The 112,874-nt window shown below is 71.0% G+C and carries 104 protein-coding genes and 1 riboswitch; of the genes, 39 read left to right on the top strand and 65 right to left on the bottom strand.

Annotated features, from left to right (window positions below; genetic code table 11):
- Positions 1-18: 18 nt before the first annotated feature.
- Positions 19-504, bottom strand: a complete 486-nt coding sequence (locus AC4BG9_RS16495) for a VanZ family protein (protein ID WP_490572207.1) — start codon at positions 502-504, stop codon at positions 19-21.
- Positions 505-799: 295 nt separating this feature from the next.
- On the opposite strand from AC4BG9_RS16495, the gene AC4BG9_RS16490 reads away from it, so the two are divergent.
- A complete protein-coding gene (locus tag AC4BG9_RS16490; RefSeq protein ID WP_490572206.1) occupies positions 800-1,720 on the top strand; it encodes a cyclase family protein in 921 nt (306 codons plus the stop codon).
- A gap of 120 nt (positions 1,721-1,840) precedes the next feature.
- On the opposite strand, the gene AC4BG9_RS16485 is transcribed toward AC4BG9_RS16490, so the two are convergent.
- Complete coding sequence (locus AC4BG9_RS16485; protein ID WP_490572205.1) at positions 1,841-2,614, bottom strand: class I SAM-dependent methyltransferase; 774 nt, start codon at positions 2,612-2,614, stop codon at positions 1,841-1,843.
- Positions 2,615-2,920: 306 nt separating this feature from the next.
- Here AC4BG9_RS16485 and AC4BG9_RS16480 point away from each other — a divergent pair, with 306 nt between their 5' ends.
- Both AC4BG9_RS16480 and AC4BG9_RS16475 read left to right on the top strand, forming a co-directional pair.
- Entirely contained in the window at positions 2,921-3,349 is a 429-nt protein-coding gene (locus AC4BG9_RS16480) for a hypothetical protein (RefSeq protein ID WP_490572204.1), read from the top strand.
- Positions 3,350-3,560: 211 nt separating this feature from the next.
- Positions 3,561-3,887, top strand: a complete 327-nt coding sequence (locus tag AC4BG9_RS16475; protein WP_490572203.1) for an STAS domain-containing protein — start codon at positions 3,561-3,563, stop codon at positions 3,885-3,887.
- 15 nt (positions 3,888-3,902) lie between these two features.
- Here AC4BG9_RS16475 and AC4BG9_RS16470 read toward each other — a convergent pair whose 3' ends face one another.
- Positions 3,903-4,511: a TetR/AcrR family transcriptional regulator gene (locus tag AC4BG9_RS16470; protein ID WP_490572202.1), complete on the bottom strand. Its 609-nt coding sequence runs from the start codon at positions 4,509-4,511 to the stop codon at positions 3,903-3,905.
- A gap of 156 nt (positions 4,512-4,667) precedes the next feature.
- On the opposite strand from AC4BG9_RS16470, the gene AC4BG9_RS16465 reads away from it, so the two are divergent.
- Complete coding sequence (locus AC4BG9_RS16465) at positions 4,668-6,857, top strand: hypothetical protein (RefSeq protein WP_490572201.1); 2,190 nt, start codon at positions 4,668-4,670, stop codon at positions 6,855-6,857.
- A gap of 47 nt (positions 6,858-6,904) precedes the next feature.
- On the opposite strand, the gene AC4BG9_RS16460 is transcribed toward AC4BG9_RS16465, so the two are convergent.
- Both AC4BG9_RS16460 and bsh read right to left on the bottom strand, forming a co-directional pair.
- A complete protein-coding gene (locus AC4BG9_RS16460) occupies positions 6,905-7,870 on the bottom strand; it encodes an alpha/beta hydrolase (RefSeq protein ID WP_490572200.1) in 966 nt (321 codons plus the stop codon).
- Positions 7,871-8,061: 191 nt separating this feature from the next.
- Entirely contained in the window at positions 8,062-9,009 is a 948-nt protein-coding gene (bsh, locus tag AC4BG9_RS16455; protein WP_490572199.1) for a choloylglycine hydrolase, read from the bottom strand.
- A gap of 183 nt (positions 9,010-9,192) precedes the next feature.
- Between bsh and AC4BG9_RS16450 the strand changes: the two genes are divergently transcribed.
- The gene (locus tag AC4BG9_RS16450; protein WP_490572198.1) at positions 9,193-10,323 is read left to right on the top strand and encodes a matrixin family metalloprotease; all 1,131 of its coding nucleotides are present in this window, start codon (positions 9,193-9,195) and stop codon (positions 10,321-10,323) included.
- Between the two features lie 19 nt (positions 10,324-10,342).
- Positions 10,343-11,029 (top strand): peptidylprolyl isomerase, encoded by a 687-nt coding sequence (locus tag AC4BG9_RS16445; RefSeq protein WP_490572197.1) that lies wholly within the window; start codon positions 10,343-10,345, stop codon positions 11,027-11,029.
- 54 nt (positions 11,030-11,083) lie between these two features.
- Here AC4BG9_RS16445 and AC4BG9_RS16440 read toward each other — a convergent pair whose 3' ends face one another.
- The gene (locus tag AC4BG9_RS16440) at positions 11,084-11,542 is read right to left on the bottom strand and encodes an OsmC family protein (RefSeq protein WP_490572196.1); all 459 of its coding nucleotides are present in this window, start codon (positions 11,540-11,542) and stop codon (positions 11,084-11,086) included.
- Positions 11,543-11,603: 61 nt separating this feature from the next.
- Here AC4BG9_RS16440 and pepN point away from each other — a divergent pair, with 61 nt between their 5' ends.
- The 4 genes from pepN to AC4BG9_RS16420 are packed head-to-tail and all read left to right on the top strand — an operon-like array spanning position 11,604 to position 19,214.
- Positions 11,604-14,075 (top strand): aminopeptidase N, encoded by a 2,472-nt coding sequence (gene pepN, locus AC4BG9_RS16435; RefSeq protein ID WP_490572195.1) that lies wholly within the window; start codon positions 11,604-11,606, stop codon positions 14,073-14,075.
- A gap of 11 nt (positions 14,076-14,086) precedes the next feature.
- A complete protein-coding gene (locus AC4BG9_RS16430) occupies positions 14,087-14,953 on the top strand; it encodes a formate dehydrogenase accessory sulfurtransferase FdhD (protein ID WP_490572194.1) in 867 nt (288 codons plus the stop codon).
- Positions 14,954-15,012: 59 nt separating this feature from the next.
- Entirely contained in the window at positions 15,013-16,182 is a 1,170-nt protein-coding gene (locus AC4BG9_RS16425; RefSeq protein ID WP_490572193.1) for an exonuclease SbcCD subunit D, read from the top strand.
- Positions 16,182-19,214 carry an AAA family ATPase gene (locus AC4BG9_RS16420; protein ID WP_490572192.1) on the top strand — a complete coding sequence of 1,011 codons (3,033 nt, stop codon included), beginning with the start codon at positions 16,182-16,184 and terminating at the stop codon, positions 19,212-19,214. The genes AC4BG9_RS16425 and AC4BG9_RS16420 overlap by 1 nt, the downstream gene beginning before the upstream one ends.
- A gap of 18 nt (positions 19,215-19,232) precedes the next feature.
- Here AC4BG9_RS16420 and AC4BG9_RS16415 read toward each other — a convergent pair whose 3' ends face one another.
- The gene (locus tag AC4BG9_RS16415) at positions 19,233-19,934 is read right to left on the bottom strand and encodes a sulfotransferase family protein (protein WP_490572191.1); all 702 of its coding nucleotides are present in this window, start codon (positions 19,932-19,934) and stop codon (positions 19,233-19,235) included.
- Between the two features lie 35 nt (positions 19,935-19,969).
- Here AC4BG9_RS16415 and AC4BG9_RS16410 point away from each other — a divergent pair, with 35 nt between their 5' ends.
- Both AC4BG9_RS16410 and AC4BG9_RS16405 read left to right on the top strand, forming a co-directional pair.
- Complete coding sequence (locus AC4BG9_RS16410; protein ID WP_490572190.1) at positions 19,970-21,490, top strand: TldD/PmbA family protein; 1,521 nt, start codon at positions 19,970-19,972, stop codon at positions 21,488-21,490.
- Positions 21,487-22,881, top strand: a complete 1,395-nt coding sequence (locus tag AC4BG9_RS16405; protein ID WP_490572189.1) for a metallopeptidase TldD-related protein — start codon at positions 21,487-21,489, stop codon at positions 22,879-22,881. The genes AC4BG9_RS16410 and AC4BG9_RS16405 overlap by 4 nt, the downstream gene beginning before the upstream one ends.
- Before the next feature lie 64 nt (positions 22,882-22,945).
- On the opposite strand, the gene AC4BG9_RS16400 is transcribed toward AC4BG9_RS16405, so the two are convergent.
- The 13 genes from AC4BG9_RS16400 to AC4BG9_RS16340 form a co-directional block, all read right to left on the bottom strand.
- The gene (locus AC4BG9_RS16400) at positions 22,946-24,196 is read right to left on the bottom strand and encodes a serine hydrolase domain-containing protein (protein WP_490572188.1); all 1,251 of its coding nucleotides are present in this window, start codon (positions 24,194-24,196) and stop codon (positions 22,946-22,948) included.
- Positions 24,193-27,066 carry an aminomethyl-transferring glycine dehydrogenase gene (gene gcvP, locus AC4BG9_RS16395; protein WP_490572187.1) on the bottom strand — a complete coding sequence of 958 codons (2,874 nt, stop codon included), beginning with the start codon at positions 27,064-27,066 and terminating at the stop codon, positions 24,193-24,195. The genes AC4BG9_RS16400 and gcvP overlap by 4 nt, the downstream gene beginning before the upstream one ends.
- Before the next feature lie 77 nt (positions 27,067-27,143).
- A riboswitch (glycine riboswitch) is annotated at positions 27,144-27,240 on the bottom strand.
- A 45-nt stretch (positions 27,241-27,285) separates the two neighbouring features.
- Entirely contained in the window at positions 27,286-27,858 is a 573-nt protein-coding gene (locus AC4BG9_RS16390; RefSeq protein ID WP_490572289.1) for a MerR family transcriptional regulator, read from the bottom strand.
- 217 nt (positions 27,859-28,075) lie between these two features.
- A complete protein-coding gene (locus tag AC4BG9_RS16385) occupies positions 28,076-28,552 on the bottom strand; it encodes a bifunctional nuclease family protein (protein WP_490572186.1) in 477 nt (158 codons plus the stop codon).
- 31 nt (positions 28,553-28,583) lie between these two features.
- Positions 28,584-29,282, bottom strand: coding sequence for a transcriptional regulator FtsR (gene ftsR / locus AC4BG9_RS16380; RefSeq protein ID WP_490572185.1), 699 nt, complete (start codon positions 29,280-29,282; stop codon positions 28,584-28,586).
- Between the two features lie 62 nt (positions 29,283-29,344).
- Positions 29,345-29,863: a zinc-ribbon and FHA domain-containing protein gene (locus AC4BG9_RS16375; protein ID WP_490572184.1), complete on the bottom strand. Its 519-nt coding sequence runs from the start codon at positions 29,861-29,863 to the stop codon at positions 29,345-29,347.
- A 108-nt stretch (positions 29,864-29,971) separates the two neighbouring features.
- The gene (gcvH, locus tag AC4BG9_RS16370) at positions 29,972-30,358 is read right to left on the bottom strand and encodes a glycine cleavage system protein GcvH (protein ID WP_490572183.1); all 387 of its coding nucleotides are present in this window, start codon (positions 30,356-30,358) and stop codon (positions 29,972-29,974) included.
- 55 nt (positions 30,359-30,413) lie between these two features.
- Positions 30,414-31,148, bottom strand: coding sequence for a DUF881 domain-containing protein (locus tag AC4BG9_RS16365; RefSeq protein ID WP_490572182.1), 735 nt, complete (start codon positions 31,146-31,148; stop codon positions 30,414-30,416).
- Positions 31,141-31,473, bottom strand: a complete 333-nt coding sequence (locus AC4BG9_RS16360; protein WP_490572181.1) for a small basic family protein — start codon at positions 31,471-31,473, stop codon at positions 31,141-31,143. Before AC4BG9_RS16360 ends, AC4BG9_RS16365 begins: the two co-directional genes overlap by 8 nt.
- Positions 31,470-32,351 (bottom strand): DUF881 domain-containing protein, encoded by an 882-nt coding sequence (locus AC4BG9_RS16355; RefSeq protein ID WP_490572180.1) that lies wholly within the window; start codon positions 32,349-32,351, stop codon positions 31,470-31,472. The genes AC4BG9_RS16360 and AC4BG9_RS16355 overlap by 4 nt, the downstream gene beginning before the upstream one ends.
- Positions 32,348-32,923 (bottom strand): cardiolipin synthase ClsA, encoded by a 576-nt coding sequence (clsA, locus tag AC4BG9_RS16350; protein WP_490572179.1) that lies wholly within the window; start codon positions 32,921-32,923, stop codon positions 32,348-32,350. Before clsA ends, AC4BG9_RS16355 begins: the two co-directional genes overlap by 4 nt.
- A gap of 35 nt (positions 32,924-32,958) precedes the next feature.
- Complete coding sequence (locus tag AC4BG9_RS16345; RefSeq protein ID WP_490572178.1) at positions 32,959-34,008, bottom strand: hemolysin family protein; 1,050 nt, start codon at positions 34,006-34,008, stop codon at positions 32,959-32,961.
- Positions 34,005-35,369, bottom strand: coding sequence for a hemolysin family protein (locus AC4BG9_RS16340; RefSeq protein ID WP_490572177.1), 1,365 nt, complete (start codon positions 35,367-35,369; stop codon positions 34,005-34,007). Before AC4BG9_RS16340 ends, AC4BG9_RS16345 begins: the two co-directional genes overlap by 4 nt.
- Positions 35,370-35,601: 232 nt before the next feature.
- Here AC4BG9_RS16340 and AC4BG9_RS16335 point away from each other — a divergent pair, with 232 nt between their 5' ends.
- Positions 35,602-37,125, top strand: a complete 1,524-nt coding sequence (locus tag AC4BG9_RS16335; RefSeq protein ID WP_490572176.1) for a sulfatase family protein — start codon at positions 35,602-35,604, stop codon at positions 37,123-37,125.
- A gap of 10 nt (positions 37,126-37,135) precedes the next feature.
- Positions 37,136-38,632 (top strand): gamma-glutamyltransferase, encoded by a 1,497-nt coding sequence (locus AC4BG9_RS16330; RefSeq protein WP_490572175.1) that lies wholly within the window; start codon positions 37,136-37,138, stop codon positions 38,630-38,632.
- Here AC4BG9_RS16330 and AC4BG9_RS16325 read toward each other — a convergent pair.
- Both AC4BG9_RS16325 and AC4BG9_RS16320 read right to left on the bottom strand, forming a co-directional pair.
- Positions 38,612-39,358 carry a DapH/DapD/GlmU-related protein gene (locus AC4BG9_RS16325; protein ID WP_490572174.1) on the bottom strand — a complete coding sequence of 249 codons (747 nt, stop codon included), beginning with the start codon at positions 39,356-39,358 and terminating at the stop codon, positions 38,612-38,614. The two genes, AC4BG9_RS16330 and AC4BG9_RS16325, sit on opposite strands and share 21 nt — an antisense overlap.
- Before the next feature lie 9 nt (positions 39,359-39,367).
- Positions 39,368-40,030 carry a DUF2238 domain-containing protein gene (locus tag AC4BG9_RS16320; protein ID WP_490572173.1) on the bottom strand — a complete coding sequence of 221 codons (663 nt, stop codon included), beginning with the start codon at positions 40,028-40,030 and terminating at the stop codon, positions 39,368-39,370.
- 70 nt (positions 40,031-40,100) lie between these two features.
- On the opposite strand from AC4BG9_RS16320, the gene AC4BG9_RS16315 reads away from it, so the two are divergent.
- The 4 genes from AC4BG9_RS16315 (at position 40,101) to AC4BG9_RS16300 (ending at position 44,606) form a co-directional block, all read left to right on the top strand.
- Positions 40,101-40,727 carry a trimeric intracellular cation channel family protein gene (locus tag AC4BG9_RS16315; RefSeq protein ID WP_490572172.1) on the top strand — a complete coding sequence of 209 codons (627 nt, stop codon included), beginning with the start codon at positions 40,101-40,103 and terminating at the stop codon, positions 40,725-40,727.
- Between the two features lie 16 nt (positions 40,728-40,743).
- Positions 40,744-41,784, top strand: coding sequence for a DNA polymerase IV (locus AC4BG9_RS16310; protein WP_490572171.1), 1,041 nt, complete (start codon positions 40,744-40,746; stop codon positions 41,782-41,784).
- Between the two features lie 95 nt (positions 41,785-41,879).
- Positions 41,880-42,350: a hypothetical protein gene (locus AC4BG9_RS16305; RefSeq protein ID WP_490572170.1), complete on the top strand. Its 471-nt coding sequence runs from the start codon at positions 41,880-41,882 to the stop codon at positions 42,348-42,350.
- A gap of 81 nt (positions 42,351-42,431) precedes the next feature.
- Positions 42,432-44,606 carry a DUF5005 domain-containing protein gene (locus tag AC4BG9_RS16300; protein ID WP_490572169.1) on the top strand — a complete coding sequence of 725 codons (2,175 nt, stop codon included), beginning with the start codon at positions 42,432-42,434 and terminating at the stop codon, positions 44,604-44,606.
- A 19-nt stretch (positions 44,607-44,625) separates the two neighbouring features.
- Here AC4BG9_RS16300 and AC4BG9_RS16295 read toward each other — a convergent pair whose 3' ends face one another.
- On the bottom strand, positions 44,626-46,593 hold the full coding sequence (locus AC4BG9_RS16295; protein ID WP_490572168.1) for an ABC transporter ATP-binding protein: 1,968 nt from the start codon (positions 46,591-46,593) through the stop codon (positions 44,626-44,628).
- Positions 46,590-48,332: an ABC transporter ATP-binding protein gene (locus tag AC4BG9_RS16290; RefSeq protein WP_490572167.1), complete on the bottom strand. Its 1,743-nt coding sequence runs from the start codon at positions 48,330-48,332 to the stop codon at positions 46,590-46,592. The genes AC4BG9_RS16295 and AC4BG9_RS16290 overlap by 4 nt, the downstream gene beginning before the upstream one ends.
- Positions 48,333-48,576: 244 nt before the next feature.
- Here AC4BG9_RS16290 and AC4BG9_RS16285 point away from each other — a divergent pair, with 244 nt between their 5' ends.
- The 3 genes from AC4BG9_RS16285 to AC4BG9_RS16275 are packed head-to-tail and all read left to right on the top strand — an operon-like array spanning position 48,577 to position 51,021.
- Positions 48,577-49,716: an ABC transporter permease gene (locus tag AC4BG9_RS16285; protein WP_490572166.1), complete on the top strand. Its 1,140-nt coding sequence runs from the start codon at positions 48,577-48,579 to the stop codon at positions 49,714-49,716.
- Entirely contained in the window at positions 49,713-50,387 is a 675-nt protein-coding gene (locus AC4BG9_RS16280; protein WP_490572165.1) for an ABC transporter ATP-binding protein, read from the top strand. Before AC4BG9_RS16285 ends, AC4BG9_RS16280 begins: the two co-directional genes overlap by 4 nt.
- A gap of 28 nt (positions 50,388-50,415) precedes the next feature.
- On the top strand, positions 50,416-51,021 hold the full coding sequence (locus tag AC4BG9_RS16275; RefSeq protein ID WP_490572164.1) for a TetR/AcrR family transcriptional regulator: 606 nt from the start codon (positions 50,416-50,418) through the stop codon (positions 51,019-51,021).
- A gap of 48 nt (positions 51,022-51,069) precedes the next feature.
- Here the strand turns inward: AC4BG9_RS16275 and AC4BG9_RS16270 are convergent, their stop codons facing one another.
- The 12 genes from AC4BG9_RS16270 to AC4BG9_RS16215 form a co-directional block, all read right to left on the bottom strand.
- Complete coding sequence (locus AC4BG9_RS16270; protein ID WP_490572163.1) at positions 51,070-51,768, bottom strand: GAF and ANTAR domain-containing protein; 699 nt, start codon at positions 51,766-51,768, stop codon at positions 51,070-51,072.
- A 196-nt stretch (positions 51,769-51,964) separates the two neighbouring features.
- Positions 51,965-52,180 carry an ANTAR domain-containing protein gene (locus tag AC4BG9_RS16265; protein ID WP_490572162.1) on the bottom strand — a complete coding sequence of 72 codons (216 nt, stop codon included), beginning with the start codon at positions 52,178-52,180 and terminating at the stop codon, positions 51,965-51,967.
- Between the two features lie 203 nt (positions 52,181-52,383).
- Complete coding sequence (locus AC4BG9_RS16260) at positions 52,384-53,361, bottom strand: LLM class flavin-dependent oxidoreductase (protein WP_490572161.1); 978 nt, start codon at positions 53,359-53,361, stop codon at positions 52,384-52,386.
- 60 nt (positions 53,362-53,421) lie between these two features.
- Positions 53,422-54,165, bottom strand: coding sequence for an SDR family NAD(P)-dependent oxidoreductase (locus AC4BG9_RS16255; protein WP_490572160.1), 744 nt, complete (start codon positions 54,163-54,165; stop codon positions 53,422-53,424).
- A gap of 50 nt (positions 54,166-54,215) precedes the next feature.
- Complete coding sequence (locus AC4BG9_RS16250) at positions 54,216-56,285, bottom strand: hydantoinase B/oxoprolinase family protein (RefSeq protein ID WP_490572159.1); 2,070 nt, start codon at positions 56,283-56,285, stop codon at positions 54,216-54,218.
- Complete coding sequence (locus tag AC4BG9_RS16245) at positions 56,275-58,389, bottom strand: hydantoinase/oxoprolinase family protein (protein WP_490572158.1); 2,115 nt, start codon at positions 58,387-58,389, stop codon at positions 56,275-56,277. Before AC4BG9_RS16245 ends, AC4BG9_RS16250 begins: the two co-directional genes overlap by 11 nt.
- Positions 58,376-58,837, bottom strand: coding sequence for a Zn-ribbon domain-containing OB-fold protein (locus tag AC4BG9_RS16240; protein WP_490572157.1), 462 nt, complete (start codon positions 58,835-58,837; stop codon positions 58,376-58,378). The genes AC4BG9_RS16245 and AC4BG9_RS16240 overlap by 14 nt, the downstream gene beginning before the upstream one ends.
- A gap of 28 nt (positions 58,838-58,865) precedes the next feature.
- A complete protein-coding gene (locus AC4BG9_RS16235; protein WP_490572156.1) occupies positions 58,866-60,065 on the bottom strand; it encodes a thiolase C-terminal domain-containing protein in 1,200 nt (399 codons plus the stop codon).
- A 134-nt stretch (positions 60,066-60,199) separates the two neighbouring features.
- Complete coding sequence (locus AC4BG9_RS16230) at positions 60,200-60,754, bottom strand: nuclear transport factor 2 family protein (protein ID WP_490572155.1); 555 nt, start codon at positions 60,752-60,754, stop codon at positions 60,200-60,202.
- 30 nt (positions 60,755-60,784) lie between these two features.
- Positions 60,785-62,086 (bottom strand): TRAP transporter substrate-binding protein, encoded by a 1,302-nt coding sequence (locus tag AC4BG9_RS16225; RefSeq protein ID WP_490572154.1) that lies wholly within the window; start codon positions 62,084-62,086, stop codon positions 60,785-60,787.
- A 69-nt stretch (positions 62,087-62,155) separates the two neighbouring features.
- A complete protein-coding gene (locus AC4BG9_RS16220; RefSeq protein ID WP_490572153.1) occupies positions 62,156-62,836 on the bottom strand; it encodes an SDR family NAD(P)-dependent oxidoreductase in 681 nt (226 codons plus the stop codon).
- Between the two features lie 118 nt (positions 62,837-62,954).
- Positions 62,955-64,202, bottom strand: coding sequence for a TRAP transporter substrate-binding protein (locus AC4BG9_RS16215; RefSeq protein ID WP_490572152.1), 1,248 nt, complete (start codon positions 64,200-64,202; stop codon positions 62,955-62,957).
- A 468-nt stretch (positions 64,203-64,670) separates the two neighbouring features.
- Between AC4BG9_RS16215 and AC4BG9_RS16210 the strand changes: the two genes are divergently transcribed.
- Positions 64,671-65,414, top strand: coding sequence for an SDR family NAD(P)-dependent oxidoreductase (locus AC4BG9_RS16210; RefSeq protein ID WP_490572151.1), 744 nt, complete (start codon positions 64,671-64,673; stop codon positions 65,412-65,414).
- Between the two features lie 68 nt (positions 65,415-65,482).
- Here the strand turns inward: AC4BG9_RS16210 and AC4BG9_RS16205 are convergent, their stop codons facing one another.
- A complete protein-coding gene (locus AC4BG9_RS16205) occupies positions 65,483-67,003 on the bottom strand; it encodes a TRAP transporter large permease (RefSeq protein WP_490572150.1) in 1,521 nt (506 codons plus the stop codon).
- The gene (locus tag AC4BG9_RS16200) at positions 67,000-67,524 is read right to left on the bottom strand and encodes a TRAP transporter small permease (protein WP_490572149.1); all 525 of its coding nucleotides are present in this window, start codon (positions 67,522-67,524) and stop codon (positions 67,000-67,002) included. The genes AC4BG9_RS16205 and AC4BG9_RS16200 overlap by 4 nt, the downstream gene beginning before the upstream one ends.
- A gap of 354 nt (positions 67,525-67,878) precedes the next feature.
- Here AC4BG9_RS16200 and AC4BG9_RS16195 point away from each other — a divergent pair, with 354 nt between their 5' ends.
- The 6 genes from AC4BG9_RS16195 to AC4BG9_RS16170 are packed head-to-tail and all read left to right on the top strand — an operon-like array spanning position 67,879 to position 73,611.
- Complete coding sequence (locus tag AC4BG9_RS16195) at positions 67,879-68,487, top strand: MaoC family dehydratase (RefSeq protein ID WP_490572148.1); 609 nt, start codon at positions 67,879-67,881, stop codon at positions 68,485-68,487.
- Entirely contained in the window at positions 68,480-69,403 is a 924-nt protein-coding gene (locus tag AC4BG9_RS16190) for an HpcH/HpaI aldolase/citrate lyase family protein (protein WP_489966388.1), read from the top strand. The genes AC4BG9_RS16195 and AC4BG9_RS16190 overlap by 8 nt, the downstream gene beginning before the upstream one ends.
- Positions 69,400-70,638 (top strand): CaiB/BaiF CoA transferase family protein, encoded by a 1,239-nt coding sequence (locus tag AC4BG9_RS16185; RefSeq protein ID WP_490572147.1) that lies wholly within the window; start codon positions 69,400-69,402, stop codon positions 70,636-70,638. Before AC4BG9_RS16190 ends, AC4BG9_RS16185 begins: the two co-directional genes overlap by 4 nt.
- Positions 70,631-71,119: a MaoC family dehydratase gene (locus tag AC4BG9_RS16180; RefSeq protein ID WP_490572146.1), complete on the top strand. Its 489-nt coding sequence runs from the start codon at positions 70,631-70,633 to the stop codon at positions 71,117-71,119. The genes AC4BG9_RS16185 and AC4BG9_RS16180 overlap by 8 nt, the downstream gene beginning before the upstream one ends.
- On the top strand, positions 71,116-72,471 hold the full coding sequence (locus AC4BG9_RS16175; protein ID WP_490572145.1) for an MmgE/PrpD family protein: 1,356 nt from the start codon (positions 71,116-71,118) through the stop codon (positions 72,469-72,471). Before AC4BG9_RS16180 ends, AC4BG9_RS16175 begins: the two co-directional genes overlap by 4 nt.
- Before the next feature lie 39 nt (positions 72,472-72,510).
- Positions 72,511-73,611 (top strand): pyridoxal-phosphate-dependent aminotransferase family protein, encoded by a 1,101-nt coding sequence (locus AC4BG9_RS16170; protein ID WP_490572144.1) that lies wholly within the window; start codon positions 72,511-72,513, stop codon positions 73,609-73,611.
- Positions 73,612-73,941: 330 nt separating this feature from the next.
- On the opposite strand, the gene AC4BG9_RS16165 is transcribed toward AC4BG9_RS16170, so the two are convergent.
- The 7 genes from AC4BG9_RS16165 to AC4BG9_RS16135 form a co-directional block, all read right to left on the bottom strand.
- Entirely contained in the window at positions 73,942-75,033 is a 1,092-nt protein-coding gene (locus AC4BG9_RS16165; RefSeq protein ID WP_490572143.1) for an acyl-CoA dehydrogenase family protein, read from the bottom strand.
- On the bottom strand, positions 75,030-76,208 hold the full coding sequence (locus AC4BG9_RS16160) for an acyl-CoA dehydrogenase family protein (RefSeq protein ID WP_490572142.1): 1,179 nt from the start codon (positions 76,206-76,208) through the stop codon (positions 75,030-75,032). The genes AC4BG9_RS16165 and AC4BG9_RS16160 overlap by 4 nt, the downstream gene beginning before the upstream one ends.
- Positions 76,205-76,657: a MaoC family dehydratase gene (locus tag AC4BG9_RS16155; protein WP_489966395.1), complete on the bottom strand. Its 453-nt coding sequence runs from the start codon at positions 76,655-76,657 to the stop codon at positions 76,205-76,207. The genes AC4BG9_RS16160 and AC4BG9_RS16155 overlap by 4 nt, the downstream gene beginning before the upstream one ends.
- The gene (fabG, locus tag AC4BG9_RS16150; RefSeq protein ID WP_489966396.1) at positions 76,654-77,421 is read right to left on the bottom strand and encodes a 3-oxoacyl-ACP reductase FabG; all 768 of its coding nucleotides are present in this window, start codon (positions 77,419-77,421) and stop codon (positions 76,654-76,656) included. Before fabG ends, AC4BG9_RS16155 begins: the two co-directional genes overlap by 4 nt.
- Positions 77,422-77,487: 66 nt before the next feature.
- Positions 77,488-78,243 carry an SDR family oxidoreductase gene (locus tag AC4BG9_RS16145; RefSeq protein WP_490572141.1) on the bottom strand — a complete coding sequence of 252 codons (756 nt, stop codon included), beginning with the start codon at positions 78,241-78,243 and terminating at the stop codon, positions 77,488-77,490.
- Between the two features lie 132 nt (positions 78,244-78,375).
- Positions 78,376-79,506, bottom strand: a complete 1,131-nt coding sequence (locus tag AC4BG9_RS16140; protein WP_490572140.1) for a thiolase family protein — start codon at positions 79,504-79,506, stop codon at positions 78,376-78,378.
- A 103-nt stretch (positions 79,507-79,609) separates the two neighbouring features.
- Entirely contained in the window at positions 79,610-80,281 is a 672-nt protein-coding gene (locus AC4BG9_RS16135; RefSeq protein WP_490572139.1) for a hypothetical protein, read from the bottom strand.
- 132 nt (positions 80,282-80,413) lie between these two features.
- Here AC4BG9_RS16135 and AC4BG9_RS16130 point away from each other — a divergent pair, with 132 nt between their 5' ends.
- The 3 genes from AC4BG9_RS16130 (at position 80,414) to AC4BG9_RS16120 (ending at position 83,514) form a co-directional block, all read left to right on the top strand.
- Positions 80,414-81,622 carry an acyl-CoA dehydrogenase family protein gene (locus tag AC4BG9_RS16130; RefSeq protein ID WP_490572138.1) on the top strand — a complete coding sequence of 403 codons (1,209 nt, stop codon included), beginning with the start codon at positions 80,414-80,416 and terminating at the stop codon, positions 81,620-81,622.
- A gap of 55 nt (positions 81,623-81,677) precedes the next feature.
- The gene (locus AC4BG9_RS16125; protein ID WP_490572137.1) at positions 81,678-82,316 is read left to right on the top strand and encodes a TetR/AcrR family transcriptional regulator; all 639 of its coding nucleotides are present in this window, start codon (positions 81,678-81,680) and stop codon (positions 82,314-82,316) included.
- Between the two features lie 100 nt (positions 82,317-82,416).
- Complete coding sequence (locus AC4BG9_RS16120; RefSeq protein WP_490572136.1) at positions 82,417-83,514, top strand: CaiB/BaiF CoA transferase family protein; 1,098 nt, start codon at positions 82,417-82,419, stop codon at positions 83,512-83,514.
- On the opposite strand, the gene AC4BG9_RS16115 is transcribed toward AC4BG9_RS16120, so the two are convergent.
- The 5 genes from AC4BG9_RS16115 to AC4BG9_RS16095 form a co-directional block, all read right to left on the bottom strand.
- Positions 83,486-84,781: an MFS transporter gene (locus AC4BG9_RS16115; RefSeq protein WP_490572135.1), complete on the bottom strand. Its 1,296-nt coding sequence runs from the start codon at positions 84,779-84,781 to the stop codon at positions 83,486-83,488. The two genes, AC4BG9_RS16120 and AC4BG9_RS16115, sit on opposite strands and share 29 nt — an antisense overlap.
- A gap of 149 nt (positions 84,782-84,930) precedes the next feature.
- Positions 84,931-86,076 carry a sugar ABC transporter substrate-binding protein gene (locus tag AC4BG9_RS16110; protein ID WP_490572134.1) on the bottom strand — a complete coding sequence of 382 codons (1,146 nt, stop codon included), beginning with the start codon at positions 86,074-86,076 and terminating at the stop codon, positions 84,931-84,933.
- A 58-nt stretch (positions 86,077-86,134) separates the two neighbouring features.
- Positions 86,135-87,193 (bottom strand): ABC transporter permease, encoded by a 1,059-nt coding sequence (locus AC4BG9_RS16105; RefSeq protein ID WP_490572133.1) that lies wholly within the window; start codon positions 87,191-87,193, stop codon positions 86,135-86,137.
- Positions 87,171-88,802 carry a sugar ABC transporter ATP-binding protein gene (locus tag AC4BG9_RS16100; RefSeq protein ID WP_490572132.1) on the bottom strand — a complete coding sequence of 544 codons (1,632 nt, stop codon included), beginning with the start codon at positions 88,800-88,802 and terminating at the stop codon, positions 87,171-87,173. Before AC4BG9_RS16100 ends, AC4BG9_RS16105 begins: the two co-directional genes overlap by 23 nt.
- A 55-nt stretch (positions 88,803-88,857) precedes the next feature.
- Positions 88,858-89,982 carry an NDMA-dependent alcohol dehydrogenase gene (locus tag AC4BG9_RS16095; RefSeq protein ID WP_490572131.1) on the bottom strand — a complete coding sequence of 375 codons (1,125 nt, stop codon included), beginning with the start codon at positions 89,980-89,982 and terminating at the stop codon, positions 88,858-88,860.
- Positions 89,983-90,303: 321 nt separating this feature from the next.
- Here AC4BG9_RS16095 and AC4BG9_RS16090 point away from each other — a divergent pair, with 321 nt between their 5' ends.
- Entirely contained in the window at positions 90,304-91,761 is a 1,458-nt protein-coding gene (locus AC4BG9_RS16090; protein WP_490572130.1) for an aldehyde dehydrogenase family protein, read from the top strand.
- Between the two features lie 34 nt (positions 91,762-91,795).
- Positions 91,796-92,602 (top strand): SDR family NAD(P)-dependent oxidoreductase, encoded by an 807-nt coding sequence (locus AC4BG9_RS16085; RefSeq protein WP_490572129.1) that lies wholly within the window; start codon positions 91,796-91,798, stop codon positions 92,600-92,602.
- Between the two features lie 30 nt (positions 92,603-92,632).
- Here AC4BG9_RS16085 and AC4BG9_RS16080 read toward each other — a convergent pair whose 3' ends face one another.
- The 12 genes from AC4BG9_RS16080 to AC4BG9_RS16025 form a co-directional block, all read right to left on the bottom strand.
- Entirely contained in the window at positions 92,633-93,496 is an 864-nt protein-coding gene (locus tag AC4BG9_RS16080) for an LLM class F420-dependent oxidoreductase (RefSeq protein ID WP_490572128.1), read from the bottom strand.
- A complete protein-coding gene (locus AC4BG9_RS16075; protein ID WP_490572127.1) occupies positions 93,493-94,599 on the bottom strand; it encodes an acyl-CoA dehydrogenase family protein in 1,107 nt (368 codons plus the stop codon). The genes AC4BG9_RS16080 and AC4BG9_RS16075 overlap by 4 nt, the downstream gene beginning before the upstream one ends.
- The gene (locus AC4BG9_RS16070; RefSeq protein WP_489966412.1) at positions 94,596-95,747 is read right to left on the bottom strand and encodes an acyl-CoA dehydrogenase family protein; all 1,152 of its coding nucleotides are present in this window, start codon (positions 95,745-95,747) and stop codon (positions 94,596-94,598) included. The genes AC4BG9_RS16075 and AC4BG9_RS16070 overlap by 4 nt, the downstream gene beginning before the upstream one ends.
- Before the next feature lie 25 nt (positions 95,748-95,772).
- Positions 95,773-96,564, bottom strand: coding sequence for an enoyl-CoA hydratase/isomerase family protein (locus tag AC4BG9_RS16065; protein ID WP_490572126.1), 792 nt, complete (start codon positions 96,562-96,564; stop codon positions 95,773-95,775).
- A gap of 9 nt (positions 96,565-96,573) precedes the next feature.
- Entirely contained in the window at positions 96,574-97,356 is a 783-nt protein-coding gene (locus tag AC4BG9_RS16060; protein WP_490572125.1) for an enoyl-CoA hydratase/isomerase family protein, read from the bottom strand.
- 9 nt (positions 97,357-97,365) lie between these two features.
- The gene (locus tag AC4BG9_RS16055) at positions 97,366-98,130 is read right to left on the bottom strand and encodes an SDR family NAD(P)-dependent oxidoreductase (RefSeq protein WP_489966415.1); all 765 of its coding nucleotides are present in this window, start codon (positions 98,128-98,130) and stop codon (positions 97,366-97,368) included.
- 93 nt (positions 98,131-98,223) lie between these two features.
- Positions 98,224-99,354: a thiolase family protein gene (locus tag AC4BG9_RS16050; protein WP_489966416.1), complete on the bottom strand. Its 1,131-nt coding sequence runs from the start codon at positions 99,352-99,354 to the stop codon at positions 98,224-98,226.
- A gap of 84 nt (positions 99,355-99,438) precedes the next feature.
- On the bottom strand, positions 99,439-100,194 hold the full coding sequence (locus AC4BG9_RS16045) for an SDR family NAD(P)-dependent oxidoreductase (RefSeq protein WP_490572124.1): 756 nt from the start codon (positions 100,192-100,194) through the stop codon (positions 99,439-99,441).
- 105 nt (positions 100,195-100,299) lie between these two features.
- Positions 100,300-101,094, bottom strand: coding sequence for a crotonase/enoyl-CoA hydratase family protein (locus AC4BG9_RS16040; RefSeq protein WP_490572123.1), 795 nt, complete (start codon positions 101,092-101,094; stop codon positions 100,300-100,302).
- Between the two features lie 42 nt (positions 101,095-101,136).
- Positions 101,137-101,940 carry an amidohydrolase family protein gene (locus tag AC4BG9_RS16035; protein ID WP_490572122.1) on the bottom strand — a complete coding sequence of 268 codons (804 nt, stop codon included), beginning with the start codon at positions 101,938-101,940 and terminating at the stop codon, positions 101,137-101,139.
- Positions 101,937-103,088: an acyl-CoA dehydrogenase family protein gene (locus AC4BG9_RS16030; protein WP_490572121.1), complete on the bottom strand. Its 1,152-nt coding sequence runs from the start codon at positions 103,086-103,088 to the stop codon at positions 101,937-101,939. Before AC4BG9_RS16030 ends, AC4BG9_RS16035 begins: the two co-directional genes overlap by 4 nt.
- The gene (locus AC4BG9_RS16025) at positions 103,088-104,491 is read right to left on the bottom strand and encodes an aldehyde dehydrogenase family protein (protein WP_490572120.1); all 1,404 of its coding nucleotides are present in this window, start codon (positions 104,489-104,491) and stop codon (positions 103,088-103,090) included. Before AC4BG9_RS16025 ends, AC4BG9_RS16030 begins: the two co-directional genes overlap by 1 nt.
- Before the next feature lie 232 nt (positions 104,492-104,723).
- Here AC4BG9_RS16025 and AC4BG9_RS16020 point away from each other — a divergent pair, with 232 nt between their 5' ends.
- The 3 genes from AC4BG9_RS16020 to AC4BG9_RS16010 are packed head-to-tail and all read left to right on the top strand — an operon-like array spanning position 104,724 to position 107,451.
- Complete coding sequence (locus tag AC4BG9_RS16020) at positions 104,724-105,941, top strand: acyl-CoA dehydrogenase family protein (RefSeq protein ID WP_490572119.1); 1,218 nt, start codon at positions 104,724-104,726, stop codon at positions 105,939-105,941.
- A gap of 3 nt (positions 105,942-105,944) precedes the next feature.
- Positions 105,945-106,964, top strand: a complete 1,020-nt coding sequence (locus AC4BG9_RS16015) for an acyl-CoA dehydrogenase family protein (protein ID WP_490572118.1) — start codon at positions 105,945-105,947, stop codon at positions 106,962-106,964.
- A gap of 52 nt (positions 106,965-107,016) precedes the next feature.
- On the top strand, positions 107,017-107,451 hold the full coding sequence (locus tag AC4BG9_RS16010; RefSeq protein ID WP_490572117.1) for a universal stress protein: 435 nt from the start codon (positions 107,017-107,019) through the stop codon (positions 107,449-107,451).
- Between the two features lie 253 nt (positions 107,452-107,704).
- Here the strand turns inward: AC4BG9_RS16010 and AC4BG9_RS16005 are convergent, their stop codons facing one another.
- From AC4BG9_RS16005 to AC4BG9_RS15995, 3 genes are all read right to left on the bottom strand, one after another.
- Positions 107,705-108,457: a DinB family protein gene (locus tag AC4BG9_RS16005; RefSeq protein WP_490572116.1), complete on the bottom strand. Its 753-nt coding sequence runs from the start codon at positions 108,455-108,457 to the stop codon at positions 107,705-107,707.
- A gap of 385 nt (positions 108,458-108,842) precedes the next feature.
- Complete coding sequence (locus AC4BG9_RS16000; RefSeq protein WP_490572115.1) at positions 108,843-109,151, bottom strand: putative quinol monooxygenase; 309 nt, start codon at positions 109,149-109,151, stop codon at positions 108,843-108,845.
- A 122-nt stretch (positions 109,152-109,273) separates the two neighbouring features.
- Positions 109,274-110,461: an IS110 family RNA-guided transposase gene (locus AC4BG9_RS15995; protein ID WP_490572114.1), complete on the bottom strand. Its 1,188-nt coding sequence runs from the start codon at positions 110,459-110,461 to the stop codon at positions 109,274-109,276.
- A gap of 284 nt (positions 110,462-110,745) precedes the next feature.
- Here AC4BG9_RS15995 and AC4BG9_RS15990 point away from each other — a divergent pair, with 284 nt between their 5' ends.
- The 3 genes from AC4BG9_RS15990 (at position 110,746) to AC4BG9_RS15980 (ending at position 112,801) form a co-directional block, all read left to right on the top strand.
- A complete protein-coding gene (locus AC4BG9_RS15990) occupies positions 110,746-111,156 on the top strand; it encodes a hypothetical protein (RefSeq protein WP_490572113.1) in 411 nt (136 codons plus the stop codon).
- Between the two features lie 93 nt (positions 111,157-111,249).
- Positions 111,250-112,182, top strand: coding sequence for a GNAT family N-acetyltransferase (locus AC4BG9_RS15985; RefSeq protein ID WP_490572112.1), 933 nt, complete (start codon positions 111,250-111,252; stop codon positions 112,180-112,182).
- Positions 112,183-112,294: 112 nt separating this feature from the next.
- Positions 112,295-112,801, top strand: a complete 507-nt coding sequence (locus AC4BG9_RS15980) for a hypothetical protein (RefSeq protein ID WP_490572111.1) — start codon at positions 112,295-112,297, stop codon at positions 112,799-112,801.
- Positions 112,802-112,874: the final 73 nt, after the last annotated feature.

Genomic DNA, 112,874 nt, shown 5'->3' with positions numbered 1-112,874 from the left:
CATTCGTGGACGAAGCGCTCACGACCTCCGGCTCGAGTGGCTGCGGGCGTCGTACCGGGCCTGGCGTCGTGCTTGTCGATGTCGTCGGCGTCGCAGGGTCGCAGGGAGCACGAGCACCAGCGTCAGGGCGATGCCGAGCAGACCGCCGGCCGTGTTGGCCAGGATGTCGCGCTCGTCCGGGACACGACCAGGAATCTGCCGCTGGGCAGTTTCGATGAAGGCCGTGAGGACGAGCGAGCCGATGGCTGCCAACCACCAGCCCCCGGCGCCGAAGAGGAGAAGCAGGAACATCCCGATGGGCACGAAGAGGGCGATGTTGGCCAGGAACTCGACGCGTGAGTAGTCCAGCGACTCGGCGACCCCGCGACGGTGCAGGGCGTCGAGCACCCGGTGCACCAGTCTCGTCTCACGGTCGCCGATCGGTCGGGGCGTCAGGGTCAGCCAGGCGACGAAGACCAGGTAGCCACCGCTGAGGAGGCTGAGGAAGGGATGTCGATGGAACATCCCGCAAGTCTGCCCGTCCCGTCCGCAGCGGCAGGCACGGGCGCGAGGCGACGAGCCATGACGACCGGCGCTCACGTCCGTGTGCCCCAGCAAGCGCTGGCTGATGAGCATCGACGCCCGGCTGGATCGACGTGCTAGTAGGTTGTGACGCAGGACACATTCGCCGGCGAGCGGCGATGAATGGGGGAGTGACATGGGACGTCAGCAGAGTGGCACGTACGCGAAGTCGTGGACACCGCCCGCGTACTCGGTGGACGACGATGGGAAGGTCCGCGGGGGGTACACGCCGGGACCGGTGAACAACTGGGGTCGCTGGGGCGACGACGACCAGCGTGGGACCGCGAACCTCATCACCGAGGCGGCCGTCCAGCAGGCTGCTTCCTCGGTGAGTCGCGGCAAGGTGTTCTCCCTGGCGATCCCGATCGACGCCGCAGCACCGGTCTTCCCCGGGCGAGCCACCCCGAAGCACTACTTCTCGATGTCGGGGTCCGACATCGTCTCCGGCACCCCCTGGAACGAGCAGGCGCCCGGCTTCACCTGGAACGACGACAACCTCGACATGTGCACCCAGAGCTCGACGCAGTGGGACGGGCTGGCGCACGTCGCCGTCGAGGACACCCACTACAACGGCTACTGGTGCGGAAACACCACGGCGCACGGGGGCGCCCGCCGCCTGGGCATCGAGCACCAGCGGAAGAGCTTCGTCGGGCGTGGCGTGTTGCTGGACGTCGCAAGACATCTTGACGTGACCTGGCTCGAGGCCGGTTTCGCGATCGGCCCCGACCTGCTCGACGAGGTCGCCGCGGCCCAGCAGGTGGAGCTGAGGACGGGGGACATCGTGCTCCTGCGCACTGGTTACCTCGCCAAGTGGTGGCGGGCCGAGACGGCCGCAGAGAAGGAAGCCTGGCTCGTGGGTGGCGAGCCGGGACTGGGGCAGGAGAGCATCGCCTGGCTGCGTCGACACGACATCGCCGCGGTGGCGGCCGACACCGTCGGTCTCGAGGTCATGCCGAACGAGGACCCGAGCGACAGGCCGCTGCCGGTGCACCGAGCCGGCCTCGTCGACCTCGGCATCACTCTCGGTGAGCTGTGGGAGCTCGACGAGCTCGCAGCCGACTGTGCCGCCGACGGCACCTACGAGTTCCTGCTCGTCGCGCCGCCCCTGGTCATCACCCATGGCGTCGGCTCCATGCTCAATCCCATCGCCATCAAGTAGGGGCCGCGGAGTCGCCGACTGCCGGCTCGGACTCCAGGATCGGCACCCCGCTCCCGATGGAATCTAAGCGCCGATAATCTACATTATGTCATTAAGCATGTTGCGGGGCCGCGGAGGGGGCTACCCCTTGCGCGCTACCACCATGTAGTTCTCCGCCTCGAGGTCGAACGTGCTCCGCTCCACCCGGAGTCCGACCCGGTGCAGCTCGGCTACGAGCTCGTCGTACCGGTAGGGCCAGCTCGACAGCAGCTCAGAACGCACGAGTACCGAACCGGCCGCGTCGACCTGCGCGACCGCGATCTCGATGTGGTGCTCATCCTCCCACCGTGGCGCGATCTCCCAGCGGTAGACCACGAGGCCGTCACGACCGCCCCGGCGGACGAGTCGGTCACCGATCTCCAGCCGGGAGCCTCTGGCCCTCACGAGCTCCCAGGTGCGCGAGGTGAGCACCAAGCGACCGCCGCGGCGCAGGAGGCGTGACATCGACTCGAGGGCAGCGACCCTGCCGCTCACGCCCACGGCATGGTGCAACGAGTTGCCGACGCAGAACACCATGTCGAAGCTGGCGTCGTCGAAGTGGTCGGGCAGCTCCTGCCAGTCCGCCCGCACTGGCCGGACAGGTGCGCTGAGCTCCTCGGACAGGTCGGCCGTCCGACGCACCATCGCCCCGCTCGCGTCGGTGGCGGCCACCCGGATGCCACGACCGGCGAGACCCACCGCCAGCTGGCCGGTGCCGCACGAGCAGTCGAGGACGTGCGCGTCCGACGGCAGGAGGCTGAGGACGTCGTCGAAGGACGCGGCGAACTCGGCCGGAGACAGCTTCGCATCCGAGACGAGCCACTCGTACACCTCGGCAAGCTCGTCGTAGCCACCCACAACCACTACCTCCGTCACGCGACAGACTCCTCGTGGCGCGCCAGTACATCAGCGGAGCACGCCGGTCCACCACCGATTTCCCGCAGGGGCAGCCCCACCCCGCACGGCCCTGTTCGGCACATGCTGTTGCTGCTCGGGTGAATCTCCCACGCCGGGCTCACTGCGTCAGGGATACCTCGGCATGGCGGAGGGTCTGTGCCACAGTTCATGCCGGATCGCCGCATCGCGTGTCGGTCGAATCTCAAGCCAGCACTGTTGCAAGGGACTCCCCACCATGAACGGTGGAGATACGCCTTCGTCGACTACTCGTACAGGGGGAATCTCGTGGATCTGATGAACTGTGCCACCAGGGTCGTCATGGCTAGCGCTCTCGCAGCCGCAGCAGTTGTTCTCGGTGGCGGGTCGGCGAGCGTAGCCGCACTCGATGAGGCACGGGTGCCCGGAGAACTTCGACTCCTCAGCCCCATCAACGCGGCCGTGGACGACGACTCCTACATCTGGTCCTCGTGGCGGGCCAAGACGATCATCAAGGGCACCACGCTGATCGTGAAGGTCAAGCGCTGCGACGGATCGTGGGACACCCGCCGCGTCCCTTACGTGACCGGCTCCTTCACGATGAACGTTTCGTACTCTCTTGCGCATCGCTACCCCAAGTCGGCCCCCGTGAAGGGCATCCTCGTGCACCATGACTACGCGCGCACCGTGACCCACTCGGCGCGCCTGCCCTTCGGGCGCCGCTTCGGCAAGTGCTGACGCCATGCTCGACCTGGGGCGGGGCAGCGCAACTGACACCACCTCGGCACTCGCACCCCCGCCAAGCACAGCACCTGCCGAACAGGCGCCCGGCTAGGGGGGTACTCCCCCGCTGGGCCCGGGCATCTCTTCGCGCGAGCGGCGAGGCGCTCCTGCGAGACCGGCGGACTCCGGGCTACGGTGACGGCCCGAGTCAAGAGGAGTCCCACGCGTGGAGCCGTTCTCGGTCGAGGTCCGGGAGGACGAGCGCGGCCGTACCGTGGTCGTCCCGCAGGGCGACCTGGACCTGGCCACGCAACGATTCCTCCGCGACACCATCCGCGAGCTGCTGCTCCAGGGGCGGGTGGACCTCGTGGTCGACCTCGACCACACCACCTTCCTGGACTCCACGGCCCTCGGTGCGCTGATCAGCGCCCGCCGGCGCGCTCACGCACTCAAGGGCAGCTTCGTGCTGCGCTGCCACCGCCCGCAGCTGCTCGCGGTGCTGAGGGTGACCGCGCTGGACCGTGTCTTCAGCATCGAGCAGGGCGAGGCCTGAGGCGCCGTCCGTCGGCTACGGCTCGGTGATCGGGGCCTGAAGCATCCCAGCGATCGCGTCGCAGAGGAACCGGCCCGCCTCGTGCCAACGCGCCGGGACGCCGGTCCGCTCGGCACTCCCCTCGATCTCGGCGCACGACGAGCTGATCAGGTGGGTGGTCAGGCGCGCGCGGGCCTCGACGATGACGGGGTCGAGGTGGGCGAGCCGCGTCACGATCGACCGGACGATGTCGGCCGAGACCGACTCGGAGTCTCCGGTCCTGCGGATCAGTGCCGCGGTGGGCGGATCGTGCAGCGCCTGGTCGAGGAACCGTGCCCGCCAGGTGGGGCTCGGCAGCGCAGCGAAGGTCGACGTCATCGGGATCACCAGCGCCCGGACGTCGCCCACCAGCGAGTCCGACTCCCGGAAGAGCCGCACGTTCTCCGGGGCCAGCCCTTCGCGGTGCCGGGCGACGAGCGCCAGCAACAGGCCGTCCCGTCCCGCGAAGTAGTAGCGCACGGCGGAGTGGTTGGTGTTGCCCGCAGCCTCGGCCACCTGACGGTCCGACACGGTGGGGATGCCGCGCTCGCCGAAGAGGCGCTCGGCGGCGTCGAGCAGGGCCGCCCGGGCGTCAGGACGCGCCATCCTCGCCGCCTCCTTCACGTGCTCCCTCACGAACCCCGGCGGTACGTGACGCAGGTGACCCTAGCGGAAGTACCACGTTAATAAGCCATGTGACTTACGCTGCTTCTCGGCCGTCGCTGAGGCGGACCACCGCGGACCGTCCGACCGAGGAGCCACGTGACCACCGCCAGCACGACGAAGTACCCCCCTCCCCCGCCCGAGACCCCGACCGAGCGCAAGGGGCGGATGGTCGCCCTCTTCGTGATGCCGTTCCTGATCGTCACGATGATGTACGCGACCTACGTGGGCACCATGCACGCGGCCCAGCCGCGCGACCTCCCGGTCGCCGTGGTCGGGCAGGGCGCAGCAGCGGAGCGGTTCGCCGCCGAGCTCGAGAGCGGCTCGGACGGCGCGCTGGAGGTCCGGCTGATCGATGACCTCGACGAGGTCACGACGCTCGTCGGCGGTGGCGAGCTCGCCGGCGCCCTCGAGCTGCCGGTCGACCAGAAGGGGTCGAAGGCCGGGTCGCGACCGGTCGCGACCGTGCACACCTCGATGGCCGCCGGAGCGTCGCAGGCCAGCATGCTCGGCACCCAGTTGGCGCCCGCGGCCATGGCGCAGGGCTGGGACGTGGAGACCGTCGACCTGGCGCCGCTGCCGCCGGGAGACAGCACCGGCACCATGGTGCTCTTCGCCGCAATGGGCATGATGCTGGCGGGCTACGTCCCTCTCAGCGGCATGCTGATGGGCACCCCCAACCTGCTGCGGGTGCGCCGGTTCCTGCCGCTGCTCGCCGGCTGGGGTGCGCTCACGAGCTCGCTGGTCTGGCTGATCCTGGGCCCGCTGGTCGGGGCAGTCGAAGGCCACTACCCCCTCTTCCTCGGGGTGGGCACGCTCGCAGTCGCCGCGGTCGGCGCCGCCCAGCTCCTCTTCACCAAGGTGCTCGGGCCGTTCGCCGTGCTGCTGGGCATGCTGCTGTGGGTGGTCTTCGGCGTCCCGGCGTCCAACCTGGCTCTGTCGGTGCACTCGATGCCCGGCTTCATCGAGTGGCTCAACGGCGTGCTGCCACTGCCCGCCGCCGGAGGTGCCCTGCGCTCGGCCATCTACTTCGACGGCCAGGGGTTCTGGGGACACCTGGGCGTGCTGGCGGCCTGGCTGCTGATCGCCCTGGTGCTGGCCGTGCTCAAGGAGCGCCGCTCCGGGCACCTGATCATCGGCGGCCCCCTGTACACCGACCCCGACGCCCCGTTGCCCGCCCTCGCCGGCGGCCCGGTGGCTCCCTATCGTCGCCGGCTCGCCGCGGTCGCGCTCTTCCCGCTCACCATCGTCATCACCGTCGTCACCCTGATGAGCTTCTCGATGCACGAGGCCGACGTCAGCGACCTCCCGGTCGCCGTGGTCGGCCAGGCCGCTCAGGCCGAGGGGTTCGTCGAGGCACTGGAGCCGCAGCTGGGACAGTACGTCGACCTCAGCGTCGTGGAGTCCGTCGAGGAGGCGACCGACGACCTCCGCAGCCAGGAGCTCGTCGCGGCCTACGTGCTCCCGACCAGTGCCGACGGAGACCCGACCCTGATCACTGTCGGCGGGGCCGGCGCCAGCCAGCAGACCGCCGTGCGCCAGATGTTCGGCTCGGTCGCCGAGGGCTCGGGAGCCGAGCTCACGCTCGAGGACATCGCCCCGCTGACCGGCGACGACATCGGCGGCAGCAACAGCATGTACGTCGGCATGGGCTGGATCATGGCGGGGTTCCTCTTCTTCGCGGTGATGCGCGGCGGCGCCCCCGACCTCACCCGGACGCGCCAGCTGCTCCCCCTGGTGGCCGGCTGGTCGGTGGGCATCGCGCTCTGGTTCTGGTTCCTGTACGACGTGGTCATCGGCGCGGTCAACGGTCACGCGTTCGAGCTGATCGGCTACGGCGCCTTCACCGTCTTCTGCGTCGCCTGGGCCAGCGCTTCGGTGATCCGGGCGGCGGGCCTCTTCGGGCTGATCCCGGTGATGGTCGTGGTGATGCTGGCCGGCGTCCCGGCGTCCGGCGGCGGACTCTCGATCTGGATGGTGCCGGAGGTCTTCCGGCCGCTCGCCGACGTGCTGCCGCTGCCGGCGGCGGTCGACATCGTCAGGTCGGTGGTCTACCTCGACGGCGTCGGAGTCGGCCGCGACCTCCTGGTGATCGCGATCTGGGGCGTGGTCGGGCTGCTCCTCAACCTGCTCGTGGTCGACAGGTGGGTCAACCGACCCGGCGCCCCGGCGCCCGCGCCGATGGGCCCCCGGCACCAGCCCGACCGCTCGAAGTCGTCGGGCCCCGAGGACGACGAGGACGACGAGGACGACGAGTTGGCTCCGGACCTTGCCACCCCCGGACGCTGAGGGTGGTAGACCGGCTCGTCGTCCGCGTCGTCCGCGTCGTCCGCGCCTCAGCGGATCGGCGCGGCCAGCGGGAGGGACAGGTCGACCAGGGACCTGACCTTGGTGCCGCACGTGGAGACGACATTGGCATCGGTGCAGTAGTAGGCCCCGGTGCGCGTCCCGGTGGCCAGGTCCTTGGCCCACGTCGAGCCGAAGTCACGCAGCCGGGCGGTCTGCGTGGCGTTGGCCGAGCAGCCGGCGCCGATCACGCCGATCGCGTCGCTGTTCTCTCCCTCGACGTCGATGTGGCAGCTGCCGCCCGTGGGCACGCCCAGGGTGTAGCGACTCCACACGAGCTGGATGCCGACGAAGGGGTTGTCCAGACCGGCCAAGGCCTCGTGGGAGTTGTTGAAGAGATTGGTGAGGCTCGGGCGCGCAGTGACCGCGAGGACCGGACGGGCACCTGAGTCGGAGATCGCCTGCAGGTTCGCGGTGAAGCCTCCGGCCGCGACGGGGTCGAAGAGGATCGCGCCGGCGAAGTCCCGGTAGCCGTTGGCGTCGAGGCGACGGCCGAGCTCGCTGGCGAAGTGGCCGCCCGCCGAGTGGCCGCCGACGATGTAGCGCTGGGGCAGGGACCGGCCGGCCGGCGGGGTCAGGGCACGCCGCGTCATCAGGTCGCCCAGGGCGGAGGCGAGCGCCGGGTTGCCGGCACTCATGTCCCCGTTGACGCACAGGACCATGACGCCCTTCTCGGCGATCGCCTTGCTGGTGCCGCGCAGGTTCCCACAACCGCGGCTGAAGCCGTGGTTGAGCACCATCAGTGCAGTGGCGCCGCCCTGGGGCAGGTACCAGTCGACGCTGTGGCTCTGGCCGGCGATCACGAGCTGTGAGTTCACACAGGTGCTCGTCGAGGAGCTGTAGCTGCGACAGGCGACGTCCGCGGCCTGGGCGCCCGGCGCCACGGCGAGCAGCCCGCCGGACAACGTGACTGCGGCGAGGAGGCCGGTGATCGCGGTCTTGATCTGCTTCTTCATGCGCACTCCCGAGAAGTCGTGACGCGGCGTGATCCGCGCCACCTCGCAACCTAGGACTGCGCAACGTATAACGATATATGTGGCATCTGTCTCGGCTCGACTGTGATCCAACCGTGATCTTGCCTCGCGAAGGGTGCGGCGAGGGCCGCGTGCGCGGCTCGCCGGCGCTCTGAGGAGGACTCTCGGACCCGTCAGACGACGACGATCTTGTCCCCGTCGGGCTCGTGGTCGGCCATCGCGGCCCTCTGGATGGCCGGGTCGTCGTAGGTGTTCCAGTAGTACGTCGCGGTCCGCCCCGAGTAGAGCCCGGTGTAGATGGTCTTCTCGAACCCGCCGTCGCCCATGGCAGCGCTGCCGTCCACCATGGCGACCTGCTGCAGCGTGTGGAACGCCCGGCTGACGTTCTCCTCCTCGCTCCCCTGCTCCGGGTAGTGCGCGTTGACGTAGGCCGCCCGCACGAAACGCGACGGCGAGTAGTAGTCCCCCGGGATCCCCCGCATGTGCGATCCGGAGCCGAAGGGGCCCAGGTGCGCGCGACCGAGCACCGTCTCCTCCGGGAAGTCGGGCGAGGTGTTGAGGTAGTTGCGCAGGTTCTCGTGGTGCCACGAGAAGCCCGGCTGGTTGGCGAGGACGTCGACGTCGTCGTCGAAGACCTGCATGCCCTCGCTCGTGTGCTCCACCACGATGGCGCGCGTCGAGTCGCCGATGATCCAGTGCAGCAGCGAGCTCGGGAACTTGTCGTTGATCGGCTTGTCGACGATCACGACGTCGCGGAGCGCGGACTCGACCTCGTCGACGCTGGAGAACTGCGAGGCCACCCAGAGCGGGAACTCGAAGGCGGCGACGTTCGTCGCCCCCTCGACCGGCTCCGGTGCATAGCTCGCGTAGCCGGGGAAGTTGAGACCCGCCACGGCGAGACCGGCGGCGTTGCCGCAGTCGAAGTAGAGCGGGGTCTCCTCCTCCACGATGCCCATGCCGATGACGGCGTGCTGGATGCGAGGGACCGCACCGAACGGCGACCTGGTGTCGTAGCCGGTGGGCGTCACCACCACCCGTTCGCCGTACCCGACCGTCCAGTCGAGGTTGCGGGCCAGATAGAGATGGTCGCTTCCGTCGGAGAACCTGATGCTCGTGCACATGGCGGGCCCCTGCCTCTGGTCGTCTTCTGCAGCGTACGCCGGGAGCTGGGTGACCGACACCCTGACGAAGGACTCGGGCACGCTCGCGCGCCTCCGGCAGCGCCACGCGCGAGGCTGCTCGTCGGCGCCCTTCACGTGTGGTCTCATTGGGTCCCACATTCCAGCCGTTCCCGGGAGTCATCCGTGCGTCACCTGCTCACTTCACTCGCCCTCCTCGCCGGCCTTCTGGCGCCGGCCGCTGCCGGCTCGGTCGCCAGCGCGGAGCGCGCTCCCTCCCCGTCGACCTCGGCGTCGTCGTCCGGTGCGGCCGCGGACCAGCAGGTCGCGGCACGGCCCAAGAAGAAGAACAAGGGCAAGAAGAACCGGACCAAGGTGCGTGCCACCTGGAGCGCCGGCACCGTCCCGTTCCAGGGACTCGCCGCCGTGACCGGCACGGTCAAGGACAAGGGCAAGCTCAAGCGCAAGGTGGCGCTCCAGATGAAGCACGCCGACGGGTGGAAGAAGGTCGCGAGCACCAAGACCAACCGGAAGGGCGAGTACGCCATCCAGATCCCCACGCACTGGCTGTACTCCATGAAGGCGCGGGTGGTGACCAAGAAGAAGAAGCGCAGCCCCGGCGCCAGGTCGAAGACGCAGCGGGTCAACGTGGCCCCCGACTTCGTCCCCGCCGGCAGCCCCGACAGCTGGTCCTACCTGAACCCCTCGACCCGTCTCCGCTGGAACCCGTGCCAGTCGATCAGCTACCGGGTCAACGTCACCCAGGCCCCGGCGGGCACCGAGGACGCCATCCACAACGCCTTCGCCGCCATGGGCGCCGCCACCGGCATGCGGTTCAAGTTCAAGGGCTACACCGAGGCGATCTACCGCGGGCTCCCCGGGACCGGCCGGTGGGAGCGCGACACCGACATCGTCGTGGCGTGGGCTCGTCCGGAGCAGACCACTCTCGACTTCTCGGCCGCCCACGCCTGGGGGGGCGTGCAGGACGCCGTCTGGGGCCGCGACAAGAAGGGCAAGCTCGGCAAGGTCGTCAAGGGCGGGACCACCTTCGACGCCCTGACCCCCGGTGGCTGGCCCTACATGAAGGCCTTCGACGTCCTCCTGCACGAGCTCGGGCACGTGGTCGGCCTCGGACACGTCGAGGACCCCACGCAGATCATGGCGACCGGCGTCGAGGGTCCCTACATCTACGGGGCCGGTGACCTCAACGGGATGCGGCAGATGGGCAAGCAGAAGGGCTGCGTCAAGAAGCTCCGCGGTCGCGGCGCCGACCTCCCCTCCGCGCAGGAGTCGGGCTTCCTCGTCGCCCTCCCCTGACCCCCTCTAGCATCGGGGCATGCCCTCGATGACACGCAGCCGTCGCCTCCTGGTCGCCCCCGTCCTGCTGCTCCCCCTCCTCGCCGCCTGTGGCGAGGAGGAGGAGCAGCCCGAGGCGGGCGGCGGCACGGAGTGCACCTACGCCTCCGACGGGCGCGAGCCCTCCCGGGACGTGACTCCCCCGCCCGGCACCCCGGACGTGACCGGTGAGGTGCCGGTGACGCTGGAGACCAGCGCCGGCAACGTCGGCGCGACCCTGGACGCGGACGCGGCTCCCTGCACCGTCAACAGCTTCGTCTCCCTGGCCGAGCAGGGGTACTTCGACGACACCGAGTGCCACCGGCTCACCACCTCCCCGCCGGGACAGGCCTCGAGCCTGTCCGTGCTGCAGTGCGGAGACCCCACCGCGTCGGGCACCGGCGGGCCGGGCTACACCATCCCCGACGAGCTGGGCCGGGCCGAGTCCGACGGCTACCCCGCCGGGACGCTCGCGATGGCCAACACCGGAGCACCCAACACCGGCGGCTCGCAGTTCTTCATCGTCTACGAGGACTCCCAGCTGCCCCCGCAGTACACGGTCTTCGGCGAGATCGACGACAAGGGCCTCGAGGTGGTCCGTGAGATCGCGGCCAAGGGCACCGAGACCGGCGGCCCCGACGGCCCGCCGGCCGACCCGGTGACCATCACCTCGGTCGTCGTGGACTGAGCGTCGGTCGCGGACTGAGCGTCGGTCGCGGGCCGTGGCCCGCGACCGGCCCGGTCACGAGCCGGCTTCGCGGAACTCGACCGGCGTCCCCAGCGCCACCGTCCGGCTGACGCTGCACAGCCTGTCCCGGGTGAGCCGCAGGGCGGTCTCCATCTCGGCACGGGCGCTGCGCCCGGCCTCGTCGTCGGGGAAGGTCACGTCGAAGGTCACCCGGAGGTCACGCAACCGGTTGCCGCCCTCGTCGCGGACCTTCTCCCCCTCGCACGTCACCTCGAACGAGGTCGCCGGGGAGCGCCGCCGGGTGATCAGGTCGACGTCGATGGCGCTGCACCCCGCCAGGGCGGCGAGCAGGAGCTCGACCGGGGTGAAGTCGGGGTCGAGGCCCCCGGCGCCCATGAACGTCTCTCCCCCGCGTCCGTTGTCGGCCCGGAACCTCTGCTCGCCGATCCGGGTCAGGGTGATGGCACGGTGCGCGCTCTCGGCGGCGGGCGTGGTCGTCGTGAGGTCGGTCATCGCACGAGCATAGATCCGGGCCCGCACCGGCGACCGGGGTGCCGGGTCTACGCTCGACCGGGTGATCCCCCTCCACCAGAGCCTGCGCCGCGTCGAGGCCGAACGGCGCCACGACCTGCTCGACGTCACCTCCTACGACGTCACCCTCGACCTCGCGAGCGACGAGGAGACGTTCGGCTCGCGCACCGTCATCCGGTTCGAGAGCGCGGGCGGGCCGACGTTCCTCGACCTCAAGCCCCAGCGTCTGCTCGCCATCCGCCTCAACGGCAGTCCCCTGGACCCCGACCGGCTCGACCGTGGCCGCTTCCCCCTCGAGACCGCCCCGGGGGCGAACGAGCTGGTGGTTGAGGCCGTGATGGCCTTCCGCAACGACGGGGAGGGCCTCCACCACAGCGTGGACCCGGCCGACGGGCGCCGCTACGTCTACGGGATGTCCTTCATGGACGCCGCGCCCAGCATCTTCGCGTGCTTCGACCAGCCCGACCTGAAGGCGCCGTTCACCTTCCACGTGACCGCACCGCCGGAGTGGAAGGTGTTCGGCAACGGCGCCGCCGAGCAGGTGGAGCCGGGCCGCTGGGAGCTGACCACCACTCCCCCGCTCTCCACGTACTTCGTCACCCTGGTCGCCGGCCCCTACCACCTGCTGGAGGACGAGCACGACGGCATCCCGCTGGGTCTGAGCGCCCGGCAGAGCCTGGCCGCCGACCTGGAGCGGGACGCCGAGGAGCTGTTCACGCTCACCCGCTCGTGCTTCGACGAGTTCCACCGGCTCTTCGGGATCCGCTACCCGTTCGGCGCCTACCACCAGGCCTTCGTCCCGGAGTTCAACGCCGGGGCCATGGAGAACCCGGGCTGCGTCACCTTCCGCGACCCGATGATCTTCTCCAGCCGGGTCACGCGGGGCGTGCGCATCCAGCGCGCCACAACGGTGGCCCACGAGATGGCCCACCAGTGGTTCGGCAACATCACCACTCCGAAGTGGTGGGACGACCTCTGGCTCAACGAGTCCTTCGCCGAGTACATGGGCAACCGCGTCACTGCCGACGTCACCGAGTACGACGACGCCTGGACGCACGTCGCCTACGCGCGCCGGCAGTGGGGCCTGGTCGCCGACCAGCGCCCCAGCACCCACCCGGTCGCCGGCAACGGAGCCGACGACGCGACCGCCGCGCTGCAGGACTTCGACGGGATCTCCTACGCCAAGGGCTCCAGCGTCCTGAAGCAGCTCAACGCGACGCTGGGCGACGAGGTCTTCTTCCGCGGCGTCATCGACCACTTCGAGACCCACCGCTTCGGCAACGCCACGATGCACGACCTCTTCGCCTCGTGGGAGCGCGCCGGCGCCGCCGACCTGAGCGGCTTCACCGACTCCTGGCTGCGCACGGCCGGGCCCGACACCCTCGAGGTCCACGCGGGCTGGACGCTGCGCCGCACACCTCCGGCAGAGCACCCCGCGGACCGGACCCACACCTTCCGCCTCGCTGTCATCGACTCCTCCGGCTGGCGGGCCCACCAGGTCCGCGTCGAGGGAGCCGAGACGCCGCTCGACCGGGCGCTCGCTCCGCAGCCGGGCAGCGCCGGCGCCGTGGTGCTGGACCCCTTCGAGGAGACCTGGGCGGTCACCCTGCTCGACGCCGAGAGCGTGCAGTCGCTCAAGACCCACCTCCCACGGCTCGACGACCAGCGGCTGCGCGCCGGGGTCTGGAACAGCCTCCGGAGCACCTTCCACCAGGGCCTGCTCTCCCCCACCGACGTGGTCGACCTCGTCGAGGCTGCGATGGTCGTCGAGGACAACGACGACGCGCTGCAGTACACGATGCCGTGGGCGATCAGCCGCGGCGCCGGCCTCAGTGACGACCCGGCGGCCGCCGGAGCCCGGATCCACCGCGCGATGCTGGCGCGCACCGCCGGCGCGGAGCCCGGGAGCACCCTCCAGCTGGCCGGCTTCCAGCCCGCTGTGGCGACGGCCCCGGACGAGGCCCAGCTCCGCGCCTGGCTGTCGGGGGACCTGCCCGAGGGGCTCGCCCTCGACACCGATCTCAGGTGGGCCCTGCTGGTCCGGCTGGCGACCCTCGGCGCGAGCGACGTCGAGGAGCTCGACGCGGCGCTGGAGAAGGAGCCCACCGCCCGCGCCCGGGTCGAGCACGCCCGGGCCCGGGCCTCCCTGCCCACCGAGGAGGCGAAGGCCTGGGCATGGGCCCGCTTCACCGGCGAGGTCGACGCGTCCAACTACGAGCTCGAGGCCGCGGGGCTGGGGATGTGGCGGGTCGGGCAGGAGCAGCTGAGCGACGGGTACGCCGACCGCTTCCTGACCGCGCTGCCCTCGTTGCCCCAGGTGCACGCCGGCTGGGTGCTCGGCACGGCGGTCCGCTCGTTCTTCCCGCTCACCCACCTGTCCCAGGAGTGGGCCGAGCGGGCCGACGAGCTCACCCACGACGGGACGCTCGACCCGTCCGTGCGCCGCAACTTGGTGGACCTCGTCGACGAGCTCTCCCGGCGGATCGCGGTGCGCCGCACCTTCGGGAAGCACTGAGCGGCGAGCCCGTGCCTGCCGCCCCCGGCCCCCTCCCCCGCCGTCCCGGCCCCAGTGTCCGGACCCGGGTCACCGAGCACACCTCCGGCGAGGACCGTCCCGACCAGCGTCCCGGGGAGCGCACCCGCGAGGACAGGGTGGTCACCGAGGAGCCCCTGGAGCTGCGGCTGGCCTGGCCCTCCCGGCCGGCCGAGCGGGCCTGGGTGACGATGCGCACGCCGGGCCACGACTTCGAGCTCGCGGCCGGCTGGGCCACGCACGAGGGGATCCTGCTGCCCGGCACGCTGGAGCGGGTGGCCTACTGCACCGACCGGTCCCTGAGCCCCGAGCAGGAGTTCAACGTGGTGACCCTCACCCTCGGCTCGGCCCCGCCCGTGCTGCCCGGCCACACCCACCTGCACCCCGCCCAGGCCACCTCGGCCTGCGGGGTCTGCGGCAAGGAGAGCGTCGAGGAGGCGCTCAGGGCTCCCCAGGGCCGTCGGTGGGAGGGGGAGCTGCCCTCCCCGGCCGTCCTGCGCCGGCTGCCCGACCTGCTCAGGGAGCGCCAGCCGCTCTTCGACCGCACCGGCGGCGCGCACGCCGCCGGGCTCTTCACCGCGGAGGGCGACTGCCTGGTGGTGCGTGAGGACGTCGGTCGCCACAACGCCGTCGACAAGGTCACCGGCGCGCGGGTCCTGGCCGGCGAGGAGCCCGCGGCCGCGGTGCTGGTCGTGAGCGGGAGGGCGGGCTTCGAGCTCGTGCAGAAGGCGGTCGCGGTCGGCAGCGGCGCCCTGGTCTCGGTCGGTGCCCCGACCTCTCTGTCGGTCGACCTGGCGCGCCACGCCGGCCTGCGCCTCTACGGCTTCACCCGGCCCCGGCGGGCCGTGCAGTACGCCTGAGGGCTCCCCGTGCGGCGTGGGTGCGCGATGCTGTCGGCGGGTCGCTCTAGGTTCGTCCCGTGCGCATCCTCCACACCTCCGACTGGCACCTCGGGCGCTCCTTCCACCGCGAGGGGATGCTCGAGCACCAGGGCGTCTTCCTCGACCACCTGGTCGAGGTGGTGGAGTGCCACGAGGTCGACCTGGTGCTGGTGGCCGGAGACGTCTACGACCGGGCGCTGCCGCACGTCGACGCGGTCCGCCTCGCCGACGACGCGTTCGCCCGTCTGGCCGCCTCCCGGGCCAAGGTGGTGGTCACCAGCGGCAACCACGACTCCGCCCTGCGGCTGGGGTTCGGGTCCCGGCTGATCGACGCCGCCGGGGTCCACATCCGCACCGACGCCGGGGTTGTCGGCACCCCCGTCGAGCTGCGCGACGAGCACGGTCCCGTCCTGGTCTACGGCATCCCCTACCTGGACCCCGACGCCCTGCGCGGGCCGTGGGGTCTCGAGCGACGCAGTCACGAGGCGGCCATGGCCGAGGCCATGCGCCGGGTCCGCGCCGACCTGGCCACCCGCGAGTCCGGCAGCCGGTCGGTGGTCCTGGCACACGCCTTCGTCGCCGGGTGCGCCCCGTCCGACTCCGAGCGGGACATCAGCGTCGGTGGGGTCTCGATGGTCTCCAGCGACCTCTTCGACTCCATCACCTACACCGCGCTGGGCCACCTCCACGGCGCCCAGCGGCTCAGCGACTCCGTGCGCTACAGCGGCTCCCCCCTGGCCTACTCCTTCTCCGAGGCCGACCACGTCAAGGGTTGCTGGCTGATCGACCTCGACGCCGACGGGATCGCCGACTCCCAGTTCGTCCCCGCGCCTGCGCCCCGGCCCCTGGCCCGGCTGGAGGGTGAGCTGGCGCGGCTCCTCACCGACCCGGACCTCGCCCGTCACGAGGGCTCCTGGGTCCAGGCCACCCTGACCGACCGGGTGCGCCCCCTGCGCGCCATGGACCAGCTGCGCGCCCGCTTCCCGCACACCCTGGTGCTCGCCTTCGCGCCCACCGGCGCCGACGACGAGGCCCGGCCCCGGGTCAGCACCGCGGGTCTCGCCGACCACGAGATCGCGCTCGCGTTCGTCGCGGAGCTGCGCGGGGAGCCGGCCACCGAGGAGGAGGCACGCCTGCTGCGCGACGCCTGCGAGGCCTCGCGCGACGACGTGGCCGACACCCTCGTGCCCGCGGGGGTCGAGGCCTGATGCGCCTGCACCACCTCTCCGTCGTCGCGTTCGGCCCCTTCGTGGATCCGGCCGAGGTCGACTTCGACGCGCTCAGCGCCTCGGGGCTCTTCCTGCTCACCGGTGCCACCGGCGCCGGCAAGACCAGCGTGCTCGACGCGGTCTGCTTCGCGCTCTACGGCGACGTGCCGGGCGAGCGCAGCATCGCCAAGCGGCTGCGCGCCGACCAGGCCCCCGCCCACGTCGCCCCCCAGGTGAGCCTCGACGTGACGCTCGCCGGACGCCGCTTCCGGATCGTCCGCTCCCCGGCCTGGCAGCGGCCGAAGAAGCGCGGGACCGGCACCACCACGCAACAGGCCTCGGTGACCATGACCGAGCTGGTCGGCGGCACCGAGGTCCTGCTCTCCAGCCGCCTCGACGAGGTCGGCGACCTCGTCGTGGGCCTGATCGGCATGACCATGCCGCAGTTCTGCCAGGTCGCGATGCTTCCCCAGGGGGGCTTCCAGGCGTTCCTGCGCGCCCGCGCCGACCAGCGTCAGGCGGTGCTCCAGCAGCTCTTCCACACCGCCCGCTTCTCGCGCGTCGAGGGGTGGCTCAAGGACCGCAGGCTCCAGCTGCACCGGGCGTCGCGCCGCCGCCACGACGAGGTCGTGGCCCGGGTCAACCGTCTCTCCGAGGCCGCCGGCGAGCCCCCGCCGGTCGAGTGGGACCTCGACGCCCTGGACTCCCCCGCCGCCGACGGGTCCCTGGCCGGCTGGGCGGGCCGGCTGCGCGCCGACGCGCGCCACCGGCTCGAGCAGGGCGTCACGACCCTGCCCGCCGCGGTCCAGGCCGAGGAGTCCGCCCGCCGGGAGCTGGAGGAGGCCACCCGGACCAGCCGTCTCCTGGTCCGCCGCGACGAGGCCCGGGAGGCTCACGGGCGGTTGCTGGCCTCCCAGCCGGCGCACGAGGAGCGCAGTCGCGAGCTGGAGGTCGCGGTGCGGGCCGCGGCGGTCGTGCCCCTGGCCACGGTCACCGAGAACGCCACCTGGGAGGCCAGCGGCGCCCGGGTGCGCCTCCAGGCGCTCCGCGACGAGCTGGGCGGCGTGCTGGTCGAGCCCCGGACCGTGACCTGCCTGGGCCTCCCCGAGGCGCTCGACCCCGACGCCCCGCTCCCCGTGCTCCGTGGGGCCGTGCGGGCGCGGCTGGAGTCCCTCGCACCCCTGAGGCAGCACGACGAGCGCTGCGGGTTGCTGGCCGACGCGGTCACCGAGGTCGACCAGGAGCTCGCGGCCGCCTCCGAGACCCGCGACGAGCGGGCCGAGCAGGTCGCCGCAGTGCCACCCCGCCTCGAGCGGCTTCGGCTGGCGCTGGCCTCCAGCACCGCCCTGGCGGAGTCCACGCAGGCACGACGGCGCGACCTCGAGACGCTCCGTGCCCGGCTGGCCGCCCACCGCAGGGTCGAGGTGCTCCAGCGGCACCTGGAGTCGGCCGAGGAGCTGCGGCGCGGCAGCGTGGCCCGCGTCCAGGAGCTGACCGAGGTCTGGCTCGACCTGCGCGAGGCACGCCTGCAGGGCATGGCCGCCGAGATCGCCGGGGCTCTCGCCGTCGGCGGCTCCTGCCCGGTGTGCGGATCCTGCAGCCACCCCAGCCCTGCGGCCGCCGCGCCGGGAGCGCCCGACGCCGAGGCGGAGCGTCTCGCGCTCCGGGAGGTCGACGACGCCAAGGCCACCCAGCTCGTCCACGACGAGCAGGTCCAGCAGCTGCGCACCCAGCTCGAGGTGGTGCGCGCAGTTGCCGGCGAAGCGGACGAGGAGCGGCTCTCGGCCGAGCTGGAGGTCAGCGAGGCTGCGCTCCGCGAGGCGGAGGAGGCGGGCGACCGCGCCGCCGAGCTGCGCGCCGGCCTGGCCGACCTCGAGGCCCGTCTGGAGCGCGCCCGTGCCGAGCTGGAGTCCGCCACCGTCGAGGTCACTCGGCTCACCGAACGGCGCGACGGCCTTCGCCGCGAGCTGGCCGACGTCACCGGTGCCCGCGCGGAGCTTCTCGCCGGGACGGGCCTGCCTGACATCGCCGGCCTGATCGGCCACGTCCAGGTCCTCGACGCCCTGGTCTCCCGGGCCGTGGAGGCCCAGGCCACCGCCGAGGAGGCCGGGCGGCGGGCCACCGAGCAGGAGCAGGCCCTGGCCCGCTGCCTGGCCGAGCACGGCTTCGACCGGGTCGACCGCGCCCGCTCCGGACACCGTGACCCGGCGACGGTGGAGCGGCTGCGCGCCCGGGTGGACGCCTACCGCGACGAGACGAGCCGCTGCCTGGCCGTCCTCGAGGAGCCCGAGGTGCTGGCCCTCGCCGACACGGACGCGCCCGACCTCGAGGTGCTGACGCGACGGCACCACGAGCTGCGCGAGGAGCTGCACCGCCTGCGCGCACGGCACGACGCGGACCAGACCCGCGCCGAGCGGATCAGCGTCCTGGTCGACGACCTGGAGGAGCTGCTGGCCGCCTGGCGGCCGCTGCGGGAGGAGCACCGGACGGTGGCCGACCTCGCCGCCTTCGTGGAGGGCAAGTCGGTCGACAACAGGCGCCAGATGCGACTCGCGGCCTACGTGCTGGCCTACCGCCTCTCCCAGGTGGTCGCGGCCGCCAACGCCCGCCTGACCACCATGAGCGACCGGCGCTACACCCTCGAGCACACCGAGGGGCGGGGCAACCGGGAGACCCGCGGCGGGCTGGGTCTGCTGGTGCGCGACGACTGGTCCGGCGAGGCTCGCGACCCGGCCACCCTGTCCGGCGGCGAGACGTTCGTGGTCTCCCTGGCCCTCGCGCTGGGCCTGGCCGACGTGATCACCGAGGAGGCGGGCGGGGCCGACCTCGACACGCTCTTCGTCGACGAGGGGTTCGGCTCGCTCGACGCCGACACCCTCGACGACGTGCTCGACACCCTCGACGCGCTTCGCGACCGGGGCCGGGTGATCGGCGTGGTGAGCCACGTCAGCGAGATGCGCGAGCGGATCCCGGCGCAGCTGCGCGTCCACAAGGGACGTGCCGGCTCGACGCTCTCCACGGCCGGGCTGTAGCCCGGCGGCCGTCGGCGCTCAGCTCCCGAGCGTCGTCGTCCAGTCCGAGACGTCCAGCTCCCACTCCTGGGCCAGTCGGGCGACCTGAGGCCGGTAGAGCACCTTCAACGACTCCACCAGCCCCTCCGGCGGGCTCCAGGACGCGTTGCTGCTGGACCGCGAGGGCCGGTCGACGTCCCGCAGCGGGATCGGGCCGAGCCCCAGGCGCGCCCAGACCGCCCCGACGGCCTGCTCCGGTGCGCGCCGGGCCTGCTCGTAGACCATCACGACCATCCGCTCGCGGCCTACCGCGTGCGCCCACATCGCCAGCTGGTCGGCGTAGAAGCCGCTGAAGGTCTGGACCGTGATCGGCACCGGGTAGGGCCACGGCGACTTGGCGCGGGTGGCGGCCAGCCGCATCGCCGACAGGAACCGCTCCACGGGGTCGCGGAGGATCACCAGGACCGGGGCTTCGGGTCCCAGCACCCGGGCGGCGGTGAACGGGGCCGAGGAGTGGCGCAGGTACTGCGGGGTCCACTCGCCCCGGGCCAGCGCGTCGGCGGGGAAGAGGTCGGCATAGGCCGAGAGCGGCTCGACGCCGTCGCCGACCTTGTGCAGCAGGTGCTGCTCCTTCTTGCCGTTCACACCCAGCCCGACCCCGGGGTGCTGGCACAGGAGGTCGGTGAACCAGGTCGTCCCTGAGCGTTGGGCCCCGATGCCGAGCCAGGCCGGTGCGGTCATGGGCGAGACCCTACCGGGGGCACTAGGGTCCCCCCATGGACCCTGCGGAGATCGATCCGACGTTCGTGAGCCTGCCCCTGGAACGGCTCGGCCAGGTGGCCCTGGGGCGGGCGGCGGACCGGGGGGCGAGCCATGCCGACTTCCGTCTCGAGCGCACCCGCTACCAACACCTGGCCGTCAGAGACGCCGCGCTCCAGGGCGCCAGCGACGTGGAAGACCTCGGCTTCGCGGTCCGCGTCGTCCACCGGGGCGCCTGGGGGTTCGCCAGCGGCGTGGGGCTGACGGCCCAGGAGGTCCTCCGGGTCACCGACCAGGCGCTGGCCGTGGCCGAGCTCGCCTCCACCATGACCACCGTCCCGGTCGAGCTGGCACCCGAGCCGGTGCACGCGGACGCCACCTGGATCTCCTCCTACCAGATCGACCCCTTCACGGTGCCGACCCGCGACAAGGTCGACGTGCTGCGCGCCTGGACCGCGCGCCTCACCGCCCACCCGGTGGTCGACCACGCGGCTGCCGGCCTCCAGCAGGTGCTGGAGCTGAAGTACTACGCCGACCTGAGCGGCACCCGCACCACCCAGCAGCGGGTCAGGGTGATGCCCACCTTCGAGGCGATGGGCTCCGACGACCGCTCCGGCACCTTCGACTCGATGACCACCCTCGCCCCGCCGGTCGGTCGCGGCTGGGAGTACCTCACCGCCGGGGGCTGGGACTGGGACGCCGAGCTGGCCGAGGTGCCCGACCTGCTGGCCGAGAAGCTGCGGGCCCCGAGTGTGGAGCCGGGCTCCTACGACCTGGTCATCGACCCCTCCAACCTGTGGCTCACCATCCACGAGTCGATCGGGCACGCCACCGAGCTCGACCGGGCCCTGGGCTACGAGGCGAGCTATGCCGGCACCTCGTTCGCGACCTACGACCGGCTCGGTTCCCTGGTCTACGGCTCCCCGGTGATGCAGGTGACCGGCGACCGGACGGTGGAGCACGGCCTCGCCACCACCGGGTACGACGACGAGGGCGTCCAGACCCAGTCCTGGGACCTCGTGCGCGACGGCATCCTGGTCGGCTACCAGCTCGACCGGGCGATGGCCCGGGCCAAGCCCGAGCTCAACGGCGGCCGGTCCAACGGGTGCGCCTACGCCGACTCCCCCGGGCACGTCCCCATCCAGCGGATGGCCAACGTCTCGCTGCAGCCGGCGCCGGACGGTCCCTCGACCGACGAGCTCATCGCCGGCGTGGAGCGCGGCCTCTACGTCGTGGGCGACCGGAGCTGGTCGATCGACATGCAGCGCTTCAACTTCCAGTTCACCGGCCAGCGCTTCTTCAGGATCGAGGGCGGACGGCTGGCCGGCCAGGTGCGCGACGTCGCCTACCAGGCCACCACCACCGACTTCTGGGGCTCGATGGAGGCGGTGGGCGGTCCCGGCACCTGGCGGCTCGGCGGCGCCTTCAACTGCGGCAAGGCCCAACCCGGGCAGGTGGCCGCGGTGAGCCACGGCTGCCCCAGCGCGCTCTTCCGGGGCGTCCGGATCCTGAACACCGCCGAGGAGGCCGGCGCATGACCCAGTCCTTGACCCCCCAGCAGCTCGTCGAGTCGGCGCTCGCCGCGTCGACGGCCGACGACTGCACCGTCCTCGTCCAGGACACCACCAGCGCCAACCTGAGGTGGGCCAACAACACCCTGACCACCAACGGGGTGATGCACCGGGTGCAGGTCACCGTGATCTCCTTCGTGCGCTCCGGGGCGGGGACGGCCACCGGCTCGGCGTCCTCCACAGCGACCTCCACCGAGCAGGTCGCCGCCCTGGTGACCGCGGCCGATGCGGCCGCCCGCGCTTCCGGTCCCGCGGAGGACGCCGGTGAGCTGGCCGGAGGAAGGGTGTCCCCCGACTGGGACGACCACGCCCCGGGCACCGACGTGGGTGTCTTCGGCGCCTTCGCGCCGGCGCTCGGCGAGGCCTTCGGACGAGCCTCCTCCGACGGGCGCGTCCTCTACGGCTTCGTCGACCACCAGGTGACGACGACCTACCTGGGCTCCTCCACCGGGCTCCGGCTGCGCCACGTGCAGCCGACCGGCCACTACGGGTGCACCGGCAAGACCGCCGACCTGACCCGCAGCGCGTGGGTGGGCGGGGCGACCCGCGACTTCCGCGAGGTCGACGCCCTGGGCCTCGACGCCGACCTGGCCACCCGCCTGGAGTGGGCGCGGCGGCGGGTCGACCTGCCCGCCGGGCGCTACGACACCATCCTGCCGCCGACCGCGGTCGCCGACCTGCTCATCGACGCCTACTGGAGCGCCGGTGCCCGGGTGGCTCACGAGGGCCAGTCCGTCTTCAGCCGCCGCGAGGGCGGCACCCGGATCGGCGAGCGCGTCGTGGCGCCCGGCGTCCGGCTCCTCTCCGACCCCGGCTACCCGGGGCTGGGGTGCGCGCCCTTCGTGGTGGCTCCCGCCTCGAGCAACACCTCCTCGGTCTTCGACAACGGGCTGCCCCTGGCCCGGACGTCGTGGGTGGAGGACGGGCGCCTGGCCGCCCTGGTCCAGACCCGGCAATCGGCGGCGCTGACCGGTCAGCCGACGACCCCCGGCATCGACAACCTCGTCCTCGAGGTCGACGGGGGGACCGGCGACGTGAGCGATCTGGTGGCCGGGACCGAGCGGGGCCTGCTGCTGACCTGCCTGTGGTACATCCGCGAGGTGGATCCGCAGCGGCTGCTGCTGACCGGGCTGACCCGCGACGGGGTCTACCTGGTCGAAGGCGGAGAGATCACCGCCGCCGTCAACAACTTCCGGTTCAACGAGAGCCCGATCGACCTGCTCTCCCGCTTCACCGCGGCGAGCGCCACCGTCCCGGCGTTCAGCAGGGAGTGGGGGGAGGACTACTTCAGCCGCACCGCGATGCCGGCGCTGCGGGTCCCGGACTTCAACATGTCCAGCGTCTCCCAGGCCCTCTGACCCACCCCACGGGGCCCGCCGGCCGCTGGTGGCCCCGCCGCCGGGGTGCGCCCGGCAGCGGCCACTACTCCAGGGCGTAGGGACTGCGCGTGTAGACGAAGGTGGCCGCCTCGAGGTGGGAGACCTCACCGTCCTCGCGGCGTACGACGTGGAGGGTCTCGCCGCGGTGATAGCCCTCGACGCCGACCAGGCGACCCTCGCGCAGCTCGAAGCGGTCGAGACCGCCCGGCGGAGTCAGGGAGCGCAGCTCCAGTCGCCCGTTGCGCCATGACGCCTCCGTGGCGGTGTTGCCCCAGAACCACAGGCCGGGGATCCCGGCCAGCGGCTCCGGCACCGCCTCCGTCGGGTGCCACGGCTCGATCACCTCGTCGACGAAGTCCCCGTCGATGAGGTCGAGGACCGCCTGGGCCTGGTCGATCCCGGTGGTGGCGTTGGCGAGCACCGTGGCGCCGATGCCCGAGCCGGGGTCGACGAAGAGCCCGGCGAGGTAGCCCGGCATCGACCCGGTGTGCCCGACCAGGATCCCGCCCGTCGAGGTGAGCAGGCGGACGCCGAGGCCGTAGTCCTCGCTCACCGGGCGGAGCATCTCCTCCAGGGAACCGGGGTCCAGCATGTCGGGCCTGGCGCCGGAGAGGAACTGTCCCCACAGCACCAGGTCGGCGACCGTCGACCAGAGCTGGCCGGCCGGGGCCATGGCGCCGGTGTTGCTGAGCGGCTCGAGGCGGCGCACCCCGGTGAAGTGGTCGACGCTCCACCCGGGCTGGGCGTTGGGCCGCGGCAGGTAGGAGGTCTGGGTCATTCCCAGCGGGATCAGCAGGCGCTCCACGACCAGCTGGCGCCAGGAGGTGCCGGTGACCCGGACCAGGACCTCGCCGAGCAGCGCGTAGCCGAGGTTGGAGTAGTGGAAGCCCTCGCCCGGCGCGGCAACCCGGCCGGAGCCGTCGTTGGCTGCGGCCAGGGCCGCGAAGTCGCCGCCGCGGGTACGCTCCCACCAGGGGCCGCAGGGCTCGCTCTGGAGGCCCGCGGTGTGGCTGAGCAGCTGGCGCAGCGTGGCCTCGGCGTAGCCGATGTCGCCCAGGTGGCGCCCCACCGGGTCGTCGAGGTCGAGCAGCCCGGCATCGCGCGCCTGCATCACCAGCGCGGCGGTCATCGTCTTGGTGATCGAGCCGATGCGGTACTGCCCGTCCAGCCCGGCTCCCTGCCCCGAGGCGCCGGCCCAGACGACTCCGTAGCGGTCGAAGACGGCACCGAGGATCGACGAGAGCCGGCCACGCGACTGCGCGAGGTCCAGGCAGCTCTGACGACGCTCGATCATTCGGCGAAGGCCTCCGGCGGCGGACAGGAGCAGACCAGGTTGCGGTCGCCGTACGCCTGGTCGATGCGCGCCACCGGCGGCCAGTACTTGTCGGGGTCCGGGCCGGTGGGGAAGGCGCCCAGCTCGCGGGGGTAGGGACGGTCCCACTCCCCCACCACCGCGGCCGCCGTGTGCGGGGCGCGGCGCAGCGGGGACTCCTCGGGGCGCCACTCGCCGGCGCCGACCCGGTCGATCTCGGCGCGGATCGCGATCATCGCCTCCACGAACCGGTCGATCTCCGCGAGGTCCTCGGACTCCGTCGGCTCCACCATCAGGGTGCCCGCCACGGGGAACGACATGGTGGGCGCGTGGAAGCCGTAGTCGACCAGGCGCTTGGCCACGTCGTCGACCGTCACCCCGGTCTCGCGGGTGAGCGGCCGCAGGTCCAGGATGCACTCGTGGGCCACCAGCCCCGAGTGACCCCGGTAGAGCACCGGGAAGTGCTCCTCCAGGCGGGCGGCGACGTAGTTGGCCGCGAGCACCGCGTGCGCGGTCGCCCGGGTCAGTCCCTCGGCCCCCATCATCCGCACGTAGGCCCAGGAGATCGGCAAGATGCCGGCCGACCCGTGGGGAGCCGCGCTGATCGGCCCGATGCCCTCGCGGCGCGACACCTCCGGGTGCTCCGGGTGCGAGGGCAGGAAGGGCGCCAAGTGGGCGCGCACCGCCACCGGCCCGACCCCGGGGCCGCCCCCGCCGTGCGGGATGCAGAAGGTCTTGTGCAGGTTGAGGTGGGAGACGTCGCCGCCGAACTCGCCGGGCCGGGCGTAGCCCAGCAGCGCGTTCAGGTTGGCCCCGTCGACGTAGACCTGCCCGCCGTGCTCGTGCACGACGTCGCACAGCTCGGTGATCGAGTCCTCGTAGGCGCCGTGGGTCGAGGGATAGGTGACCATGATGGCGGCGAGGGTCTCCGCGTGCTCGGCACACTTGAGGCGCAGGTCTTCGAGGTCGACCGAGCCGTCCTCCCCCGCCTTGACGACCACGACCCGCATCCCGGCCATCACCGCCGAGGCGGCGTTGGTGCCGTGGGCCGACGACGGGATCAGGCACACGTCGCGCACCGGTGCGGACCCCTGGTGCCGCGCCTGGTGGTAGCCGCGGATCGCGAGCAGGCCGGCCAGCTCGCCCTGGGAGCCGGCGTTGGGCTGGACCGACACCTCGTCGTAGCCGGTGACCTCGGCCAGCCACGACTCGAGGTCGGCGACGAGGCGCTGGTAGCCGGCGGCGTCCTCGGCGGGGGCGAAGGGGTGCAGGTCGGCGAAGCCGGGCAGGCTGATGGGCTCCATCTCGGTCGTGGCGTTGAGCTTCATGGTGCACGAGCCCAGCGGGATCATCCCGCGGTCCAGCGCGTAGTCGCGCGCGGAGAGCCGGCGCAGGTAGCGCAGCATCTGGGTCTCGCTGTGGTGGGTGGAGAAGACCTCGTGGGTGAGGAACGGCGTACGACGGCGCAGGGCCGGCGGCAGCGCGTCGTCGCGCGCCGGGGCCCCGGCCTCCGCGGTCTCGACCCCGAAGGACTGCCTCACCGCGGCCAGGGTCTGGTCCGTGGTGGTCTCCGAGAGGGAGAGCCCGACCCGGTCGGGGTCGACCAGGCGCAGGTGCAGGCCGAGCTCGCGGGCGCGGGCGACCACCTGCCCGGCGGCGCCCGGCACCCGCACGCAGAGGGTGTCGAAGAACTCCGGGTGCTCCACCTCGAGCCCGGCCGCGGTCAAGGACTCCGCCAGCCGGACCGCCTGGGCGTGCACGCGCCGAGCGATGTCCCGCAGGCCGTCGGGCCCGTGGTAGACGGCGTACATGCCGGCCACCACGGCCAGCAGCACCTGGGCGGTGCAGATGTTGGAGGTGGCCTTGTCGCGCCGGATGTGCTGCTCGCGGGTCTGCAGGGCCAGCCGGTAGGCGCGGTGGCCCTCGGCGTCGACCGAGACCCCGACCAGGCGGCCGGGCAGGTGACGCTCGAGACCGGCGCGCACAGCCATGTAGCCGGCGTGGGGCCCGCCGTAGAAGAGCGGGACGCCGAAACGCTGGGAGGAGCCCACCACCACGTCGGCGCCCAGCTCGCCGGGCGCCTCCAGCAGGGTGAGGGCCAGCAGGTCGGCCGCCACGACTGCCAGCGCGCCCCGCTCGTGGGCCTGGACCAGCAGGGGCCGGGGGTCGAGCACCCGGCCCGAGGCGCCGGGGTACTGCACCAGCAGGCCGCTGAGCTCGCCCTGCGGCAGACCGTCGGAGAGGTCCGCGACGACCACCTCGATGCCCATGGCGCGGGCCCGGGTGCGCACCACCTCGCGCGTCTGCGGCAACGCGTCCGCGTCGACCACGAAGGGGCCGGCGGCCTTGCGCTGGGCGCGGCGCACCAGGGTCATCGCCTCGGCCACCGCCGTGCCCTCGTCGAGGAGGGAGGCGTTGGCGGTGGGCAGGCCGGTGAGGTCCGCGATCACGGTCTGGAAGTTGAGCAGCGCCTCCAGCCGGCCCTGGGAGATCTCCGGCTGGTAGGGGGTGTAGGCGGTGTACCAGGACGGGTCCTCCAGCACGTTGCGCCGGATCACCGCCGGCGTCACGGTGCCGTGGTAGCCCAGCCCGATCAGGCTCTCGGCGACCCGGTTCGCGGCGGCGAGGCTCCGCAGCTCGGCCGCGGCGGCCGCCTCCGAGACGGGCTCCGGAAGCCGCAACGGCTCGGCGGAGCGGATCGCCGGCGGCACGGCGGCGTCCATCAGGCTGGTCAGCGAGTCGTGGCCCAGCACCTTCAGCATGGTCGCGACGTCGTCGTCGCGTGGGCCGATGTGACGCTCCACGAAGGGGGCGGCTCCGGACGACTGGGGCGGGGTGGGCTGGTCGGGCATGTCACGCTCCGGGCTCGGACGAGGACTGGTCGTCCTCCCCCTCTGTCACGCCCCGTCCCGGCGACGCTTCAGAGCTGCCTGACCACGCGGTCCTTGGTGCCTGAGAGGTTCCGGGGAGGAATTGCCCCTTCGGCGCTGGTGCGGCTGCCACCAGGACTCTCCCGCGCGGGATCGTCAGCGACAGCGAACCTACCATCAGAGCGCGGGGAGGCTGCTCGCTCAGCCCGTACGACGGGCGGCGCGGCGAGCGGCAAGCTCGTCCCCGGGCAGCGGAGCGGTGTCGGAGGCCGCGCGCTCGCTGGGGAGCTCGGAGAGGGTGCCCTCGATCTCGCGCCAGACACCGCCGATGGCGATGCCGAAGACGCCCTGGCCACCCTGCAGGAGGTCGATGACCTCGTCGTTGCTGGTGCACTCGTAGACCGAGGCCCCGTCGCTCATCAGCGTGACCCGGGTGAGGTCGTCGGTGCCCCGGGCGCGCAGGTGCTGGACCGCGGTGCGGATCTGCTGGAGCGAGATGCCGGCGTCGAGCAGCCGCTTGACGACCTTGAGGAGCAGGATGTCGCGGAAGGAGTAGAGCCGCTGGGACCCCGAGCCCGTCGCCCCGCGGACGGTGGGCTCCACCAGTCCGGTGCGCGCCCAGTAGTCGAGCTGGCGGTAGGTGATCCCGGCCGCGTTGCACGCCGTGGGACCGCGGTAGCCGGCGTCGCTTGGCAGCGGGGAGACGTCGTCGGTGAAGAGGAGACCCTGCTCCTCGGCGACCTCCGCGGCACGCTCCGCCTCGAGGCCGTCCACCTTGTCCTGCTTGTTCTCGTCAACGCCCACTGGGGACCCTCCGTCGTCTACTCCGCTCAGCGTAACTCCCTTGGGGGAAGGACGCCGTGGTCTTGCCCCGAGGGCACCACAACGTTGGAGTTACAACGAAGACAGTTCAAGGTAAGCCCCCACCCGCGGGTGGTCAACGCGCCACGCGGTGTGTCGCAACCTTCAACCTCAAGATGAGGGTGAGGGATCAGCCGCCCTCGGGCGCCTCGAAGTCCTCGGGCGTGACCTGGTCGAGGAACTCCCGGAAGCGCTCGACCTCGTCCTCCTGCTCGGCCGGCACCGCGAGGCCCGCCTCGTCCAGCACACCCTCGTCGACGACGATCCGGGCCCCGGTGCGCAGCGCCAGGGCGATCGAGTCGGACGGCCGGGCGCTCACCTCCGCACCGGAGTCGAAGACCAGCAGCGCGTAGAAGACGTTGTCGCGCACCTCGGTGATCCGCACCTCCGCCAGGGGCGCGCCGGTCGCCTCCAGGACGTCCTTCATCAGGTCGTGGGTGAGGGGACGGGGTGGGACGACCCCCTGCTGGGCGAAGGCGATCGCGGTGGCCTCCACGGCCCCGATCCAGATCGGCAGGTACCTGTCCCCCGCCACTTCGCGCAGCAGCACGATGGGCTGGTTGGAAGGCATCTCGACCCGGACTCCGATGACGTCTACCTCGCGCACACCGCCACCCTACTCCGCACCGGTGGGAGGGTCAGGATCCCTGCAGCCCGTTCTTCACCAGGGTCGCGTGCAGCCGCACCGAGAGGGCCGCGATCTCGCTGACGGCCTCCTCGGCCCGGGCCCGGGCGGCCGCGTCGCGGCCGCGCTTGAGCGGAGCCACGACCTGCTCGACGAGCCCCACCTCGCGGTCGGCGGAGGTCTTGAAGGCGCGCAGGTGGCGGGGCTCGAAGCCGAAGTCGGCGAGCTCCCGGGCGGTGCGGGCGATGACCAGGGCGTCCGTGTCGTAGTGACCGGTCCCCGGGCGAGGGGTGATCAGCCCGAACTGCTCGAGCTGGCCGAGGAGCTCCTCGCTGACCTCGGCGATCTTGAGCAGCTCGCGACGCGAGAGCCGGACGTCGGAGCGGCGGGAGAAGGACTCGGGCGAGGGGAGCCCGTCGCTGGCCAGCGCCACCTGGGGAACGGTGGGGACCACCGCCTCGATGGGCGGCGGCTCCAGGCCGCGGTCGATGGCGTCGAGGTGCTCCCCGATCACCTTCAGCGGCAGGTAGTGGTCACGCTGCATGCGCAGGACGTAGCGGAGACGCTCGACGTCCTCGTGGGAGAACTTCCGGTAGCCCGCCGGGGTCCGCTCGGGCTTGATGAGGCCCTTGTCCTCGAGGAAGCGGATCTTGGGGATGGTGATCCCCGGGAAGTCGGGGCGGAGGACGTCGAGAACCTGCCCGATGTTCATCCGCCCCCGGGAGGGGCGTGAGGAGGGAGCGGAGGACGCTGGGGAGACCACGCTGACGCGCCTCAGCCGGTCACGTGACCGGCGAAGAAGACAAGCCGGTACTTGCCGATCTGCACCTCGTCGCCGTCCGTCAGCTCCACCGAGTCGATCCGGTCCCGGTTGACGTAGGTGCCGTTGAGGCTGCCGACGTCGCTGACCCGGAACGTGTCCCCGTCGCGACGGAACTCCGCGTGCCGGCGGGAGACCGTGACGTCGTCGAGGAAGATCTCGGACTCGGGGTGACGCCCCGCGGCCACCATGTCGGTGTCCAGGAGGAAGCGACTGCCCGCTCCGGGGCCGCGCTGGACCACGAGCAACGCCGAGCCGGTCGGCAGGGCGTCGACGGCGGCGGCGTCGACCGGGCTCAGCGCCCGGTCGGAGCTCTCTGCCCGCTCGTGGGGGATCGAGATGGTCGTGGTGGCGTCCGGCGCACCGGCGTCGCCGGAGGCCTCTGCCGCTCCCCCCGCGATCGGCGACCCGCACTGCGCGCAGAACCGTGCGTCGTCGGGATTTGGCTTTCCGCAGGCCGTGCAGAACGGCATGTGTCCTCCGCTTCCGTGTCCGGGGCCGCACCTGAGGGCCTCACCCTCAAGGCCCGGCTGAGGGTGAAGGTTCCTACGAAACTATCAGTTTGTGCAACTGAGCGGGGCTCAACTCGGGTCGAGAGCGTCCTGGTAGGCGGCCGAGTCCATCAGCGCGTCGAGCTGCGCGGGGTCGGCCGGCGCGACCTCGAAGAGCCAGCCGGCGGCGTAGGGGTCGTTGTTGACCAGCTCGGGCGTCGCGTCCAGGGAGTCGTTGCGCGCCACGACCTCCCCGCTGACGGGGGCGTAGATGTCGCTCACCGACTTCGTCGACTCCAGCTCGCCGCAGGTGTCCCCCGCGCTCACCACCTCGCCCACCTCGGGCAGCGAGACGTAGACGATGTCACCCAGCGCGTCCTGGGCGAAGTGGGTGATCCCCACCCGCACCGTGCCCGAGCCCTCCGTGCTGCGCACCCACTCGTGCTCCGAGCTGTACTTCAGGTCCTCGGGGTACATCGCGCTCTCCTCTGGCTGGAGGGTCCCGACGGACCCGGGGCGGTGGTCGTCGAGGCTACTGCCCCTGCGCGGGACCGGCGAAGTCGGTCCGGGGCAGGTCGCGGACCGACTCGATCACGATCTGGCCCGGCTCCTCGATGGCCACCTCGGCGCCGTCCTGGCCGCGCAGCGCCGCGATCGGGCCGCTGGGGAAGTTGACTCCGCCCGCCAGGGTGCCGGGCTCGCCGATGGCCTCGATCACGTAGGGGGGCTCCAGCGGCACGCCGTCGACGGTGACGACGCCGTCGACCTCCTCGAACGAGCTCTGCGCGACGAGGCGGACCGTGTCGTTGATCTCGATCGCCTCCGCGCCCGCGGTGCGCAGCTCCTGGACCATGTCGAGGAGCCGGTCGGTGCGCACCGGCGTCTCGTCCTCGGTGATCGTGATGCGCAGCCCGGGACCGCTCACCGGGACGAGCCCGGCCAGGATGTTGAGGGTCTTCAGCTTCTCGGCCGCCTGCTCCAGCGCCGCCTGCCGGGCGTTGGAGTCGGTCTGCAGGTTGCGGCGCTCCCCCTCGAGCCGGGCGATCTCGCGCCGGGCCCGGTCGGAGGTGCCGGTCAGGCCGTTGAGGATCTCGATCAGGTCCTCCTCCCGCCGCCCGGCGTAGGTGTCGTCCAGCTCGGTGCTGCGCACCTGGGCGACGGCGGCGAAGCCGAGGACCGCAAGGAGGACCGCGACCACCACCTGTGAGCGCGAGGGTCTCTTGAGGGCGCCCCTCAGCCGCTCGCGGGCGCCGTCCGGCTCAGGCATGGAAGAGATGGCGGCGGATCGCCGCGGAGTTGGAGAAGATCCGGATGCCCAGCACGACGATCACCCCGGTCTGGAGCTGGCTGCCGACGCCCAGCTTGTCGCCGAGGAAGACGATGCTCGCGGCCAGGACGACGTTGCTGACGAAGGAGACGACGAAGACCTTGTCGTCGAAGATGCCGTCGAGGAACGCGCGCAGGCCGCCGAAGACGGCGTCCAGGGCGGCCACGACCGCGATCGGCAGGTACTGCTCGAGCCCCTGGGGGATGTCGGGCTGCAGCAGCAGCCCCGCGACGATGCCGAGCAGCAACCCGAGGGCGGCGATCACTGTCCCATCTCCTTCATCTGTGCGGACCGCTCGGGCCCGCGCTCACGGGCGTTCGGCAGCGGTCGCATGCGCGCCGCCGGCAGCTCGATGTCGTCATCATCCTCGATCTCGAAGACGAACTCCAACGAACGCGCCAAGGCGTAGAACACCGCGCCGTGGGTGGTGCGCAGCAGCCTCGCCTCCAGCGTGTCGGGGTCACCGATGGCCGAGACGACGTAGGGCGGCGAGAGCGGCCGCACGTTGACGTGGATCGCCGATGCCGAGTTCTGGATCGAGGAGAGCGCGGTGAGCCGCTGCCCGTTGATCGCGATCGCCTCGGCGCCGGCGGCCCAGAGACCGTCGACCAGGAAGAGGAGGTCGTCGTCCTTGAGCACGTCGTCACCCACCGCCCCCGGGGCCGAGTCCACCGTCACCCGGACGCCGGGGCCGCGCACCGCGAGGTAGCCGGTGCGCACGCCGAGGCGGCTCACCCGCTGGCTGACCTCGGTCTCCCTCTCCCGCAGACCGCGCAGGCCCTCCTCGGCGGCTGCGTTGCTCACCCTCAGCTCGCCCGCCCTGTCCTGGAGCTCGCGCACGTCGGTGCGCCCCTCCTGGATCCGCGAGACGAGGCTGGCCCGGCCCAGCGCGTCGACGTCGGCGTTGCGCGAGGTCTGGACGGCCGCGACGGCCACCAGCACCCCGAAGACACCGACCACCGCCGCCGTCACCAGACGCCGCCTGCGGTGCTGGTCGGCGTCCTCGGGGACCGGCCGCTGCCGCCGCCGCTCGGCGGCGTGCTGGTAGTCCTCGTCCATCGACTGCTCGGTGATCAGGGAGAGCAGCGGGAGGGTCACGTGCTGTGGCAGGGGGGCCGACTTCCGCTCCGGGGGGTCGCTCATCGTCGTGCCTCCGGCCGCGGGAGGGGAGGGGTGGTCAGCAGCAGGGTGCGGACCTGCCAGGCGTAGAGGAGCCCGGCCCACCAGTAGAGGCCGATCCCCCAGAGCGCGAAGGCCCAGCCGAAGACGTTGGCCAGCGTCGCCACCACGCCGTCGCCCTCGCCCAGGAAGAGCAGCGGGAACGCATAGAGGAGGTTGAAGGTCGCCGCCTTGCCCAGGAAGTGCACGGGCAGGGAGGTGTAGCCCCTGGTCCGCAGCAGCGGCACCAGCCCCCACAGCGCCAGGTCCCGCAACGGCAGGGCGAGGGCCACCCACCAGGGGATGACGTCGCGCAGGGCGAGCCCCACCACCACCGCGAGGATGTAGAGACGGTCCGCGACGGGATCGAGCAGCTCACCGAGCTCGGAGCGCTGGTCCAGCACCCGTGCGAGGTAGCCGTCCAGGTAGTCGGTGATGCCGGAGAGCATCAGCAGCGCGAGAGCCCAGCCGTCCGCCTCGGGTCCGAGGACCAGCCAGAGGAAGACCGGGATGCTCGCCAGCCTCAGCAGGCTGAGGATGTTCGGGACCGTCCACACCCGGTGAACCCTATCCAGCAGTTCCAGCCCCGCGCTCACACCGGCTCGTCGTGGTGCGCAGCATCCCGGATCTCCCCGACCAGCTCCTCCAGCACGTCCTCGAGCGTGACCAGCCCGAGCAGCGTCCCGTCCCGGCCGATGACCCGGCCCATGTGGGCGCCGCGTCGCTGGAGCGCCTCGAGCGCGGTGTGCAGGGGCACCTCGGGACGGACAGTGGCGAAGGGGCGGATCCACTTGTCGTCCACCACCCGCTGGCGTCGGGCCTCGTCGGTCTCCAGCACGTCCTTGATGTGCAGGTAGCCGAGCAGGTCGCCGTCCTCGCTCTCCACGGGGAAGCGGGAGTAGCCGGTGGCGGCGCAGACCTCCTCCACCGTGGCCACGGTGCTCCCCCGCGGCACGGTGGTCAGGCTCCGGGGCGGCATCAGCACCGAGGTCACCGACTTCTCGGTGAAGCCCAGGGCGCCGGCGAGGCGGTCGTACTCGTGGGCCTCGATGAGCCCCTCGCCGCGTGACTCCTCCACCAGGGCCGCCACCTGCTCGCGGGTGTAGGTGGAGGTCACCTCGTCCTTCGGCTCGATCCGCAGCATCCGCAGGATGGCGTTGGCGCACGCATTGATCGTCACGATCACCGGGCGCAGCAGGGCCACCACCACCATCATCGGCGGGCCCAGGAGCAGCGCCGAGCGCTCGGGCCCGGCGATGGCGAGGTTCTTGGGGACCATCTCGCCGAGCACCACGTGCAGGTAGACCACGAGCGTCATGGCGATGACGAACGCGACCGGATGCACCAGGCCCTCGGGGACCCCCAGCCGGGCGAAGAGCGGCTCCAGCAGGTGGGCGACCGCCGGCTCGCCGACGGCACCGAGACCTAGCGAGCAGATGGTGATGCCGAGCTGCGCACCGGCCATCACGACCGAGATCTGCTCCATCGCCCGCAGGGTGGTGCGGGCCATCGCGGAGCCGGCCTCGGCGCGCGGCTGGATCTGGCTGCGCCGCGCGGAGATGAGCGCGAACTCGGCGCCGACGAAGAAGGCGTTGAGGCCGAGCAGCAGCACGGCCAGGAGGATGGCGACCAGATCGCTCACGAGTCGACCCCCTCGGTCCGGGCCGGCGCCGCGGAGGGCGGGGTCAGGGACACCCGGTCCACCCGCAGCCCCTCCATCCGCTCCACTGCGAGGGTGACCGGGCGCTGCTCGACCTCGCCGTCCTCGTCACGGACCGGGACGACGACGTGCACCGTGTCGCCGGCGGACGGCACCCGCCCCAGCTCGCGCACCACCAGGCCGGCCACGGTGTCGTAGTCCTCGTGCTCGGGCAGCTCGATCCCGGTGGCGTCCTCGACCTCGTCGGGGCGCAGCAGCCCGGAGAGCGACCACGTCCCGTCGCGGCGGCGGCGGGCCCGGTCGCCCAGGCGGTCGTGCTCGTCGGAGATGTCGCCGACGATCTCCTCGACCACGTCCTCGAGGGTGACGATCCCGGCCTGACCGCCGTACTCGTCCAGGACCACCGCCATCTGGAAGCCGTCCTGGCGCAGCAGCGCCAGCAGCGGGTCGAGCCGCAGGGAGTCGGGCACCACGATCGGCTTGACCATGATGTGCTTGACCCGCGTGGTCGGGCGCTCGTGCACCGGGAGTGCGACGGCGTGCTTGATGTGCACCGTGCCGACGACGTTGTCCTCGGCGTCCAGCACCGGGAAGCGGGAGTGACCGGTCTGTCGGGCCAGCGCGATCACCTCGGCGGCCCGGTCGCCGGCCTCGACGCTGGTGGTCCGCACCCGCGGAGTCATGATCTCCCCCGCGGTGCGCGTCCCGAACTCCACCGAGCGCTCCATCAGCTCAGCGGTCTCGGCGTCGAGGGTCCCCTCGTCGGCCGAGCGCTGGACCAGGGAGGCGAGCTCCTGGCTGCTGCGCGCCGAGCGGAGCTCCTCCTGCGGCTCGACGCCCAGCCGGCGCACGATGGCGTTGGCCGAGTTGTTCAGGCCCCGGATCGGCCAGGCCATCACGGTGGTGAAGCCCCGCATGAACCCCTGGGTGGCCCGCGCGGTCGCCAGCGGCACCGCGATGGCGAGGTTCTTGGGCACCAGCTCGCCGACGAGCATGGTGAAGAAGGTGGAGAGGACGAGCCCCAGCGCCACCGCCAGCGGGGTCACCCAGGACTCCGGCGTGCCGAGCGCCAGCAGCGGTCCGTCGACCAGCTGGGCGACGGCCGGCTCCGCCAGGAACCCGATTGCCAGGTTGGTGATGGTGATGCCCACCTGGGCTCCGGAGAGCTGGGTGGACAGGGTGCGCAACGCCTGCTGGACCCCGACCGCTCCCCCGTCGCCCTGCTCCACGAGCTGGTCGACGGCACTGCGGTCCACGGTGACCAACGAGAACTCCGCGGCCACGAAGAGCCCGCAGGCGATCATCAGCAGCAGCGAGACCGACAGGAGGATCCACGGCGTCACCGCGGGACACCTCCGCGCCGGACCCGGGCAGGGCCGGGGCGTGCGGGACCGCTCACGATCGAGGGCGGGAAGGGATGGCTACTTTGAGGGCCGTCCATGAGCTGTGTGGCATTCCTTCGGATCCGGGCAGACGATGGGGTCACTCTAGCGACCTCGCCGTATGGTTGGCGTCTTCGGCCCGGCCGCCCGGGTCGACCGGAACCACTTCGGAGGCGGGAAGCTCCACGTCGTCATGCCCAGAGCCTGGAAGCACGTCGCGACCGGCGCCGCTCTCGTCCTCCTCGCGGGACTCGGCGCGTCCGTGGCCGACCGCACCGGCGCCGAGCCGCGCGACGCGGCCGGCGGCGAGCCGGCCGACCGGCCCAACATCGTCCTGGTCATGACCGACGACCAGTCCGACGCCGAGCTGCGGTGGATGCCGCTGACCCGCGCGGCCCTGGGCGAGGGGGGGATGGAGTTCACCGACGCCCTCTCCCCCCACCCCCTCTGCTGCCCGGCACGCGCCGAGCTCCTCACCGGGCAGTACGCCCAGAACAACGGCGTGCGGCACAACAACGGGCCGCACGGCGGCTTCGACTCCATGGACCCGGCCAGGACCCTGGGCGACTGGTTCGCCGCCGCCGGCTACCGCACCGCCTTCGTCGGCAAGTACCTCAACAAGTACGGGCCCGGCGACGGCGCGCAGCCCGGGTGGAGCCGCTGGGCCGCCCTGAGCCGCGGCATCTACGACTACCGGAACTTCAGCCTCGACGTCGGTGGGGGCGAGCAGCCCTACCGCGACGCCTACGTCACCGAGGTCCTGGAGGACACGACCAACCGGATGGTCCGGGAGCTCGCGGCGACCGACGAGCCCTTCCTGCTCCTGTCCTGGCACCTGGCCCCGCACTACCGGTTCGACGAGCGGGGCCGGCGTACCCCACCCCCGGCCGCCGCGCAGGACCGGGGCCGGTTCGCCGGCCTCCGGCCGCCGTCCTTCGACAAGCCGAGCTTCAACCGCGACCAGGTCGACGCCCGCGGCCGGGTCGAGGTGCGCCGGACCGTACGGCGCCCCGTGCACCTCAGGGCCGAGTTCCGGGCCCGGGTCCGCAGCCTGCAGGCCGTCGACCGAGCGGTCGCCAGCCTGGTGGAGACGCTCAAGGAGACAGGAGCGTGGGAGGACACCTACCTGTTCTTCACCTCCGACAACGGCTACCTGCTCGGCGAGCACCGCCGGGTGGGCAAGAACATGCTCCTCGAGGAGGCCCTGCAGGTTCCGCTGCTGGTCGCCGGCCCCGACGTCCCGCCCGGCTCGGTCTCCACGACCCCGGTCACCCTGGTCGACCTGCCGGCCACCTTCGCCGACCTGGCCCAGGTGGAGCCGCGGCGACTCCAGGACGGGGTCTCCCTCGCGCCGCTGCTGCGCGATCCGTCCCTCACCCCAGGGCCGGCGACCGGAGCGCCCGCGCGAGACACCCTGCTGGTGCAGACGGGCCGCAGCGACGGGGACGGCTGGGACGTGCGCGGCGTCCGCACCGACCGATACCTCTACGGCTCCCGCGAGGACGGCAGCGGCGAGGTGCTCCACGACCTGCTGGTCGATCCCTTCCAGCTGGTCGACCGCGCCGCGGACCCGGCCTACGGGCCGGTCCTCGCCGAGCTGCGGGCGCGCCGGGACGAGCTGCTCACCTGCGCCGGACCGGCTTGCAACCGCCGGTTCGGACCCGTGCCGGAGCCCGACCCGCCGCCGGGCCGCGGAACCGGTGCCAGCGGCGACTAGCGTGCTGCCCATGACCGACGTCGCGATCGCCGCTCCCAACGAGGCCTCGGCCGATGCCGGGGAGCAGGTCGCCCGCCTGGGCGGCAACGCCGTCGACGCGGCCGTGGCCGCCGTCCTGGTCACGATGGTCAACGAGGTCGGGCTCGTCTCTCTCAGCTCGGGCGGGTTCGTCACCGTCCAGCCGCCGGGCGACCGGGCCGCCTACACCGTGGACGGCTGGATGGACATGCCCGGCCGCGGTCTCGACGTTCCCCCGGGCACCGGGACCTGGGACGTCCACAGCCAGTACGGCGGCGGCGTGGACATCACCATCGGGCCCGGCTCCGTGGCCGTCCACGGCGCGGTCCTCGCCCTGGGCGAGGCGCACGCCCGCGAGGGCGCACTTCCTTGGTCCGAGGTGGTCGCCCCGGCAGTGGAGGTCGCCCGCCACGGGTTCCGGCTCGGCGCGGCCTCCCGCTACTACCTGGAGTACGTCCACGAGAGCATCTTCGGCTGGGACCCGGTCAGCGCCGCGACGATCCACGACTCCCAGGGCAACCTCACCACCGACCCGCTGGCCATCCCGGACCTCGTGTCCTCCCTGGAGCTGATCGCCCGCTCCGGCCCGCACGCCCTCAACTCCGGCGAGCTGGGCCAGGCCATCGGCGCCGACGTGCGGGCTCGGGGCGGCCTCCTCGGGCCCGAGGACCTGGCCACCTACCGGCCCCTGACCAGGACCTCGATCCTGCAGCGCACCGGTCCGTGGGTCCTCTCCACGACGCCGTCGCCGTCGGTGGGCGGGGTCTGCGTGGCGGCGATGCTCCGCCTGCTCGACGGTCGGCCGCGCCACGGGTGGGACGAGGACGAGGTGGCCCGGCTGATCCGCGTCCAGCGGGCGGTGCTGGGCCACCGGCACGCCCATCTCGACCGGGCCGAGGACCCCGAGGCCGCCGCGCAGGAGCTCCTGGCCATGCTCGACGGCACCGGTCCGGAGGTGCTCGGCTCGGGTTCCACCGCCCACGTCTCGACCGCCGACAGCGACGGGCGGGCCTGCGCGGTCACCGTGTCGTCGGGCTACTTCTCCGGGATGGTCGGGGAGGGCACCGGCATCTGGCTCAACAACAGCCTCGGCGAGCAGGAGCTCAACGCGCGCGGCCTGCACGCGGCCCCGCCCGGCACCCGTCTCCAGTCCAACATGGCACCGACCGTGGCCAGGCACGACGACGGCTCCGTGCTGGCCGTCGGCTCCCCGGGGGCGAGTCGCATCTCCACCGCCGTGGTGCAGGTGCTGGCCGGGTTCGTGGGCGGGATGGGTCTCCAGGAGGCTGTCCACCACCCGCGGGTGCACGTGCACCGGGCTGGGACGCCCGAGGAGGAGGTCCAGGTCGAGTCGGCCCTGTCCATGTACTACGGCGGGGTCGGCGTGGCCCTCGCCCATCCCGACGGGCGGCTCCAGGCGGCCGCCGACCCGCGGCGCGAGGGCGCAGTGCGTCTGGTGCTCGACTCCTCAGCCGGCGACGGCTCGTAGCCGTTCCCGCAGCTGGGTCCGCGCGGGGTGGCTCTCCTCGAGGGTGTCGAGGGCGGCCGCGACCTCGTCGGCTGAGTGGGCCGGACGCACGTCCTCCGCGTCGCCGGCGGCGACCCAGCCCACGCCGGGCTCGAGCCGTCGCACCACCCGGGCGGGCACCCCGACCACCACGCAGTGGTCGGGCACGATCCCCCGCACCACCGAGCCCGCGCCGACCACCACGTTGCGTCCGATCTCGGTGCCGGGGAGCACGATCGCCCCGTGGCCGATCCAGCTCCCCGACCCGATGCGCACCGGCTGGTGGGCGCCCAGCTGCATGCCGATCGGGGTCTCGGGGTCCTGGTAGCCGTGGGAGGCGTCGGAGACGAACACGTCCTGGCCCAACCACACGTCGTCGCCCAGGACGATCGACTCGTGTGCCGTCAGCGTGGAGCGGGCGCCGACCACGCACCTGTCCCCGATGACCAGCCCCCGCTCGGGACGGCTCGGGTCGTCGGCGGTGTAGCCGACCGAGAGGGTGCAGCCCCGGCCCACCAGGGTCCCCTCCCCGATGTGGACCGACTCCAGCCCCATCAGGGAGCCGGGCGGGAACGCCACGCAGCTGCCCGGGCCCAGGGAGCCGAAGGCGTCGCCCCGGTCGGTCCCCGGGGCGATGGCGCCGTACCACTCGACCAGCTCGTGGGCCCGGTGCAGGGCGCGGTTGACGAGGCGTCGCAGGGAGGTCACCGCGCGAGGTTACCTGCCGGTGACCACGCTGGTGGCCGAACCCAGGGCCGCCGGGTGGGGAGCCGACGGCAGCGCCAGCCCGCGGCGCCACGACCCGTGCACCACCACGGCGCCGACGACGGCCCCGACCACCCCCAGGCCGAGGTCGGCCAGCGTGTCGACGTAGGCGAAGCGACGCTCTTCCGAGCCGCTGATGAAGGCGAAGTACTCCCCGATCTCCCACGCGACCGCCCCGGTCGAGCCGATGGCGAGCGAGCGCTCCAGGCACCGGCCCAGGCTGGTGCCGCGGGGCAGGCTCAGCATCACCGCGGCGGCCCCGATCAGCACCAGGTTGAAGAAGTGCATCCAGTCGTCGAACCAGACGATCTTGTCGTAGAGGTCCAGCCGGTTGCCGAGGACGTCGGAGAAGCAGGTGACGGTGACCAGCAGGTCGGCGAGCCACGGGAACGGCGCCCGGTCGCGCCAGAAGACCCACCACAGCACGGGCACCGTGAAGGCCAGCATCGGGTAGGCGATGGAGCGCGCCTCGGCAGCCTTGCCCTCCAGGTTGGCCCACGCCGGGTCGATCACGGTGAAGGCCAGCATCAGGAGCAGCAGGCCCTTCAGGACCAGGTCGAGCTGCCGGACGACTCCCGTCGGGGACACTGGGCTGGGGTTCGTCTCGACGCTCACGCGGCGCGATGCTACCCGGGCCCGCGCGTCTGGGCGGCATCTCCAGCGGGGCTGGTGCTACACCTGAGCAATGGGCCCCTCACACCTCTTCCTCGCCCTCGAGCTCGGTGGCACCTTCGCCTTCGCCCTCAACGGCGCTCTGATCGCGATCCGGGTGGCCCGGCTCGACCTGGTCGGGGTCCTCACCCTGGGCATGCTCACCGCCCTGGGCGGCGGGATCCTGAGGGACGTGCTGCTCGGCTCGCAGCCGCCGGCCACGTTCCTCGACTGGCGCTACCTGGCGGTGGCGGCGACGGGCAGCCTGATCGCCTTCCTCTTCGGACCGCACCTGGACCGCTTCGTCGGCACGGTCCTGGTGCTGGACGCCGCGGGCCTGAGCCTCTTCGCGGTCACCGGGGCCAGCAAGGCACTGGAGTTCGGCGCGGGGGTGGGCCTGGCCCAGGCGGTCATCCTCGGCGCCGTGACGGCGGTGGGCGGCGGCACGCTGCGCGACGTGCTGCTCGGCCGGGTCCCGGTCGTGCTGCGCAGCGAGCTCTATGCCATCCCCGCGATGGCCGGGGCGCTGGTGGTCGCGCTCGCCGAGCAGGCTGGCCGCTACGGCGCCGTCGCGGCGGTGGCCGGCGCGCTCCTCTGCTTCGCCATCCGGATGGTCGGTGTCCGGTACCAGCTCAACGCCCCCACCCCGCGATGGCACTGAGGGCTACGGTGCCTCCATGGCAGGCGCTGAGTGGGTGCTGCACGTCGACATGGACCAGTTCCTGGCGGCCGTGGAGCTGCTCCGGCGCCCGGAGCTGGCCGGCCTTCCGCTCGTGGTCGGGGGACGTGGCGATCCCACCGAGCGCGCCGTCGTCTCGACCGCCTCCTACGAGGCGCGGCAGTTCGGCATCCGCTCCGGCATGCCGCTGCGCACGGCCCTCGCACGCTGCCCCCAGGCGGTCTTCCTGCCCGTGGACCGCCCCGTCTACGAGGCGGCCTCCGAGACGGTGATGGCGACGCTGCGGGCCCACCCGGGCGCCGTGGTGGAGGTGCTGGGCTGGGACGAGGCGTTCGTGGGCCTGCACACCGACGATCCGGAGGCGGCCGCCCGGCAGCTCCAGGCCGAGGTGCTTGAGGCCACCGGGCTCCACTGCTCGGTCGGCATCGGCGACACCCTGCTCCGCGCCAAGATCGCCACGGACTTCGGCAAGCCGCAGGGGACGTTCCGGCTCACCGAGGAGAACTGGTCCAAGGTGATGGGCGAGCGCCCCACCACCGCGCTGTGGGGCGTGGGACCCCGGATCGCGGCGCGGCTGAAGGCCCTGGGGATCACCACGGTCCACGAGCTCGCCGCCGCGCCGGAGGAGGTCCTGGTGGCGGAGTTCGGCCCGGCCATGGGGCCCCACTACGGTCGTGCGGGCCGTGGGCGCGGGCGCACCCGGGTCGACGACACCCCGTGGGTGCCGCGGGCCCACGGACGGGAGACGACCTACCAGCGAGACCTGGTCTCCCCCGACGAGGTGGGTGCAGCCCTCGCCGCCCTCGCCGCCCAGGTGGTCGCCGACATCCGCAAGGAAGGGCGCCCCTGTGCCCGGGTCGGGCTCAAGGTCAGGTTCGCCCCGTTCTTCACCACCACCCGCGTCCGCAAGCTGGCCGCCCCGACCTACGACGTGGAGACCATCCTCGCGACGGCGCTCGCGCTCCTCCAGGAGCTCCACGACGACCGCCCGATCCGGCTGCTGGGGGTCCGCGCCGAGATGGTGCCGGCCGACTCGTGAGCCATCGGGGCGGCGGGCGGCTCCTGTCCGGCGTGCGGGCCCGGCGACTATGGTCGAGGACAGTCCGTCAGCCCGTCGTCGCTCGAGGAGACACCATGCACCCGACCCACGTCCCGATCAGAGTCGCCACCGGCGCGTTCATCCTCAACTCCGGGATCGGCAAGCTGGGTGCAGACGAGGGCACGGCGCAGTACCTCCACAGCGCCGCCGCCGGCGCCTACCCCCAGGTCTTCGAGGACATGGAGCCCCAGCGCTTCGCCAAGATCCTCGCCTACAGCGAGATCGCCGTGGGAGCCGCGCTGCTGGCCCCGATGGTCCCGGCCACGGTGGCCGGTGCGGCCCTGACCGGCTTCGGCTCCGCCCTGGTGGGCATGTACCTGCGGACGCCGTCGATGACGCTGGACGACGGGATCCGCCCCAGCCCCGACGGCATCGCGGTGGCCAAGGACGTGTGGCTGGTGGGTGCCGGGCTGACCCTGCTCAGCCAGGGAGTGCTGGGCGCGGCCAAGTCCGGGGTGAAGTCGTCACGCCGGGCCGTCCGCAAGGCCGTTCCCTTCACCGACTGATCGTCCGCCCCCGTCGTGGCGGATGCCGGACGACGTGACCGACCGGCCCACGCGGTCCCCGCGCGGGTGCTGGCGCTGTGCGTGGCCCTGCTCCTCGCGCAGGGCGCCGTGGTGGCCCTGCTCCTCGGGCCCGCCGGACCCCGGCTCCACGACGCTCCCCTGTCCATCGTCGCTCCGGGGGTCGTGAGCACCTCCCTGGTGGAGCGGGCCGACGACCTCCCCGGTGCCCCGCTGGCGGGGGTCCCGGCGACGGATCGCGACAAGGCGGTCCGGGACGTGGCCGAGGGCCGCGTGGTCGGTGCCCTGGTGATGGACCTGGCGCACACCGAGGACGAGCTGGTCCTCCACCGCCACCGGGCACCGCAGCTCAACCAGGCCGTCGAGGAGCAGGTCGCGCAGGTGCTGCGGGCCAACGGCCGCACCCTGAGCGTCTCTGAGACCTCGCCCTCCGACGTGAGCCGGACGACGCTGTCCAGGGTCGGCGTCGCCGCCAGCGTGCTCGGCCTGGTGGTCGCCATGGGGATCTACTTGCTCCTCGGCCCCTCGCCGGCGCGGCTGCGCGACGGCGTGCGCCGAGTGGCCGTGCTCGCCGTGGCGAGCCTGCTGCTGGGCACGCTCGCCGCCCAGGTGCTCGGCCCGGTGAGCGGGACGCAGCGGGCGGAGCTGGCCGTGATCCTGGGGGCGGTGATGCTGCTCCCCGCCGTGCTGACCCTGGCGCTCGGCACCCTGCTGGGGCTGGTCGGCATGGCGCTCAGCTTCTCCGCGTTCGTCGTCCTGGCCACGCCGCTGCTCGTCGGCCTGGACCCCTACCTGATGCCCCGGCCGTGGCGGCTGGTCGAGGCCTGGACCCCGTCGGGAGCCACGCGACAAGCGCTGGAGGGGGTGGCCCTCTTCGAGGGCGGCGGGGTGGCGCGCGCCGGGCTGGTGCTGGCCGCCTGGTTCGCGGTGGCCGTCCTCGCCCTGGTGGCGTCCCGTCGGGAGCGGACGCGCGTGGTGGCCACCCCCCAGGCAGGTGTACCGGAGCCGGGCGCCGGCGGCCGCCACCGGCCGCGCCGACCGTCGGTCCCTCGCTCGTGGCGAATGCGGGTCGGGGTCCTCGTCCTTCCCAGCGCCGGGCTGCTGGCGGTGCTGCTCACGCTCGTCACCCCTGGGGACCTCCCGGCGGCGGCACCCGTCGCTGACGGCGCCACCCAGACCCGGTGCGTGGCCACCGGCCGGCTGGACTCGGTCGCCGACCTCAACCGCCTCTCGCGCCAGGTCCGCGGCACCGGGGCTTTCCGGGGAGGCGACGTCGGTGCGAGCGCGGTCCTCCAGGACGGGAGGCGCCTGCTCGTCTTCGGCGACACCCTGCGCCGCGTCGGGGACACCCCCGAGACCTTCGTCCGGAACTCGATGCTGGTGCTCGACGGGGGATGCATCCACGCGGTGCTCCCCGCCGACGGCGGCGCCGTGATCCCGGACCGCCCGGGATCCGGGTCCGGGCTCGGGGACCGGGACGGGGAGAGGGTCGGCTACTGGCCGATGTCGGTCAACGTGAGCCCCCGGCCGGGCTACGACCTGGTCGGCGTTGCCGCCCAGCGGGTCCGCAAGACCGGCACAGGCCCGTTCGACTTCGAGAACCTCGGGGGCGCCGTGGCCGTCTTCGTGGTGGCGCCCGGCCGGCCGCCGCAGCTCGTCTCGGTCACCGACCTCGGCCCGGACCGTGCCGACGTCACCCGGCCGACCTGGGGTGCGGCGTCGGTCGTGCGAGACGGCTGGGCCTACGTCTACGGGACTGCGAGCAGCCCCGAGGACCTCACCTTCGGCTACTCGCTCCGGGTGGCGCGGGTCCGCCCCGACCAGGTCCAGGACCTCGACGCCTGGCGCTACTGGGACGGCGTGGGCTGGTCGGCCGAGGAAAAGGACGCGGTCGAGCTCGTCGGCGCCCAGGGCGGGACATCGCAGACGCTGTCGGTCTTCGAGCGCGACGGCACCTGGTACGCGCTGAGCAAGCGTGACGAGTTCCTGGGCTCCCAGGTCGTGGTGTGGACCGCGCCCCACCCGTGGGGTCCCTTCGACCAGGGCACGGCGGTGGCCGACCTGCCCTCCGACGTCGAGACCGGGCACCTGCGGTACATGCCGCTGGCCCACCCCGACCTGCTGCCCCGCCCCGGCAGCGTGGTCGTGTCCTACAGCCGCAACCGCACCTCGCTCGGGGAGGTGCTGGCCGACCCGATGGAGTACCGCCCGCGCTTCCTGCGGGTACGCCTCCCCTAGGTGTGATGCCTAGGCCCGGTCAGCCGGAGGCGGCCTCGAACTGCGCGCGGTAGAGCCGTTCGTAGGCCCCCCGGGCGGCGATCAGCTCGTCATGGGTGCCCTGCTCGACGATGGCGCCGGCCTCCATCACCAGGATCAGGTCGGCGTCGCGGATGGTGGAGAGCCGGTGGGCGATGACGAACGACGTACGGTCGGTGCGCAGGGCGGCCATCGCCTGCTGGAGGAGCAGCTCGGTCCTGGTGTCGACCGAGGAGGTCGCCTCGTCCAGGATCAGCAGCGCCGGGTCGACGAGGAACGCCCGGGCGATGGTGATCAGCTGCCGCTCGCCCGCCGACAGGTTGGACCCCTCCTCCTCCAGGACGGTGTCGTACCCCTCGGGCAGCGAGTGCACGAAGCGGTCGACGAAGGTGGCCCGGGCCGCCTCCAGCACCTGCGCGTCGTCGGCCTCGGGCCGGCCGTAGGCGATGTTGTCGCGGATCGTGCCCTTGAAGAGCCACGAGTCCTGGAGCACCATCCCGATGCGCCCGCGCAGCTCGGCGCGCGGCAGCCGGGAGATGTCGTGGCCGTCGATGGTGATCCGGCCGCCGTCCAGGTCGTAGAAGCGCATCAACAGGTTGACCAGGGTGGTCTTGCCGGCCCCCGTCGGCCCGACGATCGCCACCGTCTGCCCCGGGCGGGCGATCAGGGAGAGGTGGCGGATGAGCGGCCGCTCGGGGTCGTAGGCGAAGGAGACGTCGGAGAAGACCACCTCACCGCTGGTGATGCTCGCCGGTGACGGCGGCGGGTCGTCAGGCTCCTCCTCGGTGTCGAGGAGCTCGAAGACGCGCTCGGCCGACGCCACGCCGGACTGCAGCAGGTTGGCCATCGAGGCGACCTGGCTCAGCGGCTGGTTGAACTGGCGGGCGTACTGGATGAACGCCTGCACCTCCCCCAGCGTCAGCGTCCCGTTGGCCACGCGCAGTCCGCCCAGCACGGCGATCACCACGTAGAGCATGTTCCCCACGAACATCATCGTCGGCATGATCAGCCCGCTGATGAACTGTGCCCCGAAGCTGACCCGGAACAGCTCCTCGTTCTCCTCGGCGAAGGTCCGCTCGATCTCCTCCTGGCGCCCGAACACCTTCACCAGCGCGTGGCCGGAGAAGGCCTCCTCCACCTGGGCGTTCAGCGCGCCGGTACGCCGCCACTGCGCGACGAACCTGCCCTGGGAGCGCTTCATGATGGCCCGGGTGAGCACCAGCGACAGCGGCACCGAGACCAGGGAGACCAGCGCCAGAGTCGGGGAGATCGCGAACATCATCGCCAGCACCGCGAAGAGCGTCAGGACCGCGGTCAGCAGCTGGCTCATCGTCTGCTGCAGGGTCTGGCTCACGTTGTCGATGTCGTTGGTGACCCGGCTGAGCAGCTCGCCGCGCGAGGATCTGTCGATCGCGGCCAGGGGCAGCCGGTGGATCTTCTCCTCCACCCCGGCACGCATCCGCCGCACGGTCTTCTGCACCACGTCGTTGACCAGGTAGCCCTGGAGCCAGGCCAGCAGCGACGCGGCGGCATAGACGCCCACCGCGATCAGCAGCACCTGGCCGACGGCGCCGAAGTCGACCCCCGCGCCGGGCACCACGCCCTGGCCCCGGATGGCTTCGGGGAGCTCGGACTCGGGGGTGCCGGGCGCGAACCTCTTGCCCAGCACCCCGGTGAAGACCAGGTCCGTGGCGCGGCCCAGGATCCGCGGCCCGGCGGCGGTCATGGCGACCGAGAGGACCGCGAACGCCACCACCAACGACGCGGTCACCCGGTCGGGCCGGAGCAGCCCCACGAGCCGCTTGCCGGACTCGCCGAAGCTCTGGGCCTTCTGACCGACCATGCCGCCGCCGGGCCCGTGACCGTGACCGGGGCCGGGGCCGGCGATCCGCTCGGTCTTCTTCAGTCCCTCGGGGCGGCCGGGTCGTTCCGTGACCCGGCCCAGGGCTCCGTCCGCGGTGCCACTCATGCCAGCGCCCCCTCGTCGGTGCCGAGCTGGGAGGCGACGATCTCCTGGTAGGTGGGGCAGTCGTCCAGGAGCTCGGCGTGGGTGCCCAGGCCGACCACCCGGCCGTCGTCGAGGACGACGATCTGGTCGGCGGTGGTGATCGAGGAGACCCGCTGGGCCACCACGAGGACCGTCGCGTCGCGGGTGACCGGCCGCAGCGCCGCCCTCAGCCGGGCGTCGGTGGCCACGTCGAGCGCGGAGAAGGAGTCGTCGAAGAGGTAGAGCGCGGGACGTCGTACCACCGCGCGGGCGATCGCCAGGCGCTGGCGCTGGCCGCCGGAGAAGTTGGTCCCACCCTGGTCGACGGGGCCGTCCAGCCCTTCGGGGAGGGCCCGCACGAAGTCGTCGGCCTGGGCGATCGCGAGGGCGGCCCACAGTTCCTCGTCGGTCGCGCCGGGGCGGCCGTGCAACAGGTTGCTTCGGACGGTGCCGCTGAACAGCCAGGCCTTCTGGGGCACCAGACCGATCTCGGCCCAGAGCGTCTCCGGCGCCAGCCGGCGTACGTCGTGGCCCCCCACGCGGACCTCCCCGCCGGTGACGTCGACCAGACGGGCCACCAGGTTGACCAGGGTGGTCTTCCCGGAGCCGGTGGAGCCCACCACGGCCACGGTCTGACCGGGGCGTGCCGAGAAGGAGACGGCGTGCAGGACCGGGTCGGCGGCGCCTGGGTAGGCGAAGGAGACGCGTTCCAGGTCCACCCAGCCGCGCCGGGCCGGGTCCAGCGGCAGCGGCTCAGCCGGTGCCGCCAAGGAGGTCTCGGTCCGCAGGACCTCGGTGATCCGGTCGGCGCAGACGGCGGCCCGGGGGATCTGCATCAGCATGAAGGTCGCCATCATCACGCTCATCATGATCAGCATCAGGTAGGACAGGAACGCGATGAGCGAGCCGACCCCGGTCTCGCCGGTGTCGACCCGGTGGCCGCCGAACCAGATCACGGCGACGCTGCCCAGGTTGACCACCCAGATGGTGAGGGGGAACAGCGTGGCCATCCACCGGCCGGCGCGCACGGCCACGTCGGTGAGCTCGTCGTTGGCCAGGGCGAACCGCCGGGTCTCGTAAGGCTCCCGGACGAAGGCGCGCACCACGCGGATGCCGGCGATCTGCTCGCGCAGGATCCTGTTCACCGCGTCGATGCGCACCTGCATCAGACGGAAGCTGGGGACCATGCGGCTGACCACCAGCCCGACCGAGAGGAACAGCGCCGGGACCACGACGGCGAGCAGCCAGCCCAGGCCGGGGTCCTCCCGCAGCGCCATCACGACGCCACCCACCATCATCAGTGGTGAGGTGACCGCGATGATGCACGACATCGCGACGAGCATCTGGACCTGCTGCACGTCGTTGGTGGTCCGGGTGATGAGGGAGGGGGCGCCGAACTGCCCGATCTCGCGGGCGGAGAAGCCACCCACCTGGTGGAAGAGCGCACCGCGCAGGTCGCGTCCCACGCTCATCGCGGTCCGTGCCCCGAACCAGGCGGCGCCGACCGAGCCGATGCCCTGGAGCAGAGCGACCGCGAGCATGGCTCCCCCGGTACGCACGATGTAGCCGGTGTCGCCCGTGGTGACGCCTCGGTCGATGATGTCGGCGTTGAGGCTCGGCAGGTAGAGCGCGGCCAGCACGCCGACCCCCTGGAAGACCACGACGGCCAGCAACGCCCAGCGGTAGGGCCGCAGGCGGTCGCGCAGCAGCTGGATCAGCACACCCGGCCGCCCGCCACGGGGGTGCCGGCACCACCGCGCTCCCCCGTCCGGGAGCGAGACGAGGGCGCGACGCAGCGCAGGGGGCAGAGCGGGGTGAGGATCACGGGACTCCCAGGGGACGGATGGCGACCCACGGCCGCCCGCCCACCGTACCTAAGTGACTCGGTTCATGGAGGCCCTTCCTTGTTTACCGACATCGTGTCGGTATGTTTATCGACATGATGTCGACAACGAGGTGGGTCCCATGAGACCGTCGTTCCTGGCCCTGCGCGAGCTCTCCTTCGCTCGCGGGCGATTCGTCCTGATGGGCTCGGTCGTCGCGCTCATCTCCGTGCTGATGGTGCTGCTCAGCGGCCTGTCCGTCGGACTGGTCAACGACGGGGTCTCGGGGCTGCAGCGCCTCCCCGTGACGTCGCTGGCCTTCCAGCACGACGTGGACGAGAGCTCTGCCTTCTCGCGCAGCGTGATCACCGCCGACACGGTGGACACCTGGGCCGAGCAGCCCGGGGTCACCGAGGCCGCCCCGTTCGGGAACGCCCTGGTCAACGGGCGCACCGACGGCGGCGCGGAGATCGACCTCGCCCTGTTCGGCGTGGAGCTCGGCTCCTTCGTGGACCCCGGGGCCGACGAGGGCCGCCGCCTGGCCGGCGACGGCGAGATCGTGCTCTCCGGCTCGGCGGCCGACGAGGGGGTCGAGATCGGCGACACCGTGATCCTCGAGCCGAGCGGCCAGGAGCTGGAGGTCGTCGGCATCCTCGACGACCAGCACACCTACGGCCACGTGGACGTCGGCTACCTCTCCCTGAAGAGCTGGCAGGAGGCGCGCGCGGGCGTGCGCAGCGGCGACGCGGTGCCGGACCGGGTCTACGACGAGATCACCGCCGTCGCGGTCCGGGCCGACGACGAGGACGCCCTCGACCTCGCGGCCGGTGACGCCGACGCCTCGACCACCTCCATGACCCTGGAGGAGTCCTTCAACGCCTCCCCCGGCTACACCGCCGAGACCTCGACCCTCCAGCTCATCCAGGGGTTCTTGTACGCCATCTCGGCCCTGGTGGTGGGCGCCTTCTTCACCGTCCTGACCATCCAGCGCCGCGGCGAGATCGCGGTTCTGCGGGCCCTCGGCGCCAGCACCGGCTACCTCCTGCGGGAGAGCCTCATCCAGGCGGTCGCCCTGCTCGTCGTCTCCGCCGGTCTCGGGATCGCCGTCGGCGTCGGACTCGGCAGTGCGATCGGCGCCACCGACATGCCCTTCGCCCTGGAGGCGGGCCCCATCGCCGGGGCCGCGGCCCTGCTGCTCGCCCTCGGTGCGGCCGGCGCGGGCGTCGCCGTGCTCAGGATCACCCGGGTCGACCCCCTCACCGCCCTCGGAGGCAACCGATGAACGCCGCACTCACCTTCGCCGACGTCACCCTGACCCTCGGGGACGGCGACGAGACCGTCACCGCCCTCGACCGGGTCAGCCTCACCGTGGCCGCCGGTGAGCTGGTGGGCATCGTCGGCCCCTCCGGGTCCGGCAAGTCCAGCCTGCTCGCCGTCGCCGGCGCCCTGACCGCTCCCACCTCGGGCGAGGTCCGGCTGGGCGACGTCGACCTCGTCGCCGCCAGCCGCAAGGAGCGCGACCGGCTGCGGCGCGACCGGATCGGGTTCGTCTTCCAGAGCACCAACCTGGTCCCGGCGCTGACGGCGCTGGACCAGGTGCGCCTGCCCGGCACCTTCGGCGGGTCCCGGGAGACCCGGGACCCGATGGCGCTGCTGGCCGAGGTGGGCATGGACCACAAGGCGACGCGGCGACCGCACGAGCTCTCCGGGGGTGAGCGTCAGCGGGTCGGCATCGCCCGGGCCCTGAGCACCCGTCCCGACCTCCTGCTGGTCGACGAGCCCACCGCGGCGCTCGACCGGCGACGGAGCCAGGAGGTCGTCGGCCTGCTGGCCCGTGAGACCCACGAGCACGGGGTCGGGACCCTGATGGTCACCCATGACCAGGACGTCCTGCACCACTGCGACCGGGTCTATGAAATGCTCGACGGCAGACTGGGGCCGGCGGCGCTCTGACCCGCCCGGTCGAAGAGGGGAGGCCCGCATGCCGAGGATCGACGCACCCACCATCGCCGAGCACCACGCCCGGCGGCGGCAGGCGCTGGTCTCCGCCGCCCGGGCTCTCCTCTCCGAGACCGGTCAAGCGCCCTCCATCGCCGCCGTCGGCCTGCGGGCCGGGGTGGCGAGGAGCAGCGTCTACCAGTACTTCACCTCCGCCGACGCCCTGCTGGAAGCGGTGGTCGCCGAGGTCTTCCCCGACTGGTCCCAGCGGGTCCAGGACCGGGTCGACGCGGCGGCCACCCCCGGCGAGAAGGTCTGGGCCTACGTCGAGGCCACCTGGGACCTGATGACCGGGAGCGAGCAGTCCGTCGCCCGTGCCCTCGCCGGCGTGGTGGACCCGCAGGTCCTGCACGGTCCGATGGAGAGGTTCCACGAGCAGCTCCAGGTCCCGCTGCGCGAGGCCCTGGCCGCGCTCGGCGAGGCGGAGCCGGCCGCGATGGCCGACCTCGTCCAGGCGATGATCGTGCAGGCGGCCCGCGACGCCCGGCCGGACGCCGACGACTTCTCCTGCGCCGTTCCGGAACCGGGGAAGCAGGCGGCCCTCGGTCGCCTCCGGCGGGTCCTCGCCGGCTACCTCGCCCTGCCCTGAGGGCGGACCGGACGCGGGACGACCCAGGCATCGCCCACCGGGTCCGGTCTAGTCGGAGGAGTCGACGCCGGTGCTGCGAGTGATCACGCGCGCGGCCTCGGCCTCGGTGATGCCTGCCCGGAGGGCGACCTCGCGGAGCCTTGCCCGAGCCGCCGCCGGACCCACGCCGTGACGGCCCATCAGGATCCCCACGGCGACCTCGACCTCCGGGGAGCCGTGTCGCGTGGGCGTGCAGCTCTCGGCCAGGCGGCGGGTCTCGAAGGGGAGGTCGGCGTTGCGCACGACCGCCTCGGCCGAGGCTCCCAGCGCCTCCGCGAGAGCCTCGTGCCGGCCTTCGAACGCCGTGGGGGTCGAGGCGTAGAGGCTGACGTTTCCCACGACCTCGCCCTGGTCGAGGATCGGCAGCGACAGGGTCGAGGCGACCCCCGCCGCCGCACCCGCCTGGGCGTCGTCGAGCCAGCGCTCCTCGTCGAAGAGGTCCCCGCCGGCCGCGCCCTGGCCGCTCTCAGCGTCATCGCGGCACGGCGCCCGGTCAGGATCCCGGCTGTCCTCGGCCGCCACCGTCTCCTCGTTGGCCACCAGGGTGAAGGTGACGCCCTCGGAGACCAGACCCACGCTCATCCCGACGCACTCGGGCACGATCGCCTCGGCCCGTCGCGCCGCGCCCAGGAGGGCGAGCGCCAAGCCCACCTGATGGTTCCGCGCCATGTCGCGCAGCACCGCGGCCGTCTCCGGCACTGGCTCCATACCCCACCCCTGTCGTCCGCTCGGACGCTCCGTACCCCGCCGTCCGAGGGGGTATGCCGGACGCACCGGCCACCAGACGTCCCACCAGCCCCGGCAGGCTCGTGGGCGCCCCTGGAGGACCCGGACGACCCGGACGACCCGGGCGACCCGGGCGACCGGGTCGGCGGGCTGCTCACCCGGGTCGGGCTGTGAGCGTCTAGCTCTCGAGCTTCTTGGCGTACCGCTCGTCGGTGCTCTCGACGACCTCCTGGGCCACGTCGCGCAGCTTGATGTTGCCGTGCTGGGAGGCGCGCACCAGGAACTGGAAGGCACGGTCGGAGGGGATCTGGTAGCGCTCGACGATGATCCCGATGGCCTGGCCGATCACCTTGCGGGTGGCGATGGCCTGGTTCAGCTGGTCCTCGACGCGCACCCGCCCCAGCGCGATGGCCGCATGGGTGGCGAACAGCTCGGCGAGGTGGACGGAGCGGGATCGATCGTCTCCGAGTCGGTGGAGTAGAGGTTCAGGCCGCCGAGGGTCTCCTCCTCGGAGTAGACGACGTCGGTCTCATCAGCTGGCTCGCCCTGGGCGTCCCCCATGCAGGACCGTCCCGCGCCGCCAGCGACGCGACGGACTCACGCGTCCAGTTCGCGCATGAGGCCGGGCAGCTCCCGGGTCCAGAGGTCCACGTGCCGGTCGGCCAGCTCGTGGGGCAACCCCAAGAGGGAGGCCCACGTGAAGACGGTGTCCACCGGCATTGCGCGGAAGTGGTCGGTCAGCAGCTCCGCGGCTTCCTCCACGCTAGCGATGACGAGTCCGCGGGAAGCGCCGCCCAGGCCGGCAGCCAACGCGGCATCGACGTCGGTCGACGTTGGGCGTGGGGCGCGGTCGGGGCCTGGCTGGGCCGCGTCGTAGGTGTCCCAGAGACGCTGGTAGGCCCGAGCCACGACGTCTCGATCACGCGCGGGCGCATCGGTGAGGAAGACGTTCACGGCACCGGACATCCGTCCGACCCGCTCGACGTCGTGTCCTCCCTCGACGAGACCCGCACGGTAGTGCTCCCAGAGATCTCGCCTGACGCTGAGGAGAGGAGACCCCTCCCGTCCAGCACGACGGACACCCACCGGGCCCCCGCAGCCGAGCCACAAGGGGACCTCGCGTTGGACCGGAGGTGGTGTCACACCACCCGAGGAGAGGGCGGAGCGGATCGCGTCCCTGGCCGCGAAGAGTGAACGCAGCGGCGCCGTCGGCGGGGACATCCCGAACATGGCGAACTCCGCGGCACGCGATCCTCCCCCGAGTCCCAGGTCGAGCCGCCCGTCGCTGAGGTTGTCGACGACGGCGGCTTCCTCAGCCACCTGCTGCGGATGCCGCAGCAGCGCCAGCAGGACCGCCGTACCGATGCGCACGTGCCGCGTGCGTGCCGCGACGGCGGCCGCGAAGGTGAGCGGCTGGGGAAGGTAGCCGTCCGGGTAGCCGTGGTGCTCCGACAACCAGACCGAGGATGCCTCCGTCTCGTCGACTCGCTCGCACAGGGCGAGTGCCCGCTCGTAGACGGAGGCCCACGGTTGCTCCTCGGAGCCCCGCAGGTCGAGGTAGATTCCCAGATTCATGTCGACCCGGTCGACGACGACCGGTGCTCACCTCCCCCAGCACCCACGGCTTGCGGACACTCAGATGTAGAAGCCGCCGTTGACGCAGATGTTCTGCCCGGTCATGAAGCGGGCGCCGTCGCTGACGAGGAACGTGATGACGGGCGCGATGTCGACGTCGGGGTCCCCGAACTCACCGCCGAGCGGCACGCGCTCCCGCAGCCTCTCGAAGTAGACGACCCGCTCCTCCTCGGTGAGGTTGCGGCGGTACTCGTCCACCATCGGCGTCGATGCGGTGGGGTGCAGCACGTTCGCGCGGATGCCGAAGCGCGCCCACTCCACCGCGATGGTGCGCGTCCACGCCATCACCGCTCCCTTGGAGGCGGCATAGGCGGCCCGGTCCGGGAGCGCCGTCAGGGCCGCCGAGGAGGCGAAGTTGGTGATGCTGCTCCGCTCCCCCTTCTGCAGGTGCGGAAGGGCGGCGCGGTTGGTCAGCATCGTGCCCCGGGCGTTGACGTTCATCACCTTGTCCCAGTCCTCGTCGCTGAGGTCCTCGGCCGGGCCCTGGGCGAACGCGCCGGCGGCGTGCACGAGTGCGTCCAGGCCACCGAGCCCGTTGGCGGCCTCGTCGACCACCGAGAAGACCTCATCACGGTTCGTGACGTCACAGGTCAGGAACCGCTGTCCGGTCTCCTGCGCGACCTGCTGCCCGAGCTCCTCCGCGACGTCCAGGGAGACCACGGAGGCTCCTGCTCCAGCAAGCGAGCGGACGCAGGCTGCGCCCAGTCCGCTGGCTCCCCCGACGACGATGACCTTCTTGTCCATGGTTCTCCTTGCGCGTTCGGTGGGTGTCTCGGGATACGTGCCGGAGCCGGTCAGTCGACGCTGACCCAGCGCCGAGGACTGGACTCGAAGCTCCGGTCGTACCCGGCCAGCGCCACCTCCGTGTGCAGCGCGTGGCCCGTGGCCGGGTCGAGGTACTGACGGGTCTCGACGCCCTCGTTGACCGTGGTGACCAGCACCGGGCACCCCTCGGTCCAGTGGTCGGGTGCGTGGGCCAGGACGGCCTGGGAGCGGGTGCTGACCGCGACGCGGCCGCGCTGCTCCACCCCGGGCGCGATGGGGAGCGCGGGCGTGCGCATGAGCTCCTCGGGGTCGACCGGCGCCGGCGGCACCGCGGCGGGGCGGGCGTGGGCCAGTCGCTGGCTCAGGAGCACCTGTCGGTAATCGGTCGTCCCGTCGTTGACGTCGACGCCGTAGACGTCCAGCGCGTCCTCGGGGGTGATGAGTCCCGCCTCGACGTCCTCGAGGACAGCAGACACCTCGCGGTCCAGCGGATCACCCCAACCACCGCCTCCGGCGGCCCTCACCGAGTAGCTGTGCCCCTCCGGGATGGTGAAACCCTGCTCGTTGCTGCCGATCGGCGTGACCGTGCCGTCCGGGTGGTGCAGCTCGAGACTCGCGGGACGGCCGGGCGCCCCACCCGCGGTACCGACCATCGGCACGTAGCCGTGCCCGCCGATCGTCGCGCCGGTGACGAGCGGCGAACCGGCGATGGCGAACTCCAGGTCCACCCCACGGCCACCGCGGAACTGACCGGCGCCGGAGGCGTCGGCCGAGCGGCGCCGGTACAGGAACCGGATCGGGTACCAGGACTCGCTGACCTCCACGTCGTTGGCCTGGATCGGGGACTTGCGACCGACGAGGTTGAAGTTGAAGTCGGTGCCGTCCCGATCGTGCCCGGCCGGCGAGCCGTTGCCCGACCCGTCGACCATGATCCAGGAGTCGGTGCGTCCGGAGTCGACCTTCCCCGAGAAGGTCACCACGGAGTTCGCCGACATCGTCTGCGAGCTGGACAGGAACTCCCTGCTCGGGCTGTCCGGGGACGCCGCCACAGCGGCGTGGAACGTCCGGAGTGCGGCTTCGCTGGCGTCGTGCGAGGCGGGCATGTGTGCGGCACCCACGGGAGCAGGGTGCAGGCAGTTCAGCAGGCTGCCCTCCGGGCAGTGCACCTCGATCGCGTCGTAGAACCCCTGGTTCAGGGGCAGGTCACGGCCGATCAGTCGCTGCAGCTCGACGCCGATCTTGCCCTTGACGATGTACGCCTTCGAGTTGAAGAAGTGGTCCGTCTGGGGGGCGGTGCCGGTGAAGTCGAACCGGATCGAGCCTCCCTGCACGGTGGTCGTGCAGGGGATCGGGAAGCGCTCCTCGTTCCACTCGGCCCAGCCGGTGGAGCGGTAGACGCCGTCCTCGAGCAGCTCGAGCTCGGCGCGCAGGGCCTCCTCCGTGCGCCGGTTGAGCTGGTCGAAGCCGTCGCGAAGCGCCTCGGGGCCCATCTGCTCCGCCAGCTCCTTGAGCTTGGCCGCGCCGACGTCGACCCCGGCGACCAGGCCGCGGATGTCCATCTCGACCAGGTCGGCCATCCGCACGTTGTTCAGCAGGATGTTCCACGTGTCGCGGCGTTCCACACCGGCCGCCAGCAGCTTGACCGCGGGCAGTCGCATGGCCTCCTGGAAGCAGTCCGTGGCACCAGGGGCGAACGAGCCGGGCTGCATGCCGCCGACGTCGACCAGGTGCGCGGAGTTCGCCAGCCACGCGACCAGCTGACCGCGGGCGAAGACCGGCTTCATGATGAAGGCGTCCTGGGCGTGCAGCCCACCACCACGGTGCGGGTCGTTGGCGAAGAAGACGTCCCCGTCCTCGATGTCGTCGCCGTGCTCGATGAAGACGCCGGCGACGGCGTTGGTGGCCGCGAAGAAGTGGTTCGCGATGTGCCCGCCACCGGTCACGAGACCGCCCCGGGCGTCGAGCAGGGTGCAGGAGTAGTCACCTCCCTCCACCACGAGCGGGCTCACCGCTGTGCGCTGGATGGTCGCAGCACCCTCACCGCAGAAGGCGTCGAGCTGGTGCCGCAGGACCTCGAGTGCAATGTTGTCAAGAGACATCGGAGTTCACTTCCAGTCGCAGGGAGCGGCGCTCGCTCACCGTGAGCGTCGCGCCGCGGGGGACGAACACGGTGGTGTCGACGTCGTCGGCCAGGGCCGGGCCCTGGATCCGGTCGCCGGGCACCAGGGAGGGGGTCCGGTAGCACGGGATCTGCTCGCCACCGTCGCGGTCGAGGTAGACCGTGCGGTACGACGACGCTTCGGGGGCGCCACCGCTGGAGGTCGCGGCGTCGCGCGGGAACGTGGCCCGGGGCAGCCGCCCGGTCGCGACGGCCCGCAGGAAGGTGACCTCCAGCTGGGCGTTGCGGCCGATCGCGCCCACGCCGTAGCGGGCGCCGTACTGCTCGAGGAACACCTTCCGGATGGTCTCGACGTCGAACGTCGTCCCGTCCACCGGGACCGAGACCTCCGAGGTCTGCCGGAAGAACCGGACGCCCACGTCGAAGGAGACCGCACGGTCCTCCTCCGGCACGCCGTCACCACCGACGTCCTCGAACACCGCGTCACCGAGCCGCTTCAGCTCCGCGGCGATCCCCTCGGTGTCAGCGCGCTCCAGCAGCACGTCCGCGGACTTGATCCGTTGACGCCGGACGTCGGCCGAGGCCGCGCCGAACGCCGACAGCACCGAGGCCGCGGGGGGCACGATGACCTGCGGGATGTTGGTCTGCAGCGCGATGCTCCCGGTGAACAGGCCACCGCTGCCGCCGTAGGAGATCAGGGACAGCCCGCGGGGGTCGAGGCCGCTGGACCCCGCGTGCAGCCGGGTCGCCTTGACCATCTCGGCCAGGGCGATCTCGCGAATGCCCCAGGCGGTCTCCTCCGCGGAGAGGCCCAGCTTCTCCCCCAGCGTCGCGCAGGCCTTCAGGGCCGCGTCGCGGTCCAGGGTCCCGCCCACGAAGCTGGTGGGGTCGATGTATCCCAGGACGACGAGCGCATCGGTGATCGTCGCGTCCGTGCCGCCGTTGCCGTAGCAGGCCGGTCCGGGCTTCGCCCGCGCCGAGCGCGGTCCCACCCGCAGCAGACCGCGACCGTCGACCCAGGCGATGGACCCGCCGCCGGACCCGATCGAGAGGGTGTCCACCCGGGGCTGCGCGAGGATCATCCCGTGCAGCTCGCCGCGCTCGGAGCGCTGCGGCTGACCACCGGTGATCACGGCGAGGTCGAAGCTGGTGCCGCCCATGTCGCCGCAGATCGCCTCGGTGATGCCTTCGTCGGCGCACACCTCGGCGGCGGCCATCACCCCGGCCGCGGGGCCGGAGGCCACCAGCACGACCGGCGAGCGACGCGCCTCCGCGAGGGTCACCGTGCCGCCGCTGGTCTGCAGCAGCAGCAGCGGCACCCGCAGGCCGGAGTCGGCCAGCTCGTGCGCCAGGGCCTCGATCCCGTCCAGGGACTTGCTGATGACGGCGTTGAGCACCGCCACCAGGCTGCGCTCGTACTCCCGGATGCTCGGGTGCAGCTCCACGCCGCTGAACACGGGCAGGTCTGGGAACTCGCGGCGGACGAACTCCACGACCGCGAGCTCGTTCTGCGGGTTCTTGAACGACCACAGGAACGAGACGGCCAGGGCCTCGATCTGGTGGTTCTCCACAAGATCGGTGACCGCGGCACGCACGGCCTCGAGGTCCACCGGGACGAGCACGTCCCCGTGGCGATCGGTCCGTTCCTCGATGCCGACCACGGCCGACCGCTCGATCGGGCTCCACGGCGGGACCAGCCAGCCGTCGATCGAGACCCGCCGGGACCGCGCCATCGAGATGGTGTCCTCGAACCCCACCGTCGTGAGCAGCCCCGCGGGGACCCCCTGCTTCTCGACCAGGGCGTTGGTCACCGCGGTGGTCCCGAGGCCGAACCGCTCCACCCGGGCGAGGAACTCGTCCAGGGGCAGCCCGACCTGCTCCGCCACCAGCCGACAGGCGCCCAGGACACCACGACCGAAGTTGGCGGGGTCCGTCGGCGACTTCGCCCGCCACAAGGACTCCCCGTCACCGCAGGCAAGGTCGGTGAACGTCCCGCCCACGTCGATACCGATCGAGAACCCACCCGACCCCGACACGCCACTGGCGTCCATCACGAACTCCTTGCTCTCGTCATTCACAGTCATGGACGAATCCGTACACAGTCGCTCCGTCGAGCGCGTCCAGCAGGACGGCCCGGACCGGCGTACCGGGCTTCAACGCCTCGTTGCACCGGCAGATGATCCGGCCGGGGAGGCGCACGCCCGCCTCCATCTCCACCGAGCCCGTCAGGTACGGCGTCATCCGCCGCCAGGGCTCGGGCAGGCTCACTCCGCTGGCCGGGAGGTTCCCGATCGACTCGTGGGCCCGCACTGCCACGTCCACGGTGCCTCGCGGCTCGATGGGCTCCCACGCGTAGACGTCGCTCAGGCACTCGTGGCAGTGCGTCGAGAGCGGGAACCGGAGGGTCTGGCACTCACCGCACCGCTGGAGGGAGAGGTGACCGCGCTGCAGCGACTCCCAGAAGCCAGCGGTGTCGGGGTGGACGTTCGGTGCGCTGCCCGGAGCCGCGGCCACGCGCTCCAACACAGGCACCTCAGTGAGGCTCTCGCCGTCAGCCATCTCAGTTCGTCCTCTCGTTCGTGAACACCAGGGCGTCGCCCCAGGCGGCCCCCCACTGGAGGACCTTCGCGTCCTGGATCTGGCGTGCGCCGGCCTCGCCGCGCAGCTGCCTGACCATCTCGATCATGTGCCCGTAGCCGTACATGTGCCCCTCGGCCAGGCTTCCCCCCGAGGTGTTCATCGGCAGGGGCGAGTCCAGCCCGATCCCCTTCTCGCGGACGTAGGCGGCCGCCTCGCCGGCGCCGCAGTAGCCCCAGCGCTCCAGCGCCATCCAGATCATCTGCGAGTACGGGTCGTAGGTGTAGAGCCCGTCGACGTCCTCGCGGGTGATGCCTGCCATCCGGAACGCCGGGAAGGTGTCGGGCGCGACGTAGTCGTACCTCGAGCTCACACCAGCACCCATGCCGGGCCGGGAGAAGAAGGCGTAGCCGTCGCGTGAGGACTGGATCCCCTGGGCCCCGGTGAGGTGCACCATCGGGCGTCCCAGGTCGGCCGCCCGCTCCGGCGTCGTGACCAGGAGGCAGGTGGAGCCCTCGACCATCTGGCAGATGTCGGACTCGCGCAGCGACCCGATCAGCTCCGGCTCCGCCAGGTACTGCTCGACGGTGAGCGCCTTGTCACGCAGCAGCGCCTTGGGGTTGTCCGCGGCCATGCGACGCAGGGTCACCGGGATCTCGGCCATGTCCTCGACGGTCGCTCCGTAGCGGTCCATGTACTGCTGGAGCGCCAGGGCGGCACCGGCGGTAGCGCCGGGAGACCCGTGCACCGTCCAGTTGGCGTACGGGCCTCCGCCGTCGCGGAACGCCTCGTCCACGGCACCCAGGGAGGTCGCCATCTGCGGCAGGTGGCGGTAGTAGCCGGTCCCGGTCGTGAAGCTGTTCACCACGGCCACGACCTCGGCCACACCCGTCGTCACAGCCATCGCAGCCTGCTGGACCGCCGTGGCGGTCCAGCGTCCGTGCGTCCACAGCTGGCTGACCCAGGACAGGTCCAGTCCCGCCGCCACGACGAACTCGTCGTAGTCGACGCCGCGCCAGGCACCCCAGTTGGTGACCAGGCCATCGACGTCGGCCTTGGTCAGGTTCGCGTCACCGAGGGCGGACCGGAACGACTCGAACTGCAGCCGCAGCGGGCTGCGGGCCGCATCGGGGCCGATCACGTCGCTGGTACCCACACCCACGACACAGGCGTTCAAGCTCATCCAGGTTTCCTCTCGCCATCTTCCGGCTCATCGTCGTCAGATGGGCCGGCGCCAAGACTAACTAGACAACTAACTATTCTTTCTGTCAAGGGTCCCCCTCCCTCCAGACCGCCCCGACCCCGGTGCGCGTCAGATCACCACGCGGCGTCGTAGATCGGGTCGTCCGGGTACAGGCCCCCGCGAGGCGCGCTCTCCGGCATCCCGCCAAGGATCCCGTCGTAGTCGTCGGAGGAGGGGAACTCTGCGACGTGGTCGTGGATCACCAGCCTCCGCAGCACCTTCCACTCCCCACCGCGACGTTCACACAGGTCCCGGTAGCGACCACCCAGGATCTTCGTCGTCCCGCCGCGGGTCACCATCACGAAGGTGAAGGCGGTCTCGCGCTTGGCCTGCTCTCCGTCCAGCTCCACCAGGACATTGGTGATGTAGTGGTGGGAGCGGTGCCGGGACGTCTTCTGGTTCCGGTGGGCCCATTCGCAGAACTCGTGGGCCGATCCGACGAACGCCCCGTGGTTGTCCGTCGCCTCCGGCCAGAAGGTGGACTTCATCAGGTCGAGGTCCTTGCGGTCCTGGCCGCGGCAGTAGAGGGCGATGTTCTCGTACAGCTCCTGCTTCGCCACCAGCTCGGACAGGACGCTGCCCGCGACCCCGGCGTCCGGGGTGGTCGACTGACGCTGCTCTGAACTCATCTCGGGTCCCTTCGTCGGGTGGTTGGGTCGCTACTCAGGCCGGTGGGCGGCCAGCACGTCCTGAGCCACGCGATCGAAGAACGGCTCGAGATCAGGCATCTCGCTCTCGACCCACGCAGGGAACTCGTCCCAGGTCACGTCCTGGGAGTAGCCCAGCTCCTCGATGACTCCGCGCCACGTGTCGAGGGCCTGTCGAGCGTCGTCGATCAACGCCTGACCATCGACGGCCGACGATCGCTGAGCGATCTCGGCCAGCTTGGCCTCCTGGTGGTCTCGCAGCGCCCCGAGGTCGTCGGTCTCCCAGAGGTGGAGCTCCACGCCCTCCTCCTGCGCGACGGTGAGGGCCTCGGCGGCCGCCCGGAACTGGGTCTCACCGCTGTAGCCGACCAGGAAGTCCTCGAGCCGGTCGACCAGCAGCTGCTGGGCCGCCAGCGGCAGGCTCTCCCACGTCTCCAGGCTCATGTCGAAGGCAGCCGGAGCCGCCGTCAGGGATGCGGTGTCGCTGAAGGTCAGGTGGTCGCCGACCTCGAGGAGGCCGGCCACGAGCTGCCCGACGATCGGTGTCGCGTCGCAGTCCGTCACGCCACGCTGCATCGCGTCGTACGCCTCCCCGAACGGCACGTCCACAGGGGTGAACCCGAGCGCCTTGACCTCGTCGGCCGCGCCGGACCCGCCCGACGCGCGGATCGTCCTGCCCTCGGCGTCCGAGGTGGACGTGACCGGCTCGTCCTTGCACAGGATCACCGGACTGATCTCCGGGAGCAGGGGGAGCAACGGCTTCAGCCCCCGCTCCTCGTGCTCCGCACGCAGGTCGTCGCGCGCGGAGAGCGCGACCGCGGAGCTCAGGAGCTCCAGGCTTCCCGCGACCGGGGACGGCTCGTGAAGGAAGAACGTCTCCTGCGTCGCCGCGGCGACCGGGAAGGAGTCCAGCACCGCGCCGTAGCTCCAGACACCCATGTCGAGGAGCCCGTCCTCCATCGCCTGCGCCACCTCCGTGATGGGTGCCACGGCACCGGAGTAGCTCACGTCGAAGGTGATCTTCCCACCCGACCAGTCCTCGACCGCTTCGACGTAATTCTCCACCGCCACTGAGTGGGACCGGTTCGGGGGCTGGTTGGAGCTGATCCTCAGCTCGACCGGTTCCATGTCCGCCAGGGCCTCGACGAACGCCTCCTTCGAGGCCCCCGCGGGCACGGACTCCCCCGCCCCACCGGCCTCGGACGAACCGCCACATCCGGCAAGGAGCATCCCCAGCACGGAGCCGGAGGCCGCGAAGGCGTAGCCGCGAGCCCTCGCCCGGCCGGCCTGGGTTCGTTTCGTGATCTGTCGCATCTGTTCTTCCCTCATCTGGTCGGCGGTCGAAGTCGGTTCGGTCAGTAGTCGGCGGTCGAAGTCGGTCGGTCAGTACGTGGCGCGGCCGCCGCTGAGGTCGTAGACGGCGCCGGTGGAGAAGGAGACGCTCTCCGAGCAGAGGAAGGCGATGAGCTCCGCCGCCTCCTCGGGCCGCCCCGCACGCCCCATCGGAATGGTCTCCACGATCCGGCGCAGCACCTCGGGAGGTGACTCCACGTTCATGCCGGTCGAGATGAGTGCGGGCGCCACGGCGTTCACCAGCACCCCTGAGGTGGCGAGCTCCTTGCCCACCGCCTTCGTGAGCGCGATGACGGCGCCCTTCGAGGCGGAGTAGGGCGCGAGGGTCGGCTGACCGTCCTTGCCGGCCATGCTTGCGATGTTCACCACGCGCCCCCACCCGCGGTCGCGCATGGCCGGGATGAAGGCCTTCATGGTGTGCACGGTCCCCAGCACGTTGACCGCGAACAGCTTCTCCCACTCCCCCGTGTCGATCTCGAGGAAGGGTGAGCTGGCGCCCATGATCCCCGCCGAGTTCACCAGGATGTCCACCGGGCCGACGATCTTCGCGACCGCGGCGACCGAGGCCTCGTCGGACACGTCGACCTCGTGGTCGGCACCGCTCAGGTCGAGGGTGACCACGCGGTGCCCGTCCTTCCGGAGGCGTTCCACCGTGGCCGCCCCCAATCCGCTGGCAGCCCCGGTCACCAGTGCCGTTCTCGTCTTGCTCATGCCGCTTCCTCCTAGGGTGAGGGAAAGGGACCAGGCGTCACGGCCGGCCCCGGACGACGGCAGGACCGGCGCGACCCCATGGATCGCGCCGGACCCTGCCGTCAGGACAGGCCCGGCCTCACTCCGGTCGGTGCTCCCCGAGGGCGTCCTGCACGACCTTCTCGAACAGGGGCTGAAGGTCGACGTCGTTCTCCTCCAGCCACGCCGGGTAGTCCTCCCAGCTGACGCCGGAGTCGTCGTAGCCGAGGTCGGCGATGATCCCGCTCCACTTCTCCTGAGCCGCCTGCGCCTCGTCGACGATCGTCTGGCCGTCGAGGCCGCCGAACGTCTCCCCGGCGATCGCCTTGAGCTTCGCGGCGTGCTGCGCCTCGAGCTCGTCGAGGTCCTCCGCGCTCCAGGTGTGGAACTCCACCCCGTGCTCCTTCGCGACGGCGATCGCCTTGGCGGGGTCATCGAGCTGACCCACCTGGCTGAACCCGACGAGGAAGGCGTCGAGACGGTCGAACAGCAGCTGCTGAGCCGCGAGCGGCAGCTCCTCCCAGACCTCGAGGCTCATGTCGAAGGCACCGGGCGACGCGGTGAAGGGCGTCCCCTCGGAGAAGGTGAGGTGGTCGGCGATCTCGAGCTGACCGGTCGCCAGCACACTGGTGATCGGCGCCCCCTCGCAGTCGGTGACGCCGCGCTGCATCGCGTCGTAGGCCTCCGCGAACGGCACGTCGACCGGAGTGAAGCCGACGGCGCCGAGCTCGTCCGCGAGTCCCGAGCCACCGGCCGCGCGGATCGACCTGCCCTTGGCCTCGGCGGAGGAGGTGACCGGGTCACCCTTGCAGAGGATGACCGCGCTGGAGATGGGGAGCAGGGGGAGCATGGGCTGCAGGCCCTGGCTCTTGATCTCCTCCCGCAGGTCCTCGTTGGCTCCCTGCTCGACGGCAGCGGCCAGGAGGCCCAGCGTGCCGGTCAGGGGGCTGGTGTCGTGCAGGAAGAACGTCTCCTGCGTCGCCGCAGCGATGGGGAAGGTGTCGAACAGCGCCCCGTAGCTCCACATGCCCATGTCCATGAGCCCGTCGGCCATCGCCTGGGAGGCCTCGGTGATCGGGGCGACGGCGCCGGAGTAGATGACCTTGAAGGTGATCTTTCCGCCGGACCACTCCTCCACGGCCTCCGCGTAGTTCTCCACGGCGACGGAGAATCCCTGGCCGGGAGACTGGTTGGAGCTGATGCTCAGCTCGACGGGGTCCATGTCAGCGAGGGCGTCGATGAACTTCTGCTTCTCCGCGCCCGCGGGCACCGACTCACCCGATCCGCCCGAGGAGCTGCCCCCGGCTCCGCATCCTGCCAGCAGCGCGACTGCCAGCGTCGCGGCCACCCCGGCCGCGTAACGGCGAGACCGCGTGACGGCCCCGCACCTCCAAGTGTCGTTCCACATCTTCTTACGTCCCTCTTTCGATTGGTTGCAGCGCCGCTCGACAAGAACACGACGATCGCCTCGTCTCGCCACGCGCACGACACCGAGAACGCGTACGACGCGACGCGTCGGACCCGTTTCCACAGCCGCGACCTCGTCGCCCCGGCCGTCCGACGGACAGAAGGACGTGGTCGATCCACTGGGAAACCGATGGCCCACCGCACGGTCGGTAGTTGTTGTTCGGTCAGCAAGTAATATTCCCTGTGACGTGGCGCACGTCAAGCCCCTGCCCCGGTCCTGGATACAAAATTTGTTGCGCGTCCAGTTAGTGTCGGAGCAGAGTGACGTCGGGCCCGGCCTTCCGGGTCCTTCCGGCCTCGACCAGCACCCAAGCCCCCTGCAGGGCCACAGCGCGAGAAGGAGCTCAGGATGGACAAGAAGATTATCGTCGTGGGGGGTGCGAGCGGCGTGGGCGCGGCCTGCGTGCGCTCCCTGGCGGCAGCAGGCGCTTCAGTCGTCTCGCTGGACGTCTCGGAGGACGCCGGCAGGGAGGTGGCGGCCAGCGTCGGGCAGCACTTCCTCCGCTGTGACGTCACCGACCGGGACGAGGTCGGCCGCGTCGTCGACGAGGCGGTCGAGCGCCTGGGCGGACTCGACGCGCTGGTCCACGTGGCGGGAATCCTGCTCCAGGGCCCCGCGGCGGAGCTGTCGACCGCCGACTGGACACGGGTGATGGACGTCAACGCCCGCGGACCGGTCTTCACCAACCAGGCCGCCCTGCCGCACCTGAAGAACTCCGAGCGGGGCAGCATCACCAACTTCGCGTCCTCGTCGGCGCTGACCGCCTACCCCAACGGTGCCGCCTACGCGGCCTCCAAGGGCGCGGTGACGGCCTGGACGCGAACGATCGCGGTCGAGTGGGCGCCGTACGACGTCCGCGCCAACGTGGTGCACCCCTCTGCCGCGACGCCCATGCTGGAGAACCACCGCAACAAGCTCTCGGACGAGGAGAAGATCGCCTACGACGAGCTGCTGCGCCAGAAGGTGCCGCTCGGGGGCAAGTTCGGGGACCCGGACCGGGACATCGCCCCCGTGATCACCTTCCTGGTCAGCGACGCGGCTCGCTTCATCACCGGCCAGAACATCGCCGTCAACGGCGGCTACTACATCTGACGCCGGACACAGAAGAACCCTCAGGGCCTCGGCCCTGAGGGTTCTTCTGCGTGGTCCGCGTCGGCGACCTACGGTCCCGACATGTTGTCCGGGATCCAGGTGACGAACCCCGGGGCCGCGATCATGATCCCGATCAGCAGGAGCGGGATCGGCACGACCCAGCAGGCCGCCACGAGGACGGAGGACAACGGGATCTTGTGGCCGACGTTGACAGCCGCGTCCTGCACGATCCCGTGGATGATGTAGGACATGACGCCGACGGGTGGGGTCAGCATCGCCAGCTCCATCAGGATCACCACGAACACCCCGAACCAGATCGGTGAGATCGAGAGCGGCTCCAGCAGCGGAAGCAGCAGGGGGACGGTCAGCAGCATGATCACCAGCGACTCCATGAACATGCCGAGCACCAGGTAGACGACGGTCACCAGCATCAGGAACTGGACCCGACCGAGCTCCATCTCGATCACCATCTCCACGAACCCGTCGGCCAGACCGCTCAAGGACAGCAGTCGGCTGAACATGTGCGCCCCGATGAGGAGGAAGAAGAGGGCGCCGACGGTGGAGACCGTCGCCTTCGTCGCCTCCGCGACCGCCGCGAACGGCCGGTCCTTGCGCCGCATCGCGAGTCCGATGACGACGGCTCCCAGCGCGCCGACCGCACCAGCCTCGGTGGCGGTGAGCACTCCCCCGTAGATGCCGCCGACGATGACGATGATCAGGATCGGGGCGGGCCAGATGGGGCCCAACGAGCCGAACCTGTCGGACCAGCTGGACGACACGCGCGCCTTGCCGCGGCCACCCATCGCCGGCCTGATGATCGAGAGCCCGACGAACGTGGCGATGTAGAGGCCCGTCAGGACGATGCCCGGCAGCAGCCCCGCCATCAGCTGCGGACCCACCGCCGTCTGCGCCACCCCGGCGTAGATGACCATCAGCAGGCTCGGCGGGATCAGGTGGGCCAGCGTGCCGGCCGCCATGACGGACATGATGGCGAGGCGCTTGTCATAGCCCGCCCGAAGCATCTCAGGGATCCCGGCCCGGGCCAGGGGGAAGATGCTGCCCAGGGTCGATCCCGAGAGCGAGGCGAAGCCGGCACCGGCAAGCCCGGTGCCCGCCGCCAAGCCTCCCGGCAGCCAGCCGACCCAGTGCCTCGCCGCCGTGTAGAGATGCCGCGTGATCCCGGACTCGAAGAGCATCACGCCCATGAACACGAACATCGGGATGACCGTGAGGGACCAGGACGCCGAGGTGTCGAACGGCATCCGGCTGAGCGTGCCCTCCACCGCCCGTTCACCCGTCAGCGCCCACAGCCCCAGAAGTCCGGGCGCGGCCAGGGCCACCGCCACGGGGATCTTCATCGCCAGGAACGTGAGCATCATGAGGATCGCGAACGTGCCGATCATCCCCGGCGACACGTCGAGCCACATGCCCACGCCCGTGGCTGCCACGAGCCCCCAGAGCACGATCCGCCAGGCCCACAGGGAGCCGGCCCGCGGCGCGGGCGGCGCGGGCGGCACGGGCGCGCTCGCGACCACACCGCCCGTCACGTCGTCAACGGGAGGCGTCTTCTCCTGCTCGTACAAGCTCACAGCGTTGCTCCTTCGAGGTCAGTGGGCCTCTTCGCGTCGTCGGGCTCTCCGCTTCCCGAACCCGGGAGCAGCCCGATCGACCGGAGCAGGTCACGCGCGAGCTGGAGGCAGAAGATCGCGAAGCCCAGGGGCACGATGAACATGAGTGGCCAGATCGGCACCCAGGACGTGGGTGAGCTGCGACCGACCTCCCTGGCCTCCATCGCCTCAAGCCAGCCGAACCACGCGCACGCCAGGCAGAAGACGAGGACCAGCAGGTCGCCGGCGAACGTCACCTCGCGACGGATCTGCGCAGGCATGCGGGTGTACACCAGGTCCGCCGCGATGTGCTCTCGCTTGCGGTGCGCCACATTGATGCCGAGGAACACCAGCACCGGCATGAACCAGTAGGTGCTCAGCTCGATGCTTCCCGCGATCGGCTTGCCAGCGGTGCGTGACAGGGCGTTGGCGACGGCGACGACCATCAGCCCGCCCACGGCGATCCCAGCCGGGATCGTCAGCAGGTCGACCGCGGCGTCCAACCGGCTCCGCCGGCGACTCCGGGCGCTCACCGGTGGCACCTCCTGGTCCTCGTGCGCTGGCATGACATGCCTGCGCGGCGCCCCCCGGCTTCCGCGGTTCCGGCACCGCCCTCTAGTACTCGCATGACACTTCCTGGGTTCTCGGGGAAAGTTTGTCGGTTAGACAACTATCGCTGATGCAACCACAGAGGTGACCCCCGCCACAAGAACCCGGGAGTGACAATTTGAACCCCCGGAGCGAACCCCGGGGCGGCCGGGCAGATCGACCGCTCCCCGCGGGCGAACCGGGCGCCGAGACCACGCCGATAAAACTTGTTCGTTGACAAACTTCAATTTTGGGCAATGATGGTCGTCATGGAAACCGAGAACGGTCAAGCGACGTGGCGGCCGCGCGAGGTCGCGCCGGCCGGCACACGTCCGGCCCCCAGGCCCGAGCAGGACCGAGGTGGCCCCGACCTCGACTCCTTCCCGTTGATGAGCAAGGGGAACAAGTACGAGGACTTCTCCGTGGACCAGGAGCTGGTCCACCACTGGGGCCGGACCTTGACCGAGGCCGACAACGTCGCGTTCTCGACCGCGACCTGCGCATGGCTGCCTCTCCACCTCAACGCCGAGTACGCCAGGTCGTTGGGCCACCCCGACGCCGTCGTGAACCCCATGCTGGTCCTGTGCACGGCTGTCGGGCTGTCGGTCGAGGACCTCAGCGAGGCCGGCGGGCCCTTCCTGGGCATCGACGAGTGCGTGTTCCGCCGCCCGGTCTACCCCGGGGACACGATCTCGGCCACCTCCCGCGTCGTCGAGATGCGGACGTCGGCCAGCAAGCCGGGCGTCGGGATCGTCACCTGGCACACCAGCGCACGCAACCAGGACGGGGAGCTCGTCCTGGAGTTCGACCGAACGAACCTGGTCGTCGCTCGCGGCGACCACCCCAACCCTCCCAACAGAAGGAACGACCATGCCTAGCAACCGGCTGCGACGTAGCGAGCTCTCGACCCCCGGGCACAGCCCGAAGATGATCGCGAAGGCAGCGGCTAGCGACGCGGACCTGGTCTTCCTCGACCTGGAGGACTCGGTGGTGGCCTCGGAGAAGGTCCCCGCCCGGAGCAACATCATCGAGGGTCTCAACACCCTCGACTGGGGCATCAAGACCCGGGCGGTCCGCATCAACCCGGTCAGCACCGAGTGGTGCCACGGAGACCTGATCGACATCGTCACCCAGGCCGGACAGAACCTGGACGTCGTCATCATCCCGAAGGTGATGAGCCCTCGGGACGTGTGGTTCGTCGACGACCTCCTGACCCAGCTCGAGACGCGGCTCGGCCTCGAGGCCGGCCGCATCGGCCTGGAGGCGCTGATCGAGGAGACGCAGGCGCTCGCGTGCGTGGAGGAGATCGCGGCGAGCTCGCCGCGGCTCGAGGCCCTGATCCTCGGCGTCGGAGACCTCTCCGCCAGCCAGGGCATCCGCCTGGGACACATCGGCGCGTCGGCCGAGGGCAAGAACGGCTACCCGGGCGACGTGTGGCACTACGCCCGCAACCGGATGATCGTCGCCGCGCGGGCCCACGGCCTGGACGCCGTCGACGGACCCTTCGGTGGGATCGCCAACCCCGAGGGCTACGAGCGCGAGGCCAACTGGGCCGCGACGCTGGGCGCGGTCGGGAAGTGGGCCATCCACCCCAGCCAGATCGCCATCGCCAACGAGGTCTTCGCACCCACGCCGTCTGAGATCGAGCGGGCCACCGCCGCCGTGCAGGCCGTCCGGGAGGCCGAGGAAGCGGGACTGGGCGCCGCCTCGTTCAATGGAATGATGATCGACGCCGCGACCGCTCGCATCTTCGACGCCGTGCTGGAACGTGCACGGCTGTGCGGTGTCGCATGAGCGGTGCACCCGCGCCCGGAGCGCTGGACGGGGTGAAGGTCCTCGACCTCACCGCGATGCTCGCCGGTCCGTTCGCGACGATGCTGCTCGTCGACATGGGCGCGGACGTCGTCAAGGTCGAGCCCGCCACGGGTGACCGCACGCGAAAGCTCGGCCCTTTCCGCGCTGACGACGACCGGACCGTGGCCCTGGGCGGCTACTTCCAGTCGGTCAACCGGGGCAAGCGCAGCATCGTCCTCGACCTGAAGGACGAGGCGGGCGCCGCGCAGTTCCTGGACCTCGTGCGGGTCGCCGACGTGGTGGTCGAGAACTTCTCCTCCGGGGTGATGGAGCGCCTGGGGCTCGGCTACGAGGTGCTGTCGCAGGTCAACCCCCGGCTCGTCTACGCGGCCCTGCGAGGCTTCGGCGACGCCCGGTCCGGGCAGAGCCCCTACGAGCAGTGGCCTGCGTTCGACATCGTCGCGCAGGCCATGGGCGGGTTCGCCGGCATCACCGGGCCCGTCGGGGGCCCGCCGCTGAAGTCCGGCCCCGGGATCGGGGACATCTTCCCCGGAACCCTGCTCGCGCTGGGCGTCACCGCGGCCGTCCGGCACGCGGAGCGCACCGGCGAAGGGCAGTTCGTCGACGTCGGGATGTACGACGCCGTGCTCGCGCTGTGCGAGCGCATCGTCTACCAGCACTCCTACACGGGGATCACCCCCGAGCCGATGGGGAACGGCCACCCGCTCCTCTCCCCCTTCGACATCATGCAGACCGCGGACGGCTGGATCGCCGTGGCCGCACCCAGCGACAACCACTGGCGCATCCTGGTCGAGGCGATGGGCCGGCCGGAGCTCGCCGACGACCCGCGCTACCTCGACAACGTGGCACGCGTCGCCCACGGGGACGAGGTGCGCGAGATCCTCGGCGGTTGGCTCGCCGGGCACACCACGGCCACCGTGATCGGTCTCCTGGGCGGGCGAGTGCCCATCGGTCCGGTGCACACGGCTGCCGACATCTTCGCGGACAAGCACGCAGGCATCCGGGAGATGCTCGTCGAGGTCGAGCAGCCCGGTTCCGACCGGCCGGTGACGATCGCCGGCTCCCCCGTCAAGTTCAGCGCCACGCCGTCGCGCGTCCGGGGGCGAGGCCCCTCGCTGGGCCAGGACGATCCGGCCGCCGTTCTGGACGCTTGGTCCACTCCCCCGCACGAGGCAGACACCCGCGACACAACAGGTGGTGATAGCAGTGACTGATCACGACAACGTGCTCGGACCCTGGGGCTGGTTCGAGGACTTCTACCCCGGTCAGCAGATGCGCCACTCGCGCGCCGCCACCGTCGGCGAGCTCGAGGGGAGCGGGCCGGCCAAGCAGGTGATGAACACCGCGCAGGCGCACTTCAACGACCACTTCATGAAGGGCTCCTCCCTCGGCGACGACCGCCTGGTCTTCGGGCTGGCCACGGCCTCCCTGGTCTACGGGCTCTCGTCGCAGGACACCGCCGAGCACGCTGCCGCGGAGCTCGGCTGGTCCAAGCTGCGGTTCAAGGCGCCCGTCCACCACGGCGACACGATCGAGGCGTTCACCGAGGTGGTCTCCGTCGAGCCAGGCGAGGACGACCGAGCGCCCGGGACGGTGGTCTTCCGGCACTGGGGACGCCGGCAGGACGGCGTCGTCGTGTTCGAAGGCGAGCGGTCGACGCTGGTGCGACGCCGTCCCTCCGGGGTCGGCGCGTGACCGGAGCACCCGGACCCACCCTCACTGAGCAGGTGGTGGCCCGCGCCCGTGGCGTCGACCTGGATCGGGCAGACGTGGTCGCGGGCGCCCTGCACTGCATCCTGGACACGCTCGGCGTCGCGATCGGTGCCGTGCGGGAGCCGGTGACCGACCTGGTCCGCAGCGAGGCCCTGGAGGAGGGAGCCGCCCCAGCGGCGACCCTGTGGGGCACCGGCGAGCGCGTGTCGCGCGCCCAGGCCGCCCTGGTCAACGGCACCGCCGCCCACGCACTCGACTTCGACGACGTGAGCGCCCTCATGGAGGGCCACCCCTCCGCCCCCGTTCTCCCCGCCCTGCTCGCGGTGGCGGAGGGGAGCGCCGCGAGCGGCAGGGACCTGGTCTCGGCGTTCGTCACGGGGTTCGAGACCCAGGCACTGGTGGGGCGCCTGATGGCGCCCTCGCACTACGCCAGGGGCTTCCACACCACCGCGACCGTCGGCGCCTTCGGGGCGGCCGCGGCCTGCGCCCGGTTGGCGGGGCTGGACGACGCGCACTGGGCGCAGGCGTTCGGCATCGTCGGGACGCGCGCTGCGGGGCTCAAGTCGATGTTCGGCACCATGTCCAAGCCCCTGCAGGTGGGGGCGGCCGCGGAGTCCGGCGTCCGGGCCGTCAACCTGGCCAGGCGGGGAGTCACGGCCCATCCCGACGTGCTGGGCGCGCCGCAGGGCTTCCGGGACACCCAGTCCGAGGCCTCGGGACAGGCTCCCGAGTGGGGGTGGTCGACGCCGGCCGTGACGGCGGTGCTCTTCAAGTACCACGCCGCCTGCTACCTGACGCACTCCGCCATCGAGGGCATGCTGTCCCTGCGCGAGGCGGGCCTGACCCCCGACCAGGTCGAGAGCATCGAGGTCCGGGTGCCTGCGGGGCACCTCAGCGTGTGCAACATCGCCGAGCCCACGAGCCCGCTCGAGGGGAAGTTCAGCCTGCGGTTCACCACCGCGATGGCCCTCGCCCGCGGCGACCTCAGCGAGCAGGCGTTCTCGGAGGAGTCCGTGCAGGCGCCGGAGGTGGTCGCGTTGCGCGACCGCGTCCAGGTGGTCGCGCGTTCGGGCCCGAGCCGTTCCTCGACGCTCAGGGTCACCCTCACGGACGGGACCGAGCGTGTGGCCGAGGTCGACGTCAACAGGCCGACCCCGGCGGACGAGCTCGACAGGCGCTGGCACTCCCTGGTCTCCAAGTTCCACTCCCTGGTGGATCCGGTGCTCGGGGCGGAGGCTGCCGACCGCATCGTGGCGGCCGTCTCCGAGCTGCCCGCGGCGCCGGACGTCCGGACGCTCGTGACCGCCCTGGCCGGTGGCGGCACGCCCGGCTGAGCCCGGCCCCGGCCCGTAGTCCCTCGAAGGAGGCACCGCATGCTGCACGACAGGCACCTGTTCGGTCCTGGACCGTCCAACCCCTATCCGGAGGCGACGGCGGCGCTGAGCCGGCCGCTCCTCGGCCACCTCGACCCCGTCTTCCTGGCCATGATGGACGAGACCTGCGAGATGCTGCGCGAGGTGTGGGGAACCACCAACCAGCGCACCCTTCCCCTGAGCGGCACCGGGTCTGCCGGCATGGAGGCGTCGTTCGTGAACACCGTGCACGAGGGCGACGTCGTCGTGGTCGCGGTGAACGGGCTCTTCGGGCAGCGGATGTGCGAGGTCGCCGAGCGCTGCGGTGCCCAGGTGGTGCCCGTCGAGCACGAGTGGGGCCAGCCCATCGACGTCCAGCGCGTCCTCGACGCGCACCCGGGACCGACGATCGTCGCCGCGGTGCACGCGGAGACGTCGACCGGAGTGCGTTCGGACATCGCGGCCCTGGGCGCCGCACTGGCGGCCGAGCGCCCTGACACCCTCCTGCTCGTCGACGCCGTCACCTCCCTCGGCGGGATCGAGCTGCGGACCGACGACTGGGGCGTCGACATCGCGTACGCCGGCACCCAGAAGTGTCTCGGGGTGGCCCCCGGGCTCGCCCCGTTCACCATCAGCGAGCGGGCCTTCGAACGCCGGGTCGAGCGCCCCCGGTCCTGGTACCTGGACCTCGGGCTGCTGGGCGGCTACGTCGGCGAGGCGAGCGGGGCGGTCGCCCGCACGTACCACCACACGGCGCCGGTGGCGATGATCGCGAGCCTGCACGCCGGCCTTCGACGGATCCTGGACGAGGAACTGCCCCTCGTCTGGGCCCGGCACGCCGAGGCGGGAGCCCTGCTCCAGCAGGGCCTGCAGGAGATGGGGCTGGAGCTCTTCGCCGCGGAAGGGCACCGGCTTCCAGAGCTCACCACCGTCAGGGTGCCCGAGGGGGTGGACCCGGCCGGCGTGCGCCGCCGGCTCCTGGACCGCCACGGTCTCGAGATCGGTGGCGGAGCCGGTCAGTACGCCGACACGGTCTGGCGCATCGGCCTGATGGGTCACAACGCCCGCCCCGACGCCGCCCTGTTCGTACTCGCGGCTCTGCGCGACGTGCTCGGCCGGTAGAGCCCGGCACCCCCGTGGCGTGGGCGCCCCACCCGTTGGGCACCTCACGACACCCCGCCTGATCGTGTCGGCGACGGCGACGGGCCCGGTGATCTCTCCGGACGCCGACCTCAGACGCACCTCGTCGCCATGACGGCCTCACTCCTCCACCGCCCACGGGTCCCGGCGTCGGCCGGCCGTGGGGGGAACACGTGGACCGGTGGGCACCCCGGCCTGCTTCTCCGCGAGGCGGGGGCGCTCAGGGTCCCGGAGCCGGGGTTGGCGTTGCCGGCGACCACGGCCCCCGGACCCGGGACCGTGTCGCCGGGCGTCGCCTCGGCCTCCTCGTGGTCAGGCCGGCAGCCCGACGAGGTCGCCCAGGTGGTGCCGGTGCTGGCCGGGTGAGCCGAGGCCGATCTGGTCGGCCTTGGCGCGCTTGAGGTAGAGGTGGGTGGGGTGCTCCCACGTCATCCCGGTGCCGCCGTGGAGCTGGACCGCCTCCTCGGCGGCCTGGACTGCGAGGTCCCCGCAGCAGGCCTGGGCGAGCGCCGCGGCCACGGCCGCGTCCTCGTCGGCCGTCGCGACCGTGACAGCGGCGTAGCGAGCCGCGGCGGCGGCCGACTCGACCGCGACGTAGAGGTCCGCCATCCGGTGCTTCAGGGCCTGGAAGCTGCCGAGCTGACGCCCGAACTGACGCCGTTCCTTGAGGTGGTGGAGGGTCGACTCCAGGCACCACCGGGCGATTGCGACCTGCTCCGAGGCGAGAAGGGCGGCCCCGGTCACCAGGCCGCTCCGCACCGGAGCCTCGGCCTTCGCCAGGAGGCGCTCGGCGGCGGCCCCGGAGAACGTCACGTCTGCCAGCTGCCGGGTCATGTCGAAGGAGGTCACCGGCTCGACGACCGCCTCCGCCGACGCGACGGCCCACAGCTCCAGGGAACCCTCAGCCGATGCCACCGGCACCAGCAGCAGGTCGGCCTCGAGAGCGCCCGCCACGTTCCGTACCGTTCCCCGCACCCGGTCGCCCTCGACCGCGAGAGCCGGGATCTCCGCGTCGGGTGCGAGCGACCAGGGCACGACGAGCGCGGCGGTGCGCTCACCGGCGGCGAGCGGGAGCAGCAGGTCCGAGCCGCTGTGCAGCAGCACGGTGGTCGCGATGACGGCGCTGGTGAGGAAGGGGGCCGGCGCCACAGCGCGTCCCAGCTCCTCGAGCACCACCGCCGCCTCGCGGGCGGACGCACCGAGGCCGCCCTGGGCCTCGGGCACGAGCAGGCCGGCCAGGCCGAGCTCGGTGACCAGTGTCTTCCACAAGGCCTCGGCGGCGGAGCGGTCGCCCTCGTACATCGCCATCACCGCGTCCACAGGACAGCGGTCGCGCAGCACCGCGCGGACGGTGGCGCGCAGGTCTTCCTCCAGCTCGGAGTGGAGCAGGTCCACCTCGGTCATCGTGGGATCTCCTTCCAGGGGACGTCCTTGTCGTTGCGCTGCTCGCCGGGAAGTCCCAGGACGCGCTCGGCCACGATGTTGCGCAGGATCTCGGAGGTGCCCCCCTCGATCGAGTTGCCCTTGGCCCGCAGGTACCGGTAGCCGACGTCGCGGCCGGTGAAGTCGACGCGCTCGGGGCGGACCATCGTCCAGTCGGAGTAGCGGAGACCGTCACCACCGAGCATCTCCATCTCCAGCCCGGCGAGCTGCTGGCTGACCCGGGCGAAGACGAGCTTCATCCCGGCGCCCTCCGGTCCGTCCTGACCCACGGCCTGACGTTGCCGCAGCCGAAGTCCAGCCAGGCGCGCCACCTCGGCCTCGACCCACAACCGCAGCAGACGGTCGCGCAGCTCCGCCGTGCGGACCTCGGGCCGGGTCCGCCAGGTCTCGGCGACGACGCCGATCATGCCGCCCTCCCGGGGCGTGGCCTTGCCGCCGATCGCGACGCGCTCGGTGTTGAGCGTGGCGTTGGCCAGCGCCCATCCCTGGCCCACCTCGCCCAGCCGCATGTGGTCGGGGATGCGGACGTCGGTGAGGAAGACCTCGTTGAACTCGGCCTCACCGGTGATCTGCCTCAGCGGTCGCACCTCGACGCCGGGGTCCGACATGTCACAGAGGAAGTACGTGACGCCACGGTGCTTGAAGGCGTCGGGATCGGTGCGTGCGAGCAGGATGGCGAACCGGGCCTTGTGCGCCCCCGACGTCCACACCTTCTGACCGTTGACGACCCACTCGTCACCGTCGCGGACGGCCCGCGTGGCCAGCGCGGCAAGATCCGAGCCGGCACCCGGCTCGCTGAACAGCTGACACCACTTCTCCTCCCCCGTCCAGAGTGGCCGCAGGAACCGCCGCTTCTGCTCCTCCGTCCCGTACTGCGCGATGATGGGGGCCGCCATGCCCAGCCCGATGCCGTTGGACCGGGGGTCGTTGTCGGGCGCGCCCGCCTCGGCGAACAGCCTGTCCACCTCGGGCTGCAGCGCCCGGCTCGCGTCGAGCCCACCGCAGCCGACAGGGAAGTGCACCGTGGCCAGGCCGGCGTCGAACCGCGCCCGCAGGAAGTCCACGCGATCCATGGCGGACGGGTCGTTCGCCGCCAGGAAGTCGGCGACGAGTCGTCGCAGCTCCTCGGGGCTCATGGCACCAGCACGCTGACGATCTCGGCCACGCAGGCGGGCTTGTCGCCCCCCTCGCGCTCGATGACCACCTTGGTGGTCACCTGGTACCCGTTGCTCGCGGCGGCGACCTCCAGCACCTCCGCGCCGGCCCGGAGCCGCGAGCCGACGGGCACGGGAGAGGGAAAACGGACCTTGTTGGTGCCGTAGTTGACCCCCATCCGGACGTTCTCAACGCGATAGATCTCCCGAGCGAACATCGGGATCAGGCTGAGGGTGAGGTAGCCGTGGGCGATGGTCGTGCCGAACGGTCCTTCGGCGGCCCGCACCGGGTCGACGTGGATCCACTGGTCGTCCCCGGTGCTCTCCCCGAAGGAGTCGACCTGCTCCTGGGTGATCGTGTGCCACTCCGAGAGGCCGAGCGGTTCCCCGGTCGCCTCCCGGAGCTCGTCGATGCTCGAGAAGACCCTCATGCCTTGGGCCCTCCTGCCACGTAGATCACCTGTCCCGACACGAAGCCGGCGCCGTCGCTGACGAGGTAGGAGACGGCGTGCGCGATGTCCTCCGGGGTGCCCACCCTGGCGACGGGGATCCGCTCGGCGGCCGAGGCCTTGAAGTCCTCGAAGGACATCCCCATCCGGACGGCGGTCGACTCCGTCATCTCGGTGGCGATGAATCCCGGGGCGATGGCGTTGGCAGTCACCCCGAACTTGCCGAGCTCGAGCGCCAGGGTCTTGGTGAAGCCCTGCAGCCCCGCCTTGGCGGCCGAGTAGTTGGCCTGGCCGCGGTTGCCCAGGGCGGAGGCGCTGGACAGGTTGACGATCCGGCCCCAGCCGGCCTCGGTCATGTGCTTCTGGGTGGCCCTGGCCATCAGGAACGAGCCGCGCAGGTGCACGTTCATCACCGCGTCCCAGTCCGCGACGGACATCTTGAACAGCAGGTTGTCCCGCACGATGCCGGCGTTGTTGACCAGGACCGTCGGCGGAGCCAGCTCGGCGGCGACCCGGGCGACCGCCGTCTCCACGGCCGCCTCGTCCGCGACGTCCACGCCCAGGGCGATCGCGCGGCCTCCGGACGCGTTGATCTCGGCCGTGACCTTCTCGCAGGCCGCCTCGTCCAGGTCCAGCACGGCAACGGCCATGCCGTCGGACGCGAGGCGCCGCGCGACCTCCGCGCCGATGCCGCGAGCGGCGCCGGTGACGATCGCGGCGCGTGTGGACTCAGTGGGGGTGTTCACAAGTGGACTCCTGTCAGTGGTGTGGGTAGCCGGGAGTTCCGGCTCCTTGGTGGTGGGAGGGCGCGCTCATCCGCTTCCGGCGAGAGTGAGGCCGCCGTCCACGACGAGCAGCTGCCCGGTCGTCCAGGCCGCGTCCTCGGAGAGCAGGAACGCGACCACGCCGGCGATGTCCTCAGGCAGTCCCAGGCGCTTCAGCGGGTACCTCGCCGCCACCGCTTCCTCGTCGCCCTCGTAGAGCGAGGTCGCGAAGCGGGTCTTCACCACGGCGGGGGCGACGGCGTTGACCCGCACGCCGGGCCCCAGCTCGACCGCCAGCTCGGCCGTCATGTGGCCGAGCATGGCCTTGCTCGCGCCGTACATCCCGATGCCCGGGGCCGGTCGGGTCCCGGCGACGGACGAGACGTTGACGACGGCTCCCCCGTGCTCGCCCATCCACGCCCGGTGCACGTGCTGGGTCCACGACAGGGCTGCGAAGCAGTTCACCTCGACGATCTTGCGGGCGGCGGCGAGGTCCACCTCGATCATGGGTCCGTGGATGGGATTGATGCCCGCGTTGTTGACCAGGAAGTCGATGCTGCCGAACGTGTCGATGGCCCTCTCGACCACCTCGCTCTGGTGCCCGGGGTCGTCGGCCTTGCCCGCTACGGCCAGCGCGTGCGCCGGGCCTCCGAGGACCTCGACCGCCTCGTCGAGCGCTTCCTGCTTCCGCGCGGTGATCACCACCTTGGCGCCGTCGGCGACCAGTCGCTGGGCGATGCCCAGGCCGATCCCCCGGCTGGCGCCGGTCACGATCGCGGTACGACCTTCGAACCTCTTGGACATGCGACTCCTACTCGTTCGGGGCGCCGTCGGCGCGCCGGGACCCGAAAACGGGCCCGACGCGGTCGAGCTGGGCACGTTGCCGGCGTCCTGCGTGTGATGCGGGGTGTAGCTCGTTTCCGCTGTGGACGAGCGTCAGAGGAGCTCGAGGATGGTGGCGTTCGCCATGCCGCCGCCCTCGCACATGGTCTGCAGGCCGTAGCGGATCCCGTTGTCACGCATGTGGTGGACCAACCGGGTCATCAAGATCGCCCCGGACCCACCCAGCGGGTGACCCACCGCGATCGCCCCACCCAGCGGGTTGAGCCGCTCCTGCTCGGCCCCGGTCTCCACCAACCACGACAACGGCACCGGCGCGAACGCCTCGTTGACCTCGAACGCCCCGATCTCCTCGATCGAGAGCCCCGACCTCTTCAACGCCAGCTCCGTGGCCCGGATCGGACCGGTCAACATGATCACCGGGTCATCACCGGCCACCACCGAGGTGTGGATCCGCGCGATCGGCGTCAACCCGTGGGCCCGCGCGACCTCCGAGGACGTCACCAGCACCGCCCCGGCCCCGTCGGAGATCTGCGAGGCATTGCCCGCCGAGATCACCCCGTCGGCCTTGAACGGCGTCGCCAGCGACGCCAGCTTCTCCACCGTGCCACCACGACGGATCCCCTCATCGGCCACCAACCCACCGGTCGGCACCAGCTGCGAGGCGAACGCCCCCGCATCGGTGGCCGCCGCCGCCAGCTCGTGCGAACGCAGCGAGTACTCATCCAGGAACGTGCGCGAGAAACCCCACCGCTCCGCGATCATCTCCGCCCCCACACCCTGGTTGAAACCCTGGATGCCGTAGTGCTCGAGGACCGAGGCCGGTACCACCTGCGCACCTTCTGCCGCGCTGCCGAGCGGCACCCGGCTCATCGACTCCACACCACCGGCGACCGCGAAGTCGTAATGACCAGCGATCACCCCCGCCGCAGCGAAGCTCACCGCCTGCTGGCTCGACCCGCACGCCCGGTTCACCGACGTCCCCGGCACACTCTCAGGCCACCCCGCCGCCATCACCGCGTTCCGCCCGATGTTGCTCGCCTGCTCCGAGACCTGAGAGACACACCCCCAGACCACGTCATCGACCATCCCCGCATCCAGCCCGGTGCGCTCCACCAAAGCCTTCAGCACCACCGCCGACAGGTCAGCAGGATGAAACCCCGCCAACGCCCCGTTGCGCTTGCCGATCGGTGTCCGAACAGCATCGACGATGACCGCGTCCCTCATGTGTGACTCCCGCACGTGTGTGTGATGTTATTTGTCGGCTGACCAACTATTTCTCCATCGAACCACAGGTGCCTCACGGGCACAAGGGGTGTCAGCCGACGAGTCAGCCAGCCCGTCCGTGAGCTCGACTCGAAGTCTGGGGACGACCGCGGGACGAGCCCCTGCCGGAACCGGTCCGCAGCCCGAGCGGCGCCCCGATCGCCTCGACATACCCCAGCCGGCGGTGCATGGACGCCGAGTGGCGCCCGAACCCGATGCCCGGCAGGACCGCCGCGCCATGGATCAGGGTCGTCGCGTGGTCGCCCAGCAGGTCAGCGACGAACAGAGGGCTCTCGCACTGCCCCCTGAAGATCCGCAGGAGCGCCTCGAGGTCCTCCGACCGCAGGTGAGGAAGCTCCCCGAGCATGATGGCGACGGGCCCGTCGGGGTTCAGGTCCAGGGCCCGCCGGCGACCCAGGGCTGCGGCCGGATTGGCACCGGCACGCCGCGACTCGACCAGCACCTCCACCCCGATGCTTCGCGCGTCGCGGGCAGCTGCGACATCGCTCGTCACGAGAACGACGCGCCCCACGCAGGACGCTTGACGTGCCACGCTGGCCACGTGCAGACCGAGCCACCCACCGGAGTCGTGCGCCGCGCCACACTGTGCACGCCCATGAAACGGCGTCCACGCCGGTTCGATCCCGACAACGACCACCGAGAGTCGCCCGTCAGGGCTGCTGCTGCCCTGGCGGCTCGCCGAGGTGCGGAACGGCCCACTCGCGGTCCCGGTCACGACGGCCCCCTGTCTGCTCATAGGCGGACGGACAGACTAGTTGGTTAACTAACAACTGTCTATTGCGTTTCCGTCGATCCCCGGGATACGGTGGATGGGTTGCTAGTCGACAATCTATGAATTGAGGCTCCGGTGAACCGACCCTTGGTGGACCCGCGTCCGTCGATCCCTTCCGCCCACCGCACGGACGAGCGCGTCGCGATCCAGGAGATGGCGCGGGACTTCGCCATGCGCGAGGTGCTGCCGGTGGCCAACGAGCTCGACCCCGAGAAGGGACTCATCCCCGACTCCCTCCGGCGCAAGATGGCCGACCTGGGCTTCTTCGGCATCACGATCCCCGAGGAGCACGGCGGTCTGGGGCTCGGCGTCTTCGAGTACGCGTTGATCACCGAGGAGCTGGCCCGGGCCTGGATGAGCGTCGCCAGCATCATCGTCCGCTCAGGCGTCGCCCGGACCCTCGACCCCACGCAGCGCGCGGAGATCCTGCCCAAGGCGGCCCGCGGCGAGTGGCTGGGCGCCTTCGCCATGAGCGAGCCCGGCGCGGGATCCGACATCGCCTCGATCCGCACCCGCGCCGACAAGGTGGACGGCGGCTGGGTGATCAACGGCCAGAAGATGTGGTGCACCTTCGCCGACCAGGCCGACGGCATCATCATCGTCGCGCGCACCACGCCGTACGACCCGCAGAAACGGCACGAAGGCATTCGCCGGTTCATCGCGTACAAGAACCCCGGGGAGTTCCCCGAAGGGTGCACCGGCACGCCCGTGCGCAAGATCGGCTACCACGGCTGGAACACCTTCGAACTGTCCTTCGACAACTGCTTCATCCCCGACGACGGCCTGCTCGGCTACGAGACCAGCGGCGTCCCGGACGGCGGCTTCAAGCGCGTCGCCGAAGGCATGCTGACGCCGCGCATCCACACCGCGGCGCGCTCCATCGGCCTGGCCCGCGGTGCTCTCGAGGACACGATCAAGTACGTGCAGGAGCGCGAGCAGTTCGGTCACGCCATCGGCGACTTCCAGAACACCCGCTTCAAGATCGCCACCATGGCGTCCGAGATCGAGCTGTGCAGGGCGCTGATGTACGAGGTCGCTGCCGACGTCGATGCCGGCGAGGCATCCGACATGCGTGCTGCCATGGTCAAGTACATGGCTGCGGAGATGTCGGAACGCGTCACGTCCGAGGCCCTTCAGCTCCACGGGGGTGCCGGCTACACCACGGACTTCCCGATCGAGCGGTACTGGCGCGACGCCCGCCTGACCAAGATCTTCGAGGGCACCTCCGAGATCATGCAGCGCCTCATCTCCGACCGTCTGCTGCCCCCCACGCCGTTCCGCTGAACAAAGTGCTCCGAATCGGTAGCCTTAATGCTTGTCATCTATCTAGGATCGGGCAATGACGACGAAGCAGACGCTCAACGGCCACCAGGTCCGGTCGGAGAAGTCCACTCGCCTCCTCCTCAAGGCCGCCGGCGACCTCGTGGCGGAGGGCGGTTACCAGTCCATGACGCTCGCCACGGTCGGCGAGAGGGCCGGCTACAGCCGCTCCCTGGCCACGGCGCGTTTCGGCTCGAAGGCGAAGCTTCTGGAGGCCCTGGTCGACGAGATCGTCATCCGGTGGGACGTCGAGACGGTCGAGCCCGAGCAGCGGGGGCGCACCGGTCTAGACACTCTGCGCGTGCTGCTCACCGAGATCAAGAAGTCCTACCTGAAGCACCCCCGTTCGCTCAGCGTGCTCTACGCGCTGATCTTCGAGGCGACCGGTCCTGTCCCGGAGCTGCACGATCGGTTCGTCGCGTTCCACCGGAACCAGCGCGCCCGGATCGCGACCTACATCAGGAACGGCCTCGAGGATGGGTCGATCGTGCCCGGCATCGACCCGGAGCACCAGGCAGCGGTCATCGTCGCTCAGCTCCGCGGCGTGGGCTACCTGTGGAAGCTGGACCCCGACAGCATCGACGCCGGTCCTGTGCTCACCGCCTTCATCGACCAGGTCTGCTCCCACCTCGCCGGCACCGAGTCACCGGCCGACTAAGCCGGTCCCGCCAACCCTCGGGCCGCACCGCCCGAGACATCGAACCACGCCACCTCCGCGGTTCGCGGAGGTCCTTGGCGCGCCCAGATTGGAGAACGACATGTCAGGACCTCTCACGGGTCTCCGGGTGGTCGAGCTGGCCAGCATCGGACCCGGTCCACACGCTGCCATGATCCTGGCCGACCTGGGCGCGGACGTCGTGCGGGTCGAGCGTCCGGGCCCCCTGGGGCTGGGCCCCCAGGGACGCAACGAGCAGCTGCGCGGCCGCCGCATCGTGACCGCCGACCTCAAGTCGGCCACGGACCGTGAGCGCGTGCTGAACCTCGTGGCCGGCGCCGACGTGCTGATCGAGGGCTATCGCCCGGGGGTGGCCGAACGTCTCGGGCTGGGGCCGGAGGACTGCCTGGCGGTGAACCCCGGGCTGGTGTACGGACGCATGACCGGGTGGGGACAGGACGGCCCCCTGGCGCAGCGCGCCGGCCACGACATCAACTACCTGGCGGTCTCCGGCATCCTGAACGCCGTCGGCCGTTCCGGCGAGCGCCCCGTCGTCCCCCTGAACCTCATCGGCGACTTCGGTGGCGGCTCCATGCTCCTCCTCACCGGGCTGATGGCCGCGCTCTGGGAGCGCCAGCGCACCGGCGTCGGCCAGGTGGTCGACGCCGCCATGGTCGAAGGAGCGAGCCTGCTCGCGCACATGCACTGGTCCATGTACGGCGGCGGCGCCTGGAGCGCGCAGCGTGGCGACAACCTCTTCGACGGCGGCGCCCCGTTCTACGACACGTACGAGTGCGCCGACGGCGGCTACATGGCAGTCGGCGCGGTCGAGCCGCAGTTCTACCAGCTGCTGCTGGAACACCTGGGAGTGGACGGCGAGGACCTGCCCGCACAGCGTGACAAGTCCGGCTGGCCCACGCTCCGCGCGCGGTTCACCGAGGTGTTCCTCAGCCGGCCCCGTCGGCACTGGGAGGAGGTCTTCGCCGACGTGGACGCGTGCGTGACCCCGGTGCTCTCCTTCGACGAGGCCAGCCGGCACGAGCACCTCGTCGAGCGCCAGGTGGTCGCCGAGATGAACGGCATCGTGCAGCCGTCCCCAGCCCCCCGGTTCTCCCGCACGGTGGTGGGACCGCCCACCCCTCCCCCGACGACTGCGGTCGACGTGGAGCTGGTCATCGCGGAGTGGGAACGCCCCGCCTGAACCAGGTGCCGTCGCGTCGATGACCGAGGACCGCGAACAACACCGCGAGCAGCACCACCGCGAGTCCCATGCCGCCGAGGGTCCAGCGCAGCCCCACCAGGTCCGCCAGCACGCCCAGCGGGAGTGCCGCGATCCCGAAGGCGCCGAAGCTCAGCATGAGCAGGCCCTGGACGCGACCGTGGTAGTCGCGGTGCGACCCGGCCAGCAGCAGTGACTGGTTGGTCGTCTGGAACGCCATCATGGCTCCCCCGACGATGAGCAGGGCAACTGTCGCCACGGCGAAGCTCGGGGCTACTGCCAGCGCACCCAGGGCCAGGCCGAAGAGTGTGCCGGCCAGCACGAAGACAGTCGTCTCCGACCAGATGGTCGTCCATCGGCGCAGGAGCAGACCGGCGGTGACGGCACCTATGGCGGAAGAGGCGGACAGGATCCCGTAGCCGGCCGATCCCAGAGCGAAGAGATCACTCGCCACCGTGGGCAGGAACGCCAGGTAGGGCAGGCCGACCATCGTCACGCTGATGCCGCACCAGAGCAGCGCCAGGAGCTCGGGGTCTCGCCGCACGTATCGGACGCCGTCCGCCAGCTCGTTCACCGGTGACCGGTCCGCCACCTCGCTCGCTCGGCGCCCGGGAGGCAGCCACACGGTCAGGGCCAGGCCGATCAGCGACAGGGCGCCGGTCCCGAGAAAGACCGCGCCCGTGCCGAAGCTGAGATAGCCGATGACGAGGCCCGCGGCCGCCGGGCCGACGACTCGGGCGACCTCTGCATTGACGAGCAGGAGAGAGACGGCCGTGGAGAGCGAGGCGGGCGGGACGACTTCTGAGATGAAAGCCATGCGCGCCGGGTTGAACAGCGCGAGGCCGATGGCCTGCAGGCCTCCGGCCATGAGCAACATCCAGTACGCGACTACGTCGGCGAGCACGGCGAGCCCGATTCCTGCGCTGCTCACCGTGAGGAAGAGCAACGAGAGTTGCAGGACTATTCGTTTCGGGAATCGATCGGCGGCCACCCCTCCCCACGGCGTGGCCACCAGAAGCGTCAGTCCGAAAGCCAGCAGGACGCCGCCGAGGGCAGTGTTGGACCCGGTGAGGCTGAAGGCCAACCATCCTCTCGCCACGGTCTGCGCCATCACCCCGAGGAAGACGGCACCCGCGCTCACGTACAGCACCAGGAAGGGCCTGATCCGCAGCAGCTCGAACGATCCGGGGGGCCGACCTGGCGTGCTGCCCCGGCGGTGTTCCACCTCTACGCACGCTTCGGAACCCATCAGCGCCCGTCCGAAGGTTTCGCCTCGTCATGCGACCCGCTCGTCACTTCCGCCCCCCATGCTCGCCGTTGGTCGGTCATCCCCAGTTCTTGGGAGACCGCACAGATCTGCGCCGGTGCCGGCCACGAGGACGACACCGGCGCAGGTCGTCAGTTCACCTGCCACAACTCCTGGAACTGCTCGTCGATGTCGGTCGGGTAGTACGGGACGGGGTCGGTGGAGGCGACGTTCTCCTCGGTGAAGATCGCCACGGGCGCATGGTCACCGTCGGTGGTCTCGCCCGAGTCGAGCGCGCGCACCGCGGCATCCAGGATCACGTACGCGTTCGTCCTGGGGGCGATTCCCAACCAGAAGGCGTTCTCGCCGCGCTTGAGCGACGAGAGGTTCTGGGAGACAGGCAGCATGCCGCCGACGCTCACGTCGAGGCCTGCTTGCTTGAGGGCTGGTTCGATCCCGATGCCCATGTCGCCACTGATGTAGAACGCGAAGTTGATCTCCGGATCGGACTGGAGCTTGGAGACCACGGCCTTGGTGGCGTCGGGGGTACCGATCGCATTGAGCGGCATGTCGTTGTAGGAGAAGGTGCAATCCTCGCACTCCGATTCCAGGGTGGCTTGGAGTCCGTCCCGAGCCGAGTGCACTACCGGGAAGGGAACACCCCACACCGAGACGTTCGCCTGGCAGTTGGTCGCCTGCATCAGCATGTATGCAGCAGGCTCGCCCATGTCGCGGTAGAGACTGCCGCCCAGTGGCGTGGCGCCGAAGCCGGGGACGGACTCGGGCGGCTCGACAGCGTCAGTCATCAGCAGCACACCCTGCTCCTTGGCTGCTTGGATCGGCCGGCTGAGACTCGCGACAGGGACCCCGATCGCCATGACGACATCAGAGTCCTCGATGGCTGCCAGGAGCTTGCGGTTCGCGTCCTCGACGGAACCGTCGGAGGCGACCGTCTTCATGTTCCAGCCGATCTGCGGAGCGATGTCGACCAGCTCTTTTGCGACCAGGACTGACGTCGGGCTGGGCAGGTTGACGAAGGTAAACGTCTTGCCCTCATCGGGAGCCTTGCTCAGTGGCGTGAGCTCTTCAGGGAGGGAGGTGGGCAACAGGCCTCGCGTCTCGAGGTAGTTGTCGGCCTTCTCGACACACGCCTGCTGGGCTGCGGTGAGGTCGCCGCCGTCCTTGGCGCCGCCCTCGGCTCCGGACGAGCAGCCGGCGGCAGCCAGAACGACCGCGACAGTGGCGGTCAGCGCGAGGTGTGAGCTCCTCGACCTTTCGGGTGAGCGATGAGTTCTCATGGGGTGCTGCTTCCAATCTGTCGTGTGCCAGAGGGCACTGTCGTGATGAGGGGTGTTGCTACCGAGTCCTGCGCTTGCTGACGACACGGGCCGTGATGCTCACCGCGACGATGAGGACGAGTCCCTCGACGAGGTTGGCGATCCAGGGCAGGTCCGGGAACCGGAGCTGGAGGCCCTTGACCGCGATCGCGAGGAGATAGAGAGCGACGATGGTGCCCCGGATGTTGAAGCGTCCGGTCAACACCTGCGTGGAGCCCAGGAAGGTCGCGGCGAAGGCGGGAAGCATGTAGGGCGCGCCGGCGTCGAAGGCAGCCGCTCCCAGTTGCATCGTGAGCACGACTCCCGCCAGAGCGGCCAGTGCCCCTGTGAGCATGAGCGCGATGGTCGTCAGCCGGTCGACCTTGATCCCCGCCAGCTTGGCCGCCTGAGGGTTAGAACCAATTGCATAGAGGTACCGGCCGAGCGGAGTGTGCTCCAGCATGAACCACAAGGCCAGCGCCACCCCGGCAAGGTAGAAGACGGTGATCGGAACGGTGCCGACGGATGATTGACCCACGCCGGTGAAGCTCGGGCCGACCTGCTCCAGGAGGATCGTCTGGCCATCCGCGACCCAGTAGGCCAGCGCCGCCAGCACTGACGACATGCCGAGGGTCGCCACGATCGAGTCGACGTTCAGCCTGGTGATGATCAGGGCGTTGACTGCACCGATCAGGGCCCCGGCCACGATCGTCAGGGCGACGGCGATCGGCCACGCGAGGCCGCCCTCGGAGATGAGCCACCCCAGGAACGAGATCGAGAACGTCATGTTGGCAGCCAGCGACAGATCGAACGTGCCCGAGGCCATCGAGACGGTGACTGCCAGCGTCAAGAGTCCCGCGATGGCGGAGCCGGCGGCGATGACGCGGGCATTGTTCATGGTGCCGAACGTGTCGGGCAGCATCACCGAGAAGACGACGATGAGGATGCCTGCGAGGTAGAGCCCGGAGTACTTGTCGAAGCCCAGGAAGCTGATCGAGCCTCGACGGGATCCACCACGTTCACCGGGTCTCGGGTCAGGATCGTGCCCCGCGGACGTCCGGGGACCGGCTGGCAGATCAGTTGTTGTGCTTGACGTCATGGCTGACCGCTTCCTTCTCGTTCTCTGGGGCCAGGCCCAGACTCGTGTGCACCAGACGTCGGGTCTGGATGCTCGTGCCCTTCAACTCGCTCACTGCACGACCGTGCCGAAGCACGATCACCCGGTCACACAGCCGCTCGAGCTCGGCTTCGTCGGACGAGCAGACGAGGACGGCGACACCCCGTCCGGCGGCTTCATCGACCAGGCGGTGGATCTCAGCCTTCGCTGCCACGTCCACGCCCTGCGTCGGCTCGTCCAGCAGCAGGACGGCCGGCTCCCCCTGGAGCCACTTGCCCAGCACGACCTTCTGTTGATTGCCGCCGGACAGCGTCTCGATGGGGGCCTCCATGGAGGGGGCGCGCACCGACATCTGTCGGCTCAGCGCCCTCGCCTGCTTCGAGTCGGTGCCTCGACTGATCCGCCCGAACCTCGCCAGCCTCCGGGCGGTGGTGAGATTCAGATTCTCACGCACGCCGAGCCCGGGCAGCACCCCGTCGCGGAGTCTGTTGGCGGGCACCAAAGCCATGCCCCGAGACACGGACACGTCGGGACGAGACGCCGGGAGCTCCTCGTCCCGCAGGAAGACGCGTCCGCCCCGAATCCGTGCGCCGAAGACGAGCGAGCAGAGCTCTTCCCGACCGGAGCCGGTGATGCCGGCCACGCCCACGATCTCGCCGGCTCGTACCTCGAGGTCGAGCCCCTGCACCTCCGCACCCTCGACTTCCTCGAGCACCAACAACGGCGCGCCGGGGACGCGCGTCGAGCGCGTGACCCGGGCATCGGCCACCCCTCCGGTCATCAGGTCGACGAGCGTCGCCTGGTCGATCTCCGCGCACCGCCTCGTGGCCACGACGCGCCCGTCCACCAGGACTGTCGCCCGGTCGGCGATCTCCAGGACCTCCTCGAGGTGGTGCGATACGTAGAGGATGCCCACGCCCTGCCGACGGACGGTGTCGATCATCGACAGCAGCCGTCGGACCTCGGCCCGAGGCATGGTTGCCGTGGGCTCGTCCAGGACCAGCACCGACATGTCCTCAGCCGCGCTCTGCATAGCCCGGGCGATCGCGACTGCGGTGCGCTCGACGGGTTCGAGGTCCTCCACCAGGAGACGGACATCCAGGTCGTAGCCGACCCTCTGCAGGGCGGCCTCGGCGACTCTCTTCTGGTCCTTCCAATCGATGCGACCCGTCAGTCGACCACGGCTGTAGCCGTGACCGAGGGCGAGGTTGTCGACCACAGACAACGCAGGGACCAGGCCCAGGTCCTGGTGCACGAACCGGACCCCTCGTTCGTGGACGGCGTCAGGGTCACCGAGCGCAAGCTCACGGCCGTCGACGCACGCCCTCGCCCCGGGGTCGGCCTCGTGGAACCCCGCGAGGAGCTTGATCAGGGTGGACTTGCCGGAACCGTTCTGGCCCATGAGCGCATGGACCTCGCCGGGCAGGACGTCGAACGAGACCTCGTGCAGGACACGGGTGTCACCGAAGGTCTTCGAAAGGTTCCTCAGCTCGAGCCGAGCGATCGGCGGTTCATCCGTCACGACTACGTCCTCCTCCTGATCGCAAATGGTCAAAGGTCTGCTGCCCGGGACACGGCGAGGACGCCTCATGGCGCGCTCCCCCGTCCCTGCGCCGAGCCGGGCGCAGGGACGGGACGATCCGTGGCTACTTGTCGAAGTGGATGACGCCGCGGATGTTGCGGCCGTCACGCATGTCCTGGAAGCCTTGGTTGATCTGGTCCAGCGAATAGGTCTGCGTGATCAGCTCGTCGAGCTTGAGCTTGCCGGCGCGGTAGAGATCGAGGAGCATCGGCATCGCCTCCTTCGGAGACTTCATGCCGAACAGCGCACCTTGGATCCGCTTCTGCATGACCGCCATCGTCGCCGCGTTCAGTCCAGGCACGACGCCTTGCTCGTCATCGGGCGAGACGCCCGTGATCACGAGGGTCCCTGCCTTGCGGATCGACTGGAGACCCTCCCCGATGAGGTCGTTGTGCACGAGGGTGGCGCACAGGATCGCGACGTCGGCACCCTGGCCGTTCGTGAGATGCTGGATCCGACCCATGGCGCTGGAGAACGAGTCGTAGGACTCCGTGGCACCGAAGTCGAGCGCCCACTTCTGCTTGTCCGCGACCGGGTCCACGGCGATGATGTGCGCCGCTCCACGTTCACGCGCACCCTGGACCGCATTCATGCCGATGCCACCGACTCCCGCGACGACAACGACGTCGCCCGGCTGGACATCACCCGCGTTGACAGCCGATCCGAACCCCGTCTGGACCCCGCAGGAGACGAGACAGGCGATCTCGAGGGGGATGTCCTTGTCGATCTTGACCAGTGACTGACTGTCGTAGACCTGCATCTCCGCGAAGGTTCCGAGGAGACCGGACTTGCCGATGTCCTGGCCATCCAGGGTGTGCATGCGGAAGGTGCCGTCGAGCTGGGGCCCCTGCATGATCAGCGATCCGAGGTCGCACAGGTTCTGCATGCCCATGGCGCACCAGCGGCAGCTCCCGCACGCGGGGATGAAGGACATGAGCACGTGGTCGCCGACCTCGAGGCCTCTGACCCCTGGACCGAGCTTCGAGACCACGCCGGCGCCCTCGTGGCCGGAGACGAACGGCATGTGCCCGGCCGGCGAGTCGCCCGTGGCGATGTGCTCGTCGCTCCGGCACAGACCAGCGGCCACCATCTTGACGAGGACCTCCCCCTCCTTGGGCTCGTCCAGCTCGACCTCGTCGACGCTCCACTCGCCTGGTGCTTCGTGCAGTACTGCTGCGCGCGTTCGCATGGTTCTCCTTACTCGGGCCGGAAGTGGATCGAAAGCATCACGATGAGCTGCTGCGAGCCGGGGTGATGTGACAGCGATCACTTGTGTGAAAGGTAACTATTCGACCAACTACTTCAGCCTGTCAATGACTTCTCCCTACCAATTTGCTGGTTGGTCATCTATCGTCGGCGTGTCGCAGGTCACAGCTCGTCCCGCTCCTCCGCCCTCGGTACTCGAGACCGACGCCGGCCCCTCGGTCGGACGCATGGACGAGGCCGAGCTGTCAGCGTGCGGCCGACTAGTCCATCGCGCGGTACGTGCCGCCGACCACGAGGAGAAGTCATGAGCGAGACCACCATCCCCGGATCCCGGACTGAGCTCCTGATCGGATCGCGTTGGGAGCCGGACGCGGGACGGGGCTGGATCGAGGTGGAGAATCCCGCCACCGGTGCGGTCATCGGCCGAGTTCCGGAGGCGACCCTGGGCGACGTGGACCGGGCGGTGGCGGCCGCAGTGCGCCTCCACGAGTCCGGCGCCTGGTCACGCACGTCGCTGAAGGAACGGGCGGATCTCCTCAACTCGATTGCGGACGCGATCGACCGGCGCGCCCCCGAGCTCCAGGACATCTACATGAGGGACCAGGGCGGCATCTCACGGTTCGCCTTCTTCCCCGCGATGGCCGCAGCCACGGTCTTCCGCGACTGCGCCAAGCTCGCGACGTCCCTTGATCTCGGGCCCACACTGAGGGAGACGACAGCCGGTGCGGTCTACATCGCCCGGGAGCCGGTCGGACCCGTGGCCGCCATCGTGCCCTGGAATGCCCCGATGCTCCTGGGCCCGGTCAAGATCGCCCCTGCACTCCTCGCCGGCTGCCCCGTCGTCGTGAAGGTCTCCCCCGAGACGCCGCTCGGACTCCTCCTCCTTGCCGAGATCCTCGCGGAGGCAGATCTACCGGAAGGACTCGTCTCCTTCCTCCCCGGCGGCCGGGAACTGGGGCAGTACCTCATCTCCCGTCCCGGCATCTCCCACATCTCCTTCACCGGGAGCACAGCGGCTGGGCAGCAGGTGATGAGGACCGCCGCCGAGCGCATGACCCGGCTCACTCTCGAGCTGGGCGGCAAGTCGGCGGCACTCGTGCTGGACGACGCCGACCCGGACGAGGTCGCTCCCGTCCTGGCCGGGGGCTCGGTGGTCCAGGCGGGACAGGTCTGCACGACCCAGAGCCGCATCCTGGTCCCGGAGGCTCGGAAGGCGGAGTGGATCGCGGCGCTCGTCGCGGCCTTCGAAGCGCTCGTCGTCGGCGACCCTCAGGATCCGGCGACCGATGTGGGGCCCCTGGCGACTCGGGCGCAGGTGGAGCGGGTCGAGGGGTACGTGAAGAACGCCGTCAAGGAGGGCGCCACGGTGCTGACAGGTGGCACTCGACCCGAGGGGCCCCAGTTCGCCGCGGGGCACTGGTTCCGACCCACCTTGGTAACGGGCACGCGACCGGACATGCCGATCTACCGGGAAGAGGTCTTCGGGCCGGTGATCGTGGTCGAGGGCTACGCCGATCTCGAGTCCGGGATCTCGGCCGTGAACGACAGCGAGTACGGCCTGGGCGCCGGTATCTACACGCCCGACGTCGACCGGGCTGTGGCTCTGGCCTCCCGGATCCAGAGCGGAACCGTCTCGATCAACACCACCGGCGGAGTCTTCACGGCGCCGTTCGGCGGGATGAAGATGTCCGGCTTCGGTCGTGAGGGCGGCATCGAGGGGGTGGAGGAGATGCTCCAGACCAAGCAGATCCACCTGGCGTGAGCCCAGCTCCGGAGTTCCCTAGAAGGGTGTGGCAATGACGATAGCGATCTCCCTGGAAGGCAAGTCCGTCATCGTGGCCGGAGCGGGAGGCGGGATAGGCGCCGCCACCGCAAGGCGCCTCGCCGAAGCAGGAGCCGCCGTCGTGGTCGTCGACCGCTCGCCCGAGCGGGCGGAAGGCGTGGTCGCCGACATTCGCGCTTCGGGGGGCAGGTGCACCGCTGTGATCGAGGACCTGGCCGCTCCGGACGCGGCCCGCCGGATCGTCGCGGCCACGACCGACCTCTACTCGGGAGTCGACGTCCTGGTGAACGTGGCCGGCGGGTCGCGGGCCTTCGTGCCCTTCCGGAGGCTCCACGAGGTGACGGATGCCGAATGGTCGCGGGTGCAGACGATGAACCTGGACTACGTGTTCCGGCTGACGCGAGAAGTCCTCAAGGTGATGCTCGAATCGGGCGGAGGCAACGTCATCAACTTCGGCTCGATCGCCGGAGCCTTCAGCTCGCCCAGCGCTGTGGCATACGGCGCCGCCAAGGCAGCTGTGTCCTCACTCACCCGGAGCCTGGCTCACGACTACGGGCCCGACAACATCCGCGTCAACTGCGTGGCACCCGGCTGGACCCTGACGCCCAACACGACGACGGCCTCCAGCGACTGGTCCATGGACGCGAGCAGCAACATCCCGCTGCGCCGGATGGCCTCCCCCGAGGAGATCGCGGACGTCGTCCTCTTCCTCGCCAGCCCTCTGGCCCGCTACGTCACCGGCCAGACGTTGTTCGTGGACGGCGGGCTGTACCCCGGAGCCACCGCCTCCCTCCCCCAGGTGTCCGAGGAAGGGAGGTGATGGCCTGACCGCCTGTTCGCCAGGTGCCTGCTAGAGCTTCAGAGCGCGTGCGAGCGACCGGAGCTGCTCCACGGTGGCAGGCAGCGTCTGGTAGGGGTTCTCGGGGGTCGGAGCCTTCTCGGTCACCAGCTGGATGGCCACATGGTCTGCGCCAGCGTCGTGGTGCGCGCGGACTCCCGCCGCGATCCGGGAGTCGTCGCCGTGCGACACGAGGTCGTCGATGAGCCGGTCGCTGCCGCCGTCCGACACGTCCTGCTCGGTGTAGCCCAGGGCGAGCAGGTTCTTCACGTAGTTGCGTCGCTCGAGGTAGGGGTCCCTGACGATGGCCCGGGCCATCTCCCGCGCCACCGCGGAGTCGGCGTCCACCACGACCTTGTGCTCCGGCGCGAGCAGCGGTCCCGACCCCAGGGCCTCGCGTGCGGTGGCCGTGTGCGCCGGCGTCGTCAGGTAGGGGTGCGCACCGCGCGCCCGGGTGGCGGACAGCTCGAGCATCCGCGGGCCCAACGCCGCGAGCACCCGGCGGTCGGAGGGGACGTCGTGCTTGTCCAGGCGGTCGAGGTACTCGCTCACCGCGCTGTAGGGCTTGGCGTACGCCGCCTGCGACTCGCGGTGTCCGGCACCGACTCCGAGGAGGAACCGCCCGGGGAACCGCTCGTCGAGCCGGTGGAAGGCGCGAGCGATGACGTCGGCGTCGGTCGTCCAGACGTTGACGATGCCGGTCGCCACCACCACCTGCTCCGTGGCCTCGAGCAGCGACTCCGCGACCGTCAGCTCGCTGTCGCGGGACCCGCCGATCCACAAGGTGCCGAAGCCCAGGGACTCAGCCTCCCCGGCGAGCTCGGGACTCCAGTTCCACTCCACCTGCCACACACCGAACCGGCCTGTGTCCGTCATGATCGTGCTCCCTCTTCTCGGTTGGTTCCCACAGTCGTCGTGGATGGCGTCAAGTCGCCGGTCATGAGCGACCAGAGACCGTCCGGCCCCGCCGCCGCTGCCATGCGCCCGACCTCGACAGCCGTCCTGCCCGTGCTGCCGAACTCGTCGCGCCAGCTCCACAGTCGGGTGGTGCTCAGGCGCAGGTCGTGCTCCTCGGTGAACCCGATGGCGCCGTGCACCTGGTGGGCGAGACGGGCCACCTCACCGGCGGCCTGACCGGCCGCGGTCTTGGCGGCCGGGACGGCCAGCGCGGACGCCGACCCGTCCTCGAGAGCCTGGGCTGCGGCCTCGGCCGCCACCTTGATCAGGAGCACCTCCCCCGCCATCGCCGCGATGTGCTGCTGGACGGCCTGGAACTTGTTCAACGGACGGCCGAACTGCTGGCGCTCGGATGCGTAGGTGACGGAGAGCTCCAGCGCCCGTCGGGCGGCACCGGACATCAGCGCGAGCCGGCCCAGGATCCCGCGCTGGGTGAGGGAGACCGGCGAGACGAGGGAGCCTGGTTCCAGTGCGTGGACCTGCTCCGGGGACAAGGCCACGTCCCGGCCGGTCAGGGTGTCCCGCGGCTCGCCGGCCAGGTTCTCGCCGTGGCGGACCTCGAGCTGTTCGCGGCGCACCGTCACGACCTTGTCGCCGACCAGGGCGACCAGGTGGTCGACGTGGCGACCCCAGGGGACGCGAGGGAACTCGCCGTCCAGGACCCACCCGTCCGCCACCTGCGACAGCGTCACGTCATGACCGCCGGCGGCAGCGGCCAGCGGCCCGTCCGGGACCGGCGCGCCGCTCTCGGCCAGCAGCCAGCCGGCCTGGAGGGCGGTCTCCGCGAAGGGCACCGTGGCACCGTGCTCGCCGAGCACCTGCAGCACCGCGACGGCGGTCCCGAGGTCGCCGCCGGATCCACCGCGTTCCTCGGGGACCGAGAGCAGGACGATGCCGATCTGCTCGAGCGCCCTCCAGAGGTCCGTGTTGAGTGCCACCGGCTCGGATGGCAGAGGCGTGGAGGGATGCCGGCGACAGGCCTCTTCGACCGCTTCGACCAGCGCCTCGGTGATGTCGCTCATGCTGCTCCTACCGCCTTGGCCACGATCCCGCGAAGGATCTCGTTGGTGCCGCCACGCAGGGTGAGGCCCGGGCTGTGGAGCACAGCCTCGGCCAGCATCCTGGGCAGCCGTCGGGGCGAGTCCAAGTCGGGCTCGAGATCGGTCAAGGCCCTCACGACGTCGACCAGGGAGCCCTCGAGCCGCGTGCCGAGCTCCTTCACGATCGCGGCGGCCGTGGCGGGGTCCTCGCCCTGCTCGAGCCGTCCCGCGACCGAGAGCGACATCTGTCGCAGCGTCCACACCCGCGAGACCAGCTCACCCAGCCGCCCGCTCTCCGGCTGCCGGCCGTCCTCGGCGAGCGTTCGCAGTGCCTCGAGGAGCAACGGGAACGTGGAGAGGATTCGTTCCGGGCCGCTGCGCTCGAGGCCCAGCTCGCTGGTGACCTGCTTCCACCCGGCACCGACCTCGCCGAGGACCCGGTGGTCGGGGACGAAGGTGTCCTGGAACACGACCTCGTTGAAGTGGTGCTCGCCGGTGAGCAGCCTGATCGGCCGGATCTGGATGCTCTCGTCGGGCAGCTCCACGATCACCTGCGACAGGCCGACGTGCTTCTTCTCCCCGAGCGGCTCCGTTCGGACCAGGGCGATCATGGCGTGGGCGTGGTGGGCTCCACTGGTCCAGATCTTCGTGCCGTTGAGCCGCCAGCCGCCCTCCACGCGCGTGGCCCGGGTGCGCACGGACGCGAGGTCGGAACCCGTGTCCGGCTCGCTCATCCCGATGGCGAAGTAGCACTCCCCGCGAGCGATGGCCGGGAGGAACGTCTTGCGCTGCTCCTCGGTGCCGAAACGCATCAGTGCCTGTCCGGACTGCCGGTCGGCGATCCAGTGAGCCGCGACGGGCGCTCCTGCGACCAGCAGTTCCTCCGTGACGACGAAACGCGCCAGCGCGCCCTCCGCCGAGCCGCCGTACTCGTGGGGGAACGCCATGCCGATCCAGCCCTGCCGCGCGAGACGCCGGCTGAACGCCGGGTCCCACCCGGTGAGCCACTGGTCCGCGCTCGGCGTGATCAGGCCCTGCTCGATCTCCTCGGTGAGGAAGGCCCGCACCCGGTGGCGCAGGTCGACCAGGCGCTCCGGCAAGGACACCGGCGCCAGGTTCAGGAAGTCCATCGTCTCGCCTCTCTCGGCATGGGGGTCATCGCACGGCCCAGCGGCCGCTGTACTGCGGGGCGTCCGTCTTCTCGAGGAAGGCACGGAACGCCGCCGGGGCGTCCTCCGTCGCGAAGTTCACCGCCTGCGCAGCGGCTTCGTTGCGGATAGCAGCCGGAAGGTCGGAGCCGACGCCGGCGTTGAGCAGCCCCTTGGTCTGCTCCAGGGCGATGGGAGGCATCGCCGCCAGTCGTCCGGCGAGCTCCGCGACGAAGGCGTCGAGCTCGTCCGCGGGCTTGACCCACGTCACCATCCCCAGCCGCAGCGCCTCTTCGGCGCCGACGACCTCGGCGAGCAGGGCGAGGCGCTTGGCCTGCTGGAGCCCCACGATGCGCGGCAGCAGCCACGAACCGCCGAAGTCGATGGAAAGGCCGCGCCTGGTGAAGATCTCCGAGAACCGGGCGCGGTCGGAGGCGACGACCAGGTCGCAGGCCAGGGCCATGTTGCAGCCGGCACCGGCGGCGACCCCGTCCACCTTGGCGATCACCGGCACGGGGAGCTCGTAGAGCGCCAGCGCCACGTCACCGATCCGCCGCAGTCGGGGGATCGGGTGTTCGTCGTGCTTGCTCTTCGCCACGTCGGCACCCGCGCAGAAGTCGCCGCCCGCACCCTGGAGCACGACGGCCCGGGTCTGCGCGTCGTCCCGGATGTCGGAGAGCACGGTGGCCAGCGTCCGCCACATGGCGCTGTCGACGGCGTTCTTGCGCTCCGGCCGGTTGAGGGTGATCGTCGTGACGCCCTCGGCGGACGTGACCTGCACGGGTGCCTGCGAGTCCATCTCGTTCTCCTATCGTCCTTCGAAGGTGGGGACACGGCGCTCGGCGAAAGCGGCACGCGCCTCCCTGGAGTCGCGGGTTCCGTGCACCACCGCAAGGTGCGAGGAGATGAGGTCGAGCGCCGTGCGCAGGTCGTTGTGGACCGACTGCTGAGCGGCACGCTTGATCATGGCGACGTTGACCGGGGGCTGCTGGGCGAGTCGCTGCGCGAACGCCTGGTACGCCTCGGCGAACTCGGCGTCCGGGATCACCTTGGTGGCGAGCCCGATCCGCAGCGCCTCGTCCGCGTCCACGAAGTCCCCGGTCCACAGCAGCTCCAGGGCCTTGCCCATCCCGACCAGGCGAGGGAGGTAGTAGCACCCACCGTCCCCCGGCACCAGGCCCACCCGGATGTATCCCTCGGACATGCGCGCGGACTTCGCGAGCACGCGGATGTCGCACATCAGCGCCATGTCCATCCCGGCACCGACTGCGACGCCGTTCACCGCCGCGATCACCGGCTTGGAGAGCTCGTCGACGGCGCGCGCCACCTCGTGCACCCCCTCGGTGAGCATCGACTTGAGCGCCAGCGGCTCGTCCCCGACGGCCTCGAGGACGGACAGGTCGATGCCCGAGCAGAATGCGTCTCCGGCCCCGGTGACCACCACGACCCGCACCGCGGGATCGGTCCGGGCGGCGCGCAGTGCGGCGGCCCAGTCCTGGACCATCTCCAGGGTGAAGGCGTTCTTGGCGTGGGGACGGTTCAGCAGGATGGTGCCGACGCCGTCCTTGACGTTGTACTCGAGATCAGGCATCTGCCGGCCTCAGCGGGGGGCCATGCGGAGGGCGCCGTCGAGGCGGATGGTCTCGCCGTTGAGGTAGGCGTTCTCGAGGATGTGGAGCGCGAGGTGCCCGAACTCGTCGGGAGTCCCCAGCCGCTGCGGGTTCGGCACGCTGGCGGCCAGGCCCTCACGGACGTCCTCACGGAGACGGCCGAGGAGCGGGGTGTCCATGATGCCCGGCGCGATCGTGCACACCCGGATGCCCTTGCTCGCCAGGTCCCGCGCTGCGGTCAGGGTCATCCCCACGATGCCGGCCTTGGAGGCGGTGTAGGGGATCTGACCGATCTGTCCTTCGTAGGCCGCCACGGAGGCCGTCATCACCACGGCACCTCGCTCGCCGTCGACCGCCTCGTGCCTGGCCATCCGCGCCGCGCCGAGCCGCAGCGCGTTGAAGCTTCCGACGAGGTTGAGCCGGATCACGAACTCGAAGTCCTCCAGGGACCCGGGACTGCCCTCCTTGTCGAGCAGCCGCAACCGGCGTCCGGCGCCGGCACAGTGGACCAGGCCGCGCAGCGGGCCCCTGGCCTCAGCGGCGTCGAGGGCAGCGGCGAAGGCCGTCTCGTCGACGACGTCTCCGGGCGTGAAGACGGCGTTGTCACCGAGCTCCTTCGCCGCGACCTCGCCGTCGGAGCCGGGGAGGTCGATCAGTGCGACCTGCGCACCGGCCTCGACCAGACGGCGAGCCGTGGCCAGTCCGAGGCCTGAGGCACCGCCGGTCACCGCGATGACTGATCCGTTCACCTGCATTGCTGTTTCTCCTGATCTGTGAGCCCGGCGCCGAGGGCCGGGAGACCGACCCTCCCGCGAGGGTCGGAGTGCGGACGAGTCGAGCGGGGGTGGTCAGAGGAGCTCGAGGATGGTGGCGTTCGCCAGTCCCCCGGCCTCGCACATGGTCTGCAGGCCGTAGCGGATCCCGTTGTCACGCATGTGGTGGACCAACCGGGTCATCAAGATCGCCCCGGACCCACCCAGCGGGTGACCCACCGCGATCGCCCCACCCAGCGGGTTGAGCCGCTCCTGCTCGGCCCCGGTCTCCACCAACCACGACAACGGCACCGGCGCGAACGCCTCGTTGACCTCGAACGCCCCGATCTCCTCGATCGAGAGCCCCGACCTCTTCAACGCCAGCTCCGTGGCCCGGATCGGACCGGTCAACATGATCACCGGGTCATCACCGGCCACCACCGAGGTGTGGATCCGCGCGATCGGCGTCAACCCGTGGGCCCGCGCGACCTCCGAGGAGGTCACCAGCACCGCCCCGGCCCCGTCGGAGATCTGCGAGGCGTTGCCCGCCGAGATCACCCCGTCGGCCTTGAACGGCGTGGCCAGCGACGCCAGCTTCTCCACCGTGCCACCACGACGGATCCCCTCATCGGCCACCAGCCCACCGGTCGGCACCAGCTGCGAGGCGAACGCCCCCGCATCGGTGGCCGCCGCCGCCAGCTCGTGCGAACGCAGCGAGTACTCATCCAGGAACGTGCGCGAGAAACCCCACCGCTCCGCGATCATCTCCGCCCCCACACCCTGGTTGAAACCCTGGACGCCGTAGGCCTCCAGCACGTGGTCAGGGACGGGCTGGCCGCCCTGGGCGGCGCTGCCCATGGGCACCCGGCTCATCGACTCCACACCACCGGCGACCGCGAAGTCGTAATGACCAGCGATCACCCCCGCCGCAGCGAAGCTCACCGCCTGCTGGCTCGACCCGCACGCCCGGTTCACCGACGTCCCCGGCACACTCTCCGGCCACCCCGCCGCCATCACCGCGTTCCGCCCGATGTTGCTCGCCTGCTCCGAGACCTGAGAGACACACCCCCAGACCACGTCATCGACCATCCCCGCATCCAGCCCGGTGCGCTCCACCAAAGCCTTCAGCACCACCGCCGACAGGTCAGCAGGATGAAACCCCGCCAACGCCCCGTTGCGCTTGCCGATCGGTGTCCGAACAGCATCGACGATGACCGCGTCCCTCATGTGCAACTCCCGCAAAAATCGATTGTTGTTGACCAACTACTAATTACTAGTCATGCAACCACACTTCTGCATGGTGCGCAAGGGTCACTGCTTGGCGGTCTCGCCCCCGTCGATCACGTAGACGGCTCCGGAGACGAACTTCGAGACCGGCGAGGACAGGTAGCAGACCAGCCCACCGATCTCGTCGGGCTCGGCCATGCGCCTGGCGGGGATCTTGCGGACCCGCTTGGCGAGGACGTCGGGGTTGCCGGTCACGTAGGCCTGCGCCTCGGTGGCGAAGGCACCCGGCGCGATGGCATTCACCTGGATGTCGTGGCGGGCCCATTCGGCCGCCAGAGCCTTCGTCATCTGGATCGCGGCACCCTTGGAGGCCGAGTAGGCCGCGAGGGTCGCCTTGCCGAGGATGCCCGAGGTCGAGACGACGTTGATGATCCGACCCCCCTCCCCCGCCTTGACGAAGTGCCGGCCCGCCGCCTGGGAGAGCACGGCGATCGAGGCCACGTTGACCTCCATGACCTCGTCGAAGAGGGCCATGTCCATCTCGAGGAAGTCCGCGGCGGGCGCGATGCCCGCGTTGTTCACCACGACGTCGAGGCGTCCGAGTCGCTCGACCGCGACGTCGGCCAGGGCCGCGACCTGCGCACGGTCGCGCATGTCGCACACGTGGGCATGGATGGTCCCGGGGAACTCCTCCGTGGCGAGCTCCTCGAGGCTGGCCTCCGTCCGGGCGACCGCCAGGACGTTCGCGCCTTCCGCGGCCAGGGCCCGTGCGGCGGCCCGTCCCAGTCCCTTGCTCGCGCCGGTCACGATGACTCCGCGCCCGTTCAGCTGCATGTCCATGCTGTCTACCTCGCCAAGATCAGCGGCGCCGAGCGACGCCGGATGTGCGTCCGGTCGGTCGACCGGACGGGGGGTGGGCTACCGCCCGGAAAGTGCCAGGGCCGTTCAGGCGCCGGTCCAGACGGGGGCGCGCTTCTCGGTGAAGGCCAGCGCCCCTTCCTTCGCGTCCGAGGACTCCCGCACGGGAGTGGTCAGCTCGCTCTGGCGCTCGAACGCCTCGTGGGCCGGCCACGAGGGGCTGTCCTGGAGGATCTGCTTGGTGGCCGCGACGGCCAGGGGGCCACATGCGGCCACCTCCGCCGCGAGCTCCAGGGCGGCCGGGATCGCGCCACCTGGCTCGACCACCTTGTTGATGAGGCCCAACCGGTGCGCCTCCGACGCGGAGATCTGCTTGCCGGTCAGCGCCAGCTCCATGGCCAGGTGGTAGGGCAGTCGCCCGGGCAGCCGCAGCAGCCCGCCGCCGTTGGCGACGAGGCCACGCTTGACCTCGGGAAGAGCGAAGAAGGTGTTCTCGGAGGCGACGATCATGTCGCAGGCGAGCACGAGCTCGAAGCCGCCCGCCACGGCCGGACCGTCCACGGCGGCGATGATCGGCTTGCGCGGCGGACCCTGCACCAAGCCGGCGAAGCCACGCCCGGGGGTGATCGGACGCTCGCCGCGCAGGAACGCCTTGAGGTCCATGCCCGCGCAGAACGTCGGTCCGTTCGCAGCAAGCACCCCGACCATCAGGTCCCGACGGTCGTCCAGCTCGGTGACCGCCTGGTCCACCGCCGTGGCCATCTCGAGGTTGACGGCGTTGCGCGCGCCGGGCCGGTTGAGGGTGATCGTGCGGACACCGTTCTCGTCCGTGACGAGCACCGGCTGCTCGTCGGTCTGGGGCAGGGCTTCAGAGGTTGTCATCGATGTGCTCCGTACGGTGGTGGTCAAGGGTGCGGTCGCGGCTCAGGCGGTCGCGGCGGCGTCGATCCCGAGGAGCCGGGCGAGGTTCCCGCCGAGGATCGCGCTCTCCTCCTCGGCGCTCAGCCCGAGAGCTCGGATCGCGGCGATCTCGGTCGCCGGGTCGGTCATCGGCCAGTCGGAGCCGAACACGACGCGGTCGGCACCGTGGCGGCGGATGATGTCGACGACCCGGTCGGGCGCCAGGGTGCCCATGCTCGGCGGCCACGACGTCTCCAGGTGCACGTCGGCCCCGACGGACCACTGCTCCGCCTCGTCCAGCACCTGGTAGCCCCCGTAGTGCGCCGCGATCAGCCGCAGCCCCGGGATCGTGGCCATCATCGCGTGGAGGTGCTTGGGCGCACCCCGCTCGTTCTGCTCCGCGTCGCCGCCCGAGCCGACGTGGGCCAGGACCGGGATGTCGTTCTCAGCCAGCGCGCCGAGGATCTCGCGGGTGCGCTCGTCGGCGAAGGCGACGGCCTGGAAGAGGGGGTGCAGCTTGACCCCGACGACCCCGTTATCGCGGAGCGCCGCCAGGTTCTCCTCCACCGACAGGTCCGGGTGGACGGTGCCGAAGGGGATGAACCTCGTGCGGTCGACCTTCCCGATGAACTCGTTCGTACGCCCCACGGTGCGTCCCACGTTGGCCACGGCGAGCGTCAGCGCCATGTCGATGCCCGCGTTGTCGAGGGTGCGTCGCAGCCCGTCGAGCGTCCCGTCGTGGACCGGGTCGAGCCCGACCGGCCGGTCGGCCAGGACCTTGCGGGCGATCTCGTCCGGCCAGACGTGGCAGTGCGCGTCGATGATCATCCGCGGTGCCCCCTGACCAGCTGCTTGGAGAGTGCGTCGAGCAGGACCTCGGTCGCGCCCTCGTAGACGCGCATGGGTCGGGCGGCGCGGTAGAGGCGCTCGATGCGCGACCCGCGCACCAGGCCGAAGCGGCCCATGACCTGGACGCTGCGATCGACCACCCGTCCGGCGACCTCCGTCGCCCCGATCTTCGCCATCGAGGACAGGTGCAGGCTCCCCATCGGGTCCGCGGCGGCCGCCTGGGCCACCTGGTAGGTGAAGCTCCGCGCCATCTCGATCTCGGTCCACGACATCGCCAGCATCTGGGGCACGGGCCCCAGTCGCGCCAGCGGGGTGCCGAACTGCTCGCGCCCCGTGGTGTGCGTCAGCGCGTCGTCCAGGGCCGCCTGTGCGGTTCCCACTGCGGCGCCGGCGACGGAGACGCGGAACGTCGCGAGGGTGGCCAGCACCAGCCGGAAGCCCTTCCCCGGCTCGCCGATCCGGTGCGAGGCCGGGACCCGGACCTCGTCGAACCGGATGTCGCCCAGCACGTGGGGAGCCATGATCTGGTAAGGACGACTCGTCGTGACTCCCGGCGTGTCGGCGGGCACCAGGACGAGCGAGTAGCCCTCGTCGTCACCGGTCCGCTCCTTGCCCAGCACGCAGTAGAAGCTGGCGTCGCCGCCGTTGGTGATGAAGCTCTTCGTGCCGCTCACGACGAGCTCGTCGCCCTCGGCACGGATCGTGGTGCTGAGCGCCTTGAGGTCCGAGCCCACGTCCGGCTCGGTCAGCGCGAGGGCGGCGATCGCCTCCATGGCCGCCACCTTCGGCAGCCAGCGCTGCTTCAGCTCCTCGGAGCCTCCCACGGAGATCCCGTAGCTGCCGATCCCCTGCATCGCGAAGAGCGAGTCGAGGTGGCTGGAGGAGGCGGCAAGCTGCTCGCGCACGACCGTGACCGCCAGCGAGTCGGGGGCGGGGAAGCGGCCGCCGTACTCGGCCGGCACCTGGACAGCGGCCAGGCCGCTGGCTCTGAGGAGCTCCAGCACCTCCGCGTCGACCGAGTCGGACTCGTCGGCCCGCTCCGCGTGCCCCAGGCACTGCTCGGCCAGCGCACGGGCTCGGTCACGCAGCTCCTGGTGCTCAGCGCCCAGGACCGGGAACGCGGCCATCAGAGCCTCACCGCCACGAACTTGGTCTGTGTGTAGTGCTGCAGAGCCTCCACGCCCTTCTCCCTGCCGTATCCGCTGTTCTTGATGCCCCCGAAGGGGCCTTCCACCAGCCCGGTGAGCCAGTCGTTGACGAACACCTGGCCCGCCTCGAGCCGCGACGCCACCCGGTGCGCACGCGCCACGTCGCGCGTCCACACCCCGGCGGCCAAGCCGAAGTCCGAGTCGTTCGCGATTGCGACGGCGTCGTCCTCGGTGCCGAACCTCAGCACGGCGAGGACCGGACCGAAGATCTCCTCCCGCGCGATCGTCATCGTGTTGTCGACATCGGTGTAGACGGTCGGCTCGACGAGCCAGCCGTCCCCGGCCGCGGCGCCACCGGCCGCCAGGGTGGCGCCGTCGGCGCGCGCGACGTCGAAGTAGGAGCAGACCTTGTTGAACTGGTCCTCCGTGGTCATCTGGCCGTACGACTCCCCCGGGCGGATCTTGGCCACCTCCTGGAGCAGCAGACCGACGAACTCGTCGTGAATCTCCTCGGCCACGAGCAGCCTGGTCCCGGCGCTGCATACCTGGCCGGCGTTGGCGGTGAAGGCACGCACCGCGCCCGCGGCTGCGGCCGGGAGGTCGGCGTCCGCGAAGACGATGTTGGCCGACTTGCCGCCCAGCTCGAGGGTCAGCGGAAGGATGCGGTCCGCAGCCACCCGGCCGATCTCACGACCTGCTCGCACGGAACCGGTGAAGGCGACCTTGCGGATCTCCTGGTGCTCCACCAGGGGCTGGCCGACGGCCAGCCCGGTACCGGTGACGACGTTGAACACGCCTGCGGGGAGTCCGGCCTGGGAGGCGATGCGGGCGAGCTCGAGCGTCGTGGTCGAGGTGAACTCGGAGGGCTTGACCACCGCCACGTTGCCCGTCAGCAGGGCGGGCGCGACAGCCCGTGCGGCCTGCGCGAGCGGCGCGTTCCAAGGCGTGATGATGCCGATGACCCCGTACGGCTCGCGGGTCGCGTAGCCGTGCATGCCCGGTCCCAGGTCGATGACGTCACCGGAGGGGAGGTTCGACAGTCCGGCGTAGAAGTCGAAGTAGGCCGCGGAGCCCTCGACCTCGCGCAGAGCCTGGGCCAGGGGCTTCCCGGCCTCCGCCGCCTCCAGCTCTCCCAGCAGCTGGGCCTCGGCGCGCATGCCGTCCGCGATGGCCGTGAGGAGGCGCCCGCGGGCACCGGGCTTGACGGCGCGCCAGGCCTGGAACGCCGACGCGGCAGAAGCCACGGCCCTGCTGACGTCGTCCGGCGTCCCGTCCGCCACCTCCGCGATCAGCTCACCGCTCCCGGGTGAGGTGGAGGCGAGATGGCGACCGTCGACCGGCGCGACCTCCTCGCCGCCGATCCAGTGGCCGTATGTCTTCATGGAGCTACCTCTCACGCGGCGGACACTTCTGGGTGCATGACTCAAGCATGCGGAATAATCTTTTTTTGTCAACCAACAAAGATCCTCTTCCAATCGCCCGTGAGATCGGGTAGGACTATCGCAGCGGGGCTCGATGGGTGCTTGATCCTCGGACCGGCCGTAGTGGTGCTGCGGCCCGGAGCGAGTCGGAGAAGCGTGACCCACCCCTGCCCGCACACGAGAGAGGCGACTCATGGACTTTGACGACACACCCGACCAGGCAGCGCTGCGTGCCGAGGTGCGGGAGTTCCTGCGCCGCCACGCGGACGAGATCGCGCACGGCGACGGCGCCTACCTCGAGGAGCCCGGGACCGACCGCGTCGAGGAGCTGCGACGCACCCAGGCGATCCTCTTCGACGCGGGTCTGATCGGACTCACGTGGCCGCAGGCCTACGGCGGTCGGGGCGGGACCAACGCCCAGCAGGCCGTGGTGAACGAGGAGCTGCACCGAGCGCGGGTCGCCGGACCGATCGGGCACGTCGGGCTCGGCATGTGCGGGCCCACCGTCCTGCGCCACGGCAGCGAGGACCAGAAGCAGCGCTACATCCGCCGACTGCTGCGCGCCGACGACATCTGGTGCCAGCTGTTCAGCGAGCCCGGTGGCGGCAGCGACCTGGCGGCCCTGCGTACCAAGGCAGTGCGCCAGGACGACGGCTGGCACGTGACGGGGCAGAAGGTGTGGACCACCCTGGCCCAGCACAGCAGGTACGGCATCCTGCTGGCACGCACCGACCCCTCCGCCGCGAAGCACCGTGGACTGACGATGTTCGTCCTCGACATGCACTCCCCCGGCGTGACGGTCCGCCCGCTGCGACAGATGAACGGTCACGCGAGCTTCAACGAGGTCTTCCTCGACGACGTGGTGATCGACGACTCGGAGCGCCTGGGCGCCGTCGACGACGGGTGGCGTGTCGCCCTCACGACCCTGATGAACGAACGGATGGCCGTGGGAGGTGGCGGCGGCGAGATCGGCATCCGCAGTGACGCACTGGTCGCGCACGCCGCCCGTCGGTTGCCCGAGCTGGACGCGGACCGCCGTGCCGTGGCCACGCAGGCCCTGGGCCGGGTGCTCGTGGAGTCCCTGGCGGCGCGGTACTCCGGCTACCGCCTCCAGACGACGCTGGAGAAGGGCGGTCAGCCGGGCCCCGAGGCGAGCGCCGGCAAGCTGACGGCGGTGCGGGTCGCACACGCCACCGCGGATCTCGGCCAGCGGCTGCTCGGCGAGGACGCCGTCACCGCCCGCTCCCGGGACGGTGACTGGCGCTGGGCTACGTCGCAGGCATCCACGCCAGGCATCGCCCTGGCCGGCGGGACCGACGAGATCCTGCGCAACATCATCGGCGAGCGCGTGCTGGGACTCCCCTCTGATCGCCTGCCCGCCCCCACGAGCACCAACCCCGAAAGCAGGTAGACCGTGAACTTCGACATCGATGAGGAGCAGCGGTACTTCGCCGAGCACGCGGGCACCTTCTTCTCGGAGCAGGCGGGCCCCGAGCACGCCCGGACACTGCTCGACGAGCCCGGTGAGCCGACGCCCGGTCGCAAGATGCTCGCCGAGCTCGGATTCTCCTCGCTCACCATCCCCGAAGAGGCGGGAGGCGTCGGCGCCGAGCTGCTCAACATGGCCCTCGTGGCCGAGCAGGCGGGCCGGCATCTGGCAGGTCCCTCGCTCGCGACCGCCGCGCGGGTGGCGGTCCTGCTGCAGGACGACGTCGCCAGGCTGCGTGAGGTGTGTGACGGGACGATGACGCTGTCGGTCGTCGACGGACCCCCCGCAGACTCCCACCCGTCCCTCGACGCCCTCAGCGCCACGCACTTCCTCGCGCTGGACGGCGACGACCTGGTCCTCGGCGAAGGGCGGGTCACTCCCTGCGAGCCGATTGACGCGACCCGGGGGCTCGGCTACGTCGAGCTGACCTCGTCCACCGTCCTGATGGCCGACGCCCGGGAGCGGTGGGAGCGTGCCAGGCAGGTCGCGTGCGTGGTGCTGGCCGCCGAGGGTCTCGGCGCGGCCGGACGGGTGGTCGAGCTCGGCATCGAGCACGCGAAGAACCGGGAGACGTTCGGACGCCAGATCGGCGCCTATCAGGCGGTCAAGCACCGGCTGGTCGACGACTGGGTCGCGGTGAACGAGCTTCGTTCGCTGGTCTGGTGGGCCGCGTGGTCGGCAGACCACGCCCCGGAGCAGCTCCCCATGGCGGCGTCGGCGGCGAAGGCGTACTGCGCCAGGACCTTCGAGACGGCCTGCGAGTCGCTCATCCACGTGCTCGGCGCGATCGGGTTCACCTGGGAGCACGATGCCCACCTCTACTGGCGGCGCGCCAAGGTCGACCGGCTCCTCCTGGGCGACGAGAGCGAACACTTCGCGACGGTGGCCCAGCTGAGCCTTGAAGCCTCCGTCGAAGCCTCCGACGCACAACCGACCTTCGCGTAGGGCACGAGCCCGACACGCTCCGAGTACGGGACATCACCAACAGGGAGAGAATGTGAACACCACCATCATCACCGGTGTCGACGGCAGCGACACAGCCCTCGAGGCCGCGCGTCAAGCCGCACGTCTTGCGACCGCTCTACAGGCACGCCTCCACGTGCTGGCCGCCTACGGCAACGTGGAGAGCCGTCGCGTCCAGGCCGAGGCGGAGACCTTCGTGCTCAACCCGAAGGCCGACGCCCTTCAGTCCGCCGAGCAAGCGGCGGAGCAGCTCCGCGCCGAGTTCCCGGGTCTGGCCGTGGAGGCGTCTGCCGCCGAGGGAAAGCCGGCAGACGCGCTCGTCCACGCGGCGGAGCAGCTCGATGCGAACCTGATCGTCGTCGGAAACAAGAGGGTCCAGGGGCTGGCCCGCATCCTTGGCAGCATCGCGACGGACGTGGCTCACAAGTCTCCCTGCGACGTCTACATCGCCCACACGCACCAGCACTGACACTCGTCACCGGCCGCGGGCTCGGAGACGAGCGGGGCTGATGCACGTTCAGGTGACAGGTCAGTCGGTTAGGCCGCCTGTGTGGCCCCGGGTCGCTCAGGGACTGCAGGCAGGCGGCGATGCTTCAGAACATGGTGGCGAAGACCATCCCGACCAGGATCAGCACCGTGCTTCACTTCACCCAGAAGCACACGGGGCTTCGAACATATGGGAACCGGTGTGGGGGCGCCGGGCGCCCTCGGGTCTCGGACTTCTATCCGCCGGCCTCGAGCCGGGCGAGGTCGCGCACCGCGTACCGGTGGTGCTCGACCTCTTCCTTGAGCACGACGCTGAGGCAGCGGCGTACGACGTAGTCCTTGTCCGGGTAGGGGTCGGCCGGCTTGCGACCACATACCCGGTCGAGCTCGGCCTCGGTGAGCCCGTCCACGGCTCGCCGCATCGTGGCCATGCGGGCCAGCCGCGGCCCGAGCACCTCGTCGAGTGTCGGGGTGGCATCGAGGGTGAGCCCGAGCTTGGCAGCCGCCTCGGGCGGCATTCCGCCTTGCGGAAGGCCCAACGGGTGGTACGGCGCGTCCTCCTCGAGCACGGCGTTGCCGATCCAGGCATCGCTGGCCATCAGCAGATGCCGCTGCGTCTCGACGAACGACCACTCGCCGTCGACCCGTTCGTGCAGCTTCGCCTCGGGTAGGCGACAGGCGCGGTCGAGCGTCTCCCCCCATTGCCTCTCGATGGCATCCCACGCGGCCCGGTATTCGGCGGCGGACGTGGCCTGGGCCAGCACCCGATTGGGATGCAGCCGGTCGAGCTCGGCCTCGACGTAGGCGGTCACGTCGACGTCGTTGACAACGACACGCTCAAAGCCGCCACCGAGGGAGACGTTGCCCCCATAGCAGTCCACGATCTTCAGGCCGGTGACGTCGCAATCGCGAATCTCGAGGCCGGAGAGGTCGCACAGGTGGATGCGGGCACCACGGAACTGGTCACTCTGGGTGTACTCAGTAGGCACCCGGACAGTTTCCCGCATCCGTCCCGCCCGCGCCAGTGACTGCAAGCCTGGCCATGATCTCCGGCTCGGCGGGATCAAAGCCTTCGCCTGCACATCGGCGGAGATACCGGCCTGAACCTCTGTCACTGTGTCAACCGGTTCACGACGGCATCAGCCAGCCTCTCTACTGGGCGGGTGTCAACTGTGCGGATCCGGAATCGGTCACGTAGCACGGCATGTGACCCTCGCTTATCGCCGTGGTCGGCACACTTGCTGGAGGGTGCCTTGCATTCGCCTGCCAGGCACAACTGGCGCGGACGCGACATATCCACGATGCGATGCGTCATTGCGCCGCGAGTCGGGCGCCGTCCCCCGTGTCTGATCGGCCGCGAGGTCGCTCGACCCGCTACGCCGACTTGTTCCACACAGGGGTGAGCGCAGTGACCTGCGGAGGGCCGGACAACAGCGACTCGACATCCTGCAAGTACGCACGATAGGCGTCGGTCTCGAGGAACCGCTGCGACGACTCAGCGCTGTCGTACACCTGGAAGGCGCTGATCGCATCAGGATCGGCGTTGTCGAAGCAGTAGAAGTATGCGAGGTGACTGTGGTTGCCCGCCACGGCGGGCGCCATGTGTGCCTCCCAGACTCTACGCACGTCCTCCCTCTTCCCGGGCAACGTCTTGTGTCGAATGATCAGAGCAAGTTGAGTCATGCAGCGATCGTGGCAGCACCCGCCGACATGCCATGGCCATGCTGACGCGCGGACCTTCGTGGTCTTCCCTGTATGCGTCTTTCCGCCGCGAGCCGGCCGCACGGATCTGGCACCCCTCTGTGTCAAGACGCAGCAGGGAGTGGGGTTCTAGGGTGTTGTCTGGCGGGTCCGGGAAGTGACTTGTCCGAAGAGCTGGTGTGGGGATGTGAGCCGGCCGCGCTGGAGTCAGAGTCGTTTCCCCGTTGTCCTCCCGGGCCCGTCTTCGTCGGCTCGGTGGTGCGGACGGCGTCGTTGAGCATGGTCTGGAAGACGATGTCGGACAGTCGGCGCTTCACGCACCGCATGGCTTCCATCGGTGCCTTTCCGTCGGCCTTCTTGCGGTCGTAGTAGGCCCTGCCCTCGGTGGGGTTGCGGAGCTGGACGCGGGCCATGGTGTGCAGAACCCGGTTGATCTGCCGGTTGCCCTTGCGCGACAGCCGGTGCCGGACCTGGTCACCGGAGGAGGCGTCCAGGGGTGCGGTGCCGTTCCAGGACGCGAAGTGCGCCTTGTTCGGAAACCGGGTGATGTCGCCGACCTCGACCAGCAGCCGGGCGGCACCGGTGGGTCCGATGCCGTGCAGATCCAACAAGCTGGTCCCGGTCGCGGTGACCATCTCGGTGAGCTCCTTGTTCGCTTCCTTCTTCCGGGCGTAGATCCGCTCGAGATCCGCGACCAGCTCGGCGGCCACCCGGCGGCGGGTCTTCCCGACGACGTCGCGCGGTCGGACCTTGGCCAAGAGCGCCTTGGCCTGGGCCGCGGACAAGTCGCGCTTGGCGCCACCGGGGATGAGCTCGAGCAGCAGCTGGTGCAGCTGGGAGGTCTTGCGGGTGTGCTCCTCACCCAGCGAGCGACGCCGGTCGACCAACAGCCGCAGCACCTCGAGCTGTTCGTTGGTGACCACGGGCCGCAGCCCGCTCATGCGGGTGCCGACCAGGGCCACGGAGTGCGCGTCGGTGGCGTCGGTCTTGCGGCCCTGTCCGGTGGCGAACACCCGGGCTCGGGCCGACAGCTTCGGTGGGACATCGACGACCTCTTCGCCGTCGGCCAGAAGCCGGACCGCGATGTGCTTGCCGATCCCGGCACACCCTTCGATGGCCCAGACCCGGTCCGGCCACTGGCCGGCATAGCGCCGCATCTCGGCGTACCCGTCACTGTCCGTGGCGAACCGGCCAGCTCCGACGATGGTCTCGTCGGCGGTCATCACCTCGATCGTCGCTGAGCGCTTGTGCGGGTCCATCCCGATGACGACCCGGCCTGTAGTTGTGTTCACGCTGTTCCCCTCCGATGCTCGAACCACCATTGGTTGTCGAGCCGGGAGGGCAACGCTGCTTCGAGCCGCACACACCCCTCTTGAGCCTCTCCCTGCTCTGGCGACGCCCGGGCTACGCAGGCCAAATGAGAGCCACACGACCAGCATGGGCAGCCGAAATGAGAGCGACAGCCCGGGCGCCTGGACCGAGCCTCGCCAGGCGCCGGTCCTGGGTCAATGGAACAAGCAGCCGATGAGCGGACGTGTGCGAGACCTCTATCTATTGAGGCAGTAGCCTCCGGGACATGGGATTCTTCGGGACATTCGTCTACGCCGACGGTGTGTGGAGCCAGGACAACGGGGCGCCGCCAGCGGGGACGTCACTGCGTGTCGAGATTCACGACAGCGACTTCGCTCGGATCGACTACCGGCCCGCTGAGACCGGCCTGGGCCGGTTCTACCTTGGCCATGAACCCGCCATCTTTTTCGAGGACCCAACGGCTAGCGAGCCGGTTGACACTCAGGCAGAAGCCACAGGCTTCAGCGCCTGGGTGAAGCATGTCGGCGGATCGCCTATCGCACCCGAGTTGATCATGCCGCTGCTGGCCGATCCCGGCGGGGCAGACCCTGAGGACGACTTTGCCGAAGAAACCGTCGTGAAGTTGCTCGGCCTGGCAAGCCTGCCCATCCCCGAGTCCCTCCAGCAGCCGGGCTGAACGCGCGCGGATCTGCCGCAACCCGCGCATCCGCTCATGCCGATGAGCGGTAAAGGGGTTGCTTTGGTTGGGGTGGCCAGGGAAGGTCGGGCGATGCGAATCGTCCAGCCCTCGGCCGCGCAGCTGGCCTCCGGGGCGGCACTGAGCCTTCCTGCCGAGACCGGCCCCTCGGCCAGCGAGGTAGTAGCAGAGATCGAGGCGGGCCGTATCCGGCCCGAGTGGTCCGTCCTGGCGATCGACGAGTCTGGCGCGGTCATCGGGCGAGCGATGTGGTGGGGCCGGGACACGACCGTGCCGATCGCGTTGGACGTGTGGGACGTTCACGCGCAGGTGCCCGACCGCGGCAGCCTGGCCAGGGCTCTTCTCAATGCGGGACACGAGGCCTTGTCGAGTCAAGGGGTGGCGGTCCCGCTGCCACACACGATCCGACTGCCGAACGATTGGCGCGAGGATGCAAGCCTCGTCGCCGAGGTGGACCTGAAGTCTCGTGCCGCTGCTGCAGCGGGCCTGGCGAGGGTCAACGAGCGACTCCAGTTCCAGTGGGACGCAGATCGACCGTTGCCGCCCGCACTCGGCTCGCTCGTATTCGTGCCAGCCGACGACGAGACCTTTGTGCGGCTGTTCGCCGCCGCTGCGGTGGGCTCGCTGGACGTCACGACCCGCCGCGAGCTCGAGTCCAGCAGCCCCGACGAGGTAGCCCGTGCCGAGATCGATTACTACCGAGCCTGCCCCGGGGAACGATCGTGGTGGCACACGGCCGCCACACCTGATCGCACCGTCGTGGGCGTCGCCATCCCGTCAGCGACCCCGACGAACCGCAACGTGGGGTACCTCGCTGTGCTCCCTGAGCACCGAGGTCGGGGGTACGTCGACGAGATCCTCGCGTTCATCACCCGCTTCCACGCCGAGCAGGGCACCCCTCGCATCACCGCAACCACGGATGCCGCCAACACGCCCATGGCTGCGGCCTTCCGCCGCGCAGGCTACCGCTGCACCGAGACGCGCATCGATCTTGAGGCCGCCTGAAGCAGCATCATGCCCGTACATGCCGCGTTGAGGGCAGCTACGCTCGCCCGGATCTGCCGCGATCCACGCTTCCCGCTCATGCCGATGAGCGTGCAGGTGCGAGACTGCGCGCATGCCGCGGCCGGTGACGTTCGTGAGCCACGACGTCGTTCACTTCCGGCCCTACGACACATGGGTGGATCTCAAGTGCTTCGCTGTCCAGCCCGAGGAGTCCGACCGCTCACTGCTCGCTCATCTGATCGAGCACGAGCAATACCACGACCACTACGCCGGACAGGACCCGACGGAGCAGTCGCATCACTCCCTTCACGGGCCCTACCGGTTGGATGCCATCCTCCCCGAGGTCTTCGAGCCGGTGACCTCCGAGGCGGCTAGTGCTCAACTCCGGGAATGGGTCGCGTCCTGGGTCGAGGAGGAGGACCGTCCCGATGTGGAGGCCACGATGAGTGCGGCAGTTCTGCCAAGACTCAGCGGCGACTCGATCTTCCGGCTACCTGACCTGCGCCAAAGAGCCGAGCACGACTGGGGTTGGGTCGTCGGGACCGCAGGCTTCCACGAGGTCGTACTCATTGAACGCGCCGCGTCGGTGCTCACCCTGCTCGTCGCTTCGGACGACTAGGTGTACCCGGCCATCAGGTTGGTAGCAGTCGGCTGATCGGTGGTTTGCCTCCGAGTGCGCTGTGGCGTCGTTC

The sequence above is a fragment of the Nocardioides sp. Z40_12 genome (assembly GCF_058215795.1).
The sequence above is the reverse complement of the archived record's forward strand: the minus strand, read 5'-3'. Positions and strand labels throughout refer to the sequence as shown.

Bases quoted from the DNA above. Each gene is read 5' to 3' on its own strand.
- AC4BG9_RS16095 (WP_490572131.1), bottom strand. From the start codon at position 89,982: ATGCGAACGCGCGCAGCAGTACTGCACGAAGCACCAGGCGAGTGGAGC.
- AC4BG9_RS16065 (WP_490572126.1), bottom strand. From the start codon at position 96,564: ATGGACTCGCAGGCACCCGTGCAGGTCACGTCCGCCGAGGGCGTCACG.
- AC4BG9_RS15985 (WP_490572112.1), top strand. From the start codon at position 111,250: ATGCGAATCGTCCAGCCCTCGGCCGCGCAGCTGGCCTCCGGGGCGGCA.
- AC4BG9_RS16275 (WP_490572164.1), top strand. From the start codon at position 50,416: ATGCCGAGGATCGACGCACCCACCATCGCCGAGCACCACGCCCGGCGG.
- gcvP (WP_490572187.1), bottom strand. From the start codon at position 27,066: ATGCCCGACCAGCCCACCCCGCCCCAGTCGTCCGGAGCCGCCCCCTTC.
- AC4BG9_RS16235 (WP_490572156.1), bottom strand. From the start codon at position 60,065: ATGAGCTTGAACGCCTGTGTCGTGGGTGTGGGTACCAGCGACGTGATC.
- AC4BG9_RS16405 (WP_490572189.1), top strand. From the start codon at position 21,487: ATGACCCAGTCCTTGACCCCCCAGCAGCTCGTCGAGTCGGCGCTCGCC.
- AC4BG9_RS16495 (WP_490572207.1), bottom strand. From the start codon at position 504: ATGTTCCATCGACATCCCTTCCTCAGCCTCCTCAGCGGTGGCTACCTG.
- AC4BG9_RS16260 (WP_490572161.1), bottom strand. From the start codon at position 53,361: ATGAATCTGGGAATCTACCTCGACCTGCGGGGCTCCGAGGAGCAACCG.
- AC4BG9_RS16025 (WP_490572120.1), bottom strand. From the start codon at position 104,491: ATGAAGACATACGGCCACTGGATCGGCGGCGAGGAGGTCGCGCCGGTC.
- AC4BG9_RS16245 (WP_490572158.1), bottom strand. From the start codon at position 58,389: ATGACTGTGAATGACGAGAGCAAGGAGTTCGTGATGGACGCCAGTGGC.
- AC4BG9_RS16090 (WP_490572130.1), top strand. From the start codon at position 90,304: ATGAGCGAGACCACCATCCCCGGATCCCGGACTGAGCTCCTGATCGGA.
- AC4BG9_RS16000 (WP_490572115.1), bottom strand. From the start codon at position 109,151: ATGACTCAACTTGCTCTGATCATTCGACACAAGACGTTGCCCGGGAAG.
- AC4BG9_RS16210 (WP_490572151.1), top strand. From the start codon at position 64,671: ATGGACAAGAAGATTATCGTCGTGGGGGGTGCGAGCGGCGTGGGCGCG.
- AC4BG9_RS16330 (WP_490572175.1), top strand. From the start codon at position 37,136: ATGACCGACGTCGCGATCGCCGCTCCCAACGAGGCCTCGGCCGATGCC.
- AC4BG9_RS16230 (WP_490572155.1), bottom strand. From the start codon at position 60,754: ATGAGTTCAGAGCAGCGTCAGTCGACCACCCCGGACGCCGGGGTCGCG.
- AC4BG9_RS16160 (WP_490572142.1), bottom strand. From the start codon at position 76,208: ATGAGCCCCGAGGAGCTGCGACGACTCGTCGCCGACTTCCTGGCGGCG.
- AC4BG9_RS16125 (WP_490572137.1), top strand. From the start codon at position 81,678: ATGACGACGAAGCAGACGCTCAACGGCCACCAGGTCCGGTCGGAGAAG.
- AC4BG9_RS16250 (WP_490572159.1), bottom strand. From the start codon at position 56,285: ATGTCTCTTGACAACATTGCACTCGAGGTCCTGCGGCACCAGCTCGAC.
- AC4BG9_RS16315 (WP_490572172.1), top strand. From the start codon at position 40,101: ATGGGCCCCTCACACCTCTTCCTCGCCCTCGAGCTCGGTGGCACCTTC.
- AC4BG9_RS16120 (WP_490572136.1), top strand. From the start codon at position 82,417: ATGTCAGGACCTCTCACGGGTCTCCGGGTGGTCGAGCTGGCCAGCATC.
- AC4BG9_RS16375 (WP_490572184.1), bottom strand. From the start codon at position 29,863: ATGCCGTTCTGCACGGCCTGCGGAAAGCCAAATCCCGACGACGCACGG.
- AC4BG9_RS16280 (WP_490572165.1), top strand. From the start codon at position 49,713: ATGAACGCCGCACTCACCTTCGCCGACGTCACCCTGACCCTCGGGGAC.
- AC4BG9_RS16310 (WP_490572171.1), top strand. From the start codon at position 40,744: ATGGCAGGCGCTGAGTGGGTGCTGCACGTCGACATGGACCAGTTCCTG.
- AC4BG9_RS16050 (WP_489966416.1), bottom strand. From the start codon at position 99,354: ATGAGGGACGCGGTCATCGTCGATGCTGTTCGGACACCGATCGGCAAG.
- AC4BG9_RS16070 (WP_489966412.1), bottom strand. From the start codon at position 95,747: ATGGACTTCCTGAACCTGGCGCCGGTGTCCTTGCCGGAGCGCCTGGTC.
- AC4BG9_RS16445 (WP_490572197.1), top strand. From the start codon at position 10,343: ATGCCCTCGATGACACGCAGCCGTCGCCTCCTGGTCGCCCCCGTCCTG.
- AC4BG9_RS16155 (WP_489966395.1), bottom strand. From the start codon at position 76,657: ATGAGGGTCTTCTCGAGCATCGACGAGCTCCGGGAGGCGACCGGGGAA.
- AC4BG9_RS16335 (WP_490572176.1), top strand. From the start codon at position 35,602: ATGCCCAGAGCCTGGAAGCACGTCGCGACCGGCGCCGCTCTCGTCCTC.
- AC4BG9_RS16055 (WP_489966415.1), bottom strand. From the start codon at position 98,130: ATGCAGGTGAACGGATCAGTCATCGCGGTGACCGGCGGTGCCTCAGGC.
- AC4BG9_RS16100 (WP_490572132.1), bottom strand. From the start codon at position 88,802: ATGAGGCGTCCTCGCCGTGTCCCGGGCAGCAGACCTTTGACCATTTGC.
- AC4BG9_RS16355 (WP_490572180.1), bottom strand. From the start codon at position 32,351: ATGAGCGACCCCCCGGAGCGGAAGTCGGCCCCCCTGCCACAGCACGTG.
- AC4BG9_RS16060 (WP_490572125.1), bottom strand. From the start codon at position 97,356: ATGCCTGATCTCGAGTACAACGTCAAGGACGGCGTCGGCACCATCCTG.
- AC4BG9_RS16115 (WP_490572135.1), bottom strand. From the start codon at position 84,781: ATGGGTTCCGAAGCGTGCGTAGAGGTGGAACACCGCCGGGGCAGCACG.
- AC4BG9_RS16145 (WP_490572141.1), bottom strand. From the start codon at position 78,243: ATGTCCAAGAGGTTCGAAGGTCGTACCGCGATCGTGACCGGCGCCAGC.
- AC4BG9_RS16400 (WP_490572188.1), bottom strand. From the start codon at position 24,196: ATGATCGAGCGTCGTCAGAGCTGCCTGGACCTCGCGCAGTCGCGTGGC.
- AC4BG9_RS16170 (WP_490572144.1), top strand. From the start codon at position 72,511: ATGCTGCACGACAGGCACCTGTTCGGTCCTGGACCGTCCAACCCCTAT.
- AC4BG9_RS16035 (WP_490572122.1), bottom strand. From the start codon at position 101,940: ATGATCATCGACGCGCACTGCCACGTCTGGCCGGACGAGATCGCCCGC.
- AC4BG9_RS16030 (WP_490572121.1), bottom strand. From the start codon at position 103,088: ATGGCCGCGTTCCCGGTCCTGGGCGCTGAGCACCAGGAGCTGCGTGAC.
- AC4BG9_RS16105 (WP_490572133.1), bottom strand. From the start codon at position 87,193: ATGACGTCAAGCACAACAACTGATCTGCCAGCCGGTCCCCGGACGTCC.
- AC4BG9_RS16185 (WP_490572147.1), top strand. From the start codon at position 69,400: ATGAGCGGTGCACCCGCGCCCGGAGCGCTGGACGGGGTGAAGGTCCTC.
- AC4BG9_RS16020 (WP_490572119.1), top strand. From the start codon at position 104,724: ATGGACTTTGACGACACACCCGACCAGGCAGCGCTGCGTGCCGAGGTG.
- AC4BG9_RS16440 (WP_490572196.1), bottom strand. From the start codon at position 11,542: ATGACCGACCTCACGACGACCACGCCCGCCGCCGAGAGCGCGCACCGT.
- AC4BG9_RS16225 (WP_490572154.1), bottom strand. From the start codon at position 62,086: ATGCGACAGATCACGAAACGAACCCAGGCCGGCCGGGCGAGGGCTCGC.
- AC4BG9_RS16110 (WP_490572134.1), bottom strand. From the start codon at position 86,076: ATGAGAACTCATCGCTCACCCGAAAGGTCGAGGAGCTCACACCTCGCG.
- ftsR (WP_490572185.1), bottom strand. From the start codon at position 29,282: ATGAACATCGGGCAGGTTCTCGACGTCCTCCGCCCCGACTTCCCGGGG.
- AC4BG9_RS16365 (WP_490572182.1), bottom strand. From the start codon at position 31,148: ATGCCTGAGCCGGACGGCGCCCGCGAGCGGCTGAGGGGCGCCCTCAAG.
- AC4BG9_RS16075 (WP_490572127.1), bottom strand. From the start codon at position 94,599: ATGAGCGACATCACCGAGGCGCTGGTCGAAGCGGTCGAAGAGGCCTGT.
- AC4BG9_RS16080 (WP_490572128.1), bottom strand. From the start codon at position 93,496: ATGACGGACACAGGCCGGTTCGGTGTGTGGCAGGTGGAGTGGAACTGG.
- AC4BG9_RS16305 (WP_490572170.1), top strand. From the start codon at position 41,880: ATGCACCCGACCCACGTCCCGATCAGAGTCGCCACCGGCGCGTTCATC.
- AC4BG9_RS15990 (WP_490572113.1), top strand. From the start codon at position 110,746: ATGGGATTCTTCGGGACATTCGTCTACGCCGACGGTGTGTGGAGCCAG.
- AC4BG9_RS16460 (WP_490572200.1), bottom strand. From the start codon at position 7,870: ATGAAGAAGCAGATCAAGACCGCGATCACCGGCCTCCTCGCCGCAGTC.
- AC4BG9_RS16220 (WP_490572153.1), bottom strand. From the start codon at position 62,836: ATGAGCAAGACGAGAACGGCACTGGTGACCGGGGCTGCCAGCGGATTG.
- AC4BG9_RS16270 (WP_490572163.1), bottom strand. From the start codon at position 51,768: ATGGAGCCAGTGCCGGAGACGGCCGCGGTGCTGCGCGACATGGCGCGG.
- AC4BG9_RS16195 (WP_490572148.1), top strand. From the start codon at position 67,879: ATGGAAACCGAGAACGGTCAAGCGACGTGGCGGCCGCGCGAGGTCGCG.
- AC4BG9_RS16415 (WP_490572191.1), bottom strand. From the start codon at position 19,934: ATGACCGCACCGGCCTGGCTCGGCATCGGGGCCCAACGCTCAGGGACG.
- AC4BG9_RS16410 (WP_490572190.1), top strand. From the start codon at position 19,970: ATGGACCCTGCGGAGATCGATCCGACGTTCGTGAGCCTGCCCCTGGAA.
- AC4BG9_RS16470 (WP_490572202.1), bottom strand. From the start codon at position 4,511: ATGGCGCGTCCTGACGCCCGGGCGGCCCTGCTCGACGCCGCCGAGCGC.
- AC4BG9_RS16045 (WP_490572124.1), bottom strand. From the start codon at position 100,194: ATGGACATGCAGCTGAACGGGCGCGGAGTCATCGTGACCGGCGCGAGC.
- AC4BG9_RS16190 (WP_489966388.1), top strand. From the start codon at position 68,480: ATGCCTAGCAACCGGCTGCGACGTAGCGAGCTCTCGACCCCCGGGCAC.
- AC4BG9_RS16420 (WP_490572192.1), top strand. From the start codon at position 16,182: ATGCGCCTGCACCACCTCTCCGTCGTCGCGTTCGGCCCCTTCGTGGAT.
- AC4BG9_RS16040 (WP_490572123.1), bottom strand. From the start codon at position 101,094: ATGACAACCTCTGAAGCCCTGCCCCAGACCGACGAGCAGCCGGTGCTC.
- bsh (WP_490572199.1), bottom strand. From the start codon at position 9,009: ATGTGCACGAGCATCAGGTTCTCCGACGGAAGCGACCATCTCTATCTG.
- gcvH (WP_490572183.1), bottom strand. From the start codon at position 30,358: ATGTACCCCGAGGACCTGAAGTACAGCTCGGAGCACGAGTGGGTGCGC.
- AC4BG9_RS15980 (WP_490572111.1), top strand. From the start codon at position 112,295: ATGCCGCGGCCGGTGACGTTCGTGAGCCACGACGTCGTTCACTTCCGG.
- AC4BG9_RS16140 (WP_490572140.1), bottom strand. From the start codon at position 79,506: ATGAGGGACGCGGTCATCGTCGATGCTGTTCGGACACCGATCGGCAAG.
- AC4BG9_RS16255 (WP_490572160.1), bottom strand. From the start codon at position 54,165: ATGGACAAGAAGGTCATCGTCGTCGGGGGAGCCAGCGGACTGGGCGCA.
- AC4BG9_RS16285 (WP_490572166.1), top strand. From the start codon at position 48,577: ATGAGACCGTCGTTCCTGGCCCTGCGCGAGCTCTCCTTCGCTCGCGGG.
- AC4BG9_RS16295 (WP_490572168.1), bottom strand. From the start codon at position 46,593: ATGAGTGGCACCGCGGACGGAGCCCTGGGCCGGGTCACGGAACGACCC.
- AC4BG9_RS16165 (WP_490572143.1), bottom strand. From the start codon at position 75,033: ATGACCGAGGTGGACCTGCTCCACTCCGAGCTGGAGGAAGACCTGCGC.
- AC4BG9_RS16085 (WP_490572129.1), top strand. From the start codon at position 91,796: ATGACGATAGCGATCTCCCTGGAAGGCAAGTCCGTCATCGTGGCCGGA.